Source organism: Pseudomonas sp. WS 5078 (assembly GCF_012985745.1).
Lineage (GTDB): Bacteria > Pseudomonadota > Gammaproteobacteria > Pseudomonadales > Pseudomonadaceae > Aquipseudomonas > Aquipseudomonas lundensis_A.
The window spans coordinates 1-113276 of sequence record NZ_JAAQWX010000016.1 but is presented as its reverse complement, the minus strand read 5'-3'; the positions used below and the strand labels follow the sequence as shown (position 1 = coordinate 113276).

The 113276-nt window shown below is 57.5% G+C and carries 100 protein-coding genes, 2 tRNA genes and 1 pseudogene (1 of these 103 running past the window's edge); 49 read left to right on the top strand and 54 right to left on the bottom strand.

The window, feature by feature from the left end; all coding sequences use genetic code 11:
- Positions 1 to 472, bottom strand: the 5' portion of a protein-coding gene (locus HBN68_RS19180; protein WP_094994866.1) for a crotonase/enoyl-CoA hydratase family protein. The gene continues 218 nt to the left of window position 1, outside the view; the window shows 472 of its 690 coding nt (coding positions 1-472); the start codon lies at positions 470 to 472; the stop codon falls past the left edge of the window.
- Between the two features lie 286 nt (positions 473 to 758).
- On the opposite strand from HBN68_RS19180, the gene HBN68_RS19175 reads away from it, so the two are divergent.
- The 6 genes and pseudogenes from HBN68_RS19175 (at position 759) to HBN68_RS19150 (ending at position 5174) form a co-directional block, all read left to right on the top strand.
- Positions 759 to 848, top strand: a tRNA-Ser gene (locus HBN68_RS19175).
- Between the two features lie 272 nt (positions 849 to 1120).
- Positions 1121 to 1453, top strand: a pseudogene (locus tag HBN68_RS19170) (DNA adenine methylase); the annotation flags it as partial.
- 748 nt (positions 1454 to 2201) lie between these two features.
- Positions 2202 to 3368 (top strand): acyl-CoA dehydrogenase, encoded by a 1167-nt coding sequence (locus HBN68_RS19165; protein ID WP_169965807.1) that lies wholly within the window; start codon positions 2202 to 2204, stop codon positions 3366 to 3368.
- 9 nt (positions 3369 to 3377) lie between these two features.
- Entirely contained in the window at positions 3378 to 3653 is a 276-nt protein-coding gene (locus HBN68_RS19160; protein WP_094994868.1) for a MoaD/ThiS family protein, read from the top strand.
- Between the two features lies 1 nt (position 3654).
- On the top strand, positions 3655 to 4491 hold the full coding sequence (locus tag HBN68_RS19155) for a hypothetical protein (protein WP_169965806.1): 837 nt from the start codon (positions 3655 to 3657) through the stop codon (positions 4489 to 4491).
- Between the two features lie 143 nt (positions 4492 to 4634).
- Positions 4635 to 5174, top strand: coding sequence for a DUF4142 domain-containing protein (locus HBN68_RS19150; protein WP_169965805.1), 540 nt, complete (start codon positions 4635 to 4637; stop codon positions 5172 to 5174).
- Positions 5175 to 5219: 45 nt separating this feature from the next.
- Here the strand turns inward: HBN68_RS19150 and HBN68_RS19145 are convergent, their stop codons facing one another.
- The 5 genes from HBN68_RS19145 to HBN68_RS19125 form a co-directional block, all read right to left on the bottom strand.
- A complete protein-coding gene (locus tag HBN68_RS19145) occupies positions 5220 to 5636 on the bottom strand; it encodes a low affinity iron permease family protein (RefSeq protein WP_094994871.1) in 417 nt (138 codons plus the stop codon).
- 108 nt (positions 5637 to 5744) lie between these two features.
- On the bottom strand, positions 5745 to 6074 hold the full coding sequence (locus tag HBN68_RS19140; protein ID WP_094994872.1) for a hypothetical protein: 330 nt from the start codon (positions 6072 to 6074) through the stop codon (positions 5745 to 5747).
- Between the two features lie 118 nt (positions 6075 to 6192).
- Entirely contained in the window at positions 6193 to 6489 is a 297-nt protein-coding gene (locus tag HBN68_RS19135) for a DUF6388 family protein (protein ID WP_094994873.1), read from the bottom strand.
- A 112-nt stretch (positions 6490 to 6601) separates the two neighbouring features.
- Positions 6602 to 7804, bottom strand: coding sequence for an MFS transporter (locus HBN68_RS19130; protein WP_169965802.1), 1203 nt, complete (start codon positions 7802 to 7804; stop codon positions 6602 to 6604).
- Positions 7805 to 7974: 170 nt separating this feature from the next.
- Entirely contained in the window at positions 7975 to 8295 is a 321-nt protein-coding gene (locus tag HBN68_RS19125; RefSeq protein ID WP_094994875.1) for a DUF883 family protein, read from the bottom strand.
- Between the two features lie 176 nt (positions 8296 to 8471).
- Here HBN68_RS19125 and HBN68_RS19120 point away from each other — a divergent pair, with 176 nt between their 5' ends.
- The gene (locus tag HBN68_RS19120; protein ID WP_047273914.1) at positions 8472 to 8726 is read left to right on the top strand and encodes a hypothetical protein; all 255 of its coding nucleotides are present in this window, start codon (positions 8472 to 8474) and stop codon (positions 8724 to 8726) included.
- Between the two features lie 18 nt (positions 8727 to 8744).
- Here HBN68_RS19120 and HBN68_RS19115 read toward each other — a convergent pair whose 3' ends face one another.
- Together HBN68_RS19115 and HBN68_RS19110 are read right to left on the bottom strand one after the other, a co-directional pair.
- Entirely contained in the window at positions 8745 to 9227 is a 483-nt protein-coding gene (locus tag HBN68_RS19115) for a GreA/GreB family elongation factor (RefSeq protein ID WP_169965800.1), read from the bottom strand.
- Positions 9228 to 9251: 24 nt separating this feature from the next.
- A complete protein-coding gene (locus HBN68_RS19110) occupies positions 9252 to 9653 on the bottom strand; it encodes a hypothetical protein (protein ID WP_094994877.1) in 402 nt (133 codons plus the stop codon).
- A 135-nt stretch (positions 9654 to 9788) separates the two neighbouring features.
- Between HBN68_RS19110 and earP the strand changes: the two genes are divergently transcribed.
- The 3 genes from earP (at position 9789) to HBN68_RS19095 (ending at position 12438) form a co-directional block, all read left to right on the top strand.
- Positions 9789 to 10922, top strand: coding sequence for an elongation factor P maturation arginine rhamnosyltransferase EarP (gene earP, locus HBN68_RS19105; protein WP_169965798.1), 1134 nt, complete (start codon positions 9789 to 9791; stop codon positions 10920 to 10922).
- Between the two features lie 49 nt (positions 10923 to 10971).
- Positions 10972 to 11544, top strand: coding sequence for an elongation factor P (locus HBN68_RS19100; protein ID WP_047273922.1), 573 nt, complete (start codon positions 10972 to 10974; stop codon positions 11542 to 11544).
- Positions 11545 to 11685: 141 nt separating this feature from the next.
- Positions 11686 to 12438: a sulfite exporter TauE/SafE family protein gene (locus tag HBN68_RS19095; protein WP_169965796.1), complete on the top strand. Its 753-nt coding sequence runs from the start codon at positions 11686 to 11688 to the stop codon at positions 12436 to 12438.
- Here HBN68_RS19095 and HBN68_RS19090 read toward each other — a convergent pair.
- Positions 12428 to 13285 carry a LysR substrate-binding domain-containing protein gene (locus tag HBN68_RS19090; protein WP_169965794.1) on the bottom strand — a complete coding sequence of 286 codons (858 nt, stop codon included), beginning with the start codon at positions 13283 to 13285 and terminating at the stop codon, positions 12428 to 12430. The genes HBN68_RS19095 and HBN68_RS19090 overlap by 11 nt on opposite strands.
- Before the next feature lie 95 nt (positions 13286 to 13380).
- Between HBN68_RS19090 and HBN68_RS19085 the strand changes: the two genes are divergently transcribed.
- The gene (locus HBN68_RS19085) at positions 13381 to 13560 is read left to right on the top strand and encodes a DUF1127 domain-containing protein (protein ID WP_169965792.1); all 180 of its coding nucleotides are present in this window, start codon (positions 13381 to 13383) and stop codon (positions 13558 to 13560) included.
- Positions 13561 to 13624: 64 nt separating this feature from the next.
- Here HBN68_RS19085 and HBN68_RS19080 read toward each other — a convergent pair whose 3' ends face one another.
- Positions 13625 to 14971: a 3-deoxy-7-phosphoheptulonate synthase class II gene (locus tag HBN68_RS19080; RefSeq protein WP_094994882.1), complete on the bottom strand. Its 1347-nt coding sequence runs from the start codon at positions 14969 to 14971 to the stop codon at positions 13625 to 13627.
- A gap of 161 nt (positions 14972 to 15132) precedes the next feature.
- Between HBN68_RS19080 and HBN68_RS19075 the strand changes: the two genes are divergently transcribed.
- Positions 15133 to 15888 carry a spermidine synthase gene (locus tag HBN68_RS19075; RefSeq protein ID WP_169965789.1) on the top strand — a complete coding sequence of 252 codons (756 nt, stop codon included), beginning with the start codon at positions 15133 to 15135 and terminating at the stop codon, positions 15886 to 15888.
- Positions 15889 to 16260: 372 nt separating this feature from the next.
- Positions 16261 to 17922 (top strand): DEAD/DEAH box helicase, encoded by a 1662-nt coding sequence (locus HBN68_RS19070; RefSeq protein ID WP_094994884.1) that lies wholly within the window; start codon positions 16261 to 16263, stop codon positions 17920 to 17922.
- 98 nt (positions 17923 to 18020) lie between these two features.
- On the opposite strand, the gene HBN68_RS19065 is transcribed toward HBN68_RS19070, so the two are convergent.
- Entirely contained in the window at positions 18021 to 18788 is a 768-nt protein-coding gene (locus tag HBN68_RS19065; protein ID WP_094994885.1) for a class III extradiol ring-cleavage dioxygenase, read from the bottom strand.
- A 101-nt stretch (positions 18789 to 18889) separates the two neighbouring features.
- Between HBN68_RS19065 and HBN68_RS19060 the strand changes: the two genes are divergently transcribed.
- A complete protein-coding gene (locus tag HBN68_RS19060; RefSeq protein WP_169965787.1) occupies positions 18890 to 19549 on the top strand; it encodes a thiopurine S-methyltransferase in 660 nt (219 codons plus the stop codon).
- A gap of 62 nt (positions 19550 to 19611) precedes the next feature.
- Here HBN68_RS19060 and htpX read toward each other — a convergent pair whose 3' ends face one another.
- Positions 19612 to 20499 (bottom strand): protease HtpX, encoded by an 888-nt coding sequence (gene htpX, locus HBN68_RS19055; RefSeq protein ID WP_169965785.1) that lies wholly within the window; start codon positions 20497 to 20499, stop codon positions 19612 to 19614.
- A gap of 313 nt (positions 20500 to 20812) precedes the next feature.
- Positions 20813 to 22024, bottom strand: coding sequence for a pyridoxal phosphate-dependent aminotransferase (locus HBN68_RS19050; RefSeq protein ID WP_094994887.1), 1212 nt, complete (start codon positions 22022 to 22024; stop codon positions 20813 to 20815).
- Positions 22025 to 22242: 218 nt separating this feature from the next.
- Here HBN68_RS19050 and msrB point away from each other — a divergent pair, with 218 nt between their 5' ends.
- Together msrB and HBN68_RS19040 are read left to right on the top strand one after the other, a co-directional pair.
- Positions 22243 to 22638, top strand: coding sequence for a peptide-methionine (R)-S-oxide reductase MsrB (gene msrB / locus HBN68_RS19045; RefSeq protein ID WP_094994888.1), 396 nt, complete (start codon positions 22243 to 22245; stop codon positions 22636 to 22638).
- Positions 22639 to 22661: 23 nt separating this feature from the next.
- Positions 22662 to 23147 (top strand): glutathione peroxidase, encoded by a 486-nt coding sequence (locus HBN68_RS19040; protein WP_094994889.1) that lies wholly within the window; start codon positions 22662 to 22664, stop codon positions 23145 to 23147.
- 26 nt (positions 23148 to 23173) lie between these two features.
- Here the strand turns inward: HBN68_RS19040 and HBN68_RS19035 are convergent, their stop codons facing one another.
- The gene (locus tag HBN68_RS19035; protein WP_094994890.1) at positions 23174 to 25489 is read right to left on the bottom strand and encodes a response regulator; all 2316 of its coding nucleotides are present in this window, start codon (positions 25487 to 25489) and stop codon (positions 23174 to 23176) included.
- Between the two features lie 164 nt (positions 25490 to 25653).
- On the opposite strand from HBN68_RS19035, the gene HBN68_RS19030 reads away from it, so the two are divergent.
- Entirely contained in the window at positions 25654 to 26547 is an 894-nt protein-coding gene (locus HBN68_RS19030) for an ATP-binding protein (RefSeq protein ID WP_094994891.1), read from the top strand.
- Positions 26540 to 27022: a GAF domain-containing protein gene (locus tag HBN68_RS19025; protein ID WP_094994892.1), complete on the top strand. Its 483-nt coding sequence runs from the start codon at positions 26540 to 26542 to the stop codon at positions 27020 to 27022. Before HBN68_RS19030 ends, HBN68_RS19025 begins: the two co-directional genes overlap by 8 nt.
- On the opposite strand, the gene HBN68_RS19020 is transcribed toward HBN68_RS19025, so the two are convergent.
- The 8 genes from HBN68_RS19020 to HBN68_RS18985 all read right to left on the bottom strand — a co-directional run bounded on the left by HBN68_RS19020 (position 27019) and on the right by HBN68_RS18985 (position 39054).
- Positions 27019 to 29970, bottom strand: a complete 2952-nt coding sequence (locus tag HBN68_RS19020) for an HD domain-containing phosphohydrolase (protein ID WP_169965782.1) — start codon at positions 29968 to 29970, stop codon at positions 27019 to 27021. The genes HBN68_RS19025 and HBN68_RS19020 overlap by 4 nt on opposite strands.
- A 97-nt stretch (positions 29971 to 30067) precedes the next feature.
- The gene (locus HBN68_RS19015; protein WP_169965780.1) at positions 30068 to 33682 is read right to left on the bottom strand and encodes a transporter substrate-binding domain-containing protein; all 3615 of its coding nucleotides are present in this window, start codon (positions 33680 to 33682) and stop codon (positions 30068 to 30070) included.
- 8 nt (positions 33683 to 33690) lie between these two features.
- On the bottom strand, positions 33691 to 34317 hold the full coding sequence (locus HBN68_RS19010) for a response regulator transcription factor (protein ID WP_094995009.1): 627 nt from the start codon (positions 34315 to 34317) through the stop codon (positions 33691 to 33693).
- A 367-nt stretch (positions 34318 to 34684) separates the two neighbouring features.
- Complete coding sequence (locus tag HBN68_RS19005; RefSeq protein WP_169965778.1) at positions 34685 to 36016, bottom strand: deoxyguanosinetriphosphate triphosphohydrolase; 1332 nt, start codon at positions 36014 to 36016, stop codon at positions 34685 to 34687.
- 140 nt (positions 36017 to 36156) lie between these two features.
- Positions 36157 to 36498 carry a hypothetical protein gene (locus HBN68_RS19000; RefSeq protein WP_094995011.1) on the bottom strand — a complete coding sequence of 114 codons (342 nt, stop codon included), beginning with the start codon at positions 36496 to 36498 and terminating at the stop codon, positions 36157 to 36159.
- The gene (locus HBN68_RS18995) at positions 36495 to 36869 is read right to left on the bottom strand and encodes a phage holin family protein (protein ID WP_094995012.1); all 375 of its coding nucleotides are present in this window, start codon (positions 36867 to 36869) and stop codon (positions 36495 to 36497) included. Before HBN68_RS18995 ends, HBN68_RS19000 begins: the two co-directional genes overlap by 4 nt.
- A gap of 2 nt (positions 36870 to 36871) precedes the next feature.
- Positions 36872 to 37186 (bottom strand): YqjD family protein, encoded by a 315-nt coding sequence (locus HBN68_RS18990; RefSeq protein ID WP_094995013.1) that lies wholly within the window; start codon positions 37184 to 37186, stop codon positions 36872 to 36874.
- 131 nt (positions 37187 to 37317) lie between these two features.
- Complete coding sequence (locus tag HBN68_RS18985; RefSeq protein ID WP_169965775.1) at positions 37318 to 39054, bottom strand: monovalent cation:proton antiporter-2 (CPA2) family protein; 1737 nt, start codon at positions 39052 to 39054, stop codon at positions 37318 to 37320.
- A gap of 174 nt (positions 39055 to 39228) precedes the next feature.
- Between HBN68_RS18985 and HBN68_RS18980 the strand changes: the two genes are divergently transcribed.
- On the top strand, positions 39229 to 40326 hold the full coding sequence (locus tag HBN68_RS18980) for an acyltransferase (RefSeq protein ID WP_169965772.1): 1098 nt from the start codon (positions 39229 to 39231) through the stop codon (positions 40324 to 40326).
- A gap of 78 nt (positions 40327 to 40404) precedes the next feature.
- The gene (locus tag HBN68_RS18975; protein ID WP_169965768.1) at positions 40405 to 40653 is read left to right on the top strand and encodes a glutaredoxin family protein; all 249 of its coding nucleotides are present in this window, start codon (positions 40405 to 40407) and stop codon (positions 40651 to 40653) included.
- Positions 40654 to 40704: 51 nt separating this feature from the next.
- Here the strand turns inward: HBN68_RS18975 and HBN68_RS18970 are convergent, their stop codons facing one another.
- Complete coding sequence (locus tag HBN68_RS18970; RefSeq protein ID WP_169965765.1) at positions 40705 to 44973, bottom strand: DUF6543 domain-containing protein; 4269 nt, start codon at positions 44971 to 44973, stop codon at positions 40705 to 40707.
- Positions 44974 to 45176: 203 nt separating this feature from the next.
- Between HBN68_RS18970 and HBN68_RS18965 the strand changes: the two genes are divergently transcribed.
- Positions 45177 to 46067, top strand: coding sequence for a pseudouridine synthase (locus HBN68_RS18965; RefSeq protein WP_094995018.1), 891 nt, complete (start codon positions 45177 to 45179; stop codon positions 46065 to 46067).
- Between the two features lie 69 nt (positions 46068 to 46136).
- Here HBN68_RS18965 and HBN68_RS18960 read toward each other — a convergent pair whose 3' ends face one another.
- Together HBN68_RS18960 and mobA are read right to left on the bottom strand one after the other, a co-directional pair.
- On the bottom strand, positions 46137 to 46358 hold the full coding sequence (locus HBN68_RS18960) for a YgdI/YgdR family lipoprotein (RefSeq protein WP_094995019.1): 222 nt from the start codon (positions 46356 to 46358) through the stop codon (positions 46137 to 46139).
- Positions 46359 to 46461: 103 nt separating this feature from the next.
- Entirely contained in the window at positions 46462 to 47031 is a 570-nt protein-coding gene (mobA, locus tag HBN68_RS18955) for a molybdenum cofactor guanylyltransferase MobA (RefSeq protein ID WP_169965761.1), read from the bottom strand.
- A 79-nt stretch (positions 47032 to 47110) separates the two neighbouring features.
- On the opposite strand from mobA, the gene moaB reads away from it, so the two are divergent.
- Together moaB and glp are read left to right on the top strand one after the other, a co-directional pair.
- A complete protein-coding gene (gene moaB / locus HBN68_RS18950; protein WP_094995021.1) occupies positions 47111 to 47650 on the top strand; it encodes a molybdenum cofactor biosynthesis protein B in 540 nt (179 codons plus the stop codon).
- Positions 47651 to 47672: 22 nt separating this feature from the next.
- Positions 47673 to 48860, top strand: a complete 1188-nt coding sequence (gene glp, locus HBN68_RS18945) for a gephyrin-like molybdotransferase Glp (RefSeq protein ID WP_169965820.1) — start codon at positions 47673 to 47675, stop codon at positions 48858 to 48860.
- Between the two features lie 60 nt (positions 48861 to 48920).
- Here glp and HBN68_RS18940 read toward each other — a convergent pair whose 3' ends face one another.
- The 12 genes from HBN68_RS18940 to HBN68_RS18885 all read right to left on the bottom strand — a co-directional run bounded on the left by HBN68_RS18940 (position 48921) and on the right by HBN68_RS18885 (position 64058).
- Positions 48921 to 49850 (bottom strand): glycosyltransferase family 2 protein, encoded by a 930-nt coding sequence (locus HBN68_RS18940; protein WP_094995023.1) that lies wholly within the window; start codon positions 49848 to 49850, stop codon positions 48921 to 48923.
- A complete protein-coding gene (locus tag HBN68_RS18935; protein ID WP_169965758.1) occupies positions 49847 to 51271 on the bottom strand; it encodes a lipid II flippase MurJ in 1425 nt (474 codons plus the stop codon). The genes HBN68_RS18940 and HBN68_RS18935 overlap by 4 nt, the downstream gene beginning before the upstream one ends.
- A 9-nt stretch (positions 51272 to 51280) precedes the next feature.
- The gene (locus tag HBN68_RS18930; protein ID WP_094995025.1) at positions 51281 to 52102 is read right to left on the bottom strand and encodes an acyltransferase; all 822 of its coding nucleotides are present in this window, start codon (positions 52100 to 52102) and stop codon (positions 51281 to 51283) included.
- On the bottom strand, positions 52099 to 53493 hold the full coding sequence (locus tag HBN68_RS18925) for an O-antigen ligase family protein (RefSeq protein WP_169965754.1): 1395 nt from the start codon (positions 53491 to 53493) through the stop codon (positions 52099 to 52101). Before HBN68_RS18925 ends, HBN68_RS18930 begins: the two co-directional genes overlap by 4 nt.
- A complete protein-coding gene (locus HBN68_RS18920; protein ID WP_169965750.1) occupies positions 53493 to 54593 on the bottom strand; it encodes a glycosyltransferase family 1 protein in 1101 nt (366 codons plus the stop codon). The genes HBN68_RS18925 and HBN68_RS18920 overlap by 1 nt, the downstream gene beginning before the upstream one ends.
- A complete protein-coding gene (locus HBN68_RS18915; protein WP_169965746.1) occupies positions 54584 to 55801 on the bottom strand; it encodes a glycosyltransferase family 4 protein in 1218 nt (405 codons plus the stop codon). The genes HBN68_RS18920 and HBN68_RS18915 overlap by 10 nt, the downstream gene beginning before the upstream one ends.
- Positions 55798 to 57126, bottom strand: coding sequence for a cellulase family glycosylhydrolase (locus tag HBN68_RS18910; RefSeq protein WP_094995029.1), 1329 nt, complete (start codon positions 57124 to 57126; stop codon positions 55798 to 55800). Before HBN68_RS18910 ends, HBN68_RS18915 begins: the two co-directional genes overlap by 4 nt.
- Complete coding sequence (locus HBN68_RS18905; RefSeq protein ID WP_169965744.1) at positions 57116 to 58306, bottom strand: glycosyltransferase; 1191 nt, start codon at positions 58304 to 58306, stop codon at positions 57116 to 57118. Before HBN68_RS18905 ends, HBN68_RS18910 begins: the two co-directional genes overlap by 11 nt.
- Positions 58306 to 60300, bottom strand: coding sequence for a GumC family protein (locus tag HBN68_RS18900; protein ID WP_094995031.1), 1995 nt, complete (start codon positions 60298 to 60300; stop codon positions 58306 to 58308). The genes HBN68_RS18905 and HBN68_RS18900 overlap by 1 nt, the downstream gene beginning before the upstream one ends.
- Before the next feature lie 19 nt (positions 60301 to 60319).
- Complete coding sequence (locus tag HBN68_RS18895; protein ID WP_094995032.1) at positions 60320 to 61096, bottom strand: polysaccharide biosynthesis/export family protein; 777 nt, start codon at positions 61094 to 61096, stop codon at positions 60320 to 60322.
- Positions 61097 to 61163: 67 nt separating this feature from the next.
- On the bottom strand, positions 61164 to 62621 hold the full coding sequence (locus tag HBN68_RS18890; protein WP_094995033.1) for a mannose-1-phosphate guanylyltransferase/mannose-6-phosphate isomerase: 1458 nt from the start codon (positions 62619 to 62621) through the stop codon (positions 61164 to 61166).
- A complete protein-coding gene (locus tag HBN68_RS18885; protein WP_169965742.1) occupies positions 62622 to 64058 on the bottom strand; it encodes an undecaprenyl-phosphate glucose phosphotransferase in 1437 nt (478 codons plus the stop codon).
- 416 nt (positions 64059 to 64474) lie between these two features.
- Here HBN68_RS18885 and yegS point away from each other — a divergent pair, with 416 nt between their 5' ends.
- Positions 64475 to 65374, top strand: coding sequence for a lipid kinase YegS (yegS, locus tag HBN68_RS18880; RefSeq protein ID WP_169965740.1), 900 nt, complete (start codon positions 64475 to 64477; stop codon positions 65372 to 65374).
- Here the strand turns inward: yegS and HBN68_RS18875 are convergent.
- The 3 genes from HBN68_RS18875 to HBN68_RS18865 all read right to left on the bottom strand — a co-directional run bounded on the left by HBN68_RS18875 (position 65358) and on the right by HBN68_RS18865 (position 67748).
- A complete protein-coding gene (locus HBN68_RS18875) occupies positions 65358 to 66017 on the bottom strand; it encodes a response regulator transcription factor (RefSeq protein WP_094995035.1) in 660 nt (219 codons plus the stop codon). The two genes, yegS and HBN68_RS18875, sit on opposite strands and share 17 nt — an antisense overlap.
- Complete coding sequence (locus HBN68_RS18870; protein ID WP_094995036.1) at positions 66014 to 66904, bottom strand: sensor histidine kinase; 891 nt, start codon at positions 66902 to 66904, stop codon at positions 66014 to 66016. The genes HBN68_RS18875 and HBN68_RS18870 overlap by 4 nt, the downstream gene beginning before the upstream one ends.
- 415 nt (positions 66905 to 67319) lie before the next feature.
- Positions 67320 to 67748, bottom strand: coding sequence for a hypothetical protein (locus HBN68_RS18865; RefSeq protein ID WP_094994781.1), 429 nt, complete (start codon positions 67746 to 67748; stop codon positions 67320 to 67322).
- A gap of 493 nt (positions 67749 to 68241) precedes the next feature.
- Here HBN68_RS18865 and HBN68_RS18860 point away from each other — a divergent pair, with 493 nt between their 5' ends.
- Both HBN68_RS18860 and HBN68_RS18855 read left to right on the top strand, forming a co-directional pair.
- A complete protein-coding gene (locus HBN68_RS18860) occupies positions 68242 to 69177 on the top strand; it encodes a chemotaxis protein CheV (RefSeq protein WP_094994780.1) in 936 nt (311 codons plus the stop codon).
- Between the two features lie 61 nt (positions 69178 to 69238).
- Positions 69239 to 70045: an MOSC domain-containing protein gene (locus tag HBN68_RS18855; protein WP_169965738.1), complete on the top strand. Its 807-nt coding sequence runs from the start codon at positions 69239 to 69241 to the stop codon at positions 70043 to 70045.
- A 48-nt stretch (positions 70046 to 70093) separates the two neighbouring features.
- Here HBN68_RS18855 and HBN68_RS18850 read toward each other — a convergent pair whose 3' ends face one another.
- Positions 70094 to 72022, bottom strand: coding sequence for a transglycosylase SLT domain-containing protein (locus HBN68_RS18850; RefSeq protein WP_094994778.1), 1929 nt, complete (start codon positions 72020 to 72022; stop codon positions 70094 to 70096).
- Positions 72023 to 72238: 216 nt separating this feature from the next.
- Between HBN68_RS18850 and HBN68_RS18845 the strand changes: the two genes are divergently transcribed.
- Positions 72239 to 74158, top strand: a complete 1920-nt coding sequence (locus HBN68_RS18845; RefSeq protein ID WP_094994777.1) for an ATP-binding cassette domain-containing protein — start codon at positions 72239 to 72241, stop codon at positions 74156 to 74158.
- Positions 74159 to 74234: 76 nt separating this feature from the next.
- On the opposite strand, the gene HBN68_RS18840 is transcribed toward HBN68_RS18845, so the two are convergent.
- Entirely contained in the window at positions 74235 to 74687 is a 453-nt protein-coding gene (locus HBN68_RS18840; RefSeq protein ID WP_094994776.1) for a universal stress protein, read from the bottom strand.
- Positions 74688 to 74794: 107 nt separating this feature from the next.
- Between HBN68_RS18840 and HBN68_RS18835 the strand changes: the two genes are divergently transcribed.
- The 7 genes from HBN68_RS18835 to HBN68_RS18805 all read left to right on the top strand — a co-directional run bounded on the left by HBN68_RS18835 (position 74795) and on the right by HBN68_RS18805 (position 83100).
- The gene (locus tag HBN68_RS18835; RefSeq protein WP_094994775.1) at positions 74795 to 75232 is read left to right on the top strand and encodes a hypothetical protein; all 438 of its coding nucleotides are present in this window, start codon (positions 74795 to 74797) and stop codon (positions 75230 to 75232) included.
- Between the two features lie 324 nt (positions 75233 to 75556).
- Positions 75557 to 77704: a fatty acid oxidation complex subunit alpha FadB gene (fadB, locus tag HBN68_RS18830; RefSeq protein WP_169965736.1), complete on the top strand. Its 2148-nt coding sequence runs from the start codon at positions 75557 to 75559 to the stop codon at positions 77702 to 77704.
- A gap of 27 nt (positions 77705 to 77731) precedes the next feature.
- A complete protein-coding gene (gene fadA / locus HBN68_RS18825) occupies positions 77732 to 78907 on the top strand; it encodes an acetyl-CoA C-acyltransferase FadA (RefSeq protein WP_047274026.1) in 1176 nt (391 codons plus the stop codon).
- 106 nt (positions 78908 to 79013) lie between these two features.
- Positions 79014 to 79250 (top strand): DUF1653 domain-containing protein, encoded by a 237-nt coding sequence (locus HBN68_RS18820; protein ID WP_094994773.1) that lies wholly within the window; start codon positions 79014 to 79016, stop codon positions 79248 to 79250.
- Between the two features lie 114 nt (positions 79251 to 79364).
- A complete protein-coding gene (gene topA, locus HBN68_RS18815) occupies positions 79365 to 81992 on the top strand; it encodes a type I DNA topoisomerase (protein WP_094994772.1) in 2628 nt (875 codons plus the stop codon).
- Between the two features lie 231 nt (positions 81993 to 82223).
- Complete coding sequence (locus HBN68_RS18810; protein ID WP_169965734.1) at positions 82224 to 82745, top strand: DUF6586 family protein; 522 nt, start codon at positions 82224 to 82226, stop codon at positions 82743 to 82745.
- A gap of 118 nt (positions 82746 to 82863) precedes the next feature.
- Positions 82864 to 83100, top strand: a complete 237-nt coding sequence (locus tag HBN68_RS18805) for a hypothetical protein (protein WP_047275661.1) — start codon at positions 82864 to 82866, stop codon at positions 83098 to 83100.
- A 70-nt stretch (positions 83101 to 83170) separates the two neighbouring features.
- On the opposite strand, the gene sulA is transcribed toward HBN68_RS18805, so the two are convergent.
- On the bottom strand, positions 83171 to 83644 hold the full coding sequence (sulA, locus tag HBN68_RS18800; RefSeq protein WP_169965732.1) for an SOS-induced cell division inhibitor SulA: 474 nt from the start codon (positions 83642 to 83644) through the stop codon (positions 83171 to 83173).
- Between the two features lie 12 nt (positions 83645 to 83656).
- The gene (lexA, locus tag HBN68_RS18795; RefSeq protein ID WP_047274037.1) at positions 83657 to 84265 is read right to left on the bottom strand and encodes a transcriptional repressor LexA; all 609 of its coding nucleotides are present in this window, start codon (positions 84263 to 84265) and stop codon (positions 83657 to 83659) included.
- Positions 84266 to 84524: 259 nt separating this feature from the next.
- On the opposite strand from lexA, the gene HBN68_RS18790 reads away from it, so the two are divergent.
- From HBN68_RS18790 to HBN68_RS18780, 3 genes are all read left to right on the top strand, one after another.
- Positions 84525 to 85232, top strand: coding sequence for a TetR/AcrR family transcriptional regulator (locus tag HBN68_RS18790; RefSeq protein ID WP_094994770.1), 708 nt, complete (start codon positions 84525 to 84527; stop codon positions 85230 to 85232).
- A gap of 181 nt (positions 85233 to 85413) precedes the next feature.
- The gene (nagZ, locus tag HBN68_RS18785; protein ID WP_169965818.1) at positions 85414 to 86412 is read left to right on the top strand and encodes a beta-N-acetylhexosaminidase; all 999 of its coding nucleotides are present in this window, start codon (positions 85414 to 85416) and stop codon (positions 86410 to 86412) included.
- A 12-nt stretch (positions 86413 to 86424) separates the two neighbouring features.
- Positions 86425 to 87162, top strand: coding sequence for an S-methyl-5'-thioinosine phosphorylase (locus tag HBN68_RS18780; protein ID WP_169965730.1), 738 nt, complete (start codon positions 86425 to 86427; stop codon positions 87160 to 87162).
- A gap of 72 nt (positions 87163 to 87234) precedes the next feature.
- Here HBN68_RS18780 and HBN68_RS18775 read toward each other — a convergent pair whose 3' ends face one another.
- Complete coding sequence (locus tag HBN68_RS18775) at positions 87235 to 89937, bottom strand: DEAD/DEAH box helicase (RefSeq protein ID WP_169965728.1); 2703 nt, start codon at positions 89935 to 89937, stop codon at positions 87235 to 87237.
- Between the two features lie 24 nt (positions 89938 to 89961).
- The gene (gene mfd / locus HBN68_RS18770) at positions 89962 to 93411 is read right to left on the bottom strand and encodes a transcription-repair coupling factor (RefSeq protein WP_169965726.1); all 3450 of its coding nucleotides are present in this window, start codon (positions 93409 to 93411) and stop codon (positions 89962 to 89964) included.
- Positions 93412 to 93697: 286 nt separating this feature from the next.
- Here mfd and HBN68_RS18765 point away from each other — a divergent pair, with 286 nt between their 5' ends.
- The gene (locus tag HBN68_RS18765; protein WP_094994766.1) at positions 93698 to 95161 is read left to right on the top strand and encodes a glyceraldehyde-3-phosphate dehydrogenase; all 1464 of its coding nucleotides are present in this window, start codon (positions 93698 to 93700) and stop codon (positions 95159 to 95161) included.
- Positions 95162 to 95236: 75 nt separating this feature from the next.
- Here HBN68_RS18765 and HBN68_RS18760 read toward each other — a convergent pair whose 3' ends face one another.
- Together HBN68_RS18760 and HBN68_RS18755 are read right to left on the bottom strand one after the other, a co-directional pair.
- Positions 95237 to 96535: an MFS transporter gene (locus HBN68_RS18760; RefSeq protein ID WP_169965724.1), complete on the bottom strand. Its 1299-nt coding sequence runs from the start codon at positions 96533 to 96535 to the stop codon at positions 95237 to 95239.
- Positions 96536 to 96686: 151 nt separating this feature from the next.
- Entirely contained in the window at positions 96687 to 97250 is a 564-nt protein-coding gene (locus HBN68_RS18755; protein ID WP_169965722.1) for a chalcone isomerase family protein, read from the bottom strand.
- 295 nt (positions 97251 to 97545) lie between these two features.
- Here HBN68_RS18755 and sthA point away from each other — a divergent pair, with 295 nt between their 5' ends.
- Positions 97546 to 98940, top strand: a complete 1395-nt coding sequence (gene sthA, locus HBN68_RS18750; protein ID WP_047275673.1) for a Si-specific NAD(P)(+) transhydrogenase — start codon at positions 97546 to 97548, stop codon at positions 98938 to 98940.
- A 42-nt stretch (positions 98941 to 98982) separates the two neighbouring features.
- Here sthA and HBN68_RS18745 read toward each other — a convergent pair whose 3' ends face one another.
- Together HBN68_RS18745 and HBN68_RS18740 are read right to left on the bottom strand one after the other, a co-directional pair.
- Positions 98983 to 99705 (bottom strand): glycerophosphodiester phosphodiesterase family protein, encoded by a 723-nt coding sequence (locus tag HBN68_RS18745; protein WP_094994763.1) that lies wholly within the window; start codon positions 99703 to 99705, stop codon positions 98983 to 98985.
- 40 nt (positions 99706 to 99745) lie between these two features.
- On the bottom strand, positions 99746 to 100333 hold the full coding sequence (locus HBN68_RS18740; protein WP_070413007.1) for a PilZ domain-containing protein: 588 nt from the start codon (positions 100331 to 100333) through the stop codon (positions 99746 to 99748).
- Between the two features lie 94 nt (positions 100334 to 100427).
- On the opposite strand from HBN68_RS18740, the gene HBN68_RS18735 reads away from it, so the two are divergent.
- From HBN68_RS18735 to HBN68_RS18725, 3 genes are all read left to right on the top strand, one after another.
- The gene (locus HBN68_RS18735) at positions 100428 to 101678 is read left to right on the top strand and encodes a lipoprotein-releasing ABC transporter permease subunit (RefSeq protein ID WP_094994762.1); all 1251 of its coding nucleotides are present in this window, start codon (positions 100428 to 100430) and stop codon (positions 101676 to 101678) included.
- A gap of 7 nt (positions 101679 to 101685) precedes the next feature.
- Positions 101686 to 102369: a lipoprotein-releasing ABC transporter ATP-binding protein LolD gene (gene lolD, locus HBN68_RS18730; RefSeq protein ID WP_169965720.1), complete on the top strand. Its 684-nt coding sequence runs from the start codon at positions 101686 to 101688 to the stop codon at positions 102367 to 102369.
- A 61-nt stretch (positions 102370 to 102430) separates the two neighbouring features.
- Positions 102431 to 103675 carry a lipoprotein-releasing ABC transporter permease subunit gene (locus HBN68_RS18725; RefSeq protein ID WP_094994760.1) on the top strand — a complete coding sequence of 415 codons (1245 nt, stop codon included), beginning with the start codon at positions 102431 to 102433 and terminating at the stop codon, positions 103673 to 103675.
- 62 nt (positions 103676 to 103737) lie between these two features.
- On the opposite strand, the gene HBN68_RS18720 is transcribed toward HBN68_RS18725, so the two are convergent.
- Together HBN68_RS18720 and HBN68_RS18715 are read right to left on the bottom strand one after the other, a co-directional pair.
- Complete coding sequence (locus HBN68_RS18720) at positions 103738 to 105102, bottom strand: heavy metal sensor histidine kinase (protein ID WP_169965816.1); 1365 nt, start codon at positions 105100 to 105102, stop codon at positions 103738 to 103740.
- A complete protein-coding gene (locus tag HBN68_RS18715) occupies positions 105102 to 105782 on the bottom strand; it encodes a heavy metal response regulator transcription factor (RefSeq protein WP_094994758.1) in 681 nt (226 codons plus the stop codon). The genes HBN68_RS18720 and HBN68_RS18715 overlap by 1 nt, the downstream gene beginning before the upstream one ends.
- A gap of 151 nt (positions 105783 to 105933) precedes the next feature.
- Between HBN68_RS18715 and HBN68_RS18710 the strand changes: the two genes are divergently transcribed.
- On the top strand, positions 105934 to 106500 hold the full coding sequence (locus tag HBN68_RS18710) for a cupredoxin family protein (protein ID WP_169965718.1): 567 nt from the start codon (positions 105934 to 105936) through the stop codon (positions 106498 to 106500).
- An 82-nt stretch (positions 106501 to 106582) separates the two neighbouring features.
- Positions 106583 to 107413 (top strand): NADPH-dependent 7-cyano-7-deazaguanine reductase QueF, encoded by an 831-nt coding sequence (gene queF, locus HBN68_RS18705; protein ID WP_169965716.1) that lies wholly within the window; start codon positions 106583 to 106585, stop codon positions 107411 to 107413.
- Positions 107414 to 107460: 47 nt separating this feature from the next.
- On the opposite strand, the gene HBN68_RS18700 is transcribed toward queF, so the two are convergent.
- Both HBN68_RS18700 and HBN68_RS18695 read right to left on the bottom strand, forming a co-directional pair.
- Positions 107461 to 107934, bottom strand: coding sequence for a peroxiredoxin (locus HBN68_RS18700; protein ID WP_094994755.1), 474 nt, complete (start codon positions 107932 to 107934; stop codon positions 107461 to 107463).
- Positions 107935 to 107944: 10 nt separating this feature from the next.
- Positions 107945 to 108505 carry a glycine cleavage system protein R gene (locus HBN68_RS18695; RefSeq protein ID WP_094994754.1) on the bottom strand — a complete coding sequence of 187 codons (561 nt, stop codon included), beginning with the start codon at positions 108503 to 108505 and terminating at the stop codon, positions 107945 to 107947.
- Between the two features lie 325 nt (positions 108506 to 108830).
- Between HBN68_RS18695 and dapA the strand changes: the two genes are divergently transcribed.
- From dapA to HBN68_RS18670, 5 genes are all read left to right on the top strand, one after another.
- On the top strand, positions 108831 to 109709 hold the full coding sequence (gene dapA / locus HBN68_RS18690) for a 4-hydroxy-tetrahydrodipicolinate synthase (protein WP_094994753.1): 879 nt from the start codon (positions 108831 to 108833) through the stop codon (positions 109707 to 109709).
- Between the two features lie 17 nt (positions 109710 to 109726).
- Positions 109727 to 110842, top strand: a complete 1116-nt coding sequence (gene bamC, locus HBN68_RS18685) for an outer membrane protein assembly factor BamC (protein ID WP_094994752.1) — start codon at positions 109727 to 109729, stop codon at positions 110840 to 110842.
- A gap of 4 nt (positions 110843 to 110846) precedes the next feature.
- Positions 110847 to 111605 (top strand): MBL fold metallo-hydrolase, encoded by a 759-nt coding sequence (locus HBN68_RS18680; RefSeq protein WP_094994751.1) that lies wholly within the window; start codon positions 110847 to 110849, stop codon positions 111603 to 111605.
- A gap of 28 nt (positions 111606 to 111633) precedes the next feature.
- Complete coding sequence (gene purC, locus HBN68_RS18675; RefSeq protein WP_047274084.1) at positions 111634 to 112347, top strand: phosphoribosylaminoimidazolesuccinocarboxamide synthase; 714 nt, start codon at positions 111634 to 111636, stop codon at positions 112345 to 112347.
- A gap of 91 nt (positions 112348 to 112438) precedes the next feature.
- A tRNA-Ser gene (locus HBN68_RS18670) sits at positions 112439 to 112528 on the top strand.
- Positions 112529 to 113276 lie beyond the last annotated feature (748 nt).

The window sequence follows — 113276 nt, the reverse complement described above, 5'->3', positions numbered from 1 at the left end:
TCACCGAGCGATGGAATGCCGACTTGCGCAGACGGTCACGGGCCAGCTCAATGCCCGCGTGATGCATGGTCATGCCGATTTGCACTTCATTGAGGCCAATGCTGAACGGGCCGTCGACGCCAATTCGATAATCCACCGACAATAAGAGAAAGGCGCCTTTGGCGACTGCGTGACCCGGACAGGCCACCACCACAGGGAATGGATGCGCCAACAGCCGGCGCGCCAGGGTTGAACCCTGAGTAACCAGACTGACCGCTTGTTCAGGACCGGCCGTCATCACCTTCAAGTCATACCCGCCGGAAAGAATGCCCGGCTGCCCGGTGATGATCACCACTGCACGATCTTGTTCAGCGCGATCCAGCGCTGCATTAAAGGCGGCGATAACCTCCGGGGAAATGGCATTGACCTTGCCGTTGCTCAGGGTCAGCGTGGCAATCCCGTCTTCCAGGTGATAAGCAATCAGGTCACTCATGGCGCAATTCCTTGTATTGAAGTGGAGCAGACGTTACCCAGCTGCGTGCGACAGGTAAAGCGTCGTGACTGACTGATGAGTCAGCTGTTATGAACGCTTCTTCGATATAGACGGCGTGCTGCGCTGGATCGGGCAGACAGGGATTGGCCGAAATGCTTCCTTTTAGACGCGTTAAAAAACCTGATGGGCGTAAGCGCATGAAAATTCTGAAAAAAACATTTGTCATATCGAAAGGTTTCGACTACATTAGCGCGCCTCGACAGACAGAACATGTTTGAAGAGATACGGTGAAGTGTCCGAGTGGCTTAAGGAGCACGCCTGGAAAGTGTGTATACAAGAAATTGTATCGAGAGTTCGAATCTCTCCTTCACCGCCACATTAAGTAAACACAAACCCCTGATTTTCCTAGAGAAAGTCGGGGGTTTGTGGTTTCTGGCGTCTGGAAAAGGGCGATCTGGGGACATCCATGGGAATACGGGCTGCTGAACTGCCCGTGTTCTGCCCCTGAATACCAGGGCTAAAACAGCACTTTTGGCTACATATTCAGGGCGTGTTGCAGGATGCCGATGACGTCCGGCCCATCCTCGTTAATCCTTGTCCCGTAGTGCTGGCGGATCATGTTCGTGCTGGTGTGCCCCACCTACGTAGAAAAACATGCCCTGGCTTGAGTGCGCCGTACGTTATGACCGGGCCCATACCTTCCACTATATGGGCCCGCCTTGTTAGCAGACGGCAGGGTACGGCGTGGACTTTCCGTTAGATAACTATGGGCGGATGGCCGACTTCATGCGCCGCTGTAAAGGCAAGGTGAGGGGCAGCATTAACGATCACCCGGATATACGGCGGGTGATCGAGGGCTTTCACTTTGAGACGGTGGATATTCGGTACAGCACCGCGAAACAGCGGCAGCGGAAGGCTGAGGTTATCGGTGAGTTGGTGGTTATGAATTGGACGCCGGAAGCGCTTGGGATGTTGTTTTGATGTGAGGGTGTCGCGGGTATGAGTTCGTACCCGCGACAAATTTCTAGCTGCAAAGCCTAAGAGATACATCAATTCACTGTTGATGGGGGCGCCTAGTACCGTCATAACTTCTATGGCCTGATCTTGCGTCAGATCATTTTCACCCATCGGTACATACGCTGCTGCATGACAGGTTTTTCAGTATTGTCATTTGTAACTATCAGGCTATTACACCTGCCTCAATGTGATGGGCAGTTTGTAATTATCGAGTCGTGTTGAGTGATATAAGCGATTAACGTACTTCCTCGCCTTGTCCCTTGTTATGTAGCCCGCTTGGGAGGTTCGATCTATCATTATCAGCTGTAACTGTCCGTGCATTATCATGGATTAACCTGAATCAATCTGGATGAACTCGCGTTTCGACGTGGTGGGTATTTTTACAGGAAGGTGGCGTATGTGTACGGTGATAAATTATTTTAAACTTGATGGTGTGTGTGTGTGTTTGTGGGGGTGTTTCTAAGTCAGTTTTTCAGGTTGCTTTGTTTATTGTAGTCGTTCGGGTTGCTGCCGATTGCATGTGTGGCCGCTTAAGGCGAACCATGTGTTGATTGTTGTGTGTCAGAAAATTTTTCATAAAAAGAAGGTTGCGGATTTTTTTTTGTCGCCTAAGCTTGGCCTTGGGTTGCGTGCGTCGTGAACCAAAATTGGAAGTTGGTTGTTTGTGTGCCCGCAAGGGCAAGTTGTGCTATTCGCCGTGGAAGGAGCTGCGATGAATATAGAGTGGCAAGGTGCTCAGGATATAAAAGATATTTACGGATGCCTTATAGATACTGAATTGAATGTTTCAGTTGAGGCTCGTGATCAGGCATCGGCTGTGATTGCACACGCGCAAATGCAAAAGTTTGCCGGGCTTGGGATTTATACCTATAACCTGCCAGAAGCATGGGGTGGTTTGGGGTGGAAATATGCTCCATGGGGGCACGTGTTAGAAAAGATAGGTTATTTGTCTCTGGACGTCTCTTTCCCTTTTCTAATATCTGTCAGGATGTCATTCATCACGGCATTATTAGCTGTTCAGCGTGCTGATATCAATGACGTGTATATAAAGGATTTGATAGAGGGAAAAAAAGCGGGCGCGTTTGCTTACACAGAGAACGCAGATGCATTTTCATTTTTATCATGTGCAGTGCCTGAAAAGGGTGCTGAGTACTACGTGTTAAATGGATTGAAAGCAATTGTCACGGGCGCAGAAACTGCAGATATTTTTTTAATGTTTGTCCGTGCAGAGACTGCGGATATCCAGGTGTTTTTAGTGCGCGCTGATGACCCGGGTGTTGCAATAACGCCTCGTGCCATGCACGGCTGCCGTTCCACGGGGATTGCCACAGTGGAAATGGTCAATGTCAGGGTACATAAGAGTCGATTGCTGATTGCAACGGATGGTCTAAGCTTTGCTCAGCGTTACTTCCTCAATTGTCGACGCGCTTTACAAACCACTTTATTTCTAGGGCGGGCGCGCGCAGTCATTGAGGCGACACTGGCATATCTTCACACCACTGTGCGCCATCAGCGCCCCTTGATTGATCTTCAGCATGTGCAAGCCTTGGTGGGGGAAATGTACATCTTGCTTGAGTCTGCCAGAACGTCAGTCTTTTACGCCTTGCATCGGCAAGACCGAGCGGAGTCCGATCCCTATTGGGATTCAGTCTCTTCGTCCGCAAAATACCAGGCTGTTGAGGCGGTGAATAAAATTGCTGCCTTGGCTTTGAATGTGACAGGTGGATGGGGATATACCGAGAGTAGTGGCATTGGCCGGGCGCAACGAGATTTTGCATCCTTGATTGCAGGTGCTGATCCTCAAGAGAAACTTAAAGTTGATATTGGTATTCAGAAAATTCACGAAATGGAAATGCACAATCAACGCTGTCATCAGTAGGGAGGGATCATGCATATAAAATTATCAGGAAATTTGGCGCGGTTTATTAGCTATCAGCGTGCCCTGGATATTGATGTGGGAGAGCGGAATACGGTGATCGGTGTCATTTATAAAATGGTTGAACAGTACCCCGCCCTTAAGGAAGTGGTTTTAGATCGTCAAGGGGGTATGAAGCGAAATTTTCATGTGTCGTTGAACGGTGAGAAGATAAGAGTGGATGAGTTTCATAAAGAAACTCTTAATGAGGATCGGCTCGATATTTTTACAGCGATTGCGGGAGGTTAAAGTGAATGCAGAGCGCAGTGTTTCATCTACCTATGCTGTCGATCCGACATTATTTACGCCTGTGCAGTTTCATGCGCGAGCTTTACTGGGGTACAGCGTGAATGGTATTTGTACCTGGTTTATTAAACATTTAGGTGTGTCGATCGCACAGCAAGTGAGTGAGCACTGCCAGAGTATGGTCGTCGTCGGATGTGAGATTAATTATATTCGTCACTTGGATTTTTTTGAGGTTGGTGAGTTTACGGCAACCTTGGAAAAAGTCAGGGTTAGGCAGTCGAATTCTTTACTGGAGTTTTTCCATGTATTCACCGCTAACGGTGATGAATTCGTCCGCGTGGTTACGCGCTGGAAAATAGTAAGGCTCGAAGGAGATGCCGCGTTATCAGCGGCGTCAGGGAATATGTGTGAGTCGCTATTGAAGCGGTTTAAACGTGCAGAGCTGGATCCATTACCCCTGCACCGGATATTACCGCTGAAGGTTGCCGAGATTGAGACTGCAGGTCAATTATATGTGCAGGGTTCGTATAGTCAGACTTTGCACCGGCATCAGTGCGAGGTTGCAGATCAATGGGCATTTCTTGAGTTGACCGCACTGGTGGCGCAGATGCGCGAGCGTGTTGTGATGTCGGCCTCTTCAGTTGAGTACCCGATGAGCGAAATACTTGGCATGCCGATACAACAGATAGCGATGGAGTTAAGTTGCCCTGTTTTCTTATTTGAGGAGATGCTCCTGGAAACGTACGTTTACCTGGTTGAAGCGCAATGGGTATTTCTTCATCGTATCTATAATCTCGACCGGGCAAAGGCATTGGCGGCAACGGTGATTGAAAGTTTTTAACCGTTGCAAATGCAGTCATCAAGAGTCGCGGACATCCCGGCGAGTTACCATTCGTCGTTCCCGACAGGTTTTTCTAAACCTTTACCGACATACACCTTCAGATTCAGTGCAGGGAATAAACCTGCCATTTTCTGGAGGATGTTATGAAAACCCTGAGTGCCCCTAAACGTTTCGTCGTTGGCTGTGCGTTGGCTTGTGCCGTGTTAATGGCAGGTTCTGCCGTGGCTGCAAGCCCCGCTGAGTTTGTTGACGAGGCGTCTGCGGCAGGGATTGCAGAAATCGAGAACAGCCGGATGGCGATTCAGAAAACCAAGTCAGTTGATATCAATAGCTATGCCGTAGAAGTGATCAAGGATTACACCGACGCCAACCGTGACCTTAAAGACATTGCTCAGAAGCAAGGGCTGGAGGTGGCGGCGCAAGAGGATATTTTGAGCAAGGCCAAGTCGATGATGCTGCAAGTGCAGGAAGGCGCGTCGTTTGATGTGGCTTACGTGGCCAGCCAGGTAAAAACCCACGAAGACGCTATTTCATTGTTCAAGCAGCAGGCTCGTTATTCAACGTCGCCGCAGCTCAAGGCGTTTGCGAAGAAGTATTTGCCGAAGCTGGAGATGCATCTCGATATGGCCAAGAAGTTGGCTACTACGCATCAAAAAGGTGATGTTGATAAGCCGGTCAGTTAACCGACACGTGTTGCGCTGACGCGGTTACGCGTCAGCGCAATGAATTCATGGCCGACTCTCAGGTTTATCGTCAGCGGGGGTGATAACGGTTTCAGTGCACGTCACTTCAACCGCTTGGTTTTCGCCTATCTGTTTGTACTGCTTGCGGATGTTACGCAATTCTTTGGTGTCCAGTGCATCGAGGTTGAGCACGGCATTTTGGGCTTCTTTGGTCACGCGCAGAAGTTCATCAATCTTGATATGCAGTACATCGTTGTCGCGGTTCTGGGTGTTTTGGATGAGGAACACCATCAGGAAGGTGATGATGGTAGTGGACGTGTTGATGATCAGTTGCCACGTATCGTTGTAATGGAAAAAAGGCCCCGAAACAGCCCACATCACGATGAGTAATATCGCGATCTGGAAGGTTTTGGGGCTTCCTGCGCGTTTGGCAAGTCCTTGGGAAAAGGTATCGAATTTCATCTGCGGGCCTCTAAGTGATCGTTATAGCTCAGACCGCAAGGTGCCTTTGAAATTCTTTTTTACAATTACCTTTTCGTACCGTTTGGAATGATTGCACTCAATTACGCATTACGGCTTGACCGCCCCGGGCAGTGACGAACGCGGCTGCACCGAGCGGCCACCGTCGCCTATCGGGCCATTGCCATCCGTGTTCATACCGCCTTGACGGCCCGCATCGTTGCCTTGAATGCGTGGGTCGACTGATGGGTGCGTCGGGGTGTCTGCATCGTTGTGGATTTTGGAATCCTGATTGATGTTGGGTTCAATTCCTTGGGTCGCCGGCGGGGTGACGGACTCTTTGGGAAGGGTCGGGCCGGTGGAAGACGAAGCCGCGTAGCTGCTGACGGACACAATGCCCAATGCAGTGGCGAAAGAAAGGCGTTTTATCAAGGTCATCATGAGGTCGACTCCAGAGTGGGGAGGGCTACATGATGTTGGTGTGTGAACAGCACACGTTCGTGCTACCCAAGTGACGAGCGGTTATCAGGTAATCGCTGCGTCACTGGAGGCATCACGCTCAAACGGCGATGTCGTTTAAGCTGCAGTATTCTTCCCAGCTCATGTCGAGGGCTTCAGCGACTTCCTGATGGACTTCCCGGCGCATGGTGAGCAGTTCCTCCGGCGATCGGGCGATGAGTTCCAGGGCCAGCTCCCACGCTTCGAGGCCGCGGCTTTGAGCTTCGTCTTCAAATGCCCAGAGGATTTGTTGCTGGCGATCCTCCTGGCTGAGGTCTTTCATTTCCTCGATCAATTCAGGGTGCCCTTTGATGAACGTATCCAGGGCGAGTTCATTGCGGGATTCTTTAGGGATCATTCGTATTCTCGGGCCATTAAGGGCAATAAAACGACCTGCTAAGACAGGCCGTTTTCAAGGTGTGGAGCATCCTAGCGGCTTCATCCGGTGATGAAAAGTGCTGCAATACGCCCTATACGACAGGCTGTAGCTTGCTTTCTCGTTGCAGGGCATAACCCCACACGGCGAGTGTCAGGGTCGCGATGACTGCGCCGACCATGACGATGCCTTCCCAGCCGTAAAGCGGATAGGTTTGTGCGCCTGCGAGCGAGCCCAGAGCGCCGCCAATGAAATAGCACGTGATGTAGCCGGCATTAAGGCGATTGCGCGCCGCGGGCCGGATTTGAAACACGGCGTTCTGGTTGCTCACGTGTACCAGTTGCACCGCAAAATCCAGTGCCAGCACGCCGATCAACAGGGCGACAAGCGAACTACCGGCAAATGTCATGGGCAGCCAGCAGGCCAGCAACACCAATAAGCCCACAGTGGTGGCCTGTTGCCCCTTACCGCGATCAGCCATGCGTCCTGCCCAATTGGCCGCCACAGCACCCACAGCGCCAGCCAGGCCGAACAGTCCGATCACTGCGTCTGAATAACCGTAGGGCGGCATTGCCAGCAGAAAGGCCAATGGCGTCCAGAACAAGGCGAACAGTGAGAATGTCAGCAGGCCCAAGAGGGCGCGCAGGCGCAAGACGGGTTCTTCGACAAACAGGCGAAATACCGATCCTAGCAGTTTCGGGTAGCTCAACCCTGCGCTCTGGTGGTGATTGGGCAAGGCGCAGTACAACGCGATGGCACTGATGAACATCAGTGCTGCGGCGAGCAGATAAATAGTGCGCCAGTCACCCGCCGAGGACAATGCGCCTGCAACCGTACGTGCCAGCAGGATGCCCAGCAGCAGGCCGCTCATTAACGTACCGACTACACGGCCGCGGCTTTGCGGATCAGTCAGGCTGGCGGCCATGGGCACCAAAACCTGAGCCGATACGGAAAATAAACCAGTGATGGCCGTGCCCAGCAGTAACAGGGTCAGTGACGGGGCGAAGGCGCTAAGGAGCAAGCCCAGTGCGCTGAGGACAGTCATGCTGACGATCAGGCGGCGTTGCTCAAAAAGGTCGCCCAACGGCACAAGTAATAGCAGGCCAGCGCCATAACTCAGTTGGGCAGTGATCACGACGGTGCCGGCACCGCTCATGCTCAAGCCAAGTTCTTGTGCAATGGTGTGCAACAAGGGCTGGGCGTAATAATTGCTGGCGACAGCCAGGCCGGTGGCAGTGGCCATTAGCAGGATCAGAGCGGTACTTAAAGGTTTATGACGGGCAGGGGAGGTGGACATTGACTGTCTCATCGGCGTTGAGTGTGGCGCGAAGTATCAGGACTGCTAGCCTTCTATGTCACTGAATATGTCAAAATTTTCGAGCCGCCAACAACAAAGCCCTTCGCCGTGAAGTCGAAGGGCTTTGCACAGACTGCGTTTTGTGAGGAGGCCGAAGCGCCCTGGCTGTCTTAGTTGCGACGGCCCAGCAGCAGGCCAACTACCAGGCCGAAACCGGCGGAAATCGCCACGGTCTGCCATGGATGGCCGCCAATATAGTTCTCGGTGGCATCGACCACCGGCTTGGTGCGCTCGCGCACGTTGTTGACCGAGTCCATTGCCTGTTTAAGCTTCAGGCCAACCTGCGCACGCAGGGTCTCGCCTTCTTCGCCCACCAGCGATGCGCTGTCTTTTAGCAGTTTTTCGGATTCGGCGATCAATTCTTGCAGCTCGCTGAAAGCTTGATCCTTGATCTGGTCTTCAGCGGCTTGTACGGCGTTTTTTCGAGCCATTGCGGTACTCCTTGCAGGTGAAAAGCGTATGAGTAATGGAGTCAATCCCGTCCTGAAAAGTTGCATCTGTTTTGCGGGATACGCGGTATTGAGCTGACAGCGTAGTTAAAAACCTGGCTGAGACACTTCTTTTGAAGGTGTAAGATGTACACCAATTTACGCCGCAGGAACATTTCATGAGCTTCAATCTCGCCAATAAGCCCCTTGCTGAGCGTGCTGCGCTTGAAGATGAAAAGTCACGTCTGTTTGACCTTTGGCAGAGCAATCTGGGCAAGGCCAAAGGGGATGCGGCGCGCCTGTTCGGTGAGCGCGCCAAGCGCAAGGGCAAATGGGCTGAGTGGGTCCGTTCCGAGCTGGACGGCATGTCCCCGCCCGAGTACGCCAACATGGTGCGCAGTGAAGTGAACCGTCTGATGGCTGCCGCGAAATAACGCGCCTAACAAGGCTGTCTAGAAAGCGGCGCACACGCTGAACGTTTGTACCGCAGCGCCTACCTTGATTTGCACTTCATCGTCGACCTGTTTGCCCAGCAGCGCCGCGCCCAGCGGCGAGCGAGGTGTGATGACGGTGATGTTTTGCCCGTTTGCTTTAAGTGTCAGACCTGCGGCATCGGGGGCCAGCAACAGGTATTGCGGGTTGCCATTTGCTGTTTCTAGGCACACCAGCGCGCCGACCTGAATGCCGCGCGCGGGATCCAGCGGCTCCAGCGACATGGCCTGGCAACGTTTAAGCGCCTGACGAATTTCCTCAACCCGACGTGCCTGACCCGTGGCCAGATAAGAGGCTTCAAGCCCGAGGGTGTCGTACTTGTTCTCGGCCACATTTTCTTCGTGGGTGGCAGCTTCGTAGGCGGTCTGAGCCGCACGTTGCAGCACGTCGAGATCAACCTCGAGCTTCTCAAGTAACAGGCGGTGTACATCGGTTTTGTTCATAGGGGCGGACGATCGGATCTTCAGTCAATTGCAAAATCGCAGCACATTGGCGCGGCTTTTGTCGGTAGGTGCGTTCTGATCTTGCTGTAGCCAAAACTGGCAGGTGGGATTCGACACGTTGCGGTTGCTGTCCCGCGCCTGCTCCAGACGTTGCTGTTGTGCGTGTTGATAAAGGTTTTGCTGATATTGCTCGAACATCACATTGCTTGGGGCGGGAAGTTCCGTCACCGGGGGCGTTGCTGTTGTCTGGCCAAGTATGGCTGCCACCGGCGCCAACGAGGCGGGTCCGGCTGCGCGATAGATCAACCAGCCTGTCAAGGCTATCGCTACAAACCCGAGCCAAAGCCCAAGGGCAATACAGCCGATCAGTGAAAGCGGGCTGAGGGTTACTGACAATCGACGGCGAGCAATCGGACGAGCGGGCATGGCAGCCTCCGGGCGGGCGCGAGATGTGAGTGAGCCGCGATTGTCGCACGACTGTCCCGCAGATTAATCCGTCATAACGCTTCTGTCCCTGCTGTTTTATGCGGACAATCGGTCCTTTGAATGTTGGAGCCCGGAATGAAAGTCTCCTGGGATATTTTTTGCAGTGTGGTCGATAACTACGGCGACATTGGCGTTACGTGGCGTCTGGCCCGTCAACTGGCCGCTGAACATGATATGGCGGTGCGCTTATGGGTCGACGATTTGCAGGCGTTCGTGCCGCTGTGTCCTGAGGCGGATGCCACGGCCCGGCAGCAATGGCAGCAGGGTGTGGATGTGCGCCAGTGGCCACAGGAGTGGGCTGCGGTGGCAGTGGCTGATGTGGTCGTCGAGGCGTTCGGCTGCAAATTGCCAGAGCCTTATCTGCGCGACATGAAAGAGCGAGTCAGCCCCGCGTTGTGGATTAATCTTGAATACCTGAGCGCTGAAGACTGGGTGGTGGGGTGCCACGGCTTGCCTTCACTGCGGCCCGATGGCCTCAAACGGATGTTCTTTTTCCCTGGCTTTGAAACGGGTACGGGAGGCTTGTTGCGCGAAGGCGACTTACTGGCTCGGCGTCTGGCCTTTGAGCGTGATCCGCGGGTGCGACACGCGTTCCTGCAAGCGCTCGGGGTCAACCCCGTCCCGGGTGTGCGCCTGATTTCGTTATTTGCTTACGAAAATACCGCGTTGGCCAGTTGGCTGACAGCCCTGTCAAGGGGCGATCACCCGACGCACTTGCTGGTTCCGCAAGGGCGAATCATGGCGGACGTATTGCGCTGGCTTGACGTTCAGGCATTACCGCTCACGACCGTTGAACAGCGCGGTCGTTTGACTGTTCAGGCTTTGCCGTTTGTCCGGCAGGAAGACTACGACTGCCTCTTGTGGAGTTGTGACTTCAATGCCGTTCGGGGTGAGGACTCGTTTGTGCGGGCGCAGTGGGCAGGTCGCCCGTTGCTTTGGCATATCTATGAGCAGGAAGAGGATGCCCATTGGGTCAAGCTCAAAGCCTTCCTGGCGTTATACGTCAAAGGCCTGTCACCGGCTGCCGCGCAGGGATTTACCGACTTGTGGCTGGCCTGGAATGCGGGCGCAGACATGACCAAAAGTTGGAACGATGTACAGGAACACTGGGCAGAACTCTCCGTCCACGCTGAGCGCTGGTGTCTACAACAGGCAAACCAGGCCGATCTTGCGCAAGCGCTGGTACTGTTTTATAGAAATTGGATATGATACGCGGCCTAGATTTTTGTAAATCTCAATCCAAATTCGGATACTCGCAATGAAAACTGGTAAAGAGCTTAAACCCGGCACAGTCATCAAGCTCGAAAACGACCCTTGGTTGGTTCAGAAAGCTGAATTCACCAAGTCGGGCCGTAACAGCGCGATCATGAAGACCAAGCTGAAGAACCTGCTGACTGGCTACAAGACTGAAATCGTTTACAGCGCTGACGACAAGCTGGACGACGTGATCCTGGACCGTAAAGAAGCGACCCTGTCCTTCATCTCCGGCGACACCTACACGTTCATGGACACCACTGACTACACCATGTACGAGCTGAACGCTGAAGACATCGAAGCCGTTCTGCCTTTCGTTGAAGAAGGCATGACTGACGTTTGCGAAGCTATTTTCTTCGAAGACCGTCTGGTTTCCGTTGAGCTGCCGACCACTATCGTGCGTCAGGTTGACTACACCGAAGGTTCCGCTCGCGGCGATACCTCGGGCAAAGTGATGAAGCCTGCCAAGCTGAAAAACGGTACCGAGCTGAGCGTTGCAGATTTCGTTGAAATCGGCGACTGGATCGAGATCGATACCCGTGACGGTGGTTCCTACAAGGGCCGCGCCAAGGTTTAATCCTTGCGTTCACCGCACGACAAAAAACCCGACCATAAGGTCGGGTTTTTTTGCTTCATGAAATCGTGTGCAAGGCCCGGCTTTGAGCTTTGCCAGAGGTCCTGGACTGGGTAGCATGGCCGCTCGACGTGAGGGCTGGCGATGTTGATGGATTTTGTGATGTACAGCGCTTTGGGTGTTGCGCTGGGGGCGATGGGTGGATTGTTCGGCATCGGCGGTGGCTTGATTGCCATTCCTGTGCTGGGCCTGTGGTTTGGTCTGGATCAACAGATGGCGCAGGGCACGGCCTTGGTCATGTCAGTGCCCAATGTCTTGGTGGCGCTGTATCGCTATAACCAGCGCAATCGCATCGATTGGCGTCAGGCATTGCCGCTGGTGGTCATGAGTTTCTGTTTTGCGTGGCTGGGGGCGATGCTCGCAGTGGGCCTGGATCAGCGTGTCATCCGTTGGGGGTTTGTCGGGTTTTTGCTGGCCATTACGCTTTATAACCTGATCAAGTTGTACGGCACCGTGGGCCACAACCCTAAGGGTGCGCGCTATGGTTGGCCGTGGTTTGGTGTGCTGGGGGCTGTGGCGGGTACGACCGGCGGGTTATTCGGCGTCGGCGGTGCCGTGGTGGCAGCCCCGGTGTTGACCAGCGTTTTCGGCACCTCGCAAATCATGGCGCAAGGGCTGTCACTGGCATTGGCTGCGCCAAGCACCAGTGTCACGCTGCTGACCTACGCCGCTCATCAAGAGGTGAACTGGCTGATGGGCATTCCCATGGCCATTGGGGGGATGCTGAGTATCAGTTGGGGCGTCAAGGTTGCGCACGCCTTGCCTGAACGGGTACTGCGCGGTTTGTATTGCGGTTTTTTGCTGATATGTGCGGGGCTGCTGGCCATCAAGGCTTGAAGCCATCGACGATGTATTGAGCAAAACATTCAATGATCGGTGAGGGTGGGGCGCTGGGTTTGCGTAACAGCACAATGCTTGCCGTTGGCAGCAGCGGCAGATTTTCGGCTTCTCCGACGATGCGCAAGTCGGGTGTCAACAGGCTTTCGAGCTGTGCGGTGACTGCCAGGCCAGTGCTCACCACGGCATTGATGGCGGCCAGGCTGGCGCTGGTGTAAGCGACCCGGTAGTCGCGCTGCATTGCATCCAGTGCGTTGCAGGCCCAAATCCGGCAAAAGCACTCGGTGTTGAACATGGCCAGCGGCAACGGCGTTTGTTCATGGGGTGTGAAACCCGCCGCCACCATCCACACAAAACGCTCCTGACGCAGGATTTGCCCCCTCTCGGATCCAGGCTTGCGGGTGACGATGGTCAGGTCCAAATCGTTGCGTTGCAGCAGCAAGGCGGACGGCTCGCAGTGCACTTCAACATTGATCAGCGGGTAGTCCTGAGCGAATCGCGACAGTATCCCGGGCAAAAATCGCATCACATAATCGTCCGGTGAGCCGATCTTGATCATGCCCATCATGTGTGGTTGGCGCAGGGTATTAAAGACCTCACCGTGCAGTTTCAGAATGCGCCGCGCATAGCCAAGGAGCACGTGGCCTTCAGTGGTGAGCGACACCGTACGCCCGTCGCGCTGAAACAACGCACATTGCAGCACATCCTCTTCCAGCCGCTTCATTTGCATGCTTACCGCAGACTGAGTGCGGTTGACCACGTCGGCGGCCCGCGTAAAGCCGCCATGATCGGCAATGGCCACGAAGGTGCGCAGTAAATCGGTGTCGATACTGGGGAAATCAGCCATGCATCAATCTCTGAGATGATTCGCATAAGAAACATTCGTTGGATTGATCTTATGCGCAGTCAGACACTTGAGCCATCCCAAGGAGGACTCAAGCGATGAAAGGTCAGATGGCTGCAACAGCGTGGGCACGCATCATTCGGTGGCATCAGCTAGCCCGCGAGCGGGCGTGTTTGCGCAAGATCAGTGAAGCGACGCTCAAGGATCTTGGGCTTAGCCGGGCCGATATTGAAATCGAAAGCAATCGACACTTCTGGGAAGACCCGTTTAACAAATAAACGGGTCTTCATGCACCCTTGTGCCGTTGCTGAAGGGCGAGGCCGTTGTGGCAGGCACGCTTTTTCAGCGTTTGACTTGCTTGAGTGTTTCGGCAATCAAAAACGCCAGCTCCAGTGACTGATCGGCATTCATCCGCGGGTCGCAATGGGTGTGATAGCGGTCCGACAACCCGTCTTCGGTGATCGGGCGTGCGCCACCAATGCACTCGGTGACGTTTTGACCTGTCATTTCGATGTGAATCCCGCCGGCGTAGCTGCCCTCGGCCTGGTGCACCTGGAAGAAGTGCTTCACTTCGCGAAGGATCTGTTCAAAGTCGCGGGTCTTGTAACCGCTGCTGGCCTTGATGGTATTGCCATGCATCGGGTCGCAGCTCCAGAGTACCTGCTTGCCGGCACCTTCGACCGCACGAATCAACGGCGGCAAGTGATCGCCCACCTTGTCGGCCCCCATGCGCGCGATCAAGTTGAGACGGCCAGGGTCGTTATTCGGGTTGAGGGTGTCGATCAGCCGCAACAAGTCATCGGTATTCATGCTCGGGCCGACCTTGACCCCGATCGGGTTATGGACCCCGCGCAAAAACTCGACATGAGCGCCGTCCAGCTGGCGCGTACGATCACCGATCCACAGCATGTGAGCCGAACAATCGTAGTAATCGTTGGTCAGGCTGTCGCGACGCACGAAGGCTTCTTCGTAATTGAGCAGCAGCGCCTCGTGGGCAGTGAAGAAACTGGTTTCGCGCAATTGCGGCGAGCTGTCCATGCCGCAGGCGCGCATGAAGGCCAGGGTTTCATCAATGCGGGTGGCCAGTTGGCTGTACTTTTCAGCCAGGGCCGAATTGGCGATGAAGTCCAGATTCCATTTGTGTACCTGATGCAGGTCGGCAAAACCGCCCTGTGCAAAGGCGCGCAGCAGGTTCAGGGTGGCAGTGGACTGGTTGTAAGCCTGCACCAGCCGCTCGGGGTCCGGAACGCGGCTTTTTTCATCAAAACCGATGCCATTCACGATGTCGCCGCGATAGGCCGGGAGCGTTACTCCGTTGAGGGTTTCATCATTGGCCGAGCGCGGTTTGGCGAATTGGCCGGCCATGCGACCGACTTTAACGACCGGGCAACCCGCCGCGAAGGTCATGACGATGGCCATTTGCAGTAACACTTTGAATGTGTCGCGAATCTTGGCGGCGGAAAACTCGGCAAAACTTTCAGCGCAATCGCCACCTTGAAGCAGAAAAGCCCGACCCTGTGTAACTTCTGCAAATTGACGGCGCAACTCGCGTGCCTCGCCTGCAAAGACCAGCGGCGGATAACTGGCCAGGCTCTGCTCGACCCGCAGCAAGTGCGCGGGGTCAGGGTAGATGGGTTGTTGCTGGATTGGCAGGGCTCGCCAACTGTCGGGGCTCCAGGATTGGCTCATCGCAGACTCTAATGTGGAAGTGAGGTGGGCCATGGTAGCAGCAAATTAGTGCGTGACCTGTCGCGCTGCTATGGCCGACAATCGCGCCTTTCTGCTCGGCGCCGAGTGGTGGTTTTTTAGTGCGATGCCCGGGTTGTGCCGGGTCGCAGCAAGGAGAGGAAATGTCTGAGGAGCGCGTTGAGCGTCTGCTCGCCGAAGTTCATGATGACTTCGGCATGATTCGGGTGCTTGAAGTGGAGGATTACCGCTTCCTCGAATTTGGCGATGCGATCGAGCAAAGTTGCGTCTTCACGGCTGATCCCAGTTGGCTGGAGTATGACTACACCCGCGCCATGCTGATTGGCGCGCTGTGCCATGAAGCCCCCGAGAGCGCGCTGTTTTTAGGATTGGGCGCAGGTACCCTGACTCAGGCGTGCCTCAAGTTCTTGCCCCTCGAAGATGTCGAAGCCATTGAATTGCGACCCGACGTGCCTCGTCTGGCCATCGAGTACCTGGGGCTGGACGATGACCCCCGGCTGTATATCCGTATCGGGGACGCACTGGAACTGCTCGAAAGTGCCGAGTCGGCGGACCTGATTTTTGTTGACCTCTATAACGACCTTGGGCCTGCGTCAGGGCATTTGGCCTGGGGGTTTCTCGAAAACTGTCAGAAGAAACTCAATCCGGGCGGGTGGCTGATCATTAACCAGTGGGCCACCGATGATGGCAAGCCCTTGGGGGCGGCCCTGTTGCGGGGGCTGTACCATCGCCATTACTGGGAGTTGCCGGTGAAGGAGGGCAACGTGATCCTCATGGTGCCGGCGGACCTGGAGCAGACACTGGACCCGGGCGCCGTGTCAGTGCGTGCTCAGGCGCTGGCGTCGTCGCTGGGGTATTCGCTGGAGCCCCTGATCAAGGCCATCCGGCCTGCCACGTAACAGCGTAAAGATGAAACGTTTTAGCCTTTGGCCCCGAGTGGCCAAGGGTTTTACGTTTTTTCGCGGTTCAAAATATCCTCAAAGCCCGGTCTATAGAGGCATACAGCGCTTTTTGCCTTAAAAAAACACTTCTTTTTTTTGATAAATCCGGTATAGTGCGCGCCGGCCTTTAGCCGGGCCACGTTTAGGTGTCGCATTTCCCGAAGCACGCTTCGGCTGCTCGTCCGTTTCGCGGACAACCCTGAACGCTCCATTCATTTAAACGTTTTCGCAAATCCCCGCCGACAAAGCAGCCAGGGCGACTCTTGAGTCTTACACGGCATGCGCAGCTTTGGAGCATGGGTCTTTGCGGATGCACTTAGAGGCAGACCCATGACCCAGGAAACCGGCGGCTTCGCCGCTTTTAATCTTAATCCGAACATTCTTGCAGCCGTCGCAGCGACTGGCTACGAAGAACCTTCGGCTATTCAGCAGCAATCGATCCCGATCATCATGGCCGGTCACGACATGATTGGTCAGGCGCAAACCGGTACGGGTAAAACCGCCGCGTTCGCCCTGCCGATCCTGCATCGCATCGATCCTGCTAAGCGCGAGCCGCAAGCCCTGATCCTGGCGCCAACCCGTGAGTTGGCGCTGCAAGTAGCAACCGCTTTCGAAACCTACTCCAAGCAAATGCCTGGCGTAACTGTGGTAGCCGTTTACGGCGGCGCGCCTATGGGCCCACAGCTGAAAGCAATCCGGAATGGCGCACAGATCGTTGTCGCCACACCGGGCCGTCTGTGCGACCACCTGCGTCGTGACGAAAAAGTATTGGCAACCGTGAACCACCTGGTTCTCGACGAAGCTGACGAAATGTTGAAGCTGGGCTTCATGGACGACCTTGAAGTGATCTTCAAGTCTCTGCCATCGACCCGTCAGACCGTTTTGTTCTCTGCAACCCTGCCGCAGTCGATCCGTGCCATTGCCGAGCGCCACCTGCGCGATCCGCAACACGTGAAGATCCAGACCAAGACTCAGACCGTTACCGCGATCGAACAGGCTCACCTGTTGGTTCACGCTGACCAGAAGACCTCGGCTGTATTGAGCCTGCTGGAAGTTGAAGACTTCGACGCCCTGATCATGTTCGTGCGTACCAAGCAAGCGACCCTGGATCTGGCCAGTGCCCTGGAAGCCAAAGGCTACAAAGCCGCTGCGCTGAACGGTGACATCGCCCAGAACCAGCGTGAGCGCGTTATCGACTCCCTCAAGGATGGCCGTCTGGACATCGTTGTGGCGACCGACGTGGCAGCACGTGGTCTTGACGTTCCGCGTATCACCCACGTGTTCAACGTTGATATGCCGTACGACCCTGAGTCCTACGTTCACCGTATCGGCCGTACTGGCCGTGCCGGTCGCGAAGGCCGTGCGCTGTTGCTGGTAACGCCGCGCGAGCGTCGTATGCTGCAAGTGATCGAGCGTGTAACCGGTCAAAAGGTTGCTGAAGTTCGCCTGCCGGATGCTCAGGCCGTTCTCGATGCCCGCATCAAGAAGCTGACCAACAGCCTGGCGCCGCTGGTTGCTGATGCCGAATCGACTCACGGCGATCTGCTGGATCGCCTGACTGCCGATATCGGTTGCAGCCCGCGTGCCCTGGCCGCCGCTCTGTTGCGCAAAGCCACCAACGGTCAAGCCCTGACCCTGGCTGCCATCGAGCGCGAACGTCCACTGGTGCCTAACAGCGCGCCGCGTGAACGTTCGGGTGATCGTCCTGAGCGTGGTGATCGTGAGCGTCGTGCTCCGGTTCCATTGGCCGAAGGCCGTGCCCGTTGCCGTACCGCGCTGGGTGCGCGTGATGGCATCGCTGCCAAGAACCTGCTGGGCGCTATCCTCAACGAGGGTGGTCTGGCACGTGAAGCAATCGGTCGCATCCAGGTGCGTGACAGCTTCAGCCTGGTAGAACTGCCGGAAGATGGCCTGGAAAAACTGTTGGCCAAGCTCAAAGACACGCGTGTTGCCGGCAAACAGCTCAAGCTGCGTCGCTACCGCGAAGATTAATCACTGCTGCAGTGATTGATCGATAAAAAAATCCCCGACATGTTCGGGGATTTTTTTTGGCCGGGATTTGTACCAGGCGTCAGGTCGATCGCCTGCCTTCACCCGAACCGGTAAATATCCATGCCCAGCGCACCCAACGTCCAGCCTTCGTGAGCCACATCAAATGCACCTCCGGCCCCACGAGCGAAAAACAGAGGCAGCAAGTGTTCATCACTCGGGTGGTTGCGCCCGGCAAAGGGGGCGTTGCGCCGGTAGTCGTGAAGCGCTGCCTCATCGTCGGCCCCGAGTTTTTCAATCATCCAGTCCCGAAATGCCTTGGCCCAAGGCTCGATATGATCGGGGCCTGCGTGCCAGTCCAGTTCGCGCAAGTTGTGGGTGATGCTGCCGGAGCCGATCAACAGGATGCCTTCTTCGCGTAGATCGGCCAGGGCGCGGCCAATGGCAGTTTGAGCGGTTGGGCCCAAATGGCTGGGCAGCGAAACCTGTACCACGGGTATCTCCGCTTGCGGGTACATCAATGACAGGGGGACCCACGTGCCGTGATCAAACGGCCGCAGGGGATCCAGCCGGGCGGGCAGCCCTTTGTCAGCCAGTCGTTGCGCTACCTTGGCTGCCAGTTGCGGGTCGCCTGGAGCCGGGTATTGCACGGCGAACAAGGCGGGCGGGAATCCGCCAAAGTCATGCCAGGTTTCAGGAGCCGCGCCGCTGCTGACAATCAGTTCCGGGCTTTCCCAGTGTGCAGACATGACCACGATGGCCTTCGGCCGCGGCAGCTCGGCTGCCAAGCGGGTCAAGGCGGGCCCACTGGCGCCGGGTTCAAGTGCCAGCATCGGCGAGCCATGAGAAATAAACAGGCTGGGAAGCATGAAGAGGGCCCTCAAGGTTAAGATGCGTCATCTTCATCCTGATCAATGATCTACATCCAATATAAGTTTTAGTGGTTATCTATCGAATTTTAAGGTGAATCATGCAGGCTGATTTTTGGCACGACCGTTGGGAGCGTAATCAGATTGGCTTTCACCTGGAGCACGTGAATCCGTATTTAGAGCGTTATTGGCCAGACCTCTGCCTTGAGCCCGGTGCGCGCGTGCTGGTGCCGCTCTGTGGCAAAACCCTCGATTTAACATGGTTGGCGGCTCAGGGTTATGAGGTGCTGGGCGTTGAGCTGTCTGAGGCAGCGGTGCAGGCCTTTTTCAGCGAACATAATCTCAAGCCCAGGGTTAGCCAGCGGGGCGGCCTCAGTGTCTACGAGGCAGGGTCGGTGACTTTGCTGTGTGGTGATTTTTTTGCGTTGAGTGCTGAGGAGGTAGGGGACTGTTCAGGTGTTTACGACCGAGCCGCACTCATCGCTTTGCCCCCGCCAATGAGAGAGGACTACACGCGCCATTTGACGAGCCTCTTGCCAGTGGGTTGCCGGGGCCTGTTGATCACCCTCGATTACGATCAGAGCGAGATGAAAGGCCCGCCGTTTTCAGTGCCCGACCCGGAAGTTCAGCATCTGTTGACGGCGCATTGGTCAATCGAGACCCTTGAGCAACCGGACATTCTGGGTAAAAGCTGGAAGTTTTTGAAAGGTGGTGCGACCCGGTTGGTTGAGCGTGTGTACCGGCTGGAGAAAACGGCCTGACGCGCATCAAACCGACATGAAAAAGGGCGACCGAAGTCGCCCTTTAGGGTTCGTCGCCGGTGTTAGCCGCGGCGACGCAGTGCATCGATACGCTCTTCCAGCGGCGGGTGGCTCATGAACATACGGGCCAGCCCTTGTTTGATGCCGCCGTTGATACCAAAGGCCGTCAGGCTGTCCGGCATATGCACAGGCAGGCCTTGTTCGGAACGCAGGCGTTGCAGGGCACTGATCATGGCCGCCGTACCTGCAAGGTGAGCGCCAGCTTCGTCAGCACGGAATTCACGTTTGCGCGAGAACCACATCACGATGGCGCTGGCCAGGAAGCCCAAAACCAGTTCCGCGAAGATGGTCGCCACGTAGTAGGCAATGCCACGGCCTTCTTCGTTTTTAAAGATCACCTTGTCCACAAAGTTGCCGATGATGCGGGCGAAGAACATCACAAAGGTGTTCACCACCCCTTGCACCAGCGCCAGGGTCACCATGTCGCCGTTGGCGACGTGCCCGATTTCGTGAGCCAGAACCGCTTTTACTTCATCAGGTGAAAAGCGCTCCAGCAAACCTTGGCTGACAGCAACCAATGCATCGTTCTTGTTCCAGCCTGTTGCAAAGGCGTTGGCCTCATAAGCGGGAAAAATACCCACCTCCGGCATTTTTATCCCGGCTTCACGGGACAATTGCTCAACGGTTTGCATCAGCCATTGCTCATGGCGGGTACGGGGTTGAGTGATGACTTGGGTGCTGGTGCTCATCTTCGCCATCCATTTGGAAATGAACAGCGAGAACAGAGATCCTGCGAAACCAAAGACTGCACAGAAAACCAACAGCTGACTGAGGTTCAGATCAACCCCGTTGGCCGCCATGAACCCGTTGAAGCCAAACAGGCTCAGGGTGATGCTGGCAATCAGCACGACCGCCAGGTTAGTGGCCAAAAACAGCAAAATGCGCATCATGGTTGTAAGAATCTCCTCGTCTTAAGGTAGTGCCGCATGCGGGTATATAAGGTGCTGTTACAGGCTATTCAACCAAGTGACTATTTCAAACTGTGTCCTACAGGCTGATTCTAGTTGCAAGAAAGCCGTTTCCTAATACGGATTGACTTTTTTTAGAGGCGAAAATTCGGTTTCGGGTCAATAAATACAAGGCATGGCGGTTTTAGCGAGGTACGGGGAGGAGGACAGCAGTCGAGTGGATGTGGCGGATGAAGAATATTTCATACAAAACATGCTGTACGACATTTGATGTGTCGCACAGCATGTTGGGAAATTACTGACGATAAGTTTTCAGGAAATTACCGATTTTTCCGATCGCCTGCTCCAGGTCATCGACCCGTGGCAGCGTGACGACGCGGAAATGATCGGGCCACGGCCAGTTAAAAGCCGTGCCTTGCACCACCAGCAGTTTTTCCGAAAGCAGTAAGTCCAGGACGAACTTCTCATCGTTCAGGATCGGGCAGACTTTTGGGTCAATGCGCGGGAATGCGTACAAGGCTCCCATGGGCTTGACGCAACTGACGCCTGGAATGTCGTTGAGCAGCTCCCAGGTACGGTTGCGTTGCTCGAGCAAGCGGCCATTTGGCAGGACCAGATCGTTGATGCTCTGATAACCGCCCAGTGCTGTCTGGATCGCGTGCTGACTTGGCACGTTGGCACACAGACGCATGTTGGCCAGCATGTCGATGCCTTCGATATAGCTCTGGGCATTGTGTTTGGGGCCGGAGATGGCGATCCAGCCGGAACGGAAACCCGCTACGCGATAGGATTTGGACAAACCGTTGAAGGTCAGGCACAGCACATCAGGGGCCAGCGATGCGGTGCAAATGTGCACGGCATCGTCGTACAGGATCTTGTCGTAGATCTCATCGGAGAACACGACGAGGTTGTGCTGGCGTGCGATTTCCAACATGCCTTGCAACACTTCCCTGGAATATACCGCGCCCGTCGGGTTGTTCGGGTTGATGATGACCATGGCCTTTGTGTTCGGTGTGATCTTGGCCTTGATATCGGCCAGGTCCGGGAACCAGTTAGCCTGTTCATCGCACAGGTAGTGCACAGGATGGCCGCCTGCCAGTGTTACCGCAGCGGTCCACAGCGGGTAGTCAGGGGCCGGGACCAGCACCTCATCACCGTTGTTGAGCAGCGCTTGCAGCGACATCACGATCAGCTCGGACACACCGTTGCCCAAGTAGATGTCTTCGATACCGACGCCTTCTACCTGTTTTTGCTGGTAATACTGCATCACCGCCTTGCGTGCGCTGAACAAACCTTTGGAATCGCTATAGCCCTGAGCGGTGGGCAGGTTGCGGATCACGTCCTGGAGGATTTCATCCGGGGCTTCAAAACCAAATGGCGCCGGGTTGCCGATATTCAGCTTGAGGATGCGATGGCCTTCCTCTTCCAGGCGTTTGGCGTGCTTGAGCACTGGGCCGCGAATGTCATAACAGACGTTGGCGAGCTTGTTTGATTTGCTGACCTGCATGGCGATGTGATCCCGAAAATGAACGATCCAGCCAGAGGTGATGCCTGACTGGGAAATTCTGTGTCTTCACACAGCGGCAATCCGCGTTGCTTCAACAATCCGTTTGAATGCAGATAACGCGGGTGCCAGACTGGCGTTTAACGAGGCGCAATCATACGTGCCACCCGACCCCTGGAAAAGCCACTGGTCGGGGGTTTTTCAGTGACAGGGGGATAACCATGCAGAAGTTGGAAAAAACGCTGGACGAGTGGAAGGCTATGCTCGATCCGGAGCAATACAACGTATGCCGTCTCAAAGGCACCGAGCGGCCATTCTCAGGCAAGTACAACGCCACCAAAACAGAGGGTGTTTATCACTGCATCTGCTGCCATGCGCCTTTGTTCGATGCTAAAGCCAAGTTTGATTCGGGGTGCGGCTGGCCGAGTTTCTATGAGCCGATTGGCGAGAGCGCAATGGTCGAGATCCGTGACGTGAGCCACGGGATGATTCGCACCGAAGTGGTGTGCGCCACGTGCGACGCGCATTTGGGGCATGTATTTCCCGACGGCCCACCGCCAACAGGCCTGCGCTACTGCATCAACTCGGTGTGTCTGGATCTCGTACCGCGCGACTGAACATCACTTTTCGAGGCTCCGTCATGACCGATAACGTGTTGAATATCCCTTGCACTACGCTGACGGGTGAAACAAAAACCTTGGCCGACTTCAACGGCAAAGCGCTGCTGGTGGTCAATACCGCCAGCAACTGCGGGTTTACGCCTCAATACAAGGGCCTTGAGGCCCTGTGGCAGCAGTACAAGGATCGCGGGCTGGTGGTTCTCGGGTTTCCTTGCAACCAGTTCGGGCAACAGGAGCCGGGGGACGAGGCGGCCATTTCGCAGTTTTGCGAGATCAATTTCGGGGTGAGTTTCCCGCTGTTCAAAAAAATTGAGGTCAATGGTGCCCAGGCACACCCGTTGTTCAAGGCGCTTAAAAAGCGCGCACCGGGGTTGCTGGGCTCGACAGCGATCAAGTGGAACTTCACCAAGTTCCTGATCAGCGCCGATGGTCAGACCATCAAACGTTATGCCCCGCCGACCAAACCCAACGCGTTAAAACCCGACATAGAAGCACTGCTGGGCTAAGCGCTGCTTCACGTCAGGCCAACTTCTCAGGGCTTCAAGGGCACCCAGGTGTCCAGCAGCGCCTCAAGCTCTTCGCGGCGGAAGGGTTTGGCCAAGTAGTCGTTCATGCCCGCTGCCCGGCAACGCTCGCGCTCTTCGGGCATGGCATTGGCGGTCAGGGCCACAATCGGCAGGTCCGGCCAGCGCTCACTTTGGCGGATCTGCCGGCTGGCTTCGTAACCATCCATGACCGGCATGTTGCAATCCATCAGCACCAGGTCGAAGTCGTGTTGTTCCAGCTGATTCAGGGCTTCGCCGCCGTGTGCGGCGACCACCACATCGCATCCCAACTTGCTCAACATGCCTTTGGCCACCAACTGGTTGACGGGGTTATCTTCGACCAGCAGGATTCGCGCGCGATGTTCGGTTGGCTGACTGCTGACAGGCACGCGCAAGGCTTCGTCATCGTCTTTTTGCAGCAGGTGCAGCAGGCTTTGATAGAGCGCTTTGCGCGACAGTGGACGGGCCTTTTGTTGCAAGGGCGCGAGGGCATTCACCTGATCGCCGGGCATGAAGTTGCCATAGGCCGTGACCAGCAAAATCGGCGCACTGATAGCGGGGCGCAAACCAAACAGGCATTCCGGGCAATCGGTGATCAACAAGTCAGGGTCAACGCCTGCCAGTGAATCGTCGATGGAAAAGCGCCGGTAGTTCAAGCCCCAGGTCGGTAACAGGTTGCCAAGCAGCTCAGACAAGCCGCTGCTGGCAGTGGTGACGGCAATGACCTTGCCCTGCAATGGCGTGGGCGAAATGGCCGGCGTGTGGCAGGGCAGCGGCAGGTCGGCGCAGAACTGGCTGCCAAAACCGACTTCTGAGCTGATGGTCAGACGTCCTTGCATGACCTCGCACAGGCTGTTGGTCAATGCCAAGCCCAATCCGGTGCCGCCGAATTGCCGGGTAATACCCGCGCCAGCCTGGGTAAAGGGTTTGAAAATTCTGGCCTGGGCTTCTTGGGCAATGCCAATGCCGGTGTCGCAGACCTCGATGCGCACTCGGTCGTTTTGTGCCTGCAGGCGTACATCTACACGACCAAAGCGGGTGAACTTCAACGCGTTGGACAGCAAATTGCTGACGATCTGCCGCACCCGCGTCGGGTCGCCGATCACCAGTGCCGGGAAGTGCGGGTCAATCAGGCAAGTCAGTTCGACGCTGGGAGCAGCGTTCTGGGACAGCAAGCTGGCGGTGTCTTCAACCAGCGCACCGAGGTCAAACGCAATGTGTTCGAGCTCCAATTGCCCGGCATCGAATTTCGACAGGTCGAGAATGTCATTGAGCAGTTCGACCAGCACTTTGCCTGAATCGTGGGCGATTGACAGTTGCTGGTGCTGCTCGGCATTCAACGGGCTGTCCAGGCTCAAGGCCAGCATGCCCAGCAGGCCATTGAGCGGGGTGCGTATTTCGTGGCTCATGTTGGCGAGAAACGCCGAGCGCGCCTGGGCCATCTCCAGCGCCGTGCTGCGAGCGGTTTCGAGCTCTTCATTGGACTGCGTCAGGCGCGCGTTGATCGCCTTGAGCTCCTGGGTGCGGGCCGACACGATGTGTTCCAGTTGCGCCAGGTACTCGGTCAAGCGGTTCTCGGCGCTGCGCCGGTGTTCGATTTCTCGCACCAAGGCGTCAAATTGCTGGTTGGCCACGTTGACCAGCACCCCGATCTCGTCGTCCTCATGGCCGGGCGGGCAATCAATACGCGATTGTGTGGGATCGCCGGGTTTGCTGTTACTCAGGTCGCGAATCACCCGGACCAGAGGCTTGGTCAGCATCACGTAAAACAACCCGAGCAGCAGCCCGGACAAAATCAGGCTGCGGGCAAAGCCGGTGAGCAGGGTCACTTCTGCACGGTGCAAGAAACGGCTGCCAAACGGGTAAGTGTCCACCTCTAGGTGCAGCACGCCAACACTTTGCTCGGGCAGATGATTGAAGTAGAGCCGGTCATCGAATGAGCGATTGGCGCCGAACAAAAAGTCACTCAACGTGCGGTAGCGGCCGTCTTCGGGCTGATCGTGCACCGAGGCCAGCATCGATTTGTCGTTATCAATCAACTGCGCGCCAATGATGGCGGGTGAGCGCAGGAGCCCCAGCGCGAGCTCTTGCGCCAGTTCAGAGTCGAGGTTGTAGGCAATCCGTGAGGCCGGGTTATGGCTGATCTCAAGCAAGGATTGGATTTCACGATTGATGGCAGCGTTTTCGCTGGCATAATCGATGCCAATTTGTAGCAGGCTGAGCAGCGTCCCCAGTACAAAGCCGACCAGCACTGTCAGCCGCGCCTGTTTGAAAGACAGGCGGTGGGTGAGTTTTATATCCATAGGGTGCTGCACCTGTTTCCATTCCTTTCGCCGGACCAGAGATTAACAGGTTAGCCGACACGCGGTGCCGGGATCATCCTGCTGGCTCGTATCGGTTACTTCGGGAATGGATATCCAGGCCGTTCCATCAATGCGCAATCTGTGTATCAGTCTGAGGAGATGTTGTGGATTCTAAACTGAATGCCTTTCTGGAGCGTGCCGATGCTGTGCTTGCGCGTATTGAGCCCTTGTTGCCAGCGATTCGTGAGCCTGTGGACTGGGAGCATGCCCTTGCCGCACGCTGGCAGCGAGAAGGACGTGCAGGGTATTTGCTGGCGCTGGACGTCAGCCTTGAAATGCGCCTGAGCGACTTGATCGGCATTGATAAACAGCGCGATCAGTTGGGGCGCAATACCAAACAATTCCTTGACGGTTTACCGGCGAACCACGCATTGCTGTGGGGCTCGCGTGGTACGGGCAAATCCTCGCTGATCCGCGCGCTGCTGGCCGAATACGCCTCACGAGGGTTGCGCCTGATTGAAATCGAGCGCGATCACCTGGCGGATCTTCCGCGGGTAGTTGAAGCGCTACAGGGGCTGGAACAGCGCTTTGTACTGTTTTGTGATGACTTGTCGTTTGAGGCGGGCGAGGGCGATTACCGCGTGCTGAAAAGTGTGCTGGACGGCTCGCTGGAGCAGGCGCCAGAAAACGTCCTGTTGTACGCCACTTCCAACCGTCGGCATTTAGTGCCGGAGAACGAAAGCGATAACGAACACTGGAAACGTGTGGACGGAGAACTGCATCCCAGCGAGGCAGTCGAGGACAAAATTGCGTTGTCTGACCGCTTTGGTCTGTGGCTGTCGTTTTATCCGTTCACACAAGAACATTTCTTGAGCGTGGTTGAGCACTGGATCGGCGTATTGGCGACCAAAGCCGGTCTGCAGTGGCAACGTGATGAAGCGCTGGATATTTTGGCAGTGCGTTGGGCGACCGGGCGCGGCAACCGTAATGGTCGTTGCGCCTATCAGTTCGCGCGCTACTGGGTCGGATTGAAATTGCTGGAGCAAACCAATGATTGATTTGAACGCCACAGGCGCAGGCCTGGACGGTTACACCTTGTTAAAGGCGCAGTTGGAATCTCTGCTGGCCGATGAACGTGACTTTATTGCCAACGCCTCGCAGTTTTCGGCGTTTTTGTTTCATCAACTGGACGACCTCAACTGGGCCGGCTTTTACCTTAATCGCAATGAAGAGCTGGTGCTTGGGCCATTTCAGGGCCAGATCGCCTGTGTCCGCATCCCGTTTGGACGGGGCGTCTGCGGTGCAGCCGCTGCCACCCGTCAGACTCAGCGGGTTGACGATGTGCATGCGTTCCCTGGCCACATCGCCTGCGACAGCGCGTCGAACAGTGAGCTGGTGGTGCCTTTGGTCAAGGACGGTCGCTTGATTGGCGTGCTGGACCTGGACAGTCCACGTATTGGCCGTTTCACCGAGCAGGATCAACACGGCATTGAAGCGCTGGCGGCGATCTTTTTGCGTTTAAGTGACTGCTAAGCCGCAAGCCCGGCCTTGCGCAACAGGGCATCGATATCCACGTCGTCAATTTGCCCAGGCTCAAGAAAGCGCCGGGCGTATTGCATAAAAATCTGTTCGTGCATAAACAACGCAAACAGTTGCGGGTCGATATGAGCGTCGTGGCACATGGCTGCCATGATGCTAAGCGCTTCGCTCAATGTTTTGCCCTTTTTGTAGGGGCGGTCCGAAGCGGTTAATGCCTCAAAGATATCGGCAATCGCCATCATCCTCGCTGCCAGACTCATTTCTTCGCGCTTAAGCCGTTTCGGATAACCGGTGCCGTCCATTTTTTCGTGATGGCCGCCCGCGATTTCAGCGATATTGCCCAAATAGCTCGGGAAAGGCAGGTGCTTGAGCATGAGAATGGTCTGCACGATGTGGTTGTTGATGATGTAGCGCTCTTCGCGGGTCAGCGTGCCACGGGTTGTACTCAGGTTGTACAGCTCGCCACGATTGAATTTGTAGGGAGGGACGTCCAGTTGAAAACCCCAGATATTGTCGGGTTCAATCCGTTCCGATTCGTTGCGCTCAAACAGGTGTTCCGGTTTGTCGGCCAACAAACGTTCGGTGACGGGCAAAGGGTGTTCCTCACGCGTTGCTTGACGCTTGTTTTCCTCCCATGACACCCCTAAACGATCATCCAGCGTGCGCGTCCAGGTGCGCAGGGCAATGGTTTGCAGGCGTTGCAGATCGGCCTCGGCCATGGCCTCGCCCCCCATGTTGCAATGTGCGACGAAGGCAAAATCGTCATCCAGGGCGGCCAGGGCTGCTTCAAGGATCTGCGTCAATTGCTGATCGTTTCCGCCCAACGCCCGGCCTTGCCAATAACTGACCCATGCATCGCGCTTGAGTACTTCAAAGCGGGTGCGTATCTCATGAATGCGGTCGTACAGCGTTTCAAGTTTGGTGGCTTTGTCTACAACGTACTCGGGAGTCGTGACTTTGCCGCAGTCATGCAGCCAGGACGCGATGTGCAGCGCCTCCCATTCTTCGTCGGTGGGGCTGTAGTCCTCAAATTCAGGTGCCTGGCTGGCAGACGCGGCTTCAGCCAACATCAGGGTCAGGGCCGGTACGCGTTGGCAGTGGCTGCCGGTATAGGGGCTTTTGGCGTCGATGGCGCCTGCCAGCAATTGAATGAATGCATCCAGCAGTTGCTTTTGCCGCTCCTGTAAACGCTGACTTTCGATGGACACGGCCGCCGCGCCGGACACGGCCTGGATGAAGGCGATCCGGTCGGCGCGCAGGTGCTCCCGGTCTTCATTGGAGCCACTGTTGTTAAGCAGCAATACCAGAATGCCGACGGTTTCGCCGTGACGGTTGTGCAGGCGAATGCCAAGTAAGTGTGCGCTGTGGGTGTCGAGTGCTTGCAAGACGGGTCGCAGGTCGCCTGACTGCTCAAGGTTGAGCGTGCACACCACGCTGTCGCTGCCTTGGCGCAGTGTGCGCAGCCACTGGGGATAGTCGCGCGCATCCGCATGTATAGGCGAACGCTGCACAATGCCTAAGTCTTGGGCCTGATCACCAATGATCAAGCCTTTGAGGGCAAACTCAGGGCCATCGTTGTCGGTCAGGTAAATCAGCCCGGCTTGAGCCTGAGCGATTTTCATGGTCTCCAGCACCACCGATTGCAGTAACGGCTCAAAGCGGGTGTGGGCCGACAAGCTGGCCGTGATTTCAAAAAAGCTGGCCAGGGTTTCTTTCATTCGACGCATGGATGACGCGAGTTGGTCAATCTCGAGCACGGGTGAATGAGGGCTCGCAGGGTAATCAAAGTCAAAACGGCGTATGGCTTCGGCCTCTTGCACCAGCCTGCGCAGCGGTTTGACCAGTAACCGGGAAATCAGCCAACCCAAGGGCAGGCATAGCAGCACAATACCCAGTGTGACCAAGGCGCCCTGCCATCGCATCCGGTATGCATCGGCGAGCAGTTCATCCTTCGGGACCATCAGGGCCAAGTGCAGGCCGTTGAGCGCGCCATCGCTAAGTCCGGCCCTCGACACGATCCACTGACGCTGGTCTGCCGTCAGCTCAGCGGTGTTCTCGGCAGAGCGAGTGATCAATGCGCCCAAGGCCGGACTGAGTTGCTCCACTTTCGGCAACTGAGAGGATTCTGGAGCCGCGACCAATTTTGAATAGTCAGGGTAAGCGATTGCATTGTTGTCCTGATCGAACAAGGCTATTTCTGTGTGCGGCGTGACTTTGTGTCTGGCAAGCGTGGCGGACAATTGCGACAGGGTCAGATCGGCGCCCATAACGACTTTCGCAGAACCGCGGCCGGACAGGGTGGTGCCAACCTCACGGGTGGAAAAAAACAGATAGGGGCTGGTCGTTATTTCGTTGTTAATACCCCGGGCGGGGATAAACCAGCTGCGCTGGCGTGGGTCGTAGGTTTCATTGGGGTTGTCGCGCTGGCCCGCCAATGACAAGGATTCATCATAGAAAAAGTGTCGGGACAGCGGCTTAATCTGGTCTGAGCGTTGAATGCTCCAAGCTTCGTAAGCGGCTGATTGTGGGGCAGACAAACGGTCTTTAGCCGCTTGTGTCCGCAGCGGACGAACCAGAAAAAAATTCCCCTGCGCATCCCCCACATACAGCGCCGCCAGGGCAGGATTGTCCTTGAGCGTCTGGACAAATGGCTCCAATAAGGCCATCCGGTCTTCGGCTCGCTCAATGCCTGTATTGGCATTGAGCGAAAGCAGCCTCAGCGCATGACGAATCGGTTGATAGGTGTGCTGTAAATCTTGCTGAACATCCTGTTCGATCTGGTGGAACAACTGTTGGCTGCTGTTAAGAATAATTCGCGTTGTTTGCAAGTAATTGAAAATACCCAGCGCTACACCGAGCACTATCAACAGCAACGTAAACATCACACTGATGTGCACATGCAGCGGAAACTGACGCTTGCTGGCCGGCGCAGTCATGGGCATTAAGGAGTCTCCGCTGTGAACAAGCTTCAGGTCGCCTTAAGCATAGTAGGGCCGAATAACCTGCGCTTTTTTTGTGTTCACAGCGGGAAGGGGGTAATCAGTGGTTCAGTTTCTCAAGTTCAGTCAGCAGTGTTTGCTCCATCGATGCCATGGCATCAATTACCTGCTTGCAGCAGTGATGCACGGTACTGAGATCGGCCTTCTCAAGGGCCTCGCATTGCGCTATCAAGAGGTGTGCACTGACAATTCGGGCTGCGCCTTTAATGCGATGTGCCAACTCTGAAAAAGGTGCCAGTCCGTCTTTTGTCGTCAGTTTTTGAAGCTCTTCAAGGTCGATGCGGTTACTGCGCAGGATCTCTTCAAGCAAGCGTTTGACGCGAACCGGATCAGAGCCGGAAAGGGCATAAAGACTTTCGATATTAAAGGCGACTTCGCTCGAAGCGGGCTTGAGTTCGTTCAAGCGCTTACTTAACAACGTGAGGCTTATGGGTTTGAACATGCAGTCGTCCATGCCTGCCTCCTGGCAGTTGAGGCGTTCTTCGGGCTGCGCATTTGCGGTAAATCCTAAAATCACGCAAGGCGTGCGTTGTTCGGCGTGCTCGAGATGGCGAATGGCCCGAGTCAAGTCATAACCGTTCATCACAGGCATATTGCAGTCCGCAATAACCACATCAAATACGCCCTGTTTCCAGAGCTCTAACCCTGCAGCGCCGTGCTGCGCGGTCGTAAACATATGCCCCAGAAACCCCAGTTGCTGACACATCAGCAGGCGATTGGCCGGGTGATCATCGACTACCAGTACATTTAGCGGACGGGTGCTCTGTGCGACTTCCGGCTCTTTTTCCGCCTGTTCCAGGCAGGGCGTAAGGGAGGGAAGTTTCAGGGTGATATTCACTTGCGTCCCCACAGTGGGCTGACTGCTAAGTGTCAGCGTGCCGCCCATCATTTCGCACAGGCTTCTGCAGATGACCAAACCCAACCCTGCGCCGCCCAACGCCAGTTGCCCGGAGTTTTCAACTTGTGAGAAGGGGCGGAATAGCCGGGCCTGATCGGCTTCATTTATACCAATGCCGGTGTCCTGCACGCTGAGTTGAAGCTCCACCTGGTCCGGGACCTCGGTGGGGCGCACATCCATTTGCAGCGTGACCTGCCCCCGTTCAGTGAATTTGATGGCATTGCTGATCAGGTTGGTCAGGATTTGTTTGAAACGCAGCGGGTCGATCAGTACATCCGGGGCTTCATGCTCAGGAGTGAACTTAAGGGCCAGGGTCAGTTTCTTTTGGCGTGCCAGACCGTCAAACACCCGAATGACTGCGTTGGCCAGTTCACGCAGGTTGACACGTTCTGCAGACAAATTCAGTCGGCCGGATTCGATGCGGGCGATATCAAGGATGTCGCCGATCAACTCCAGCAGGTCTTTGGCCGAGTTATATGCCACTTCGATGGAAGGCCGGTCCAATTGCCCCTTGTCGGCGCGTTTTAACGTCAGTTCCAACAGGCCGATGACAGCGTTCATCGGCGTACGGATTTCATGGCTCATGGTTGCCAGAAAGGTGCTTTTGGCACGGTTGGCCTCATCTGCACGCTCTTTGGCAGCACGCAGTTCGTCCATCAGTTGACGACGATCACTGATGTCAATCCAGCCCCCGATAATGCCTTGAACTTCGCCCAGAGAATCCCGGTAAGGGAGAATCCAGTGATAGATCGTGATGGCCTGATCGCCCAAGTGCAGTTGACGGTCCATGATCAATGGAGTGCCTTCGCGTATGACGCGCAGGTAGTCCGCCTGGAAGTCGTGTGCTTCGTGTTCATTGCTAATGGCACGCCGGGACTTGATGACTGTCTTGCCGATTACATCCTCGCGTTTGGCTGCAAAGGCTTTCAGGTAACTGTCGTTGCAGGTTTTCAGTACGCCTTCACGGTCACGTACGTAAATGGGATGGGGGGTCTCATTGACCAGTGCGCGCATGAATTCGAATTGGTCGTTTAGCGCGCGCTCCGCCCGTTTGCGATGCTGGATCTGACGGCGCATGTAGGCATTCCAGAGCAGCGACAGTAGCAGCAGCAGCGTGGTACCGATGATGACTTGGTAAATCAGGCGATGATAATTGCGCCAGTAGCTGTCAGAAGCTGGGACATAGCCCCGCCAGCGACTGTTGATAATCCCCAGTTCATCGGGAGCAATGCTGAGCAGGGCTTTATCGAGGATGGTGCTCAATTCGCTGGCATCACGGGCGGTCGCCAACGCGAAAGTGGCGGGTTGGGTTCCGATCGTGGCGCTGATTTGTAAACGGTCCTGAAAAAGCTGGGAAGCCAGCAGGTAGTTGGCAATGACCAACGTATTGACCGCCCCCTCGACTTTTCCTTCTGCCAATAGCTGTGTGGCCTGATAAATGTCGTCGGTTTCAACCAGGGTAATGTCGGGGAATTCTTTTTTCAGGTAATGGGTCAGTGGATTGCCCAACGTCAGTGCAAGACGCTTACCGGCTAATTGTTCAAGATTTGAGGGGTGGTCATGGCCTTTTTCAGTCAGTAGAACAAAAGAGTTTTCGAGGTAGGGGCGGCTGAAGTGGAGCTGGCTCTCCCGGGACAACGAAGGGCTGATCGCTGAAATGATGTCGGTTTCGTGACGCTGGATCATGTCGATCATGTTGCCCAGACTGCGGGTTCGCTGGATCTCGAAACGTAATCCGGTACGCAGTCGAATCATTTCAAGCAGGTCTGCGGTAATGCCCCGAAAATTACCTTCGGCATCGAAAAAGCTGAGTGGGGCCAGGGTTTCGTTGACCACGACCTTGACCGTGGGGTGTTTGGCCAGCCAGCGCTCTTCCCGCTCGGTCAGTTGAAGTTTTTGGTCGGAGAGCAGGATATCGCTACCTGCGCTCCAACGCTTGGCGATGCTTTCACGTTCGCTGTTGGGGATGGCCGCCAGGGTGGTATTGAGAATGTTGAGCAGCATGGGGTTGTCGCGGTGCACGGCGAAGCTGAAACCATACGCTTCATGCTTGCTGAAATTGGCCATTTTGATGTTTTTCAAATAGCCCTTGTTGATCATGTAGTGCGTTGAAATTGTATCGCCAAGAAAGACATCGGCCTGATCGAAGGCTACCGCATTTATTGCATTCTGATAGGACGGGTAGGACTGGATAATTGCCTTGGGATACAGCTTTTTGACATCCTCCAGTGGCAAATAGTGGTACACCATGCTCAGGCGCAGGCCTTGCAGACCTTGGGTCAGCGAGCGATTTTCCCCTTCGCGGCTTACCAGTACAGGCTGGTCAACCGCGTAGGGAATGGACAGGACCAGGTCGGGGTTCGCTGCTTCATAGCCATTGGAGGTACCGAGCATATCGATGGTGCCTTCCACGAGTGCCTGAATCGCCTGGTCTCGTGAAGTAAAGCGTTGAACCCGGATGGACACGTTGAGAGCCTGAGACAAAAGCCCCGTGTAATCGGCGGTAAACCCTTCGTAGTCCTGACCACTGGTGGTCATGTCAAAAGGCGGGTAGTCCGGAGACGAAATACCCACCCGTAATATGCGCTTTTCCTGCAACCAGGTACGTTGATGCTTATCGAGAGGCGCTTCCTGATAATAGATGCCCGAGCGGCTTAGCAATGAATAGTTGTCACGGCCGGTGGCATGGGCCAATACCGGGTAGCACAGGATGAAACCTGCGATCAGTGATAGGAAGTGTATTAACCGCGTGGGCATCCTGTTTCTCACACTAAAGAATTGCGTTTGGCCAATTCGATAAGATCAACCAATGAATTCGCTTTTAGTTTTTGCATGAGTCTCTTCTTGTAAGTGCTCACGGTTTTGTTGCTCAGAAACATGCCTTTGGCTATTTCCTTGTTGGTTTTGCCCTGTGCAAACAGCTGCAAAACCATCAGCTCCCGGTCGTTGACCGATTTGAATAGTTCGATCTCTGAATAATCACCACCCTCGTGGCGTTCTGGTGTCAAGGCCTGGCTGGGGAAATAATTGTAGCCAGCGAAGACAGCTTTAATTGCACTGACAAGTTCGCTCAGTTCTTCTTGTTTACACACATACCCGGCGGCCCCGGATTGCATGCAGCGCATGGCGAACAACGTAGGAGATTGCGCTGTCAGGACGAGTGTTTTAAGGGTCGAATTCATGGCGTTAAAGCGTGCAAGCACTTCCAGTCCGTCGAGTTTCGGGATGCTGATGTCAAGAATGATTAAGTCCGGGACACATTCGCGCACCATTTGCATGGCATCCACACCGTTGTCGGTTTCACCGACTATTTCATACCCTTCATGTTCTAACAACATACGAATAGCGAGCCGGATAACCGGGTGGTCGTCAACAATAAAGACGGTGGTCATAGTTAATTCCTGTTAAGCGCGGTATAGAAAGCGCGCACCATAGCTCAGTTATAGGAGTGGGCACACGAACCCTTTGGCCTACAAACGTAGTATGGGAAAAATCCTACGCAAATTAAGGCGCAAGAGCACGGCTGCTTGATATGAGGAAGTGCCGTTTGTTTAAAGCTTTGGCTGTTTCTTGACTGATATGTTTGATATGCAAAGATTAGGTTTAGTATGTTGAAGGAAATGGACTACAGATATTTAAGTTGTTTACATGTTGTGTTTGGGTGTTTGGTTTTAATTCTTTCGCGTGAGGTGTCATTTTCTGACAGTGCAATACAAGGCTAATCGCTGAGCGTGATTAGCCTTGTATTGAGGGCGGGGCTCAGGTAGGGCTTGAGCGGCCAGTCATTTCCCTGGCCATTTCTGTGGCGTAGCTGTCGGTCATGCCGGCGATAAAGTCGATGATGCGCATGAAGGAACGGTGCAGTGGCCAGTGAGGGGCTGGCGCGTTATTACCCAGCAAGTCGAGGATGCGACGGCTCTTGAATGAGGGCGTGCGACCTTTGTGCTGCTCCAGCGCTGCCCCGCAAAAGGCATTCAACAAGATCTCCAGCGTCGTATAAGCACCAATCTCATGAAGGGTTTTGCGTTTGTCCTGAAATATCTTGTGCCTGGCCATGTTTTTGGCATCCAGCACGCAACGTTTTGCCGGACCATGCATATGCTCGACCAAATCGCCCGGCAGCGTGCCTTCAAGCAATGCATCCTGCTGCTCGACAAATGTACGCGCCGCCGCATTGGTCAAGTGTTCAATGGCTTTGCCGCGCAGAATGGCGAGCTTGCGCCGTTGCGAGTCTTTGGGCCCCAGCTGGCGATAGGTCTGCGGCAAGTCATCGCCTACCAGCCCCAGCAGCAAGGCTTCAACTTCCGGATAGGCCAGTAAATCCATTTCCAAACCGTCTTCGAGGTCAATCAAGGCATAGCAGATATCGTCCGCTGCCTCCATCAGATAGACCAGAGGGTGACGTGCCCAGCGTTCGTCCTCGAGTTGCGGGAGGCCCAGCTTCTGGGCGATCCCTTCAAGCAGGGGAAGCTCGCTCTGATAGCATCCGAACTTGTGTTTTTTGTACCCGAGCGAGTCGGCATGCTTTGCCGTCCACGGGTATTTGAGGAAGGTGCCCAGCGTGGCGTGGGTCAGGCGGGTGCCTCCGTCAAACTGGTGATATTCCAGCTGCGTGAGCACCCTGAAGCCTTGGGCGTTGCCTTCAAAACTCAGGAAGTCCAGTCGCTCGGCGTCACTCATGTCATCCAGCCAGCCGCGGCCAGCGGCCTGTTGAAACCAGTTTCGGATGGCGTCTTCGCCCGAGTGCCCGAAAGGCGGGTTGCCGATGTCATGGGCCAGACAAGCCGACTGCACCACCACTCCAAGATCGCCGGGGTCACACCAGTCAGGAAGGGCGCCACGCAGGGTTTCACCCACGCGCATGCCTAAAGAGCGGCCGACACAACTGACTTCCAGTGAATGGGTGAGGCGGGTGTGAATATGATCATTGCTGGTGACCGGATGAACCTGGGTTTTACGGCCAAGACGGCGGAATGCACCCGAGAAGATGATGCGGTCGTGATCTTTATGGAAGGGGCTGCGCCCTAGTTCTTCCGGGCTGTGATGGGGTTTTCCGAGACGTTCGCGATTAAGTAGGGTTTGCCAATCCAAGGCGCAGTGCTCCGTCAGTGAGTCCGGGCTCAGCTTCTCGCTTCACGCAGGAGGGTGCAAGGGGGAGGAGGTTGCAAAAAAAGGCGCAGCGCGCAACCGTCGTTCAAACAACGGACACGCGATGCGCCGGTCAGGCATGTTCAAGGCTTGCGCGCTGTACCCTGGATGACCAGTTTGATCAGCGGCAATAAACCGGTCGTCAGGCCAATCAGGCGTGACATGCGGCCGGTGCCCTTGGAGCGTGCACCTTTGCCTGTCAGAAAGCCCAGCAGGGTAACAGCGGCCACGCCCCATAACGGGGCGTGTTTGATGCCGAGGCTATCTTGCCAGTTAGTCGTCATCCCGCGCATCTTCTGCAGAGGTTGCATCAGTTGCTGGGCTTCGTGGCGTATTTCCTGGCGGTGCATCTCCATGCGCAAGCGAATCAGCACTTTGCGCATTTCACGCCGGGACGCTTTTGGCGGCATTTCAGGCAGGTTCATGGCAACAAACGCTCGCGGTCTTTGGCCAGCTCTTCAAGCGTGGCATTGAAAGGAGAGGATTCATCGAACACCGCCGCTTTGAGGCGCAGGCCGCAGAAAATGGCGGCCAGCGCATAAAACACGCACAGTCCGATGATGCCGGCCAGACGATAACTGTCCCAGACCAGAACCAGCACCAGTGCCGAGAGCCCGATCAGCAACAACAGACCGAACACCAGTGCCAGCCCCGCAAATAGCAACAGACTGACCGTACGCGCTTTCTGTTCTTGAAACTCAATGCCGAGCAACTCGACATGGCTGTGCAACAAGCCCAGAAACGCGGCACCCAGGCGCCGGGGTGAGGAACGAGGGGATCCGGATTCTTCTGTCATATTCAGCGCCGAGTCGCCAGCAAGCCGATCAAAAAGCCCACGCCAGCAGCAATACCGACCGATTGCCAAGGGTTGGCCTGGACATAATCTTCGGTAGCGACCACAGCAGCCTGCCCGCGCTCCTGAAGGGTTTCCTTGGTTTGTTCGAGTGATTCACGGGCCTTTAGCAGGCTGTCCTTGATCTGTGAACGCAGTTCGTCAGCCTGATCGCCAGCCAAAGAGGCTGTGTGTTCCAGCAAACGTTCGGTGTCGGCAACCAGCGTCTGGAAGTCAGCCATCAAAATCTCTTGCGCATTTTTTGCTGTATTGCGGGCCATGATGATCTCCGTGAGTGGCTTCTTGATGGTTCAGAGTGTAGGCATGGATTGAAGGTTCACTGAAAATCTGTCGCCGGGCATGCCGGCGTCTGAGATGTTCACCCTCGGTTGTGACAAGACCTTACCTTAAATTACTCACCTTCGCGGGTGAACCCCGGGGTTTCGCGTGCGTCAGCGTTATCCAGGCAGCCGTCCAGCAAGTGATAGCGGTTGTGACGGACCTCATCGACCCGGTGGCGCACACTGCGCTCCGGTATGCCCAGAAGGATCAGTGCGTGGGAGGCCAGCATCAGGCTCGACTCCAGCAGCTCCGGCACCACTTCAGTTGCTCCGGCGGCTTTGAGTTCGGTGAGCAGACTGTCGTCGCGGGTGCGCACCAATACAGGCACATCGATTGTGATTAAACGCGCCTCCTTGAGCACGCACATGGCCACCTCGGTATTGTCGACGGCGATCACCAGCAAGCGCGCACGGTCCAGGCCCACCGCCCGCAGTAAATCCCCGCGGCGAGCATCGCCGTAATGCACGCAACTGTCGACTTTGGCCGCTTCCTGAATGCGATCCGGGTCGTAATCCAGCGCGACGAACTCATGCTGCTCACTGCGCAAGAAGCGTCCGATGGACTGGCCGACACGGCCGTACCCGCACATCACCACATGCCCGTGTAATTCGGCGTTCTGTGCGGCGATTTCTTCCAGTTCCGCTTCCTCGTTGGACTTGCGGTGCAAGCTGGCCGCAATTTGTGGCGCCGCGCGTAACAGCAAAGGCGTCAGCAGCATGGAGCAGAAGGTGGCAGCCAGCAGGTAACCGGCCATTTCTGGCGGGATCAGGGCACTGCTCTGCATCTGCGCCATCAGCGCGAAACAGAACTCGCCGCCTTGGGCCAGGGCCAGGCCACTGCGCCACGCGGTCTCGCCATCGCTGCCGCGTATTTTGACCAGCAGCGCAACCACGGCGCCCTTGATCAGCAACAGCGCCAGGGTCAGCCCCAGAATCAGAAAACCGTCATGCACGAACAACTGCAGATCAATCAGCATGCCGATACTGACGAAGAACAGGCCCAGCAAAATGTCACGGAACGGGCGAATGTCTGCTTCGATTTGATGACGGTAATGGCTTTCACCCAGCAGCATGCCAGCGAGGAATGCCCCCAGTGCCGGCGACAACCCTAACAAGTGGGTAAGCCACGCCGTCAGCAGCACGATGACCAGGGCCAGTAATACAAACAGCTCTGCCGAGCGCGAGGCTGCGACTTCATGAAACAGGCGCGGTAATAGAAAGCGACTGGCCAACAGCAAGCCGACAAACAGAATCACGGTCTTGCCCAGTGTGACGGGCAACGCCCAATACCAGGCCTGATCGCTGCTGCCGGCAAACACCGGCACCAGGGTCAGCAAAAGTACCGCCACGACGTCCTGAAACAGCAAGACGCCAATTGCGTTCTGGCCATGGCGACTGAAAATTTCCCCCAGGCTGGTGAGTTCCTTGCTGACGATGGCCGTGGATGACAGCGCGAGGCCGGCACCGAGCAGGAAGGCGGCATTCAGGCTCATGCCAAAGGCGTACAGCAACCCCCCCAGCACCAACGAGGTGCACACCACTTGCAGGCTGCCCAGCCCGAACACCACCTTGCGCAGTGCCAGCATTTTGGGCAACGAAAACTCCAGCCCCAGCGAAAACAGCAGAAACACGACGCCAAGTTCGGCCAGATCGGGCAAGTCCGGGCTGTCGTTGATCCAGTCCAGAGCGGTTGGCCCCACGAACAGGCCCACGCACAGATAGCCCAGCACCGGGGGCAGCTTCAATCGCCTGAAAAAGGCAATCACCACCAGTGATGAGGCGAGGATGATCAATAAATTGGCAAACACAAACGTCTTCCCTGTGAGTTCAAATAAAAAAGTCGCGAGCTTCCAGCAAATGAGGGGGGCTGGCGCTGATATGCATCATTCTTTGAGAGCAAAATTCCAAAATCACGGTCCTTCGCTATGCTCAGAACCAGCAGTTTAATGGGATGTTGAACAAGCGTAGTCGTCAGGAGCGTTATGGAACGTCTGTATTCCCTCCAAGGCTTGAGAGGCGCTGCCGTTCTGGGAGTGGTTGTATTTCACATGGCCTCGGTTGAAGCGAAGTATTCCGGGGGCGATCTTCTATTGCCAGCATTGGTGAATTTTTTCCAACTGGGCGTCGATCTTTTTTTTGTCATCAGTGGCTTCGTTATGGTGATCGTCACCCGTGGCCGTTTTCAAAACAAAGTGCAGACCCAGCGCTTTGTGTTTAATCGACTCTCACGTATTTACCCCAATTACTGGCTGTATTTCTTTATTACTTTGGGGGTGACCCTGGCCCTGCCGGGTGTCGTGAACACCTCCCACGGCAGCTCTAACTGGCTAATGTCGTTCCTGCTGCTGCCCAATGACCGGGTGTTGTTGGTGATGGTGGCGTGGTCACTGATCTTTGAACTGTGGTTTTACCTGGTGTTTACCGGCTTGCTGTTGTTCAAGGAGAAACACCTGCCACTGCTGCTGGGGGTGTGGGCGATCGGGTTGATTGGCTTCAACGTGTCTGCCAATTGGCAGGACTTCAACCCGGCATTGAAAATCATGCTTCACCCGTATGCGCTTGAGTTCATCGCGGGCAGTGCGCTGGCCTTGTTTTTTTACAGCAAATTCAGCGCCAGGTTGCCGACGCCCTGGGTGTGGGCAACGCTGATAGCCGCTCTGTGTATCGGGTTTCCCTTGATCTATGGCTATCAGTTATTTGCTGCCGAGGGGCTGATGCGCATGCTATCGGTCGGTGGTGTTTTTGGCGCACTGGTGGGCGCACTGGTGCTGCTGGAGCGCCGTAAACGGATCCGCGTGCCTGCGTTCCTGATCTTTACCGGTGATATGTCCTACACGATCTACCTGTCGCACCTGTTAGTGCTGGGTGTGATCGGTCATCTGTGGCAACGGGTCGGGGTGTGGCCTGCCAGCCCTTGGGACAATGCTGTTTTCCTGCTGCTGATGATGGCGGCCGTGTTGTGTTACGGGGCACTGGCGTATCGTTTTTTCGAGAAACCGGTGCTGGATTGGGCAACGGCCTATTGCGCCCGAACATTTGCAGTCAGTCCACGGCATTCGCAAACAGGCCCGGCCAAATGACTGTGCAGTTTGATTGCAGGTCGACGACGGCATGGGAGGCTCTTAAAATGGCGGCTTATTTCCTTCAGGTCGAAAATCATGCTTCCCGAATGTCAACTGTTCGGCACATTGGGCTGTCATCTGTGTGAGATCGCGGAAGCGCAATTGATGCCGCTTATCGAACATGGGCTGTTGGTAGAACTGATCGATATTGCCGAAGAACTCGCGTTTTTTGACACCTATAGTTTGCGTATTCCGGTATTACGCCGTGTGGACACGGGGGCTGAGCTGGACTGGCCTTTTGATATAGAACAAGCGATTGGTTTTTTGCGCGTTATGGATTGTTAACCCTCCAGCTGCAGGCCGCACGGCCTGCAGCTGAGAGCCTGCCTGTGTGTGTCACGCCCTATAAATAAACCCGGTGGGCACGTCAGCGAGTGGCGTCTGCATGACCCCTCCTAAAAACGCCAGTAATTTACCTTCATGGCGGGCTGTTTTCATGGCCAGCGACAGCGGTGACAACGGGTTGCGCTGGATCATGGCCTCGATCGACTCCGACAGGGTTTTGGCCAGCGAGATCTGCGGCGAGTTGATGCTGTGCAGCTGTAGATAGTTCATGGTTCCGGCCCCCTTGCGGCGGAACACCAATTCAGTGGCACTTGGGATGTCCGGATAAATTTGATAGCCGAGGCGCTCCAGCACACGTCTCATCATGTTGTTCAGGCCCAACGGTTCATTGAGTAGCAAGCGTTCGCTGGCGAGCAGAATCAGATCCAGCTGATTGAAGAATGATGTGCGTGCCAGTTGCCCGAGCGTGAAGGTCTTATTGCCGGCGGCTGTGCCTTTTTGCGCCAGCAGGGCGAGCGGGTCCCCAAGATGGAGATGGTCTGGGACGGCGTTGCCTGTGCGCCAACCATGCAAAGTGTTGTTGATAGTGCGCATGCGTTTCGGGGTCAGGTCGGGGCTGGAGGTATCGGCGAATTGATACAGCCTTTTTGCCACTGCACTCCTTGAAACAGGTGTCAGGGCCGGCAAAAGAGAACCGACAAACTGGGCCAGCGACTTATGGAAAAACGGCGGGTGGACAACCCATTGGCCATTAATGAACTCGGCCAGCCGGGGTTGCAGGTAACGGCTCTGGTGAATCAGCAAACCTAACTGTTCATACGTGTTGCAGGGTTTGTCGGGGTAGCGGATGAACACCCGGTTGCCTTGGGGGAGATTGCCCTGTGGCAATATCTCGTAATACAGCTCGTCAATGTTAATGACCCGGTAAGTTCCTTTTGCATCGGTGACTTTGGAGATGGGCGGGTTCAGGCTCACCGGGGTCAACTGTGTTGCTTCCAGGGCTTGCCCCCAGTGTTTCCAGCTCGTGTTGTTCAGGGGTTCAATCACCACCGTCGTGGTCGAAACCACAGGCTGTTTTGGCGCGTTGCGCGGGAAATCCCCGGCGGGTTCCGCAAGCTTGCGTTTATTGCTCAGGCCCACAGTGCTGCTGGAAGTGCTCGGCTGTACCCGGGCGGCTGCTTCCCCCAGTCCGGGTTTCAGGTACTGCCTGGACCAGATCGGAAACACGTGATGTTTGACCAGGTATTCCGCCAGGTCCAATTCCAGCCGCATTTGACTGGCAGGGGGGAAGTCAAATTGATCAAGCAGTTTTCGCGCTTCTCTAAAGCTGAAATTGGGGAATGCAACACGTACCCGAAACGGCGCGAGTGTGGAGCGAATCCCGCCCAGCAAGCCTGCCTGCGCTGTTTCGATGCGCCACACGCCCTGGCTGTCACGGGCTATGGGGGAGCGATACCAGGCTTGTGGATTGCGCATGTCGATCACCCGCCACAGGTTCAGATGCGAGTCGTGGACGATTTGAAACCAATGCTCATCTTGATGAATGAAATGCTGTAACGAGCCGCTGCCCGAGGGGGCTCTTTCATAAATGCCCTGATAAATGCCATCGCTGCGCAAGGTCAGGTCAGACACGCTGTGGCTGTAACTCAGTTTTGGATCAAGGGCGGGAGCGGGGGTAGCAATCGTTTTAGGCCCGCGAATGAAGCCAACGCCGATATCGATGCTGGCGTCTGCCCAGTGCGCAATCATGCCCACCCAATGCCCGATGGCTTCCCTCTGGCTGTCGCGTTTAAGGGCGTCGATGAAACGCCACAGCGACATCAGGCTGCGTCCCAAGGCGATGGGCGCGGTCACTTTTAAAGGCAGTAGCATGGTCACCACGTCCACCACCGTTTCAATGCTGTTCCAGACCGTGAGCTGATTGATTTCGGAGGTGGAGGTACTCAGTGCTTCGGCATTGGCGATGCCCTGCCGCGCTTCGGCCAAGCAGGCTTGCTCGATGAAATTGCCTGCAATAGGTATGAGCTTGATATCGGGTGCTCTCAATCCTTGCTCAAGCAAGAGACGGACCCGCGCCTTATTGCCTTGACTGACGCGCGAAACAAAGTAGTCGAGCAACTGCGGGTTGCCCAGAAAATGCCTAGCAAAATGCTGGCGGCTTTCGAACTCTCTGAATCGTTTTCCGTCCGGCGCATACGGGGTGTACACCACCAGCGACTTGACGGGGAAATGGGGGGGCGGCGCAATAATATCGAGCATCACCAGCGTGCTGTCGATTGGATGGGTTGCAGGTGTACCAAAGATCAATACACCGCGCACGGTGGCTTCGCTGATCAGCAGTTGGAAGGTGGCAAGGGCATGCTCTTCAAAGGTCGCCGTGAGCTCCGGATTTTCGGCCGCTTTAAGCGCCGCTTCCACCCATCGATACCCCCGGTCAACGCGATCGGGCGAAAAATCACCGTTGATCTTGGCCTCCAGTGCATCCACCTGCATTTGCGCATGCATCAGCCGCATGGCGGTTTCACGTCGCGCCACGGCCTTGGGCGAATCGATCAGTGCATCGTGCAGATAGGCGGGGTAGTTATCACCGATATTGACGGTTCGGATAATGGCTTTGATTTGCGCTGCATTGAGCGGAGCTGCGGCGGTATCGCTGCTATGAACGGTGGTCACGCGGGCCGTCAGTGCGTAGTCAATGTCAAATTTGCTGACGTTTTCGAGGGCCAGTTCCGTCATTGTTCGCGTGGTACTGCTCAGCCTGATCGTAGGTCCGGTACGCGAAAGGCTGTTGACTGCCGTGTAGGAGGTGGGGGCCCAAGCTGTCGGCGGAATAACCGGCCCGGCCCCTCGCTCGGCCGTGGTGACGGTGATCAGGACCGTGTCGGGATCAACGTTGAGCCCATAGTGGGCCTGGATATGTTGCTGCAATTGTTCACGCGCATAGCGCAGCAAGAAGGGCTTGTCCCCAAATTGTTCGGCTGAAGGCTCACCGTTTTCATTGGCCAGCAGGCTCATCAGGCGATAGTGCTCAGACGCATCCAGCCAGGCCTGACGATCGGCGCTGTTGGCTTTAAGCAGCCATTCACGGGCTTTTAGTGCGATGCGTTTAACGGATCGCGCATTCAGCGCATTGGCCTGTTTAAAACGATGCGCGTAGTCGACAACGTGCGCCAAGCCTTCGCTGATTTGCGTGACTGAGCGGTTAGCCGAATGGAGCAGGACGTGGAAAATATTCTGTTCGCGCTGCTGGTCATGGGCGCTGAATAGGTGCTCGAACAGGGAGCCCTCTATCTCGGTGAACACCAGCCCCAGCGGCGCCTGCGGCCCTCTATCCCACGTCAGGACCCGCTTCAGGTCCTGGGTCGAAAGCAGTTCCAGCAGCGACTCAAATTCTGACGTGCTGCGCCAGCGGCGTTCGATTTCATCGTGCAAGGCTTTCAACGAGGTAAAACCCGTCAGGCCACCGGAAGGCGTGTACAGCACCACGGTGCCAGCATCGGCGCTGGCGCTGATCTGAACAGCCGCTGTTTTGACAGGAATCGCATACGCCCCGGCTGCATCGTCCGCACCGGTACCATCCCGGGCGGTAATGACAAATGCGCCCGCCAAATCAGCCAAGGCTGGGTCGTCCTCGGTTTTCAGTGCGAGGGCGTAGACGGCGGGTCGTGAAAACGCGGGCAATGCTCCGCGTGCCGTGACAGTCGGGTAGCGCACGATGTGATCGATCAGCACGCGATGGTCCGGAATCAGGGTGCCGTCGAATGACAGCAGTTGAGATTCGACGGTCAGCAACTCACTGAGCTTTTCCTGTAACCAGGCTTTGCGGGTACGGGTGCCGGTCAGAGGTGTTTGTGCGTGCCAGAACGCTGTCGTTTGTTGCTTGAGGTAGCGTTGTAAGTGTTGGCGGACGTCGCCACAAAAGCCCTCAAAAAGGGCGATGTCCAGAAGTGAGTTTGTCGCCTCGACCTGCGTGGAAATAAAGGTTCGTTCTTTTGGGTAGCGCGGGTAAAGACCGGTACGGAAGGTATCCAGAACCGTGTCCAACACGCTTAACGGTTGCGGTCTTACAGAGGAGGACGTCTCGCCGCTGGGTTTGACGATCACCAGCAGACGCTCCGGGTCAAGCGGGTCGGTTGCGTCAGGGAAGGTTGTGTTCAACGCTTCTTGCAGCACGGATTCAACGGTGGGCTGTTGCGCCAGTAGTGTTTGGATCTCGACGTCCAGCGCTGTCCACTTCTGGACATGCTGCCGTTCTGCAGGGGGGCTCAACGAAACCAGTTCGGCGCTCAAGGCATCCGACAAATGAAAGACATCACTCATGGGCATCACTCACGAAAATTCTAATACCCCGGCCTTGTATCTCGGTCCAGCCGATAGCCGGGAGGGGGAGGGAAACGTGAGCAGTGTGTACCGGCATAAACGCCGGAAATGGCTACATATATAGGGTGGGATGCGATTGGCGGTTTCTTGAACGGGGACGCTGGGCGATAATCCCGACTGCTTTTTTATTGCCCGAGCCCACTATGTCGCCCCCTGTTTTCAACGCCGCCGCGCATCAAGCCAGCACCCTGTATCTACCGCCCGGCCAGTGGTCGACGGTACTCGACTGCCTGTGTGATCACTTTCGCGCAATCAGCCGCGAGCAATGGCTCGATCGTATGGCCCGCGGTCGGGTGCTGGATGCCCACGGGGAGCCTGTCAGCCCGCAGTTGGCGTACAAGGAAGGCCTGCGCATTCACTATTTTCGTGAAGTGCCCAACGAAACGCCGATCCCTGTGCAAGAGACCATCCTCTATGCCGATGAGCATTTGGTGGTGGCCGACAAGCCTCACTTTTTGCCGGTGACGCCTGCCGGGGAATACGTGGAACAGACCCTGTTGCGTCGGTTGATTCGCACCCTGGGCAATCCGAATTTGGTGCCGCTGCACCGTATTGATCGTCACACCGCCGGGCTGGTGCTGTTCTCGGCCAACCCGGCGAGTCGCTCGGCGTATCAGTCGTTGTTTCCGACGCGCAAAATCGACAAGCATTACGAAGCCATTGCGCCAGCGTTGCCGGATCTGCCACTGCCCCTGGTGCATAAAAGCCGATTGATTGATGGCGAACCGTTCTTCCGCATGCAAGAAGGCCCAGGTGTCAGCAACACCGAGACGCACGTAAGCGTGATCGAAAAAAATGGCGACTTGTGGCGTTACGGGTTATCGCCGGTGACCGGCAAGAAGCATCAATTGCGGGTGCATATGGCGGCGTTGGGGGCGGGGATTTGCAACGACCCGTTTTACCCACAGGTGATCAAGGATGCTGAGGATGACTATGCCAACCCGTTGAAACTACTGGCAAAGACGTTGCGTTTTACCGACCCGGTGACAGGTCAGGCGCGTTTTTTCGAGAGTCAGATCAGCCTCGACTGGTAAGAAACAACACGCGGGGAGCCATAAACAACAAAACCCGCACCAGGCGGGTTTTGTCTTAATGCATGAAACTTACAACTCTTTAACGGTGCGAACCTGATCTTTGTTGATGCGGGTTTCTTTACCGTCCAATTGTTTGAACTGGTAGAAGCCCGAATCTTCATCGTACTTAGGCGTGTCGATTGCCTGGATTTCACGACCGTCGTTGAGTGTGATCACGGTTGGCGAAGCACAGCCAGCAAGGGCGGCCAGGCCAGCAGTGAGCATGAGAGCGGCGAGAGTCCGATGAGTCATGGTGTTTCTCCAACAAATGAATGTGCGTGATAGGTAACTGACCCTGAGACGTATACAGCGCCTGCAAGTTCCCTGAAGAGTGGCGCAAGAATAGCTATTGCGGTTAGTCCAGTAAATCCGGGGTATTGAAATTGACCAGCCGCGGGTCATTGTCTACGCACTCGCAAGCGTGTGCATTGAGCTTAAGCATGATATTGCGCGGGCTGCGTTCGCCGTTTGCCCAGGCATTATCAAACACGCCGCGCTGGTTCACGGGGATGACGCAGAGCAAGGGTTCCCACTGTTGGCCTTGGCGCACCATGACCGGTCGGCCGGGGTGCTGACCTGCCGTATCGAGCAACCGGGCAATCAGTGCGGCGTCGATCTTCGGTACGTCACAGGGCAGCACCAGCAGATGGGCATGCCGTGCTGCTGCCAGACCCGCGCGGATCCCGGCCAATGGCCCGTCGAAGTCGTCGTTGCCATCGCTGACCAGTTGATCGGCCAGGGCTGCGTAGCGCTCGCGATTACGGTTGCAGGAAATAATCAGGTCATCGGTGAAGGGACGTGCCACGTGCAGGGCATGGGCGATCAGCGGCTGACCCTGCCATTGCACCAGCCCTTTATCTTGCCCGCCCATGCGCTGGCCGCGTCCGCCCGCCAGAAGCAGGATGGAACAAGGTAACCGGTTCATGAATTGACTCCGCGCAGTCAGGCAAAAGAAGGGCTGTGATATAACACCGGGCTGTTCTTCCTACAACTGGACCTCGTCTATGAAAGCCAAGGTTGATGCGCCTTTCGTACCTTTGAACATCGCTGTTCTGACCGTCAGCGATACCCGCACCCTCGACACCGACACCTCGGGTCAGGTGTTTGTCGACCGCCTGACTGAAGCGGGCCATCGATTGGCGGCACGTGTGTTGCTCAAGGATGACCTGTACAAAATTCGCGCCCAAGTCGCGCAGTGGATTGCCGAGGATGAGGTTCAGGTGGTGCTGATCACCGGCGGCACCGGTTTTACGGCCCGCGACAGTACGCCTGAGGCCGTCAGTTGCCTGCTGGACAAACAGGTGGATGGCTTTGGTGAGTTGTTCCGGCAGATTTCCGTGGCCGACATCGGCACCTCGACCGTGCAATCGCGCGCGCTGGCCGGTCTGGCCAACGGCACGTTGGTGTGCTGCCTGCCGGGTTCGACCAATGCTGTGCGCACGGGGTGGGACGGGATTCTGGCCGAACAACTGGACGCCCGTCATCGCCCATGCAATTTCGTGGCGCATCTGAAGCAGGCAACGGCCTGTGAAACCCGTGGGTAAGCCGGGCCGTACCGGCGAGTTGATGCCGGTTGAAGTGGCACTGGCGCGCCTGCTGGCACTGGCTGAAGCCGCGCCGATTCGCGACACCGAGACGTTGCCACTGGCGGCCTGCGAGGGGCGAGTGCTGGCTCAGGATCTGATCGCCACCCTGGACTTGCCGCCCTGGCCGAACAGCGCCATGGACGGTTATGCGCTGAACCTGGCCGACTGGACCGGGGAGCCGTTGCCTGTCAGCCAGCGTATTTTTGCCGGTCAGGCGCCCGAGGCGCTGACTCCCGGCACCTGCGCGCGGATCTTCACCGGCGCGCCGGTGCCTGCCGGGGCGGATTGCGTCGAAATGCAGGAAAACGCGCAGGTACAGGCCGATGGCCGGGTAGTGTTCAGCCAACCGTTGCGCGTCAATCAGAACATTCGCCCGCAAGGGCAAGAAACCACCGTCGGTGAGGTGGTACTGCCCGCAGGCACCCGCCTTGGGCCGATCGAACAAGGACTGGCCGCGTCGTTGGGCTGCGCCACGCTTGACGTGATTCGCCGGGTCAACGTGGCTGTATTGTCGACAGGCGATGAACTGATAGAGCCAGGGCAGCCATTGGGGCCGGGGCAGATCTACAACAGTAACCGTGTGTTGCTGTGCAGTTGGCTCAGCCGTCTGGGGTGTGACGTGCTTGATGCAGGCATCTTGCCGGATGACCTGCCTGCCACCCGCCAGCGCCTGATTGAGTTGGGCGAGGTGGATCTGATTCTCTCCACCGGCGGCGTTTCGGTCGGTGAAGCTGACTTTCTGGGGGTTGCCCTGCGTGAAGAAGGTGAGCTGGCGCTGTGGAAGCTGGCGATCAAACCCGGTAAACCTTTGACCTGTGGCCACTACCGTGGCGTGCCGGTCATCGGGTTGCCGGGTAACCCGGCTTCGACGTTGGTGACGTTTGCCTTGTTGGCGCGCCCGTACCTGCTGCGCCGTCAAGGGGTGCAGGCGGTCGAGCCGCTGACCTTCCAGGTGCCAGCCGGTTTCGTCTGGGCCAAGCCGGGCAATCGTCGCGAGTACTTGCGCGGGCGTCTGGAGCAAGGCCATGCAGTCCTCTACAACAACCAGAGTTCCGGCGTGCTGCGTAGCGCCGCGTGGGCCGAAGGGCTGGTGGAAGTGCGTGAAGGCAGCACGCTGGCGCCAGGCGATGAGGTCGGGTTTATTCCGTTGAGCGAGGTGCTGGGCTAACCCCTGCGCCGTTACTGACGATCCGCGCGATGGCTGCACGTGATGCGGCCATCGCACGACTCAGGCAAACGGCCCGTCCCAATAGCGTTGGTACATGCCGAGTTTTTTCTTCCAGCGAGTGGGCAAGCGTCGCTCCTGCTGACCCAGTTTGTAAGCCCCCAGTTTGACCGCGTTACGCAGCAGCGAGCCGGGCCAGTCGAGCACACGCCGGGGGCCCAAAAACGTCAGTTCGGATTTCACGTAGCGCAACCCTTCACCCCCGGCCCCGCCAAACGTCTGCCGGATCCACGGCTCGCGGGCCTGAAAAACGCCAATGTCAAAGTAGCGGCGAAACTCTTCCTTGAGCGAATAGTTGTGCGAGTGCCGACAGCACGCCAGGCCTTCGTACGCGACTTTCCAGCCAGCCAGCAACATTTTGGCGGCGACGTACATGTCCTCAGACAGGATCACATGGTTTGGAAAGCCACCCACGGCGATCAGCGCATCACGCCGATACGCGGAAAACGAGTTGGACATGAACGCGGTCTTGATCCCCAACTGCGCCGCATCGTCGAGGCTTTTGAGCTGCGAGGTGGGCGGATAGTTGAAGTGCCGCGCATGTTGCGCCAACGGCACGGCATCCAAATGCGCTAACTGCCGCCCGCACACCGCGCCCACAGACGGGTCGCTAAACGGGCGAACAAGCGCGGCCAGCGCGTCGGGGTCGTCCAGATAGGCATCCTGGGTCATGAACACGCACACATCGTAGTCCGGGTTGCGCTCGACCATCATCTGCCGCGTGCCGCCGTGGTTAAAGTCCTTGCTGTCGATGCGCAGCACGTTCGGGCAGCGCGCCTGCGCCAGCTCGAAGGTGCCGTCACGGGAGCTGGAGTCGACGATGAACGTGTCGAACTCGGCGTTCTGGCGCGCCAGTGAGTCCAGCAGGCGCTCCAGTTCCTGACGACCGTTGTAGGTCGGGATAATGCAGGCAACCCTGAGCGGCAAATTCATTGAACCTCCGGTTTGTCCGTGCCCCAAGGGCGTAACCACAGGGCCAATGCCAGCATCAGCAATGCGCCGAACGCGGTGCTCAGGCCCAGTTGTAGCCAGATGGACTGCAGTGGGTGCAGCAACAGGGCCGACACCAGCATCATGCCCAACCCGAGCAACCAATGGCTGCGCCACGGCACGTGGGCGAGCAGGTGTTGGCGGCGCATGAGCAGCAGTCCGGTGAGCACCACGCCTCCCACCGCTGCCAGTGCAATCCCGACCAAGCCAAAGAAAAACGGCAATACGGCCAACAGGACCGCGTTGAGCAGGCTGCCGATCAGTTCGCACGTCAGCGGCATGCGCGTGTCTCCAGCGGCGTAGGCATAGCGGGCGAGCAATGCGTTCCACGCGCCAAACATCAAGGGCACCGAAAACCACGCCAGCAACTCAGGCAAGGGGCTGTCTGCCGCCTGGTTGGGCAGCAGCAGGTGCACCAGCGCTCCAGCGGCGCCAATCAGACCGGCCACGGCGGGCACGGTCAGCAAGGTGGCGCTGGCCAGCCCCTTGCGCAGCAGGCCCAGACGTTGCTCGCCCGAACTGCCACTCATCAGGCCCAGCAGCACTTGATTGAGGCTCATGAGGGCAATCAACGGCAGGTTGATCAGCTTGCGCGCCAGGTTGATCCACGTGACCGAACCTTCGCCCAGCAGCGAGGCGACCATCCGTTCCAGCAAAGCCAGCCCCTGACTGGCCAGGTTACTGCTCAACAACGGGCCGATGCGTTGCAGCAGCTCGCGGCTGGCACCGGGCGCGGACTCAATCTGCCAGGGTTTCCAGCCGTCGCGGTACAGCGTCAGCAGCATCACCGACGGCATCAGCACACTGCCCAATACGCAGGCGCTGGCCAGCCCTTCGGCGGTGGATTGGTGCTTCAAGAGCGCCAGGTACACCACCGGCGGCAGGTTAAACAGCAGCGATCCGAGGCCGGCCAGCACGAACCGTGAGCGGGCTTGCAAAGGGACGCAAAACAAACCGTGGAGCACAAAGCCCGGGGCGCACCACGCCAGAATGCGCAAGCTGTGGCTGGCCAGTTCGTAGCCCTGAGTGTCGAGGCCGGGGCCGATCAGGCGTACCCACAGCAGCGAACCCAAGCCGAGAATCCCGCTCAGCAGCAGTCCGCACAGCAGCAGGCGAGGGGCCAGCGCGCTGAGCCAGGCGCGTTGCGCCAGCGGTGAGCGTTGCTGATACAACGGCAAGGCGGCCGCGCTCAACAAACCTGCGGCCAGCGCCATGCGCAATGCTTCAGGCAGGAACATGGCCACTAAAAAGCCGTCACTGCGCCCGCCCGCGCCCCAGGCAGCCACCAGCAGCCACTCGCGGGCGAACCCCGCCGCGAGCCCGGTAAGGGTTGCCAGGGTCAGCCACAGGGTTGATCCGAACATGGCCTGGGCCTAGTGAAACAACGTGAACAGGCCTTTGCCGCCCACTTTGTAGTTCAGGTTGCGGCAGCGTTCGCCTTTGATCGTGGCGTCAGGGCCGCCGACGATGGCATACGGCGGAATCGGTTTGGACACCACGCAGTTGCCGCCTACCACCGCACCCTCTCCAATATCGGCACCAAAGGAGAGCAAGGCGCGGCTGGCAATCCAGGCGTAATCGCGGATGTACACGGGGCCGCCCACGGCCCAAAACTCGGGCGCTTGCACGTCGTGGCCGCCCGCAATAATCAGGACGTGGGAGGCGATGGTCACATGGTTGCCAATGATCAGGCCGCCCCGTGCGTCCAGCTGGCAATGCCAACCCACGGTGCTGTCGTCACCGATGCGCAAGCTGTCCACGCCGAGGATTTCGGTGTTGCGCCACACCGTTGACCCTTTGCCGATTTTCGCCCCGCCCGCGCGCAGCCACAGCAGGCGCAGGGTGTGGCTGGGGATTTTGCAGATCAGAATGTTGTAGGCCAGCTCCCACCAACGCAGCAGGCGGTCGCGCAAGGTCGGCCAGTTTTTGCCGTACAGCGGGATCAGCGCGCCTTTGAGTTCACGCCCCAGCAACGCATAAAACCGTCGGGCCAGCGGGTGTTCAATACGCGGCTCGATATTCAGGTAGCTGATGAAACACAAGGTATCGCCCTTGAGCGGTTGTTCGAAGCACACGTCATTGGCCAGCATCCAGTCGTAGGCGTCGGTCAGTTCTTCGAGGCTGACGCCCATTTTTTCGGCGTACTCGGGCAGGGCCTGACGCAGGTTTCGCGAGTGGAAAAGGCGGTGTTTCATGGGCGAACTCCTGAATAAGGCGGCGAGGCAGGGTGTTTAAGGCGCCGGGCTTCCTGCAGGCTCAAACCGAGCATCAGCCAGAACAACGCGATCAACACTTGAGTGAAGCTGAAATAGTGGTCGAACAGGCCACTGACCAGCGCGGCCAGCAGGCCGACGGTGGTGCCGAGCCAGATCGCATTGTCGGCAGTCAGCACAATGGGCTTGTGGACCGGGCGCACACTGCGCCACCAACTGGCGATGACGGCGATGAACAGCAGCATGCCGGGCAGGCCGAGTTTGTACATGAAGTTCAGGAACAGGTTGGAGATGCCCAGCAAACCGGTGCCCGCTACCCCGGCTTCGACCTTGAAACCGATGCCCAGCGGGAAGCTCGCGATGGCGTTGGGGAATGCCCGGTATTCATCCAGCCGCACACTGGTACTGCCGGAGTCGGACGTAGAAAAGATGGCGGCCAGACGTTCTTGCAACGGCGGGTACACCAGCAACAGCACCACCACAGCGGCAGCCGCAGCCAGCAGCATGCGCCCGGTGTAGGGCACGCGTTGGCTGGCGCACCAGATCAGTACCACCATCATGCTAATCAAGGCCCCGCGCGAACCGGTCATGGCCAGTGCCAGCACCCCCAGCAGGCCGACACTGAGCCCAAGCGCTCTGAGCCAGCCGCGTCGGGTATAACCGAAGCACAGGGCCAGCGGCACGAGCAAGGCCATGGCGCCGCCCGTCACGTTGGGGTGCATCCACGGCGAGCTCATGCGGGTGGTAAAGGACTGCAAACGGTCGTCGAGCATGCTCACGCCGCCATAGCCCAAGTGCCCGAGGATTGAGGTAATGCCGCTGGCAGAACGGTCCCGCAGGTACACCGGGATCGACAGCAGCAACAGCAATAACGTGCCGAGCAGCAGCGCGATAACCATCTGCTCACGTGCTTTGGGCGTATCGAGCAGGCGCGGCACTAAAAACAGTACGGACAAGTTCAACAGCCAGCGCACCCAGTTCACCGGGCCGTTGCCTTCGGCAGTGACCATCCACTGGCCGACCACAAACGGCACGGCACTGAACACCATCAACCCCAGCACCCAGCGTTCGGTGCGCAAGAGTGGGGGGGCGGGTCGCAGGTTGTTGAGGATTTTTTGCACCAGCACGCTGCCCCATACCAGCAGGATCAAAAGCTCCGACACGGTGGTGCGAAAGCCGATATTGATCGTCGTGTAGGGCAGGAAAGTCGCGAGCACGCCGAACAGCAAAAGCCCCCACAGGGGATGGCGCAGCACCGTTACCACTCCGGCGACGCCCACCATCAGGACGATCACAGTGAGCGGCGCAAGCACCCAGGCCATAAGCCCGAATAACAGACTGAACAGCAACGCGAGCGGAAGTGCCAAGGGCATTATCGAAGCTCCTCCAACAGCGTATTGAAGCGCTGGCGATACGCTTCGTCAGCGTAACGGGTTGCCCAGCTCTTCATTTGCCCGGCGTCTTCCGGGCCCTGATTGGCCAAGGTCACCATCAACGCGGTGAGGGCTTGTGTGTCGGTTGGGGAGAAGCGTGGGCTCTGGGCTGGGGTGATCTCATCCAGCGCTGAACCGCTGGCCACGGCCACCGAGGTGCCCACACTCAGCGCCTCGATGACTGGCAGGCCAAAACCCTCGGCATAAGAGGGCTGCCACAGGCGTTCGGCGTGCTGATAAACCGCGTGCAATTGAGCGTCTGTCAGGTCGCTTACAACATGCAGGCCAGCCAATTGCTGCAAGGGCTCAGGCAGGTGTTCCCGGGCACCAACCAGCACCAGCTCCGGCACCTGTTCCGAGCGTTGGCGCGCCGCCTGCCAGGCACTGACCAGCCAGGGGATATTTTTGCGCGGCTCGCGTGTGCCCACCGCCAACCAGTAGCGCGCGGGCAGGTTAAGGTCGCTGATGTCCGCCGGTTCACCGACAAAGCCGCTAACCAGGTTCGGCAGCACCCGTACTTTGTCTTTGGCCGCGGGGAAGAGCTTCACCACCTCATCTGCCGTGTATTGCGAAGGTGTCCAGATGCGGTCTGCGACCTTGATCGAATGCCCGATCGAAAGTTTGTCGCTGGTGCGGTACACCTTTTCTTTGAGGCGCGACCCGTGGTGGTTGATGTGGGTCAGTTGGAACAGGTCGTGCAGTTGCAGCACATAGCGCATGCCGGAGGGTTTGGCGCCCAGGGGCAAGCCCATGTTGAAGTTGCAGATGTGAATTTCAATACCGGCCTCACGCAGGGCGCCGGGCAGGAAGCCGCCTTCGAAGCGAATGCGGCCGGGCAGGCGGTGCACGCTTTGCAGCGGCGCACCCCAGCGCGGGCAATGCACGCGGCGGCGCAACGGATGATCGTGCGGGGCGACGCCGAACAATTGCAATTGCACATCGGGGTGCGCCCGCAACGCTGCTTCCAGGGCCAGCGTCTGACGTCCAATGCCACTGTTGCCATAGCCCGCAGCGGGGCGGTAGTCCAGACCTATGCGCATACGCTGACTTCTTCTTTTAAGGAGGGAAGGCGGGTGTAAACCTGTTCCAGCTGGGCCGCCACCACCGACCAGTCATGCTCGGTTTTGACGTAGGCGCGTCCGGCCTCGCCGATGCGTTGCAACAGGGCGGGGTCGCTCAATGCCGTGTTCAGCAGCTGTGCCAGTTCTAGCGGGTGTTCGCTGCCCAGGTAGTGCTCGCCGTTACTGACGTTCAGCCCTGAGCGTCCTTGGGCAGTGGTGACCACCGGCAAGCCTGCGGCCATGGCTTCGAGCACTTTGAGCTTGGAGCCGCCGCCCTGACGCAACGGGGCAAAAAACACGGCGGCCTGACGCTGTAAATCGCGCAAATCCGGCACGAAGCCTTGCCATTCAATGCGCGGGTCGGTCCAGCGCTGGCGCCAGTGATCCGGCAGGCCAAAGCCGCAGATGGCAAAACGCACGTGGGGATTGAGCGCCCATAACTCGGGCAGGATGCTGTCCAGCGCCCATTCCACGGCATCGACGTTGGGGTGGTATTCGTAATTGCCGACAAACAGTAAACGCTGGCTGTGCAGGTCGGGCTGTACCTGAGCGTAATGCCCGCTGTCGACGCCGTTGACCACCACTGACACCGGCGTGTCCGTCAGTTGGCGCATGGCACGCGCGTCCTGCTCGGTGACAGCAATCAGCTCCTTGGCCAGCCCGAACACGCGTTTTTCCCAGCGCCGATAGCGCCACTGGTCATAGGACGTAAAGGGCTTGAGCCAGCCCGGCAAGCGATCATAGCTGGCGGCGCCAAGGGCTGATTCGAGGTTGTGCTCGGTGAGGATGAAGTCGCGCCCGGCGGCGCTCAGTGCACGCTCGAACGGCTGAAAACTGTAACTGTGTTCGATCTGGATCACGTCCCACGGCTCTTGCAGGAGTTGCCCTATTTGCTGTTCCAGCGGGGCCGTCACGCCGTTGATGCCGGCCAGCATCGGGTAGGGCGCCAAGGCCACGGCCAGAAGGGTCTTAAGGCTGCGCAAAGGGCGGCGGCGGAGCACGATCAAACGGTCGAGAAACGGCTCAAGCGCTGCCCGGGTGGCGGCGTCGAGGGCTGTTTTTGACTGCACCAGCAGGGTGATTCGATGCCCGCGCGCGGCCAGGCTGCGCAGCAAATGGTATTGGCGGGTCTTGCCGCCACTGGTGGTTGGCCAGGGCAGATAGGGCAACGTCCAGAGTATTTTCATGGCGTCCATACCAACAGTTGCAAACTGGATTTAAGCGGCACGGTGATCGCCGCCGCATCGTTTAGCGGGGTTTCAGTGCCGGAGAGCGGGTTGTAGAGGGTGGCCTGAGTCACGCCTGGCAACTGCACCTGATTGCCGCTGGCGCTCCAGAACATCCACAAGCGTTTACCGTCGCTGCGGGTCCAGCCAATGCTGTACAGGTCGTTTGGCGCACCGTCGACAACGGGGGCGTCGGCCGGGTCGAGGCGCGGGCCGGTGACCTTGAACACATGCTGCAACGCTACGTATACGGGCTTGGGATTGCCCTGCAGGTCCAGCAAGCCGTAGTACTGGTCGCGCGGCGTGGCGCGGCTGTCGAGGTCGCTGAGGTTGAACAGGAAGATGCGCTGAAAATCCATCGCACTCATCAGCGCTAGCCGACGCAGGGTGAAATCCGCCTGCCCGTCGACGCCGATCAGCAGTTGCATTTCCTGTGGGCCGTTGTAGCTCGACCAGCCCCATTCCGTGGCCCACACCTGGTCAATGCCCTTGGCGTGCAAGGCGTTGTTGAGGAAATTGGAACGGGTCAGAAAGTCGTTGTCGGCGGGGTTGTCGCCCTCCGGGTACTGCGAATACGGGTGGTATGCGGTGATCAGGTGTTGCTCGGCCAAACCCTGTTCCAGCATTTTTTCCAGCATCAGGCCCGGTTGCTTGGGCATTTGGCTGTAATACGCCATCCCGGCCGTGGCGATGGGGTGCTCTGGCAACGCGGCGCGAATCGCCCTGACGGTGGTGGTCAGCAGGCGGTAGTACTCGGCAGGATCGGCCTGGGGCAGCCACATGATGTTGGGCTCGTTCCACACCTGCCATACGTTCACTTGCGGGTAACGCTGGGCCAGCATCAGCATGCGTTGGGCAAAGACTGAAAAATCCTTGGGTGGATAAAGGTCAGTGGTCGGTTCGCCGGGGGGCACGCTGCTGGCGAACGGCGCAGAACCCACCAGATAGGCCAGGGTCTTGAAATGATGCGCGCTGATGGCCTGCATCACGCCATCGAGCGGCGCCAGTTGCAGGTTGTTTTCTTCGGGCTCGATCATCGCCCAGTGAATGGTCAGGCGCACCCAGTCCAGCCCCAGCGCATCGAGGCGCTGCATTTGTTTTTCATACACCGGCTGCGGGAAGTACTGGAACTGCGCGTTAACCCCCAAAAAGTCCTTCCATACCACCGGGCGCGGGGCGCGTAACGTTGTGCCTTCGGCTTCGGCGGGCGGGCTCCATGGCAGCAGGCTGACCCCGATAACCACGATCAGCAGTGCGGGGAGCCAGAACACAGGTTTACGCCACATGGGTGCGCCCCCAACAGGCGGATTTGAACATCTGGTGAAAGCGCTCGGCGGTTTTGCTCCAGACGCGTTCATTGCCGATCTGTTGGGCGTGCTCGGCCCAGCGAACAGCCATCATCGGGTCGGCACACAAATGGCCCAACTCGGCGGCCAGCGCGGCCACATTGCCTTGGGGGTAAATCACCCCGTTACCATGATCGACCTCCTCGGCAAATGAACGCGCATCCGACGTAATCACCCCGCGCCCACAGGCCGCGGCCCATGACAGCGCCCCGCTGGTGCCGCGCAACTGGCCCAACAACTTGAGTTTGCTCGACTCGCGGTAGGGCAGGACCATCACGTGGTGCGCCTGAATGACCGTGGCGATGTCGCTGGCTGGCAGGTCAAGGCGCCACGCGATGCTCTTCTCCAGCCCCAATTGCTCAATGCGTTGACGCAGCAGGTGCAGGTAGCTGCCGCCGGATTCGAAGGCCATTTCCGGTTCGCTGCCCCCGGCCAGTGTCAGGGTCAGTTGCTGCTTGAGTTCGGGCTTGTGCATGAAAACCATGGCCAGGGCTTCGAGCAAATCCTCGATGCCTTTGCCGCGATAAATAAAGCCGAAATACAACAGCTTCACCGGGTTGAGATCAGGCAGCGGCGCAGGCGGAATCAGTAAGTTGCCATGGGGGATGACCACCATTTGCTCGTTATGCAGGCCCATGCGCTGTTTCAGGCAGTCGCTGCCTGACTGCGTGAGGGTGACCAGGCGCGTCAGGCTGCGGGCCAGTTGCCGTTCTTCATACAGGCACAAAGGGTCGGCCAGCACGGTCGCCAGTTGCGGCAACGGCGAAGGCAGGCGGCTGGCCAGTGACAACGGCCAGGGCAGCCGGGCGCGGCGCCAGACCAGCCGCTCCGGGTCGTGCACCGTGGCGGTCAGGGGCAGTTTCGGGAACCGTTCGCGCAAGGCATGCAGGGCGTGGAACTCTGCCAGACGCCCGCCACCCAGTTCGGCGTGCACCAGATCAATGCCGCGCCAGTCCGTACTGGCCACCCGTTGCAGCGCGCGTTCGGAATCGTTGCCGATGCCAGCCAGCGGCGTACTGACTTCAATGCCTTGACTCTGCAGGGCGGCCTTGAGGTGCCCTGCGTAGTCGGCGATACCGTTTTGTTCAGGCGCCAGGGGCGCTAGCAGGGCGATGTGCATCAGGCTTTACCCCGAATCCGCGCCAGGAAGTTCAACACCTTCTCGGGGATGTCGAAACGACGGCGGTTAATGATGATGCCATCCACCCGCTTGAACGCTGTGTTCAAGGTGTTGAGCGCGGTTTGCAGGATCGGCACAGTGGTTTTTTCAGCCTCGACGATCAGGCAGATCAAATCGGCCTGACGCAAGATCACGAAGGCTTCCTGATTGGAGAAGAACCCGGAAGCGTTCAACAGCAAGATTTCTCCCGGCGCCGCAGGGCCGGTACCCTCGACCCGCACCTGATGGCCGCGCTCTTCCAGCAGCTGGCGCAGGTGCTCGATGACGAAACTCACGCCTTCGCCCCTGCGCGCAGAGGTCAGGCCAATGCTCAACCCGCGTTCGGCCACTTGTTCCAGCGGCAGCACCCCATACAGCCGGTACATGCTGGCGATAAAGGCGCTGCGCCGCTGGGGCTGGTTATCGCTAAGGTCTTGCAGGCTGGTCCAGACCTTGACCCCAAAGCGTTCTTCGATGTGGTCGCCGTCGTGGATGCGTTGGTCCAGCAGGTAGAAGAAATACAGCGCCAACAGCCCGACTGCGAGGCTGATCGGAAGGGCTAGAAACAGCATCAGCAAGCTTTTCGGGAACACGCGATTGGGGTTGAGCGTGGCTTGCTCGATCACCGCGATGTTACTGATGCGGCTCTTGTCCAGTTCACGGTCAATACGCGCTTTTTCAGTACTGTCGCTGTACAGGGCAAAGCTTTTTTCGGCGGCGGCCAACTCACGTTGCAAACGTGACAGTTCAGGCTCAAGGGCCAGCGCCTCGCGGCGATCTTGCTCAAGTTTTTCCAGTTGTACTTTTTGCTGGGCAGCCTGGGTTTTGAGACGACTGAGGCTGGCCTGCTGATCAGCGAAGCTGTTTTGCAAGCGCGTGTACACCGGGTTTGGTGCAAGGTTTTCACTGCGTTGCACCACGGCCTTCTCGCTGTTGAGCAGCGCTTGCAGGTTGGCGATGGCCGCGTCCAGCGCTTTGACCGGCGGCGCGGTTTCTTTGAAGGTGCGGGTCATTTCCTGACGTTCGATCAGTTTGGCGTTGATACGTTGTGCCAAATCCTGGCGGTCCGGGTTAATGCTGATTTGCCGCCCGATGCTGATCTCTTTTTTCATGCTGTTGAGCTGCGCCTGAATCGTGTCCAGGCCGCTCTGGGTCGAGGCCACGGCGCGGGTAGTGTTGAGGTGCTCGCCCTTCAGGTTGTTGAGGTTGCGGGCAATGTCGCTCAGGCGTTCGTCGATGCTGACGGCGCCCAACTGGTTGAGGATTTTTTCGATCTGGCGCTGGTAGTCGAGGATCCGCGCCTGAGTGGCGGCCGCTTCGGTTTCATAAAAGCCGTAGAGGCTCTTGCGGCCCATGGTCGAGGTGCGTTCCTGCTCGTATTGGTCGATCCACGATTTGACCACCTGCTGGGCCACTTCAGGGTCATTCCAGGTAAAGCTCACTTCCATCACCGATGAGCCGGGGGCATGGGTGACGCTGAAATTTTTGCTCAACTGATCGGCCAGGCGCTCAACCGGGGTTTGTTTCTCCACCAACCCGAGCATTTGCAGGAACCCGCGACCGATGTCCACCAGCCCTTGCACGGTGGCTTTGAGCGTATTTTTGAGGGTCGCAACGACCCCGGTGGGTTGTGGTTGACGCGACAGGTCGTCGAGGTATTTCTCGGCCACCATGCGCACGATCGGGCGCCCGGTGAGGATGCGTTCTTCGTCAATGATCGGGTCGCGCATGGCACTGGGGATCACAACGGCCTGGCGATCGGCAATTTCGATCGGCAGGGTGCTGGTGTCGCGGCCGGGTTTGACCAGCAGCAAAGCGGTGGACTCAAAGCGGTTGGGCAGCAAAAAAGCGCCCAGCACAATGATGATGAAGGTCACCAGCACGGTGATTTTGACTTCGCGCTTGAAGATGAAGAACAGGCGCAATAAATCGCGGAAGGAACGGATATTGATCATGTCTGCAGTCCTTTGGCGATTAGTTATTGTCGTTTTTACGCAGTTCGTAGGACGCCCCAATGCCAATTGATTTGGTAAACGGAATCAATTGGTTGAGGTAAAGATCGACCCACTCGATGCCATTGCCCACGGAGGACTTGGGCACAAACACAACGTCGCCGCGCTGCAGCAAAACAGGTGCCTGCTGACTGTTGCCCCGCGCGATGGAGTTTTTGTAATCGAAGAAATACGTGTTGTAGCGCCCGTCGTCTTCCTGACGCAGCAGCGCCACGTTGTTGCTGTCGCCCACCGGCAACACGCCCCCGGCACCGACGATGGCCTGTTCCAGCGTGGTGGCGATGTTGACTTGCAGGGTGGCCGGGTTTTGCACCGCGCCGCCCACATAAACGGTGTTGCTCGGGGTTTGCGAGAAGTTGATGGTCAGTGACGGGTCTTGATAGACGTGGGTCAGTTTCTTCTCCAGCACGGCCGTCAGTTGGTCGGGGGTCATGCCCGCCGCCTTGACGCTGCCAATATAGGGATAAGAAAACGTGCCGTCGGTGCGCACATTGAACAAGGTCAATTCGTAGATCGAGTTGGCGGTAAACGCCGAAATCGACGGCGCTTCACCGGTGTTGCGCACAATGCGCAGGGTGTCGCCGGCGCGTATGCGTTCAAGGGGGAGGGGTTTTCCGGCCAGGGCCTGTCCGGCGCGGTGGCCTTCACGCAAAACAGCATCGTCCGGTAGCGTCACTTTGGACGGCAAACCGCACGCACTCAGCAAAACAACACTCAACAGCAACAGGATTTTTTTCATTATTCGCGCTTCCTGGCATGCAGGGTCACAGCCCTCTTGCGGGGCTGGGACAAATGGAAAACGGTGTTTAATGCGTGCTGGCATCGACCGGGACGCGCCCGTATATGTCAGTAAAGCGTACGATGTCGTCCTCTCCCAAGTACTCGCCGCTTTGCACTTCGATCATCACCAGATCAACCACCCCGGGGTTGAGCAGGCGATGGGTTTTACCGGGTTTGATAAATGTGGATTCGTTGGTGTCGAGCAGAAACTCGTCGTCGCCATTGGTGACCCTGGCCATGCCGCTGACTACGATCCAGTGTTCACTGCGGTGGTGGTGCATTTGCAGGGACAAGGTGCCCTGCGGCTTGACCACGATGCGTTTGATTTTGAAGCGGCGTCCCTCTTCGAGCACGGTGTAGGTGCCCCACGGGCGGGTCACCGTGCGGTGCAGGCGATACGCGTCATGGCCCTGAAGCTTGAGGGTCTGGGCGATGTATTTGACGTCCTGACTGCGGCTGGCGTCAGCGATCAGCAGGGCGTCCGGGGTGTCGATGATGATCAGGTTATTGAGCCCGACCCCGCCCACCAGACGCTTGGGCGAATCGATGTAGCAGTTGTGTACGTCATGCAGCACGTTTTCGCCGTTGCACTGATTGCCATTGGCGTCTGCCGGGCTGAGTTCGCGCACCGCCTCCCATGAGCCGATGTCACTCCAGCCCAGATTGCAGGGGACCACGGCGACTTTCTTCGAGCGTTCCATCAACGCATAGTCGATGGAGATGTCCGGGACCTGGGCGAAGGTGCTGCTGTCCAGTTCGAGATGGATTTCCTGTTTGCCCTGAAACACCTGGCTGTGTTCCAGGCAGTGGCTGACCGCCGTCAGCACGTGCGGGGCGTAGGCTTTGAACTCGCGCAGCACGCTGTCCACGCGCATGCAGAACATGCCGCCATTCCACAGGTGCAGGCCGCCGTCCAGATACTGTTGCGCGGTGGTGGCATCGGGTTTTTCCACAAAGCGCGCGACTTCATAGGCGTCACTGTTCAGCGCGGGGCCTTTCTCGATGTAACCGAACCCGGTTTCCGCCTTGGTCGGCAGAATGCCAAAGGTCACCAGCCAGCCCTCATCGGCCAATTGGCGCGCACTGTCCACCGCGTTGGCGAAGGCGTCGATGTCGCGGATCAGGTGATCGGCGGGGAGCACCAACAACTGAGCGTCTTGGCCATAACGTTGCGCCACGTGCAGGGCCGCCGCGGCAATCGCGGGCGCGGTGTTACGGCCAAAGGGTTCGAGGATGAAATCCAGCTCGACCCCGCCTTTGTTCATGTGCCGGTAGTCGTCGAGGGTGCGGAAAAACACCTCGCGGTTGGTCACGGTCAGCACTTGCCCCACATCGCGCAAGCCGCAGGCACGGCGGAAGGTCTTTTGCAGCAGGCTTTCACCGTCGGGCAAGCGCATGAACGGTTTGGGCATGGCCTCGCGCGAAACAGGCCACAGTCGCGTACCGGCGCCGCCGGCGATTATGCAAGGAATGAGTAGGCTCATTCAGAACGCCTCTTTAGTCAGGAGCACCGCCGGAACTGTGCGGAACAGGATGTACAGGTCGAACCAGACCGACCAGTTTTCGATGTATTCGAGGTCGAACTCGACACGTTTTTCGATCTTTTCCAGGGTGTCTGTTTCGCCCCGGTAACCATTGATTTGCGCCCAGCCCGTAATGCCGGGCTTGACCCGATGACGCGAGGTGTATTCCTGCACCGCTTCTTCGAACAGAATGCCGGCGGCCTTGGTTGCCGTAGCATGCGGGCGCGGGCCGACCATGGACATGCTGCCGGCGAAAACGTTGAACAATTGCGGGAGTTCATCAAGGCTGGTCTTGCGGATAAAACGCCCGACGCGGGTGACACGCGGATCGCCCCGGGTCGTTTGCTTGTCGGCGGTGAAGTCTGACTGGTTCTGGTACATCGAGCGAAACTTGAATACTTCGATCAACCGGTTGTTGTAGCCATAACGCTTTTGCCGGAACAGCACCGGCCCCGGCGAGTCGAGCTTGATCGCCAGTGCCACCAGCAGCATCACCGGGGACAGTACGATCAGTGCGAGGCTCGACAGCACCATGTCTTCAATGCGTTTGAACACGGGCGACCATCCGCGTAAAGGCACTTCGGAGGCGTTGAACATCGGCAGGTTGGCCACCTCGCTGATGCGATTGTGGGCATGGCGAAAGGCAATCATGTCGGGCACCAGCAGTACGTTCACCGGGAATTTGCGCAGGTTGCGAATGATGTAGTCCAGGCGGTTTTCCGCCGACCACGGCAGCGCCACCAGAATCTGCGTGACGCGCTCTTCGCGGATCATTTTTTCCAGGTCCTGGGTATTGCCGAGCACAGGCAGGTGAGCCACGGTGTCGGGCAGGCGTGCCATCCGGTCATCAATGAAACCGATCACGCCGGAGCGGATGTCTTGATGCTGGGCCAGGTATTCGGCCAGGCGTACACCGTTTTCGGTGGCGCCCAAAATGACTGCTTGTTGCAGAAAGATCCCGCGGCTCATCAGGCGCTTGAACAGGGTCAGCAAAATCATCCGCTCGACACCAAACAACAGCAGGCTGCCGAGGTACCAGACCAGTAATTCGGCGTTGCTGATGTAGTTGAACAAGTCCAGCGCGCGGTGCATGAACAGCAACAGGCAAAACGCCGCCGACCAGGCGAACAGGGTGAGTTGCAGGCGCCAGCGGTTGCTGAAGATGTTTTCGGCATAGACCCCCAGCGCCTGGAAAAACAGCACGCTGACCACCCCGAAAAATATCAGTACGGCGAAGTAACTGTTGGTGGTTTCCGGGTGTTGTTCGCGCAAATAAAACAGCAGCAACAAACCGGGCAGGATGGCGGTAATGCCGTGTACCACGCGGATGGCGAACAAGAAGTACTCGACCATGCTCGGGCGGGTAAGGGACAAGCTGTCAACGGGCTGCAAGCGCATAAGGATCCCTTCTTAATCGCTACCCCTAGAAAAGGCGCGGACTGCAAAGCAATGTCGTTCATCCATGCTGCTTAACGCCAAATGACGGCTAGATACGGAAGTCGCCATAGAGGGTTTTATGACTATTTATTTGGCGTTCTGCGTCTGACACTGCAGTGTAGACGCGATATTTTTTTGTGTGCTTGATTGGGTGCAGGCCCGTGTTTTCGGGCTGTTAGCAGCCTCTGTGCGGGTTTGCTTTGCTAATGGTCTGTAGTAAAGGACATGAAACAGGTTGTTGCGAATCGAATTTTTGGATCCGCTTTCCGGCTGCGTTTTGGGCCCGATGGATCGAGCTTGAAGCAGCAAAAAAAACAACAGGCCATTTTCATTTGGCTGTTGTCCAACACCCAGACTCACTGTTTGAGGGACGATGAATGAGCGCAGCAAAGGCCTTTTTAATCTTGCATGGCAAGCAGGCACTCAATGAAGACGTGCGTGCTGCGGTTGAACACCAGCGGATGCAGGGCTGGGACCTTGCGGTGCGGCTCACGTGGGAAGCCGGGGATGCGCAGCGTTTGGTGCATGAAGCGCTGGCCGCCGGTTACACCCACCTGATCGCAGGGGGCGGAGACGGCACCCTGCGTGATATTGCCGAGGCCATGGCTCAGGCGGATGCCCGGGCCAGTCTGGTGTTGCTGCCTTTGGGCACCGCCAACGACTTCGCGCGGGCCGCTGGCGTACCTCTGGACCCGGCCCAAGCGCTGGCGCTGCTCGATGCCCCGGCCCGCAGCATTGACTTGGGCGATGCTGACGGCGAGCTGTTTTTGAACATGGCCACGGGCGGCTTTGGCAGTCAGGTGACGGCCAACACGTCCGAGGACTTGAAAAAGGTTTTGGGCGGAGCAGCGTACCTGTTTACCGGTCTGACGCGTTTCAGTGAGTTGCACGCCGCCTATGCTGAGTTGCAGGGCCCCGATTTTCACTGGAAAGGCGATCTGCTGGCGTTGGGCATTGGCAACGGCCGTCAGGCCGGGGGCGGGCATGAACTGTGTCCGTCGGCGGTGGCCGATGACGGGCTGCTGGACATCAGCATCCTGCCTGCGCCGCAAGAAGTGGTTGGCACCCTCAAGGGCCTGATGGAAGGTGGCTGGGGCATGGACAACCTGTTTGTGCGCGCGCGCCTGCCCTGGGTGGAAATCAAGTCCGCGCAAGGGCTGTCCATCAACCTCGACGGTGAGCCGATGGCGCAGGAAGCGAGCCGGTTCTCTGTGCGCAAGGGCGTTTTGCAGGTGCATTTGCCCGAAGGCTCACCGCTGGTCAGTCGTCAAGGCTGATGATTTGCTCGCGTACGGCAAACAGCACAAGCCCGGCAACGTCATGGATGTGCAGGCGCTTCATGACCTGAGCGCGATGGGTTTCGACGGTTTTGATGCTCAGGCCGAGCCCGCACGCAATTTCGCGGGTGGACTTGCCGCGCACGATCAGGCGCAGGATCTCCAGTTGGCGTTCGGTCAAGTTGTGCTGCCTGGCCTGCGTCGTGCAGGGGGCTGGGCCGCGGTTGAGCGCCTGATTGATCACGGTATGGGCGATGGCCGGGCTCAGGTAACGCTCGTTGTTGCGCAGTGCGCCCAAGGCCTGTTCCAGCTCCACGGCGCTGGTGTCCTTGAGCAAGTAGCCGTGGGCGCCGCTTTCGAGGGTTTGCATGATCAGGGACGGGTCGGTGTGCATCGACAGGATCAGCACTTTGCAGCGCGGCATAACCGCTTTGAGCTGACGCAAGGCTTCCAGGCCGCCGGTATGGCGCATCGACAAGTCCAGCAGAATGATGTCCGGTTGAAGTCGTTCGGCCGCCTCAACCAACTGCCCGCCATCTTCAACTTCGCCAATCACCGCGTAGCCCGGCAAGTCATTGACCAGTGCCTTGACCCCGGCCCGAATCAACAGGTGGTCATCCACCAGCAGCAGATTGCACGTCATGAGGTTTGGCCCAACTGTGCACGTGGATGAGTGCGCCGGGGCCAGGGCAACAGGACTTCGGTATGCGTCCCGGCGCCGGGTTCACTGATGACGCTGATGCTGCCATTCAACTGCTCGACCCGCTCAAGCATACCGGCCATGCCCCGTTGCCCGGCCTGTCTGGGGTCGCTGGCGGGGACGAAGCCGACGCCATCATCGCGCACGCTCAAATGCAGGCCGTCCGCCTGGCGCCGCAGTTGCACCAGCAGGTTGCTGGCCCTGGCATGACGCAGCACATTGGTGACGGACTCCTGGGTGACGCGAAAGATAACCACGGCCATGTCTTCCTGAATATCGCCCAAACGCGGGTGGCACTCGAAGGTCCAGCGAAGCGATGCGTTTTCGAGGGTTTTCATCAAGTGTGCCCGCAGGCTGACGTCGAGGCCGAGGCTGGCAATTTGCGTTGGGTTAAACGCGGCTGAAACATCGCGCACCTTGGCCAGGGTTTCTTCAAGCAACGTGCACAGGCTCAGGCAGTGCGCCTGCAAGTCTTCGGGTGCGCGGCGTTGCAACCAACGGGTTTGCAGGGTGGCAGCTGTCAGCAGTTGGCCAATGTCATCATGCAGTTCGCGGCTCAAGTGTTGGCGTTCGCTTTCCTGTACCTCAATCATGCGGGCCGCCAGTTCCTTGGGTTGCAGTGTGATGGCGTTGCGCGAGTCCCGGTGCAGCCACCAGATGCTGGCCAGGGTGGTCAGGTCGAGCAGCATTAAAACGGTGGGCAAGGAGTCGCACGCCCAGTAGGCGACGATGCTTGAGAGTGCAGAGCAAAGACAAAGCGCTGCCGTCAGCCGGCGAGCGGTTTTACCCGTAGGGTACAAAGGCTTGAATGACTTGAGGCTGGCGTGCATAGCGTGTGGAGCCAAAGGTGTTCGCTGAAGGACCTGGCAGGTGGCTGGCAGGTAAAGAGTTAACGGGATCAACGTTCATGGCTGATGCCAAGCCTGAACGGATTTACACACAGGCGTTCGGCTTAACGATCGGCGCGCATGGTATCACTTCATTTAAAGCGGGTCGCCTTTGACATGGGTTAAATGGCATTTTGCACAGCATGGTTAGTTGCGCATTACAGGTTTTGCCTGTGCGCTTAAATAGGAAATAAGTCGATAGCTTAGTTGGCCCTTAGATGCAAACGCCTGAACCGCGCTGACAGTCTGATATCAGAATTAACTTACAGGATAGTCGACATGTAATGTATTCACGGCGCAGGACGTTTTAATGCGTCATTGAAGACGTGGACCGGGATAAGGCATCGGGGATGCGAGGCTAACCGAGTGGCGGCGGGGCCGTTCGCATGGCTTCGACCTGTTCGGTGAACGACGTGATCAGCATCTCTTGCTCACTGTCATCGAGGCTCAGTTGGCCTGTAGTGGGGTCTATCAGTTCAACCTGCCATGCCAGCAGGCTAAAGCAGTCTTTGAGGATTTCAACCGCTTGGTCGTGCAGGGTACCCAGGTTTCTTGCCTGCCTGAGCAGGGTGCGCAGGGTTCGGCAAAAGCCCGCAATGGGGGCAATGGTCAATGCTTTGGCACGCTTCTCCAGCCTGGAGAGGGTATTGACCATGCAGTCGATCGCGTCCTCGTCATTGTGAATCAATCGCAAGTGGGTCAGGCATTCTTCTGCGGTGGTCAATAACACCTGGGCTTCGATTAAAAAGTCGGCTAGCGCTAATGGCCGGTCATTGCCATTGAACATGCTTATTCTCACTCTTCTGGAACGCCTTTTAAGTAATGTCCGGGCTCATCGTGCAAAAGCCCTCAATGAGCATGGCAACTGGATCAGCGTTTTGGGTGACTTTAAGTGCAACTTTTTGGGTGTGAGTAATGGGTGCGTTCACATAGAAAGTTTTAAAGCGTTGTGTGCAGATATGTAAAACCCGGCACAAGACAGCGCTGTTTCAGTAATAAAAAGTTCCTGCGGTGATTCATATAATGCGAAGGGGGTCACAATAATGGCAATCGAATAGCACGAATATCAGGTCGCTCCTGAGCACTGCTCAGGGAATCCCTTAGGGGGAAGCAAGGGGGAGAGTTGCGAGGGGAGGTCGGACGAAAGACGAAACCGATAATGGCACTGGATGATGTTAAAGTGCCACCACTTTTATGAGGCAGATTTTCGCAGGGGGTCAAGCTCGCGTTTTTTCTGCCGATAACGCTAGACATTCAGTACCCACGCCCAGGAGTTATTCATGGCCGGCATTCTCGACGCGGTAGACCAGCGCACCCAGTTGGTCGGTGAAAACCGACTGGAAATTCTCATGTTCCGTCTGGCGGGTCGGCAGCTGTTCGCGATCAACGTGTTCAAGGTGCAAGAGGTTCTGCAATTACCCAAATTGACCTTGATGCCGCAGCGACACCCGTTTGTGTGTGGTGTGGTGAATCTGCGTGGCCAAACCCTGCCAGTGATTGACTTGTCGCAGGCCATCGGCATGCGCCCTCTGGTGCCTGGCCCTGACAGTACGATCATCGTGACCGAGTACAACCGTTCGGTTCAGGCATTTCTGGTGGGCGGAGTGGACCGCATCGTCAACATGAACTGGGAAGCCATATTGCCCCCGCCCACCAGCGCCGGTCGCCAGCATTACTTGACGGCCATCAGTAAGGTCGATGAGCAACTGGTCGAGATCATTGACGTTGAGAAAGTGCTGGCGGAGATCGTGCCGTACAGCGCCAAGGTCTCGCGCGAGAAGCTCGAAGACCCGATCCTGGAGCATGCGCGTGGCCGGGAAGTGCTGTTGGTCGATGACTCGAAAGTCGCCCTGTCTCAACTGCGCGAAACCCTTTCGCAGTTGGGGGTCAAGATGCACGTGGCCAGCGATGGTCTCAAGGCACTGAACATGCTCAAGGGGTGGGCAGACGCCGGGCAGGTCATGACCGACAAACTGTTGATGATCTTTACCGATGCCGAAATGCCCGAGATGGATGGTTATCGCCTGACCACCGAAATTCGTAACGATCCGCGCCTGCGGGGGCTGTACGTGGTGCTCCACACCTCGCTGTCGGGCAGCTTCAACGAATCCATGGTCAAGAAGGTTGGCTGTGACAATTTCCTGTCCAAATTCCAGCCGGACAAACTGGTGGATGTGGTGCGCCAGCGCCTGATGCTGGATCAAGTACCTGCCTGATTCTTTGCACGCGGGATCGGCTCGTATACTGTGGCGTTTTTAATCCGCAGGGAGCTGATCCATGCTGCATCTAAGTTCGATTTACCGATTCCCGCTCAAGTCCGGCAAAGGCGAAAGCTTGTCTCAGGTGCGCCTGGACAAACTGGGTGTGGAGGGTGATCGACGCTGGATGCTGGTGGATGAAGCCTCCGGGCGCTTTTTGACCCAGCGCTCCCACCCGCAGATGAGCCAACTCTCTGCCTTGTGGAATGCCAATGGCGGCCTGACGTTGACGACCGAAGGTTTTGAGGCGCTGGACGTGCCGTTGCCGCAGGCCGGCAGTGACCTGCGCGGTGTGACCATCTGGCGCGATACGTTGCGTGTGCCCGATGCAGGCGACGAGGCGGCGCAGTGGTTGAGCCGCTTTATCAACCAGAGCGTGCGACTGGTGCATGTGCCGCTGGAGCGAGCGCGGACCACCGAAGCCGGTTATGGCCGCGATGATGACAAAGTGGCGTTCGCCGATGGTTACCCGTTGTTGCTCATAGGTCAGGCATCGCTCGACGACCTTTCACACAAGGTCAATCGAACGTTAGAGATGCTGCGTTTTCGCCCCAACCTCGTGGTGTCCGGCAGTGAAGCGTTTGCCGAAGATGGTTGGAAACGGGTGCGCATTGGCGAGGTGGAGTTTCGCGTGGTCAAGTCATGCTCGCGTTGCATCCTGACCACTATCGATCCCCAGACCGGCGTGCGTGACGAGCAGCGTGAGCCGTTGCAAACCCTGATGAGCTACCGCAAGCAGGAAGGCGGCACGATGTTTGGGCAGAACCTGGTGAACGACAGCCATGGCCTGCTGGAAGTCGGCATGCCGGTCACCGTGCTGGAATAAAGCGCGGCACTTGCAGGTGCGCGCGCACCTGCAAGGTGTTACCCACGATCACTGATCGTCAAAATACCGCTCATGCCAGTCCACCAGAGGTTGAGGCACGTTGAGTTTCTGGCCGTAGATCACCGAGTACGACAAAACGTTCTGCACGTATTGGCGGGTTTCGTCGAAGGGAATACTTTCAATCCACACGTCGAAGCCCAGGTGGTTGGCGCCCCGTAGCCATTGGCGAACACGCCCCGGCCCTGCGTTATATGCCGCTGAAGCCAATACCCGGTTGCCGTTGAACTGGCCATGCACCTGACTCAGGTAGGCTGCACCCAGTTGGATGTTCTTGTCCGGGTTCAGCACTTGTTGGGGCGATGCCAGCGGAATGCTGAATTTTCTGGCAGTTTCTTTGGCTGTGGCCGGCATCAATTGCATCAAACCGCTCGCGCCTACGCCGGAACGTGCGTCATCCATAAAAGCACTTTCCTGACGGGTAATGGCGAACACCCAACTTGAATGCAAACCGCGCACTTTGGCCTCGCGCACCAGTGTGTCGCGGTGCGCCATCGGAAAGCGGATGTCCAGATCGTCCCAGTACTGAGCCTGACTGATGGTGCGGATGGCCGGGAAATACCATTTGCGGTCGTAGGCTAATTTAGCTTGCGCCACCATTTCGTCGCGGTTGAAGTGACGACTTACGTAATACCACTCTCGACGGCCATCCACGATTTGCCCGCGGTCATGGAACTCGAGTGCACGCTGCACGCCGGGTGTGTTGCGCACTTTGTTGATCAGTTGCGGGCTGAGCACGAGCGGTTTGTTGTTGAGCTGATAAGGGGTCTGCGCCCGATCGGCTGCCAGGAAGCCGTAGAAATCACGTTCGCGGGCGACATTTTTGAACAGCACCTGCGCTTGCGGATTTTTCGGTTCGGCCAGCTCCAGGCTGCGCGCCTGCCAGTAACGCCAGCGGTTGCTGGTCGCCAAGTCCTGCGGCAATTGGCGGGTCAGTTGATAGGCATCTTCCCAGCGAGCCAGGCGCAACAGCAGGCGCAGGCGCCATTCGGTGACGGTGTTGTCGCGCAGCTCGGGGTCATATTTAGTCATGATGTCCAGGCCACGGCTGTCATACCGGCGGGCGAACGTCAGACCAATCTCACGGGCGATGGCGACCTTTTCATCCCGCGAGAAGTGCATGTTGGTGGCGTATGTATCGAGCAGTGCTGCCGCTTTTTCAGGGTCCTGTCGCGCTAAACGACGCAGGCCCAGTCCCACGGCATCAGACATGGCTTCACTGGCGGGCAGAAAACGCGAGGGTTGACTGAGAAGATCAGGCTTTTGCGCCACGTCAATCATCACTTTGGCTTGTGGGCCCAGCGTGTTGAGGCCATTGGCCAGTGTCGTGGCCAAGCCGTAATTGCGTGCTTCAGCCGCCAACTTCACGCGCTGCCACCGCTTTTGTTCGGTCAGTTGACCTTCAGCGGCCCACTGGCTGAACAGGGCGTCGCATGCCGCCGGTTGTGCTTTGCCCACCAGCCAGAGTTTTTCCGCGCTGGCGTAGCCTTCGGCCTTCTGGTTGTGCGCCAGTTGGTACTGGCCATTAAGGCAGTCAAGCTCGGTGAAGTTGAGCTTGGGGTCGTAATATTTGGCAAAGGTCGCCCAGTCGCCGCGATCAGCCAGCCAGCGCAACCAACGCAGTTTCATCCAGTTGGCTTGCGGCAGATCGCCATGCGCCGCCAAGAACTGCTCAATTTCAGCGTTACTGGCGCTTTTCAAGCGGGCGGTGAGTTCGTCGTACGCCAGGTACGGTGTCAGCGGATAGCTGCGCAGGGCGTCGGCATTTCGGAAATAGGGGCCGGAGTCGCCTTTGGCCAAAGCGCGCTTGGCCTCGTCGTACAGCTGGCGTTGTTGGGTCAAGTCGGCGGCCTGTGCGGCTTGCACGGCGCAACTGGTGAGAAGCAGGCAGGATAAAAAGTTGAAGAGACGACTGCGCATGGGGCTTCCGTACAGATGAAAAACGCGGCGTGTGCAGGGCGGGCCCGGCACTGATTGAGTCGTAGCTTAGCCTTTTGCCAGCAGCGCGTGAACGCCTTGCAGGCCCAGCGGTGAAACTTGCGACTAAATGGAGCTGCGAGCAGGGGCAACAATAAATAGCCGGCCGCCTGAGGGCGCAAATCAGGTAGAATGCGCGCCCAGTTTTTGGAGAAGCTCATGACCCTGCTCAAATTCAGCGATGTGTCCCTTGCTTTCGGCTCTACGCCGTTGTTGGACAAGGTGTCCTGGCAGATCGCCCGTGGAGAGCGGGTGTGCATCATCGGCCGCAACGGCACCGGCAAGTCCAGCATGATGAAGCTGGTAAAAGGTGATCAAAAGCCTGACGACGGCTCTGTCTGGCGCGCACCCGGCCTCAAGATTGGCGAATTGCCGCAAGAGTTGCCGGTTGCCGACGGACGGACCGTGTTCGATGTTGTGGCCGAGGGCCTCGACGGTGTGGGCGAGCTGCTGGCTCAGTACCATCACCTCAGCCAGAACATCGTCACCGATGCCGACCTGGACAAGCTGATGCACGTCCAGCAAGACCTTGAAGCCCGTGATGGTTGGCGCTTGCAGCAATTGGTCGACAGCACCCTGAGCCGCCTGCAATTGCCGGCGGACAAAACCCTGGCCGAATTATCCGGCGGCTGGCGTCGTCGCGTTCTGCTGGCGCAAGCACTGGTGTCCGAACCGGACCTGCTGCTGCTCGACGAACCGACCAACCACCTGGATATCGGCGCCATCGCCTGGCTGGAAGAAGCCCTCAAGGACTTCCAAGGCGCTGTGCTGTTTATTACCCACGACCGTTCCTTCCTGCAAAATCTGGCCACCCGGATTCTGGAACTGGACCGTGGCGGTCTGATTGACTGGAACGGCGACTACGCGAGCTTCCTGGTCCACAAGGAAGCCTCCCTGGCGGCGGAAGAAACCGCAAACGCGCTGTTCGACAAGCGCCTGGCCCAGGAAGAAGTGTGGATTCGTCAGGGCATCAAGGCGCGTCGCACCCGTAACGAAGGCCGTGTGCGTGCCCTCAAGGCCCTGCGTGTTGAACGCAGCGAGCGCCGTGAGCGCACCGGTAAGGCCAACATCCAGCTGGACACCGCCGACAAGTCCGGCAAGCAAGTGATGGTGCTGGAAAACGTCAGTTTCGCGCACCCGGAAGGTCCGTTCCTGATCAAGGACTTCTCCATGGTGTTGCAACGCGGCGACCGCATCGGTCTGCTGGGCGCCAACGGTACGGGCAAAACGACACTGCTCAAGTTGATGCTGGGCGGCTTGCAGCCTACCAACGGCAAGGTGGAAGAGGGGACGCGCATCGACGTGGCGTACTTCGACCAGTTGCGTCACCAGTTGGACCTGGAAAAAACCGTGATCGATAACGTGGCCGAAGGTCGCGACTTTATCGATATCGATGGTCAAAGCCGCCACGTCCTGAGCTACCTGGGTGATTTCCTGTTCAGCCCGCAGCGTGCCCGCACGCCGGTCAAGGCGCTGTCAGGCGGCGAGCGTGCGCGCTTGCTGCTGGCCAAGTTGTTCAGCAAGCCTGCCAATCTGCTGGTGCTCGATGAGCCGACCAACGACCTCGACGTCGAAACCCTCGAGCTGCTGGAAGAGGTGTTGCTGACCTTCAAGGGCACGGTATTGATGGTCAGTCACGACCGGGCATTCCTCGACAACGTGGTTACCAGCACGCTGGTCTTTGAAGGCGAAGGCAAGGTGCGTGAATACGTGGGCGGTTATCAGGACTGGCTGCGTCAAGGCGGCTCGCCGCGCTTGCTTGGTGTGACTGAAAGCAAATCCGGCAAGGCTGACCTGAACTCTGCCGTTGTCACGGCCGCCGCAGCGCCAGCTCAGGCTGCTCCGGCCCCTGCTCCGGCGAAAAAGAAGCTGAGCTACAAGCTGCAGCGCGAACTGGAAGCGCTCCCTGGCGAGATCGATGCCAAAGAGCAGGCGATTGCTGCCGTGGAAGCTGAAATGGCTGACGCAGGCTTCTATCAGCGTCCTGCTGCACAAACGGCTGAAGTGATTGCCAAGCTCGAAACGTTGCAAGCTGAACTCGAGCAACTGGTTGAACGTTGGGCTGAGCTGGATGCCTGATTGAGCAGTCGCTGAACTGAAAAAGCCCGGCCTTTTTAATCAAAAGGTCGGGCTTTTTTGCTGTGGAGGGTGGTGCTCAATCGGTTTTTTTGAGGCTGACAGCCAATACGTCGCACGGCGCGCCATGCAGCACGTCATTGGCGGTGGAGCCGAGCAGCAGCGCCAGGCCGTGGCGGCCGTGGCTGCCGACCACGATCAGGTCGCAGCCATGATCTTTGGCGAAACCATGGATTTCTTGGCGGGGTTGGCCGTACGCCAGCTTGCAGTTGTCTTTTGTGAGTTGCGGATAGATATCGATCAGCCGGTCGAGGCGTTCTTTGGCCTGATCAAACTGTTGCTGCTGCAACTGCGACAGGTCCATGGGCACGTCGCCCCCAAAGGCCATGGCCATGGGTTCGACGATGTGGATCAGGGACAGCTTCGCGCCGTTGGCTTCAGCGCTGGCGCTGGCACGGTAAATCACCGGGTCGCACTCTTCAGTCAGGTCTACGGCAACCAAAATGTGCGTGTAGGGTTTGGGTGTGGACATGTGAGGCGCTCCTGTAAACAGTAATTGGCGATGAGTATGGCCCTTTTGCAGAGCCTTGGTTCAAGTCAGGGTCAATGCATTAATTTGAAGGCAGTGAGAGTACACATATGACGGTATGGATAGTGGTGTCAATCCTGGCGCTGATTTTGAGTCCGCTTGCCTGGCTGCGTCCTTCGCGTCGCCAAAGCGGGCGTATGGCGCTGCGTATGGAGGCGCGTCGTATGGGGTTGGCCATGCAATTGACGCCTCAGCAATGGCCGCATTGGCTGGAGCCCGAGCCGCCCGGCTCGTGCGCGCAGTTTCATCGTCCGCGGCGCGGCAGTGACCCTGATGTGTGGTGTTATTGGCAATCTGCGCCGGGAATCTGGGTCAATCAATGGCGTGAAGTCTGTACAGACGAGCGCTTGCTGGCGCAGTTTCGCAAGTTGCCAGCGAACGTTTACAAGGTTGAAGCAGGCAAGCAAATGATTGCGCTGTATTGGGGCGAGAAGGGCGAATCGCAGGTGTTGGTGGCGATCGACGAAACGCTTAAAGCCCTTGCCTGAGCAGGCGGCAACTGCCCCGAGCCTGCGTGCGTGACAGCAGCGCCTGCCGTTCGCAGGCGACCAGGAACTGACTGACAGGTCGTTTTGTCATCGTTGTTTCGGACAATTGACAAGCGCACGCTTTTCCGTGAAGGTGTCGACACCCAAATCAAACGGGCGTATGAATCGAGTGTTTGCCACACAGGCAGCATTCGCATAACCCCGAATATCGCGTTGGCGGGTGTGCCTGGTGGATTGGCGTTAGCATTGACGGTGTCGTCATTGCCAGCCAGACGCTAGCGTCCGACGTGTACTGTTCAGCTTCCATATCCTGGAGATCAGTTGATGATTTACGAAGGTAAAGCCATCACGGTTACGGCTCTTGAAAGTGGCATCGTCGAACTGAAGTTCGACCTCAAGGGTGAGTCCGTCAACAAGTTCAACCGTCTAACCCTGAACGAATTGCGTCAGGCAGTCGATGCGATCAAGGCAGATGCTTCGGTCAAGGGCGTTATTGTTTCCAGTGGCAAAGACGTCTTTATCGTCGGCGCGGACATCACCGAATTCGTCGAAAACTTCAAGTTGCCGGATGCCGAGCTGATTGCTGGCAACCTCGAAGCCAACAAGATCTTCAGTGACTTCGAAGACCTCAATGTTCCAACCGTAGCAGCCATCAACGGTATTGCACTGGGCGGTGGTCTGGAAATGTGCCTGGCGGCGGATTTCCGTGTGATGGCCGACAGCGCAAAAATCGGTCTGCCGGAAATCAAACTCGGCATCTACCCGGGCTTCGGCGGCACTGTTCGCTTGCCGCGCCTGATTGGTGTGGACAACGCTGTTGAGTGGATCGCGTCCGGCAAAGAAAACCGTGCTGAAGATGCCTTGAAAGTCGGTGCCGTTGACGCTGTAGTGACAGCCGACAAGCTGGGCGCCGCAGCATTGGACCTGATCAAGCGTGCCATTAGCGGCGAGCTGGACTACAAGGCCAAGCGTCAGCCAAAACTTGAGAAGCTCAAGCTGAACGCCATCGAGCAAATGATGGCATTCGAAACCGCTAAAGGTTTCGTGGCCGGTCAGGCCGGTCCAAACTACCCGGCACCGGTTGAAGCGATTAAAACTATCCAGAAGGCTGCGAACTTCGGTCGCGATAAAGCGCTGGAAGTTGAAGCGGCAGGTTTTGCAAAACTGGCTAAAACCTCAGCATCGCAATGCCTGATCGGGTTGTTCCTGAATGATCAGGAGCTGAAGAAAAAAGCCAAGATCCACGACAAGATCGCCAAAGACGTGAAGCAGGCTGCCGTTCTGGGCGCAGGCATCATGGGCGGCGGTATTGCCTATCAGTCGGCCTCCAAGGGCACGCCGATCCTGATGAAGGACATCAACGAGCACGGCATCGAGCAAGGGTTGGCGGAAGCCGCCAAGTTGCTGGTGGGCCGCGTTGATAAAGGCCGTATGACGCCAGCCAAAATGGCTGAAGTGCTCAATGGCATTCGTCCTACTCTGTCCTACGGTGATTTCGGTCACGTGGACCTGGTGGTTGAAGCAGTCGTTGAAAACCCGAAGGTCAAACAAGCGGTGCTGGCTGAAGTTGAAGATCACGTCAAGGAAGATGCCATTCTGGCGTCGAACACCTCGACCATTTCCATCAGCCTGTTGGCAAAAGCCCTCAAGCGTCCGGAAAACTTCGTCGGCATGCACTTCTTTAACCCGGTGCACATGATGCCGTTGGTTGAAGTGATTCGTGGCGAGAAATCCAGCGATCTGGCCGTAGCCACTACGGTTGCCTACGCCAAGAAAATGGGTAAAAACCCGATCGTCGTTAACGACTGCCCGGGCTTTTTGGTCAACCGTGTGCTGTTCCCGTACTTCGGCGGCTTCGCCAAGCTGGTCAGCGCTGGCGTCGACTTCGTGCGCATCGACAAGGTCATGGAAAAATTCGGCTGGCCAATGGGCCCGGCGTACCTGATGGACGTGGTCGGCATCGACACTGGCCACCATGGTCGCGACGTGATGGCGGAAGGTTTTCCGGACCGTATGAAAGACGACCGTCGTTCAGCGATTGATGCACTGTACGAAGCCAAGCGCCTGGGTCAGAAAAACGGTAAGGGTTTCTACGCTTACGAGGCTGACAAGCGCGGCAAGCAGAAGAAAATCGTGGACTCAAGTGTGCTTGAGGTGCTCAAGCCGATCGTTTATGAACAGCGCGATGTCACCGACGAAGACATCATCAACTGGATGATGATCCCGCTGTGCCTTGAAACCGTGCGTTGCCTGGAAGACGGCATCGTTGAAACCGCAGCCGAGGCCGACATGGGCCTGGTGTACGGTATCGGTTTCCCTCCATTCCGTGGCGGCGCCCTGCGTTACATCGACTCGGTCGGTGTTGCAGAGTTCGTGGCCCTGGCTGATCAGTACGCTGAACTGGGCGCGCTGTACCACCCGACTGCGAAGCTGCGTGAAATGGCCAAAAACGGCCAGAGCTTCTTCGGTTAAGCGCCCCATTAGAGTGAGAGTGAAATTATGAGCTTGAATCCTAGAGACGTGGTGATTGTAGACTTCGGTCGCACCCCGATGGGCCGCTCCAAGGGTGGCATGCACCGCAACACCCGTGCTGAAGACATGTCTGCGCACCTGATCAGCAAAGTGCTGGAGCGCAACAGCAAGGTTGATCCGAACGAAGTAGAAGATGTGATTTGGGGCTGTGTTAACCAGACCCTGGAGCAAGGCTGGAACATCGCGCGCATGGCGTCGTTGATGACCCAGATCCCGCACACCTCGGCTGCCCAGACCGTGAGCCGCCTGTGCGGTTCATCCATGAGCGCTTTGCACACCGCTGCGCAAGCCATCATGACCGGTAACGGTGACGTATTTGTGGTGGGCGGCGTCGAGCACATGGGTCACGTGAGCATGATGCATGGTGTCGATCCCAACCCGCATATGTCGCTGTATGCGGCAAAGGCGTCGGGCATGATGGGCCTGACCGCTGAAATGCTGGGCAAGATGCACGGTATCACTCGCGAACAACAGGATGCTTTCGGCGTTCGTTCGCACCAGTTGGCCCACAAGGCGACGATTGAAGGCAAGTTCAAAGACGAAATCATCCCGATGCAGGGATATGACGAAAATGGCTTCCTGAAAACCTTCGACTACGATGAGACCATTCGTCCGGAAACAACCATGGAAAGCCTGGCGGCGTTGAAACCTGCGTTCAACCCTAAGGGCGGCACTGTTACCGCCGGTACCTCGTCGCAAATCACCGATGGTGCTTCGTGCATGATCGTGATGTCGGCTCAGCGTGCAAAAGACCTTGGTCTGGAGCCGCTGGCGGTGATTCGTTCGATGGCCGTTGCAGGTGTTGATCCGGCAATTATGGGTTATGGTCCGGTTCCAGCGACGCAAAAAGCCTTGAAGCGCGCGGGCTTGAGCATGGCTGATATTGACTTCATCGAGCTCAATGAAGCATTCGCTGCACAGGCTCTGCCAGTGCTGAAAGATTTGAAAGTGCTCGACAAGATGAATGAGAAGGTTAACCTGCATGGCGGCGCCATCGCTCTGGGTCATCCATTTGGATGCTCAGGTGCGCGTATCTCCGGCACCTTGCTCAATGTAATGAAACAAAATGGCGGCACCTTCGGGTTGTCCACCATGTGCATTGGTCTTGGCCAGGGCATAGCAACTGTCTTCGAACGCGTCTAAGCGTTGCGTTGACAGAAGCCGGGGCCAAGTGCCCCGGTTTTTGTTTTTATGACTTTTTAATCGTTATGAGCTTTAATTTTTTTATCCGTAAAAAAGGTGTTGCAACATGCCGCTACAACCTGGCCTCTATCAACATTACAAAGGGCCACACTATCGGGTATTCAATGTGGCTCGCCATTCTGAAACCGAAGAAGAAGTGGTGTTTTACCAAGCCCTGTATGGGGATTTCGGTTTTTGGGTACGCCCATTGAGCATGTTTTTGGAAACGGTCGAAGTGGATGGCGAGCAGGTACCGCGCTTTGCACTGATTGAGGCCGAACCCAGTCTTTTTCCCCGGCCATAAGTGGGCGTCGCGCAGCACCCTGCGCTTGACCTCACCTTGTTGCCACTATATATAGCGGTGCCGCGTCAGGCGCGAACCGCCTTTCACTTCTAGAATTCAGGAATTTTCTGATCCATGGGCAAATCGCTGGTCATTGTGGAATCCCCGGCTAAGGCCAAGACCATCAACAAGTACTTGGGTAACGAGTACGTGGTGAAGTCGAGTATCGGCCATATCCGAGACCTGCCCACCAGCGGTTCGGCTAGCGCCAGCAAAGAACCGGCTGCCAAGCGTGGCAAGGCCGCGGCGGGCGAAGCGCCGGCTTTGTCGCCGAAAGAGAAAGCTCAAAAGCAGCTGATCTCACGCATGGGCGTCGATCCGGAGCACGGCTGGAAAGCCAAGTACGAGATCCTTCCCGGAAAGGAAAAGGTCATCGAGGAGCTGCGCCGGCTCGCCAAGGATGCTGACACCATCTATCTCGCAACCGACTTGGATCGCGAGGGGGAGGCCATTGCATGGCACCTGCGCGAAGCCATCGGTGGTGATGACAGTCGCTACAAGCGCGTGGTGTTCAACGAGATCACCAAAAAGGCTATTCAGGAAGCGTTCTCCAAACCGGGCGAACTCGACATCAACCGTGTCAACGCCCAGCAAGCGCGCCGTTTTCTCGATCGCGTGGTGGGCTATATGGTTTCGCCGTTGCTGTGGGCAAAAATTGCCCGTGGCTTGTCGGCAGGTCGTGTGCAATCGGTGGCCGTGAAGCTGGTAGTCGAGCGTGAGCGCGAAATTCGGGCATTCAACCCTGAAGAATACTGGGAAGTTCATGCGGACCTTGGCACGGCCAAAGGCGCAAAAGTGCGCTTCGATGTGGCCCGCGAAAAAGGCGAGGCCTTCAAACCGCTGAACGAAGCCCAGGCCATGGCCGCGCTGGAGAAGCTCAAGGCGTCCAGCTACACCATCGCCAAGCGTGAAGACAAACCGACCAGCAGCAAGCCGTCGGCACCGTTCATTACCTCCACCCTGCAACAGGCCGCGAGCAATCGCCTGGGCTTCGGGGTGAAGAAAACCATGATGATGGCCCAGCGCTTGTACGAAGCGGGCTACATCACGTATATGCGTACCGACTCCACCAACCTGTCGGCGGATGCGGTTGAAATGGCCCGCACCTACATTGAAGGTGAGTTCGGCGCGTCCTATCTGCCGCCAGCCCCTAACGTGTACAGCAGCAAGGAAGGCGCACAAGAGGCTCACGAAGCGATTCGTCCTTCTGACGTGAACATGCACCCGAGCAAGCTGTCAGGCATGGAGCGGGACGCTGAGCGCCTTTACGAGCTGATCTGGCGCCAGTTTGTGGCGTGCCAAATGCTGCCGGCCAAATACCTGTCTACTACCGTGAGCGTGGCGGCCGGTGATTTTGAGTTGCGTGCCAAAGGTCGCATCCTGAAGTTTGACGGTTACACCCGTGTCATGCCGCAAATTGCCAAGCCGGGCGACGACGATGTGTTGCCTGACATGGCTCAGGGTGACGTGCTGAAGCTGATCAATCTCGATCCTACCCAGCATTTCACCAAGCCCCCGGCCCGCTACTCCGAAGCCAGCCTGGTCAAAGAGATGGAAAAACGTGGCATTGGTCGTCCATCGACCTATGCGGCAATCATTTCGACCATTCAGGATCGCGGCTATGTGGCCTTGCACAATCGCCGTTTTTACTCCGAAAAAATGGGCGATATCGTTACCGAGCGTTTGTCCGAGAGTTTCTCTGACCTGATGGACTACGGCTTCACCGCCGGCATGGAAGAAAACCTCGATGACGTGGCTCAGGGTGAGCGCGACTGGAAGAACGTGCTGGACGAGTTCTACGGCAGCTTCAAGAAGAAACTTGAGGTGGCGGCTGACCCGGACAGTGGCATGCGTGCCAACCAGCCGGTGATGACCGACATTCCGTGCAAGGAATGTGGGCGTCCGATGCAGATCCGTACGGCATCGACCGGTGTATTCCTCGGTTGCTCGGGTTATAGCCTGCCGCCGAAAGAGCGTTGCAAGGCCACCGTGAACTTGGTCCCTGGCGATGAGATCGCAGCCGACGATGAGGGCGAGTCGGAGTCGCGTGTTTTGCTGGGCAAGCACCGTTGCCCGATTTGCAGTACCGCAATGGATGCTTACCTGCTGGATGAGAAGCACAAGCTGCACATCTGTGGTAACAACCCGGATTGCGCTGGCTACGAAATCGAAGAGGGCAGCTACCGCATCAAGGGCTATGAAGGCCCGAGCCTGGAATGTGACAAGTGTGGCAGCGAGATGCAGCTCAAGACCGGTCGTTTCGGCAAGTTCTTCGGCTGCACCAATGCGCAGTGCAAAAACACCCGCAAGCTGCTGAAAAGCGGTGAAGCGGCGCCGCCGAAAATGGACCCGGTGAAAATGCCGGAGCTAAAGTGCGAGAAGGTCAACGACACCTACATTCTGCGTGATGGTGCTTCGGGGTTGTTCCTGGCAGCCAGCCAGTTCCCGAAAAACCGTGAGACCCGTGCGCCGCTGGTGATTGAAATCATCCCGCACAAGGATGAGATCGATCCGAAGTATCACTTCTTGTGCGAAGCGCCGAAGAAAGACCCCGATGGTCGACCTGCTGTGATCCGCTACAGCCGTAAAACCAAAGAGCAGTACGTGCAAACTGAGGTGGACGGCAAGCCGACAGGCTGGCGTGCGTTTTACGACGGCTCCAGCTGGAAGGTTGAAGACAAGCGCAAAGAAAAAGACGCGTGATAAGTTGCTGAACGACTGAAAAACCGCGCGATGGCATCATGCCTCGCGCGGTTTTTTTTTGGCTCAGGGGTTGAGGTCTACGGTAGGTAAGGTGGCTGATGCGTTCTCACGACGACTTCGTGGTCGGCGCGCCTGGCGCGGCGCATTCATAGCGCCACCCTCTTGCGCCTGTCACCTCATTTCCCGGAGACTGCTCAGCCTGCCCTCATCCTTTTGCTGTGGAGTGCCTTTATGGCTCACGAACTCTATACCCGCACCAATCAGAAAATCTATTTTGCGGGCCTGGCGCTGGAAACCATGAACAAAGCACTGCAAGGTGGGGCCATGAACGCGCAGGCATTGCTGCAGGCAGAGCGCGAATCAGCGGTATTTCACTTGTATGGCGCGTTGCTAGGTTTATGTCATGAAATTGCAGGTTTCTATCGATTGCCGCAGGCCCATGCCAATCGTGTGGAGTTGTTGCTAACTCAAGAGGTGCTGGACGCTAAAGCTATTCCAGAGCTTGCGGAGATGGTTGAGCTGGCAAGATCGCCGGGCACTTGGCTGGCGCAATTGGTGGCAGCGCATGCAGCCCTGTATCAACCGTTGCAGGCGCCTAAAAAGATCAAGGCCGATGTGTTTCAACCCTTGATTGAAGTTGTCAGTGTGGAAGGCGACGGGCCGGAAACGCTCAGTCGCGACACCCTGGAAGAATGGCGTCAAAACCTTAAGAAAATGGCCATACGCTTTCGCGATGGACTCAATGAGTGCTAAAAGTCGGGTTCGAAACTGTACGGTCATTCATCAGGACGTCATTAAAGCGTCATAGAACGTGGCAAATTTCTGAAGGATGACTGATATAATCCCGCGCTTTCGTGGAGAACCAACTTTTATGCCAACGTCCTTTCTAGAAATTGTCGAATTGCCTGACGGCCGTATCGAGTTGCGCCGGGCTGAGGACGAGGGGTCTTTGGTGACGCTGAACTTCTCCGAAGATGCCAAGGCCTTTCTTCAGGGGCAGCATGTTGAAGTGGCAAAAGCCATGTTGAGTGTTGGTGTGCAAATGGCGGGGCGGCTGGCCGAGGGCGAGCTGGAAAAAGAGGATGAAGGACCGCGCATCCTTCACTAAGTGTTTCTGGTTGAACCTCTAAACGGCTGGCTTCTGTGTCCTGTAGAAGCCCCGTGCTGCTCGCGTCTGGTTAGCCCAATCGAATATTCAGGCTTTGCCCTTGACCCATCAGCGCTGAGCCGATCAATTGTTGGCGAGCCGTGCTATTGAGCGGGTTTATCCAGCTCACCACCGTGTGGCTACGGCCCAGGCGCAGCGCTTCGCAAGTCAATTGCAAGGCGCTCTTGTTGCCGTTGGGTTGGAGCAGCAAGATGCGTTCGCGGTTCAGTCCGGCATCACGCAGCCAGGTTTGTGTCAGGCTGGCCGGTGGTGCGATCAGTGTCAGCCAGCGCTCATCTTGTTGCTCGCTGAGTTCGCGAAGCATGGGGGCCAGCAGGCTCAAGCAGTTCTCGGCAGCGCCGCGTAGCGACAGTTCACTGAAAACTTCAGGTTCTGCGCGCCAGGGTGAATCAAGCACGGTCTTGATCGTGGCTGGTATGGGTTGAGCCATGAATGCCTCGAATAAAGGGAGTTGTGCGGGTAGCGATGTGTGCGGGAACTGCATGACGCCTCCTTATTAACGGCGAATAACGCCGACACTCAGGCCTTCGATAACCAGCTCCTGCTCTTTGAGGTTGACCTCAATGGGCGCGAAATCGGGGTTTTCGGCGATCAGCCAGACCTTGCTGCCTTCTCGCTTGAATCGCTTGACCGTTACTTCGTCATCAATACGTGCAACCACAATTTGCCCGTTTCTGGCCTCGCGGCACGTGTGAACAGCAAGCAGGTCGCCATCAAAGATGCCAACGTCCTTCATACTCATGCCCTGGACGCGCAATAAGTAGTCGGCCCGCGGATGGAAGAAGGTCGGGTTGATGTTGCAGGATTCTTCAACGTGTTCCTGCGCCAGTATGGGAGCGCCAGCCGCCACTCGACCGATGATGGGCAGGGTGGACTCGTCGGCGCTGGCCTCGAAACCGGGAATCCGTATGCCCCGTGAGGCCCCCGGCGTCATTTCGATGGCGCCCTTGCGGGCCAGGGCCTTGAGGTGTTCCTCGGCGGCATTGGGCGACTTGAAGCCCAGCTCCTGTGCAATTTCGGCACGGGTGGGCGGGTATCCGTTGTCATCCAGGCAGCGTTTGATAAAGGCCAGGATCTCAGCTTGGCGTGGCGTCAGTTTTAGCATATTGATCGCTCTGTCTTTTTATACAGTGACTGGGATTATATACAGTGAAGGCTCATTGGCAATGCTCCATTTTTAACCGTCCGCTGGACGGTCGTCGATGAGCAATGAGGCGGCTACTTTATCAGCACAGGCCACGTCGTCCGAGGCTGTGGTTAAATGCGGGACTGGCCGGTCGCAAAAAGAATGCCCACCTTGACTTTTAACAAACTGAAACGTATGTTTCAAACAACTGTTTAAGTGTTTGTCAGCCGGAGTAGACATGGCCCAGTCGGAAACCGTTGAACGTATCCTTGATGCTGCCGAGCAGCTGTTCGCGGAAAAAGGTTTTGCCGAGACTTCATTGCGGCTGATTACCAGCAAGGCCGGGGTTAACCTGGCAGCTGTGAATTACCATTTCGGGTCCAAGAAAGCGCTGATTCAGGCAGTTTTTTCGCGTTTCCTCGGGCCTTTCTGCGCCAACCTCGATCGTGAACTGGAGCGGCGTCAGGCCAAGCCGGACAATCGTCCCGAGCTCGAAGAGTTGCTGGAAATGTTGGTGGAGCAAGCGCTGGTGATTCAGCCGCGCAGCGGCAACGACCTGTCCATTTTCATGCGTTTGCTGGGTTTGGCGTTCAGTCAGAGTCAGGGGCATTTGCGTCGTTATCTTGAAGACATGTATGGCAAGGTCTTTCGCCGCTACATGCTGCTGGTCAATGAGGCTGCGCCGCAAATCCCGCCGATTGAACTGTTTTGGCGTGTGCACTTCATGCTGGGTGCGGCTGCGTTCAGCATGTCCGGGATCAAGGCGCTGCGGGCAATTGCCGAAACCGACTTCGGTGTTAACACCTCGATTGAGCAAGTCATGCGCTTGATGGTGCCTTTTCTGGCCGCTGGCATGCGTGCGGAAAGCGGCGTGCTCGATCCGGCGATGGCGGCGGCGCAAATGCGTCCGCGCAACAAATCTTCTCAGGCCAGCCCCAAGGTTTGACCTGACGCGGGTGGGCGAGGCTGCGCAGTTCCGCTAAGCTTGCCGCCATGCTCATTCCCGCCTTGTTTCCCTGTGTCCTCTTTACGGCTGCTGCCAACACTGCTGGCGCGCGCGCCGCTGTCTGCGTGCGGGACCAGGAAGCAAGCGCACTTTCTTTGAAGGAATACCCATGAGTTCTGCCTTGCAAGGCTCCTTGATGGTGGACGTCGCCGGCACTTGGCTGACGGCCGACGACCGACACCTGTTACGCCAGCCTGAAGTGGGCGGCCTGATTATTTTTGCGCGTAACATTGAGCACCCGCGTCAGGTGCGTGAGCTGTGTGCTTCGATTCGGGCCATTCGCCCCGACCTGCTGCTGGCGGTGGATCAGGAAGGCGGGCGGGTTCAACGCTTACGCCAGGGGTTCGTCCGATTGCCCGCTATGCGCGCTATCGCGGATAACCCCAATGCAGAGTACCTGGCCGAGCAGTGTGGCTGGATCATGGCTACCGAAGTCCTGGCCGTTGGCCTGGATTTGAGCTTCGCGCCGGTGCTGGACCTGGATTACCAACGCAGCGCCGTGGTCGGCAGCCGCTCATTTGAGGGCGATCCAGAGCGCGCTGCAGCCTTGGCCGGCGCTTTCATCCGTGGGATGAACGACGCTGGCATGGCCGCCACGGGTAAGCATTTCCCGGGGCACGGGTGGGCAGAAGCCGATTCCCACGTGGCCATTCCTGTCGATGAGCGCAGCCTTGAACAGATCCGCAGCCACGACCTGGTGCCGTTCGCACGTTTGAGCCGGCAGTTGGCGGCGGTCATGCCCGCTCATGTGATCTATCCCAATGTTGACAGCCAGCCTGCGGGCTTTTCCCGTCGCTGGTTGCAAGACATCCTGCGCGGCGAGTTGGGCTTTGATGGCGTCATTTTCAGTGATGACTTGTCAATGGCCGGTGCCCATGTGGTGGGGGATGCGGCCAGCCGGATCGAAGCCGCCTTGTCGGCTGGCTGTGACATGGGGTTGGTATGCAATGACCGGGCTGCGGCTGAATTGGCCCTCACGGCGGCTCAGCGCCTGAAGGTCACGCCTTCGGCCCGCATTGCACGCATGCGCAGTCAGGCCTTCGCCAGCACGGACTACCGCCAGGACCCGCGTTGGCAGGTGGCGATTGGTGCGCTCAAAGATGCTCAGTTGATTGATTAAAGGATCGCGTTGATGACGGTTTACGCAATTATTGGTGGCACAGGCCTGACCCAGCTTGAAGGGTTGACCATTACGCGCTCATTGGCGCTGGATACCCCGTATGGCCCGACGTCAGCCGACATTCAGATCGGCGAATTAGCGGGACGTGAAGTGATGTTTCTGGCGCGCCACGGCCACCCGCATCGGGTCCCGCCCCATCAGGTGAACTACCGTGCAAACATCTGGGCGTTGAAACAGGCCGGTGCGCAGGCCATTTTGGCTGTTAATGCCGTAGGCGGGATCCATATGGCCATGGGCACCGGGCATTTTTGCGTACCCCACCAAGTGATTGATTACACCAGCGGTCGTGAACACACGTTTTTTGCGGGTGATCTGGAGCATGTGACGCACATTGACTTCAGCTATCCCTACACGCAATCCCTGCGTGAGCACTTGATTGACGCACTGGCTGCCGAGGGTTGTTCCTACAGTTCTCATGGTGTGTATGCAGCAACCCAAGGGCCGCGTCTTGAGACAGTGGCCGAAATTGCCCGGCTTGAGCGTGACGGCTGTGACATTGTCGGCATGACCGGCATGCCAGAGGCGGCACTGGCCCGTGAGCTGGAACTCGAATACGCCTGCCTGGCGTTGGTCGTAAACCCGGCAGCGGGCAAGTCCACGGCGATTATTACCATGGCCGAAATCGAACAGGCCCTGCACGACGGCATGGGTAAGGTCAAAGCGACGCTGGCACGTGTGCTGGCAGGGTAATCTCTTTCACCGTTGTAGCCGCCAGACGGAGCTTCGCGCTGTTTGTCAGCGGCTACAGGGTTGGGGTTGGGCTTAACGCTTTTCGTTTTTGGGTGGCAGGGGCGCGAACAGGGCTTCGATATCGTCGTCCTGCAACTTCCAGTCTCCCGCAATACGGCCGTCCAAAACGCCTGCGGCCAAATCCGATTTTTCCTGCTGCAAGTGCTGGATTTTCTCTTCTACGGTACCGCGGGCAATCATCTTGTACACAAACACCGGTTTTTCTTGCCCGATGCGATAGGCGCGGTCGGTGGCCTGGTTCTCGGCCGCCGGGTTCCACCACGGGTCGTAATGAATCACGGTGTCCGCTTCGGTCAGGTTCAAGCCCACGCCTCCGGCCTTGAGGCTGATCAGGAAAATCTGCAGTTTGCCGCTCTGAAAGTCTTTGACGGGGGTACGTCGGTCCCGCGTTTGACCGGTGAGCAGGGCATAGGCAATGTTGCGCTTCTTCAATTCCGCTTCGATCAGCCCGAGCATCGAGGTGAATTGCGAAAACAGAAGAATGCGCCGGCCCTCTGCGAACAACGCGTCAAGCATCACCATCAAGCTGTCGAGCTTGCCCGACGTACTGCCTTTTTTCGGCGGGTTATCACTCACAAGCCGCAAGTCGCAGCACACCTGACGCAGCTTGAGCAGCGCTTCAAGAATGATGATCTGGCTGCGCCCGACCCCTTTGCGGGTGATTTCATCGCGCACTTTCTTGTCCATCGCCAGGCGCATGGTTTCGTATACATCCCGCTGCGCCTCGTTCAGATCAACCCACTGGATGATCTCGGTCTTGGGCGGCAGCTCGGTGGCGACCTGCTCTTTGGTGCGGCGCAGCAGAAACGGTTTGATGCGTGCGTTCAAGTGTTGCAAGCGCTCATCGTTGCCCTGGCGCTCGATCGGCACCCGATAGTCGCGATTGAAGGCTTTGACATCCCCCAACCAGCCGGGCAGCAAAAAGTGAAACAGCGCCCACAGCTCCCCAAGATGGTTTTCCAGTGGCGTGCCACTCAGGCACAGACGTTGCCGGGCCACCAGTTCGCGCGCGGCCTGGGAAGCCTTGCTGTTCGGGTTTTTGATGTACTGCGCTTCGTCGAGGATCAGGATGTGCAGCGGCACCTTGGCCAACAGGTCAATGTCTTTGGGCAACAACGCATAGGTGGTCAGGATCAGGTCGTATTCGTTGAGGTGTTCGTAGTGTTTTTTGCGGCTGGCCCCATACAGCGCCAGCACCTTGAGCTGAGGTGTGAAGTGCGTGGCTTCGTCCATCCAGTTCGGGATCAGGCTGGTGGGCATCACCACCATGGCCGGACGGTCCAGTCTTCCTGCGTGTTTTTCACACAGAATATGCGCTAGGGTTTGCAAGGTTTTACCCAGTCCCATGTCATCCGCAAGAATCCCGCCCACCTCAAGCTGGCGTAGCGACTGCATCCAGCTCAGGCCTTCCAGTTGGTAGGGGCGCAAGGTGGCATTGAGCCCCTGTGGTGGCTCCACGCTGAAATCCTTGATGTCGCGCAAACGCTGAGCGAACCCGCGAATCTGTTCGCCGCCCTCCCAGCGCAGCGGTAGAGCGTCCAGTGCATTGAGCCGTGGCGCGTCTGCGCTTTTGATGCGCAACGTTGTGGTGCCCGGTTCGCCCAGGTAAAACTCACCCAACGTGGCCAGCACGGGCTTCAGACGTCCGTAGGGCAGGGCGACTTGCAGCGGTACTTGTGTGCTGTTGGGAATGGCCGGGATGTTCACCAGAATCAGTTCGTCATCTCGGCGTTTGGCCAGTTTTTCCGGACTGAGAATCTCGGTGTGCGAGCGCATCAGGTTCAGCAGGATCGGTAGCAGGCTCAGGCGCTGGCCATTGACGATAATCCCCAGTTCCAGGTCGAACCAGTCACGTTCCGGCGCTTCGTCGACGTTGGCATACCAGTCTTCGACAGGGCTCAAGTCAAAGCCGAAATGCTCGTCAATCTGTAACTCCCAGCCCTTGTCACGCAAGCTGTTCATCTGATTGAGGGTGAAGTTCAGCCAGGCACTGTCGTTGACCAGTTCAAACAGTTCACCGGCGCTTTCAGGCAGGGCTTTGCTCTGGCGGGTAGCGATTTTGAAGCCGAGGGTGCGCAGTTGCTCGCGGCAGGCGTGTTCTGTTTCCGGGTGACGCTTGATGCGCAGGACGTGGTCATCCTGGCGAATCAGCACGTCGGCGTTTTTCTGTCCCGAAACGTACTGTTCCAGGTATTTGAAAGACAGTGCGGCACGGTGCTGGATGTAACGCTGCATTTTGCCGTTGCGCGGCTCGAACGCACTGAACTCAGCACTGGCCAGCCATAAGCGCGGCACCGGTTGCACGTCGTCTATCAGTTGTTCGGGCAGGTTGGCAGGGCGACGCGAGTCGAGCACGGCTTGCAGTTTTTCCAGAAGCTCGGCGTCCTGGGCAGCAGCAGGGTAGTTCAAAGTGTCTTCAATCTTCAGTAGTACGGCCGCTGTGTGCTTGCAGTTGGTGCGCACAGGGCAGGTGCAATTCGCGCTCACCAGCAGCAACGAGCCTTTGGCAGACTCGCGCAATTCGATGGTCTGGCGGTAAGGGTTTTCGCCTGAGCCCTGACAGCTGGACGTGATCAGGCTGTCACCGATCTGGGCGATTCTGACGCGATTTTCCCGGGCGTAGCGACGGCCACGCTCAAGGGTTTGCTCTTTAAACCGACTGACCCAGGTTGGCGCCAGCGGTTTGGTCAGTCGGGGTGTCGAGTTCAGGGGCATGTGGACTTCATTGTGCGGGCCCCATCAAGAAGGCTTCGGTGTCAGGCGCTCAAATAGCGCCTCGATGGTGTTGAAGCGTTCATCCGGGCGTTCCATGGGCACCATGAACTTGAACAGCGTCGCGCCTTCAAACTTGTAGCGATTGGGTTGGCCCTGAATCAGTTTGATCAGTACCAGCGGATCGACCGGCGTGTCGGCGGCAAACTCAATGCGCCCGCCTTGCGGCCCGGCATCCACTTTTTTGATACCCAGTTGCTCGGCGTGCAGCTTGAGCAAGGTAATGCGCACCAGATTTTTGGTCGGTTCCGGGAGCAGTCCGAAGCGGTCGATCATCTCGACCTGCAAGTCCTTCAAGCCCTCTTCGTCGGTCGCTGAAGCGATGCGCTTGTACAGGATCAGCCGCGCATGCACATCTGGCAGGTACGACTCGGGAATCAGCGCTGGCACGCGCAGGTTGATCTCCGGGCCACCGCCCAACGGCTGGTCGAGGTTCGGTTGTTCGCCCTTGCGGATCGATTTGACGGCGCGTTCGAGCATTTCCATGTACAGGGTGAAACCCACGGCCTGGATCTGCCCGCTTTGACCGTCGCCCAACAGCTCACCGGCGCCCCGGATTTCCAGGTCGTTGGTGGCCAGTACAAAGCCGGCACCCAGGTCCTGGGTATTGGCGATGGCCTCCAGGCGCTTTTGCGCGTCCCCGGTAATTTGCTGGCGTGGCGGGGTCAACAGGTATGCGTAAGCCTGGTGGTGACTGCGACCCACACGGCCGCGCAACTGGTGCAATTGCGCCAGGCCGAACTTGTCGGCGCGTTCGATGATGATTGTGTTCGCACTGGGCACGTCGATGCCAGTCTCGATGATGGTCGAAGCGATCAGTACGTTGAAACGTTTGTGATAGAAGTCGCTCATCACTTGTTCGAGTTCACGCTCGCGCATCTGGCCGTGACCGATGCCGATACGGGCTTCGGGAACGAGTTCAGCCAGATCGGTCGCACATTTCTCGATGGTCTTTACATCGTTGTGCAGGTAGTAAACCTGCCCGCCGCGCAGCAGTTCACGCAGCAGGGCTTCTTTGACCGTGCTGTTGTTTTGCTCCATGACGAACGTGCGCACCGACAGCCGGCGGGCGGGCGGTGTGGCAATGATCGACAAGTCGCGCATGCCCGAAACCGCCATGTTCAGCGTGCGCGGGATCGGCGTGGCGGTGAGGGTCAGGATGTCGACTTCGCTGCGCAGGGCCTTGAGCTGTTCTTTCTGACGAACGCCGAACCGGTGTTCTTCGTCAATGATGACCAGCCCGAGGTTTTTGATTTTGACGTCGTCTTGCAGCAATTTGTGGGTGCCGATCACGATGTCGATCTTGCCCTCGGCCAGATCGGCCACGGCCGCATTGATCTCTTTTGCCGATTTGAAGCGGCTCATGACTTCTACCCGCACCGGCCAGTCGGCGAATCGGTCGCGGAAGCTGTTGTAGTGTTGCTGCGCCAGCAGGGTGGTCGGGACCAGAATGGCAACCTGACGTCCGCCATGTACGGCGATAAACGCCGCGCGCATGGCCACTTCGGTCTTGCCGAAGCCCACGTCGCCACACACCAGCCGGTCCATGGGCTTGGGCGCGAGCATGTCAGCGCGTACCGCTTCAATGGCCGTCTGCTGATCGGGCGTCTCTTCAAACGGGAAACCCGCGCTGAAGGTTGCGTAGTCGGCTTTCGGATCGTCGAACGCATAGCCTTCGCGGGCGGCGCGACGGGCATAAATGTCGAGCAGCTCGGCGGCCACGTCACGAACTTGTTCGGCCGCTTTGCGTTTGGCTTTTTGCCAGGTTTCGGAGCCCAGTCGGTGCAGTGGCGCCAGCTCGTCATCACTGCCGGTGTAGCGTGCGATCAGGTGCAGGTTGGCCACGGGCACATAAAGTTTGGCGCCTTCGGCGTACTCGAGGGTCAGGAATTCGGCCACCTGATTGTCGACTTCAAGCGTCGCCAAGCCTTGATAGCGGCCTACGCCATGGTCGATGTGAACCACTGGCGCGCCTTCGCGCAGCTCGGTCAGGTTTTTGATGACGGCGTCGTTGTTGGCATCGGCGCGTTTTTCACGGCGGCGACGCTGCATCACCCGCTGGCCGAACAGCGGGCTCTCGGCAATCAGGGCCAGTGCCGGATCGTCCAGCAACAAGCCTTCATCGAGCGGGGCAATAGTGATTGCCAGACGGTGTTTGCTGGACACGAAGTCCGGCCAACTGTCGACGGTTTTGGGGCGCAGCTTCAATCGCTCGAGCAGCTCCAGCAACACTTCGCGGCGACCGGCGGACTCGGCCGTGAACAGCACGCGGCCTTCAAATTGTTCAAGAAACCCGGAGAGGGCTGCCAGCGGCTGATTGGCCTTGGCCTCGATGGCAAGATTGGGCAATGGCTGCGCCGGGAAGCGTTCGCGGCTGCTGCCGGTGTCCAGATCATCCTGACTGGCGACCACCCGCGGCCAGCTCTTCAGGCGGGCAAAGCAGTCTTCGACCGGCAGGAACAGTTCGGCCGGCGGCAATAAAGGACGGGAAGGATCAACCCGACGCTCTTCGTAGCGGTTGCGCACGTCGGACCAGAAGTTCTCGGCGGCTTGTTCGATACCGGGCAGCGAAAACACCTGAGTGTCGCCGGGCAGGTAATCGAACAGGGTGGAGGTTTCATCGAAGAACAGCGGCAGGTAGTACTCGATACCAGCTGGTGTAATCCCGCTGCTTAAATCCTGAAAGATAGGGCAGCGTCGGAAGTCGACGTCGAAACGTTCGCGGAACCGTGCTTTGAAACGCGTCACGGCATCCTTCTGCAGGGGGAACTCCCGTGCGGGAAGCAAGCGAACCGAATCGACCTTGTCGATGGAGCGCTGATTCTCTGGATCGAAGGTGCGCAAGGTTTCGATTTCGTCGTCGAACAGGTCGATCCTGTAAGGCAGCTTGCTGCCCATGGGAAACAAGTCGATCAGTGCGCCGCGTACGGCGAACTCCCCGTGCTCGTAAACCGTATCGACACAGCGATAGCCGCTGGCCTCCAGGCGGGTACGCATCTGCTCGACATCCAGCTTTTGGCCAATGTCCAGCACCAGGCTGCTGCCGAGTAGAAACTTGGTCGGCGCCAGGCGGTGTAGGGCAGTGGTGATCGGCACTACCAAAACGCCATGATCCAGCTCCGGCAAGCGGTAAAGGCTGGCGATGCGCTGGGAAATGATGTCCTGATGCGGCGAGAACAGGTCGTAGGGCAGGGTTTCCCAGTCCGGGAAGTGCAAGACCGGCAGTTCGGGCGCAAAGAACCTCAATTCTTGCTCAAGGCGCTCGGCGCTTTGGCTGTCTGCGGTCAGAAGCAGGGTGAAGCGCTTGGCGGCGCTGGCCGCCTCGGCAATTGCGAGGCTCAGGGCGGCACCGGGCAGGTTGCCCCAGTGCTGTTTGCCTGCCGTAGCAGGAAGTTTGGGTAGTCGCAGGACGGGCACGGAAGGTTGAGCTCCAAGCGTTGCGGCAAAGAGGTCGATTGTAACGGGCCTGGGGGCTGGCTGTCAGTTGTCGTCTTAAGTGGCGCGGCAAATCCTTCGGGTAAACAGCAAAATGCAGCCCGTGACCCCTTGCCACGCCCCTAAAACGCACGGGAAAAACGCGGATAGCGATTTTTTTCACCTGTAAATATTGAGGCTTAATCGTTTCAGTCAAGCCTCATGACAGGCGCACATTGCCCATGGCCAGAGCCGGCGGCATAATGTAGCCCCTTTTTTCAGCCCCTACATGTGGAAGGTTCCCGTGACTCAGAAGCCCGACCAGTGTCTTGGTGAATGGATCGACCGTGAAGCACTCGCAGAAGCGATGATTCCGCTGATTGGTCAGCTCTACCGCAATAACAACGTGGTGAGCTCGATCTATGGCCGCAGCCTGATCAACCGTTCAGTCATTGCGATTCTCAAAGCTCACCGCTTTGCGCGTCATCGCCAGTCCGATGACATCGAATTGTCCGTGCACGAAACTTTCCCGCTGCTCAAAGCGATGAGCGAACTCAAGCTGGGTGCTGCTTCGGTAGACCTGGGCAAGCTGGCCGTCAAGTTCAAGGCCGAAGGCAATGGCCGTACCGCCGAGCAGTTCGTGCGTGAAGAGCTGGCCGATGTGGTAGGTCAGCAAAACGCCGAAGCCCGTAAAGGCACCGACGTCGTGCTGTACGGTTTTGGCCGTATCGGCCGCCTGCTGGCGCGCATCCTGATCGAAAAAACCGGCGGCGGCGACGGTCTGCGCTTGCGTGCGATCGTTGTGCGCAAAGGTGCCGATAATGATCTGGTCAAGCGTGCCAGTCTGTTGCGTCGTGACTCGGTGCATGGCCCGTTCGACGGCACCATCGTGGTGGACGAAGAAAACAACACCATCACCGCTAACGGTAACCTGATTCAGGTGATCTACGCGAAGAACCCGACTGAGGTGGACTACACCCAGTACGGCATTCAAAACGCATTGCTGGTGGACAACACCGGTGTATGGCGTGACGCCGACGGTCTCGGCCAGCACCTGGCGTGCCCTGGCGTAGATCGCGTGGTCCTGACGGCGCCTGGCAAAGGCAAACTCAAGAACATCGTTCACGGCATCAACCACGGTGAAATCACCGCTGACGACAAAATCATTTCGGCTGCTTCTTGCACCACCAACGCCATTGTGCCGGTGCTTAAAGCTGTGAATGACAAGTTCGGCATTGTGAACGGTCACGTTGAAACGGTTCACTCGTACACCAACGACCAGAACCTGATCGACAACTTCCACAAGGGCGACCGCCGTGGCCGTTCGGCTGCGCTGAACATGGTCATCACCGAGACCGGCGCTGCCACGGCTGCCGCCAAGGCGCTGCCTGAGCTGGCTGGCAAGCTGACCGGTAACGCGATCCGTGTGCCGACGCCAAACGTGTCAATGGCCATCCTCAACCTGAACCTTGAGAAGCCGGCCACTCGTGAAGAAATGAACGAGTACCTGCGTCACATGGCGCTGCACTCCGAGCTGCACAAGCAGATCGACTTTGTCAGCTCGCAGGAAGTGGTTTCCACTGACTTCGTTGGCTCGCGTCATGCGGGTGTAGTTGATGCCGAAGCCACTATCTGCAACGACAACCGCGTTGTGCTGTACGTGTGGTACGACAACGAGTTCGGTTACAGCTGCCAGGTAGTGCGCGTGATGGAAGACATGGCCGGGGTTAACCCGCCAGCGTTCCCGCGCTAAGCGTCTGCTGCAAGTGAAAACGCCCCGACTGGTTCGGGGCGTTTTTGTCTCTGCTCTGTAACGTTTACAGAGGTGTCACGCGTTGCCCGCCACAGCCGATTTAGCGGTGCGCAGTTCATGCGTGTTGCCGCGGAACAGCACAACGGTCGCAATCAGCCCAAGCACCGCCGCCCCGGTCAGCCACAGGCCCGGGGCTGCCTTGTTGTCCAATACGTGGATCAAATAGGTGCACGCTGCCGGGGTGAACCCACCGAAGGTTGCGGTCGCCAGGCTATAAGCCAGCGAGAAGCCAGTGGTTCGTACTTCCACCGGCATGATTTCGGTGAGTGCCACCACCATCGCGCCGTTGTACGAGCTGTACAGGAACGACAGCCACAGTTCGACGATCAGCAAATGGCTGAAGCTCGGGTTGGCCACCAGCCATGACAGCGATGGGTAGGCGGTCAGAATCGCGAGAAGGGTCGCACCCAGCAGTAAGGGTCTGCGCCCGATCTTGTCAGACAGTGAGCCCATCACCGGTAGCCAGAAGAAGTTGGAGGCACCGATACAGACCGTCACCAACAGCGCATCAAAATCTGACAGATTCAGCTCTGCTTTCCCGAAGGTCGGGGTGTAGGCCGTGATCAGGTAAAACGACACAGTGGTCATCACCACCAGCGCCATACCGCCCAGTACCAGTCCAAAGTTCTGACTGATTGAACGAATGATTTCCCGCAGGGTTGGGCGATGTTCGCGGGCTTCAAATTCTGGCGTTTCTTCCATTGAGCGGCGAATGACAAAGATCACCGGCACAATCAGGCAGCCCAGCAAAAATGGAATACGCCAGCCCCATTCGCCCATGTCTTGTGGGCTAAGCCAGTGATTCAAGCCGACACCAAGCAACCCGGCAAAGACCACGGCGGCTTGCTGGCTGGCGGACTGCCAGCTGACAAAAAAGCCTTTGCGGCCCGGTGTGGCAATTTCTGACAAGTACACCGAGACGCCACCCAGCTCTACACCTGCGGAGAACCCTTGTAACAGGCGGCCCAACAGCACCAGCAGCGGTGCAGCTACGCCCAGCGTGGCGTAACCCGGTACACAGGCAATCAGCACTGTACCCATGGCCATCAGGGCGAGGGTGATGATCAGGCCTTTGCGTCGGCCATGGCGGTCAATGTAGGCGCCGAGGAAGATCGCACCCAGCGGGCGCATCAAGAAGCCAGCGCCGAACGTGGCCAGCGCGAGCATCAAGGAGGCGAAGGCGCTATTGCTTGGAAAGAATGTGTTGGCAATGGCCGTGGCATAAAAGCCAAAGACCATGAAATCGAACATTTCGAGGAAGTTACCGCTGACAACGCGAAAAATCGCCTTGCCTTTACCTGCACTGGAGGCCATCAGAAATCACCCGCTGTTATCTGTTTTATGCGTATCCATGTTTTTAGTCGTCCACACTGCCTGTTCCGGGGCTGCGCCGGTCAGCAAAACAGTTTTGTAACCATATGTGTATCAAAATGTGTAGGCAACTAATGATGTGACTACCGATTGTTCACGGGGTTTGTGCCAGGAGTGTTTGGCGCAGTGTTTCGGGCAACCCTTCAGGGGCGAGCCAAATGCCCAGGTACGCTTTGGCAAGCGCCCTGTCTTTGGTGTTGAAGATGACCTGGCCATTGCGTTCAAGGTTCAGGCCCCGAACGGGGTCGTAATCCAGTGCATAGCGGTCACCGCGTTGGATATTGGCGAAGCTGCCTTGCAGTTTCTTTAATCCCGGGTCGAGGGCGCTGAGTGTGGCAGGGGAGTGTTGGCGCTTGAGAATGGCAGCAGAGGCCGTGGTGATGTCGCTGTGATCAAGGTCGCGCAAATAAAACAGTTCAAGGCGCACGTCACGCAGCTGTTCATAGGCGCGTTGGGGGCTGAGGTTGGCAGGCGTAAACAGTGTTGCAGCGTAGATGTCGGCCCACAGGTAGGTCAGCACGATTTGACCTTTGCGTTGCAGGGTTTGAGAACCATCTTGAAGCTGGGTGGGAAAATTCGCCTCCTTGATCGGTTTTGTCTCGTCTGCCAAGCAGTTAATGCTGTTCATCAACAACAGAGCGATCAATAGCGGGCGCATGAGGGGGCTCTCTGAATGAATAAATGGGACCAGTGGCGCGGGACTGCGATCAAGGCAAAGGGGCCTGCGGCGTTTACATTTCACGCAGCCCGTTTCTGTACCTTGAAGAGAGTTAAGGCCACTTCTCGATGTAGTGAACACAAAATTAGCCTACGACGAGACCAAGGGTTAATGTTCGCCGCGTTCAGGCTTCTATAGACTGTGCCCCACGTTTTGATCCTTCATGGCGCCGGCCGCGTCATGATTTAGCCGCAGGCGCCTGAAAATGCGCCGCGGCCCGTTCTGAGGAGTACGCATGGCTGTCTACAACTACGACGTAGTGGTACTGGGTTCCGGCCCGGCAGGAGAAGGTGCGGCAATGAACGCCGCTAAAGCAGGGCGCAAGGTGGCGATGGTCGACAGCCGGCGTCAGGTCGGCGGCAACTGCACACACTTGGGCACCATCCCGTCCAAGGCGTTGCGTCACTCGGTCCGGCAGATCATGCAGTTCAACACCAACCCGATGTTTCGGGCGATCGGTGAACCTCGCTGGTTTTCCTTCCCGGATGTGCTGAAAAGCGCCGAGAAGGTGATTTCCAAGCAAGTGACCTCTCGCACCGGTTACTACGCCCGTAACCGTGTGGACCTGTTCTTCGGCACTGGCAGTTTTACCGACGAGCAAACCATTGAAGTGGTCTGCGCCAATGGTGTAGTTGAAACGCTGATGGCCAAGCAGATCATCATTGCTACCGGTTCGCGCCCATATCGCCCGGCCGATATCGATTTCACCCACTCGCGCATCTACGACAGCGACACCATCCTCAGCCTGGGTCACACCCCGCGCAAGCTGATCGTCTACGGTGCTGGCGTGATCGGTTGTGAATACGCGTCGATCTTCAGTGGTCTGGGCGTACTGGTTGAGCTGGTGGATAACCGCGAGCAACTGCTGAGCTTCCTTGATTCCGAGATCTCGCAGGCGCTGAGCTACCACTTCAGCAACAACAACATCACCGTGCGTCACAACGAAGAGTACGAGCGTGTTGAAGGCGTCGAGAATGGCGTGATCCTGCACCTCAAGTCGGGCAAGAAGATCAAGGCCGATGCCTTGCTCTGGTGCAACGGCCGTACTGGCAACACTGATCAGCTGGGGCTGGAGAACATTGGCATCAAACCCAATGGTCGCGGCCAGATCAGCGTGGATGAGAACTACCGCACTGTGGTGCCCAACATCTACGCGGCAGGCGATGTGATTGGCTGGCCGAGCCTGGCCAGTGCGGCGCACGACCAGGGCCGCTCGGCTGCGGGCAGCATCGTGGACAATGGCAGCTGGCGTTTCGTGAATGACGTGCCGACCGGCATTTACACCATTCCGGAGATCAGCTCGATCGGCAAGAACGAGCAAGAGCTGACCCAGGCTAAAGTGCCTTACGAAGTGGGCAAGGCGTTCTTCAAGGGCATGGCGCGTGCGCAGATTGCAGGCGAGCCGCAAGGCATGCTGAAAATCCTGTTCCACCGCGAAACCTTGCAAGTACTGGGCGTACATTGCTTCGGCTATCAGGCATCGGAGATCGTGCACATCGGTCAGGCGATCATGAATCAGCCGGGCGAGCTCAATACCCTGAAGTACTTCGTCAATACCACGTTTAACTACCCGACCATGGCTGAAGCCTATCGGGTAGCGGCTTACGACGGCCTTAACCGGCTTTTTTAAGCGGCTCCGGCCGGTGGCCTGAGCCGGCCGGGGAGACCGATTTTAGCCATTCCCGAGGGTGGCAGTGGCCAAACCGGGAAAGTCTGTAATCAGGCTATCTACGCCGAAATCAGCGAGTCTGCGCATCAATGCAGGCTCGTTGACTGTCCATACCGACACATGCAAACCCTGACGCTGGGCTTTTTCCAGGCGCTCCGGGGTGCAGAGTGTCCAGTTCAATGCCAGCATCTCGCAGCCATAGTTTTGCGCGACCTTCAACGGGTCGAGCCAGGCGTACTCTGCAACCAGTCCGCGGGACAAGTCCGGTGTCAGCTCGATAGCAGCCCTGAGCACTTCACGGGAACTTGAGGTCACGGTGACTTTATCCATCAGGCCGTGGCGCTGGGCCATGTCGCGAATCGCCAGTACGGTGGTCGCCGCTCGCGTGCGTGACGCGCTTTTGACTTCCAGCTGCCAGTGTTCGAAGTCGCATTTTTCAAACAGTTCTTCGAGTCGTGGAATCGGACACGGATGCACCCAGCCAGGGCCGCCTTTGCGTGCGTCATAGGTCGCCAGGTCCGCTGCGGTGTGTTCGATCACCTTGCCGCGTCGGTCGGTAGTGCGCTTGAGCGTCGGGTCGTGGATCACCATCAGCTCACCGTCCTTGGACAGGTGCAGGTCGAGTTCGCAGCGGCGCACGCCGTGCTTGAGGCATTGCTCAAAGCTGGCGAGGGTGTTTTCGGGTGCTTCGCCTTTGGCGCCGCGATGGCCATAAATCAGGGTCACAATTGCTCCTTAATACACAATTCACAGCGTTGGGACGCGCTTACTCTTCTTCGGCTGCTTCGTTTTGTTCTCGGGCCAGACGGCGTGCCTGAGCCTGTTTCTGCAATATGTAACGGGCCAGCAACTGGCGCTGTGCGTCGGTGATGGCTTCGAACTCGGTGCCTATCTCGAATTGGCCGCTGCGCGGGGTGCAATGCGTGACCTTGGCGCGCAACAGCAGCCCCAACGCTTGCGGCATCAACACCAGTTTGATTGAGAGGTGGGTACCCGGTGAATAGGCGTTTGCATGCTGGAACTCGATACCACCTTCGGAAAGCTTGACCGGTTGCAGTTCGCCGATCTTGCCCAGTACGGTCTGCGCGACCACCTGGCTAAGCAGGTCAACCCGTTTGTTCAGGGTTTTGAGGTAACTGGAGAGGGTGCGGTCGCGTTCGCTGATCTGGCGCAGCAGGTGCTGCGACTCGAATTCACTCAGGTGTAACTCACTGAGTAAATTGAATAAAGGCGAAGCATCCTGCAACACTTCAGTGCTCGCGGCTTGAGGTGCCGACAGCGGGGTTATTTCCAGTGCGATCACATCATCGATACGGTAGTATTCGCGGCGATCTGCTTCATCTAATGTCGACATGGCGAACCCATGGTGGCGGCTGTGGTCTGAGTGTAAAGCTGCTTATCAGGCCCCGCCACAAGGACGTCTTCTTTTCCCTCGAACAAGCCCCGACATGTTCAGACCTCTCTTCGTATTTATCGGCACGCGTTATACCCGTGCAAAGCGTCGCAATCATTTTGTGTCGTTCATTTCTCTGACTTCAATGATCGGACTCGCCCTTGGCGTGATCGTGATGATTGTGGTGTTGTCGGTGATGAACGGCTTCGATCATGAGATGCGCACCCGTGTGCTGGGCATGGTGCCCCACGCGACCATTGTCGGCGACCAGCCGATCAGTGACTGGCAGTCGTTGGCCGCTCAGGTCAGGCAGAACCCGAAGGTGGAGGCGGTTGCGCCGTACACCCAGATGCAGGGCCTGCTGACCCATGACGGTAACGTGCAAAAGGTCCTGCTCAATGCGATCGATCCCGCGCAAGAACGCAAGGTGTCGATCATTGACCGGTTCATGTTGCAAGGTCAGCTCGACTCACTGGCGCCCGGCGGCTTCGGCATCATCATTGGCGACAAGGCGGCGAAAAAGCTCGGCGTGGCGGTTGGCGACAAACTGACGTTTGTGGCCCCGGAAGTCACGGTGACCCCGGCCGGCATGTTTCCGCGCATGAAGCGGTTCACGGTGCAGGGCATTTTCCATGTGGGCGCCGGTGAAATCGACGGCTATCTGGGCATTACTAACCTGCAGGATCTGGCGCGTTTGCAGCGCTGGAAGCCAGACCAGGTGCAAGGTTTGCGCCTGAAGTTCGACGACCTGTTCCAGGCACCTCGCACGGCGTGGGAAATCGCACAAAAGCTGGGCGATGACCGTTATTACGCACGTGACTGGACCCGCACCCACGGCAACCTGTATCAGGCCATCCGCATGGAAAAAGCCATGATCGGTCTGCTCCTGTTGCTGATTGTGGCCGTGGCGGCCTTCAACATCATTTCCACGCTGGTCATGGTGGTGAACGACAAGAAGGGCGACATCGCGATCCTGCGTACGCTGGGCGCTACGCCGGGCACGATCATGGCCATTTTTATGGTGCAGGGCACCGTGATCGGCGTGGTCGGCACTGCCATTGGCGCGGTGTTGGGCATGCTGGCAGCCTTGAATGTGAGCGCGGCGATCGCGGCCCTTGAAGGGCTGATCGGCCACAAGTTTCTGAACGCCGACGTGTATTTCATCGACTACCTGCCGTCGCAATTGCAGATGCAGGACGTGTTGATGGTCTGTGGCGCGGCATTGGTTCTGAGTTTTCTCGCGACCTTGTACCCGGCCTGGCGTGCTGCGCGCACCCAGCCTGCGCAGGCGCTTCGTTATGAGTGAGTTGGGCATGAAAGAACAAGCAGTGTTGAGTTGCCGCGACCTGGGCAAGTCCTACGAGGAAGGCCCGGAGTCAGTGGTGGTGTTGTCGGGCCTGCAACTTGAGTTGCACCCGGGTGAGCGCGTAGCCATCGTCGGCACGTCGGGTTCGGGCAAAAGTACCTTGCTTAATTTGCTCGGTGGCCTCGACACGCCGTCCTCCGGCAGTGTGTGGCTGGCGGGTGAAGAACTGTCGGCGCTGGGCGAGAAGGCCCGTGGCCAATTGCGTAACCGTTCATTGGGTTTCGTCTACCAGTTTCACCATTTGCTGCCCGAGTTCACGGCGCTGGAAAACGTATGCATGCCGTTGTTGATCGGCAAGACATCGATTCCTGAAGCGCGGGAGCGGGCCACGGCACTGTTGACCCGTGTCGGCCTGAGCCACCGTCTGGAGCACAAGCCGGCCGAGTTGTCCGGTGGTGAGCGCCAACGCGTGGCCATTGCTCGTGCGCTGGTCAACAAGCCCGGGCTGGTGATGCTCGATGAGCCGACCGGCAACCTCGACGCCCACACCGCGCAAGGCATTCAGGACTTGATGCTCGAACTCAGTACCTCGATGCGCACTGCGTTCCTGGTGGTGACTCACGACATGAACCTGGCCCGTCAGATGGATCGTGTGCTGCACCTTCAAGAAGGTCGCCTGACCACGATTTAATCGGCCAAAACCCGGCGCCCTGACCGGTGCCGGGTCTTTTATTTTTTTACGGTGCCCGCGAATGTTCAGACCGTTATCGATTTTTATCGGCACGCGCTATACCCGCGCCAAGCGCCGCAATCGTTTTGTTTCGTTCATCTCCATGACTTCAATGATTGGCCTCGCCCTGGGCGTGCTGGCGATGATCGTGGTGCTGTCGGTGATGAACGGTTTTCAGCGTGAAATGAGTAACCGCATCCTCGGCATGGTGCCCCATGCCACCATCATTGGCGTAAAGCCCATTGATGACTGGCGCCCGGTGGCCGAAGCCGCCATGAAAAATCCAGAGGTCACGGCGGCGGTGCCGTTCACCGAGATGGAAGGGATGCTGTCCTACAAGGGGGCTATGCAGCCTATCCAGATCAGCGGCGTGGACCCGGCACGGGAAGGCGAGGTATCCATCGTGACCCGGCACATCGTGCAGGGGCGCATGGAAGACTTGAAACCCGGCGAATTTGGCGTGGTATTGGGTGATATTACCGCGCGCCGTTTCCGCTTGGGCGTGGGCGACAAGATTACCTTGATCGTGCCGGAAGCCAGCACCGCGCCGGGTGGCATCACCCCGCGCCTGCAACGCTTGAATGTGGTGGGGATCTTCAAAGTGGGCGCCGAACTGGATGGCTCGATGGGGCTGATCCACGTCGCCGACGCAGCCACCATGCAACGCTGGGAGCCGAATCAGGTACAGAGCGTGCGCCTGGCGGTCAAGGACCTGTATGCCGCGCCGAGCGTCTCGGCTGAAGTAGCCGCCGGGTTAGGTGACGGCTACCGCGCGGACGACTGGACGCACACCCAGGGCAGTCTGTTCAGCGCCATGAAAATGGAAAAAACCATGATTGGTCTGCTGTTGTTGATGATTGTGGCCGTGGCCGCGTTCAACATCATCGCAACCTTGATCATGGTGGTGAATGACAAGGGCGCTGACATCGCGATCTTGCGCACCATCGGCGCCACGCCGCGTCAGATCATGGCCATTTTTATGGTGCAAGGCACGGTGATCGGCATTGTAGGCACCCTGATCGGTGGCGTGCTGGGCGTGATTGCCGCACTGAATGTCAGTGCGCTTGTGGGCTGGATGGAGCGGGTTTCGGGGCAGCACATCTTTAGTTCTGACGTTTACTTCGTCAGCAACCTGCCGTCCGAGTTGCAGGGCGCAGACGTGCTGCTGATTTGCACGGCGGGCTTTGTGCTGAGCTTCCTCGCGACGTTGTACCCGGCGTACCGCGCGGCGAAAATCCAGCCGGCCCACGCCCTGCGTTACTCCTGATCCTCGTACGTGTGCGCAGGCTGCTTGCTTGATGATCGAAGCATCGCAGCCTGCGACACCGCCTACACCGACTGCGGCCTGACCGGCAGTTCAATCACAAACCGCGTCATCCCTTCCTGTGACTCACACCCAATCTGCCCGCCATGGGCGCGAATGATCGATTGGGTGATTGCCAGCCCCAAACCTGCATGCTCACTGCTGCCTTCCCGGCGTGCCGGGTCCGCCCGGTAAAACCGGTCGAACAGGCGTGGCAGTAACGCTGCCGGGATGCCGGGTCCAGTGTTTTCAAGGGTGATACGCACGCTTTGTGCTGACGGCGTCATGCGCACCCGGATCTCGCCGCCTGCGGGCGTGTAGCGCAAGGCGTTATCCAGCAGGTTGGACAGGGCCCGGCGCAGCATGCTGCGATCGCCTGCCAAGTGGCCGCTGCCTTCGTGGGTCAACTGAATGTGCGACTCTTCTGCCAGCAACGCATAAAACTCCAGCAAGGCTTCCACCTCTTGTGCAAGGTCCAGCGGTTCGCGCCTGGGTGTCAGCAGGCCGTGGTCGGCTTTGGCCAGGTACAGCATGTCGTTGACCAGCTGTGCCATCCATTGCAGCTCTTCGAGGTTGCTGTGCAGGGCTTCGCGGTAGGCATCAATGTCGCGCGGCCGTGTCAGCGTGACTTGGGTGTGGGTCAGCAGGTTGGAGAGCGGTGTGCGCAGCTCGTGTGCAATATCGGCGGAGAAGGCCGACAGGCGCTGAAATGACGCGTCAAGCCGCTCCAGCATGGCATTGAAAGCACGCGCCAAATCTGCAAGCTCCGTAGGCATTTGCGCTTCGGGCAAGCGTGAATTTAGCGAATCAACCGAGACGCTGGCCGCAATCGCGCTCATGCGGCGCAATGGACGCAAGCCACTGCGCGCGGCCCATGCGCCCAAGATTGCCGTGGCCAGCGCTGAGAGGCCGACGGTCATCCAGATCAAGCGTTGCATGCGCTGCAAGAAATGTTGGTGATGGGTGATATCTAGCAGCAACGTCAAGCGTGGCGCGTCCGGGGATTCCGGCTGGGGATTGAGTACGCGATAATCGGTGCCGTTTATTTGCAGGCTGCCCAGTCCGGGTGAGGTGGGCAAATCGTTGGGCAGCCGGGATGAGCTGTCGAACCATACGTGACCGTCCGGGCCACGTACGCGAATGCTCAGATCGGGCTGATGACTCAAGTCTTGCAGCAACACCGGTAAACGCAGGGAGAACTGGTCCAGAGTGCTGACCCCGTGCAGCGTGCTGCGCAGTCCGGCAAGCCGGGCTTCCATCAGTTGCTGATCCAGTTCAACGAAATGCACCTCGCTGGCGCGTCCGAACAGCACCCCGGCGAACAGCGACACCACCGCCGTGCAACCCGCGAACAGCAGCGCCAGACGACTGCTCAGCGACAGACGACGCATCACGGTGTGCGCTCTTCGAGCACGTAACCCATGCCGCGCACGGTGTGGATCAGCTTTTGTTCGTGGCTGTCATCGATTTTCAGGCGCAGACGGCGGATGGCGACTTCGATGACATTGGTGTCGCTGTCGAAATTCATGTCCCACACCTGAGAGGCAATCAGCGATTTGGGCAGCACTTCACCCTGACGCCTGAGCAGCAACTCCAACAGTGAGAACTCCTTGGCAGTGAGGTCGATGCGCTGGCCGTTGCGTTCGACACGGCGGCGGATCAAGTCCAGACGCAGGTCGGCCAGTTGCAGGCTGGTTTCTTGGGGGGTACTGCTGCCTCGCCGCATGAGGCTGCGCACGCGTGCCAACAGCTCGGAAAAGGCAAAGGGCTTGACCAGGTAATCGTCGGCCCCCAGTTCCAAGCCATGAACGCGGTCTTCGACAGCATCACGGGCGGTGAGAAACAGCACAGGCATGTCCAGCCCGGCGCTGCGCACCGCTTGCAGGATTTGCCAGCCATCGCGTCCGGGGAGCATCACATCGAGGATCAACAGCGCATAGTCGCCGGTCAGGGCGAGGTGCTGACCGGTAATACCGTCAGCAGCCAGCTCGGTGATGAAACCCGCCTCGCTCAAGCCCTGACGCAGGTATTGCCCGGTTTTGGGCTGGTCTTCAACAATCAGCAGTTTCATGGGCGACCTATTAAAAAAATACCTCAGCCTTATACAGCGGTGCTTGCGGCGAAGGGTAATCCTGACAAAGTTGTAATCTTGCGGTCAGTTGACTGCCAGTGCCGAGGCTTAAAGTGGGGGGGTGTTCGAATAGTAGCCTTCTGGAGTTCCCATGACCCGACGTAATCGTGTAGCCCTTGCGGCATGTGTGCTGGCATTCAGTGTCTCGGCCGGTGCTTCACCGAGCAGTCATTCTGAGATCGGCCAGCCTGCTCCGGCTGCCAGCGCGACACGCACGGTCAATATTGAAATGACTGATCTGGCATTTTCGCCCAAGACCCTGAATGTAAAGCCGGGTGAAACTGTGCGTTTTGTGCTGGTGAATAAGGGGCAGCTGCTGCATGAATTCAACCTGGGCGATGCGGCGATGCATGCCGAGCATCAGAAAGAAATGCTCAAGATGCAGCAAAGCGGGGCGATGACCACCACGGGCATGAACCACTCGGGTATGGATCACTCGGGAATGGATCACTCGGGAATGGACCATGGCGCGATGGGGCAGGGTTCTATGCCCATGACCGGGATGGTCCACGATGACCCCAACAGCGTGCTGGTAGAGCCGGGCAAAACCGCTGAGCTGACCTGGACGTTCAGCGGTACTCGCGACCTTGAATTTGCCTGCAATGTGCCCGGTCACTATCAGGCAGGCATGGTCGGGACGCTCAAAGTAGCGCCTTAAATCGTGAAGTTCGTCTGCGGGCGCTGAAAACCGGGCGTAAACCCGATAGAATTGCCGGGTTTTTCTAGCCAGGTTTTTTGTCATGCATCCCGCAGCCGAACATTCGCCGCTGGGCAAGTCCAGTGAATACATCAGCACCTACACCCCGTCCCTGCTATTCCCCATCCCGCGAGCTGCGAAATGGGCAGAGCTGGGGCTGAGCGCCGAAACGCTGCCTTATGTCGGGGTGGATTACTGGACGTGCTTCGAACTGTCCTGGCTATTGCCGTCGGGTAAACCGGTCGTTGCCATAGGCGAGTTTTGTTTCGCCGCCGATTCGCCCAACATTGTGGAATCCAAGTCCTTCAAGTTGTACCTCAACTCCCTCAACCAGACCGTGTTTACGGATACATCAAGCCTGCTTGAGACCCTGACATCCGACTTGTCAGAAGCTTCGGGCAAGCCTGTCATGGTTCGCGTACGGACGTTGGATGAAGTGCAAGCTGATGGCGTAGGTGTTTTGCCGGGTGTGTGCATCGACGGGCTGGACATCACAGTCAGTGACTATGCGCAGCCGCGTCCTGAGCTTTTGGAGTGCGATGATTCGCAGGTGATTGAGGAAAGCGTTTACAGCCATTTGCTCAAATCTAACTGCCCGGTGACCAGTCAGCCCGATTGGGGCACCGTGGTGGTGCAATACCGTGGCGCTGCGCTGGATCACGCCAGTCTGCTGGCGTATCTGGTGAGCTTCCGCCAGCACTCCGACTTCCATGAGCAGTGCGTTGAGCGGATTTTTCTCGACCTGCAACGCCTGCTCAAGCCCGAGAAGCTAACCGTGTATGCACGTTACGTGCGTCGCGGCGGGTTGGACATCAACCCGTACCGTTCTACTGAAACGGTCGAGTTCAACAACGTGCGCCTGGTGCGTCAGTAAGGACCATTACCCGCAGGAGCAGGCTAGCGCCTGCGGGTTATCTGGCGTCAGGCGTTATTCAGCGCCTTGGCTCGTTCCAGCACGGCTTCAACGTGACCGGGAACCTTCACGCCACGCCATTCGTGACGCAACACGCCTTCTTTGTCGATCAGGAAGGTACTGCGGTCGACGCCCAGGTATTCCTTGCCATAGAGCTTTTTCAGCTTGATCACGTCAAACAACTGGCACAGGGCTTCGTCCTTGTCGCTCAGCAGCTCGAACGGGAAGCCTTGCTTGGCCTTGAAGTTTTCGTGTGATTTCAGGCTGTCTCGTGAAACGCCAAAAATGTCGGTATTGGCCGCCTGAAAATCGGCGTAATGGTCGCGAAACCCCTGACCTTCGGTGGTGCAGCCCGGCGTGCTGTCTTTGGGGTAAAAGTAAATCACCACCTGCTTGCCTTTGAGGTCCGACAGTTTGACGGTTTTCTCACTGGTGGCCGCGATCTGGAAGTCGCTGACGGGTTGATCAATTGCAACAGCCATGGGTCGCTCCTTACATCGGGTTCTGTGGGCGCCAAGGTTCAATTAGCGCATCCAGGTTCAGCGCGTCGGCAAAATCAAGGAACTGATCGCGCAGCCAGCTGATTTGCACGCCTGCCGGCAAGGTCACGGTAAACGTGGCGTTGAGCATGGTGCCGCCGGTTTGCGGGGCTTGGTAGGTGTCGCAGGTCAGGTTTTCGAGTTCGACGTTGTGGTCGATGAAGAACTGGCACAGCTCATTGATGATGTCCGGGCGATACGCCGAACTGACATACGCCACGTAAGGCAAGGCTTGCGGGCGGGTTTCGAGCGCTGCACTGCGGATCACGTTGACGGTGAATGCGTGTTTTTTGGCCAGTGTTGGCAAACCGGCCTCAAGGCGCGCCAGGGCATCCCAGCTGCCGGTGACTTCCAGTACCAGTGCGCTGCACTCGCCGTGGCGCGTCAGGCGCGAAGTCACGACAGCGCAGCGGTTCTCATGGCTGGCACGGCACAGGACGTTGGTCAGCTCCATTGGGTTGGCGCCAAGGGCACTGATGACAAGGAATTGTTCGCGAACTGTGGGGGTGGACATTCAGCCTTCCTAAAACGATGAGTGGTCGGTACGGTCGGTGCACGCGCTGTCAGGGACCGCTGAATAGAGCGCGTCTTGCTCGCACACAGTGGCCGTCACACAAGGTTTGGAAAATTGCAAACCTGGCACGGCGGCGTTTGGGTGGGGCTTTGAGCGCGATATAAAGAGCCGTAAAACAGGCCCGCGTGCACATCAGTACCAATCAAAGGCTGAAGGGTAGCGAAAAGCAGCGCGAAGGGGAATGCTCATCGGGCGCGCTGTTGCTTGTGCAAGGGTCAAGGCGCCAGTACCATTACGGCTCTCTTTTTCCGGCAGGAGCGGTTGCATGATTGCGGGCAGTATGGTGGCACTGGTCACACCTATGGATGCACAAGGTCGCCTGGATTGGGACGCTCTGAGCAAACTGGTGGACTTTCACCTGCAAGAGGGCACCAACGCCATTGTTGCCGTTGGCACTACAGGTGAATCGGCAACGCTGGATGTGAACGAACACATCGAAGTGATTCGTCACGTTGTCAAACAAGTCGCAGGGCGTATTCCGGTCATCGCCGGTACGGGCGCCAACTCGACCCGTGAGGCGATCGAGCTGACCACCAATGCGAAAGCGGCAGGTGCAGATGCTTGCCTGCTGGTCACGCCTTACTACAACAAGCCAACGCAAGAAGGCTTGTATCAGCACTTCAAAGCCATCGCTGAAGCGGTCGACATCCCGCAGATCCTCTACAACGTTCCGGGTCGTACCGCGTGCGACATGCTGCCTGCCACGGTAGTGCGCCTGTCGACGGTGCCGAACATCATCGGCATCAAGGAAGCCACAGGCGACCTGCAGCGCGCGAAGGACATCCTGGCCGGCGTCAACAAAGATTTCCTGGTGTACTCCGGTGACGACGCTACGGCTGTTGAGCTGATGCTGCTAGGCGGCAAAGGCAATATTTCCGTGACCGCCAACGTCGCCCCGCGCGCCATGAGCGACCTGTGTGCTGCCGCGATTGCGGGTGATGCCGTCAAGGCACGTGGCATTCACGAAAAGCTGATGCCGCTCAATAAAACCCTGTTTATCGAATCCAACCCTATCCCCGTGAAGTGGGCGCTGCATGAGATGGGCATGATGCCGGACGGTATCCGTCTGCCGCTCACCTGGCTCAGCGAAGCCTGCCACGAACCGCTGCGTCAGGCCCTGCGCCAGTCCGGCGTATTGGTTTAATTGAGGAAGCACTACGCATGAAGCGATTGGCCGGACTTTCCGCACTAGCCGTGATTATTTCCAGCACCAGCGGTTGCGGTTGGCTGTGGGGTCCAGAGGGTTATTTCCGGGACCGTGGCAGCGACTATCTGGAGGCGCAACAAACGGCGCCAATGCAATTGCCGCCGGGTGTGCAGACTGACAAGCGCCTTGTGCCGCTGTTGCCGATCCCGAGCAACGTGCCGGATGACAACGTTAAGGGCGAATTTGAAGTACCGCGTCCGCAGCCTTTGTTGGCTACCACCAGCGCCAGCGATTTCAGCCTGCAAAAAAGCGGCGACAGCCGCTGGTTAATGGCGCAGCGTTCTCCATCTGAAGTCTGGCCGCTGGCCGTTCAGTTCTTCCAGGACAACGGCTTCCGTATTGATGAACAGCGCCCGCAAACCGGCGAGTTCACCACCACGTGGCAGGGCGCCAGCGAATTGTCCTCCCCGATGGCCCGTCACCTGGGCAGCAGTGGTCTGGCCGCAGACAGCGAAACCCGTCTGCGGGTCCGCATCGAGCCTGGCGTGCAGCGCAATACCAGCGAAATCTATGTGGTCAGTGCCAACCGCCCTGCGGGCAGCACGGCCAATGTTGATTTCACTAACCGTTCAGTCAACACCGGTCTGGATGCAGCGCTGGTTAACGAAATGCTGGTCAGCATGAGCCGCAGCGCCGACAAGGGCGGTACGGTGTCACTACTGGCGGCCCGCGATTTCGACACGCCGACCCGTGTGACCCTGAACGAAGATGGCAGCGGCAACCCGGTGCTGACCCTCAACGAAGACCTCGACCGTGCGTGGTCCAGCGTGGGCCGTGCGCTGGAGCAGGGCGAATGGCGTGTGGAAGATATCAACCGCACGTTGGGTCTGTACTACATCAACCTCGCTGAAAAAGCCCAGAAAAAAGACGATAAGCCTGGTTTCTTCGCCGGTATGTTTGGCAGTAAGCCCGACAAGGAAGAAGTCGAAGCCCGCGCCGAGCGCTATCAGGTTCGCCTGAGCAAGGTGGGCGACGCGGTGCAAGTGACGGTCGAAGAAAACATCAATACCGTCGCGTCGCCAGAAGTGGCACGCAAAGTGTTGAGCGTGATCCAGGACAACTTGGGCTGATCCTATGCGTTTTGCCGTTCTCGGCAGTGGTAGCCAAGGGAATGGCACGCTGATAGCCAGCGACAGCACCTATGTATTGGTTGATTGCGGTTTCTCCCTGCGGGAAACCGAACGCCGCCTGGTTCGGTTGGGCGTTAGCCCACACCAACTGAGCGCGATTCTGGTAACCCACGAACATGCCGATCACGTGCATGGCGTGGGTTTACTGTCTCGGCGTTACAATTTGCCGGTTTATATGAGCCGTGGCACCCAGCGCGGGATGCGCAAACCCCTTGAGCCTGCCGGTTATGTGGCGGGTGGCGAAACGTTGCAGATTGGTGCGTTGAACATCAGCGTTACCCGGGTCGCCCACGATGCACAGGAGCCAACGCAATACGTATTCAGTGATGGTCAACGGCGTTTCGGTTTGTTGACTGACCTGGGGTCCTATTGCGACGGCATACTGCACAGCTATCGTGATCTGGATGCGTTGATAATTGAGTCCAACCACTGTCGCGACATGCTTGCCCGTGGCCACTACCCGTACTTTCTCAAGCAGCGGGTGGGCGGTCAGGAAGGACATTTGAACAACCATCAGGCTGCAAACCTGGTGGCCGAGTTGGGCTGGAAAGACCTGCAACATCTGGTGCTGGCCCACCTGAGCAGCAAGAACAACCTGCCGCAGCTGGCCCGGCAATGTTTCGTCGACACCCTTGGGTGCGACCCGGACTGGCTGCAACTGGCCGATCAAGATTCAGGGCTAGATTGGCGCACAATCGCCTAGCCCACCTACTTAGCATGCGGAGCCCATCATGGAAAAACGTGAAGAACTCTATCGCGGTAAAGCGAAATCGGTTTACAAGACTGACGACGCCAACCGCTTGATCCTGCTGTTCCGCAACGACACCTCGGCGTTCGACGGCAAGCGCATCGAGCAGCTCGATCGCAAAGGCATGGTGAACAACAAGTTCAACGCCTTCATCATGCAGAAACTCGAAGAAGCCGGCGTGCCGACCCAATTCGACAAACTGCTGGGCGACAACGAATGCCTGGTGAAAAAGCTCGACATGATCCCGGTTGAGTGCGTCGTGCGTAACTATGCGGCGGGCAGCCTGGTCAAGCGCCTGGGCGTTGAAGAGGGCATGAAACTCAACCCTTATACTTTCGAACTGTTCCTCAAAGACGACGCCAAAGGCGACCCGTTCATCAACGAATCCCACGTAGTGGCGTTTGGTTGGGGTACGGCCGAGCAACTGGTGCGCATGAAAGAGCTGTCGCTCAAAGTCAACGAGGTGCTGAGCAAGCTGTTTGACGACGCCGGCCTGATGCTGGTCGACTTCAAACTCGAATTCGGCGTGTTCCATGACGGCTCGATTGTACTGGGCGACGAGTTCAGTCCGGACGGCTGCCGTCTGTGGGACAAAGCCACCGGCAAGAAGATGGACAAAGACCGTTTCCGTCAGGGGTTGGGCGACGTCATCGAAGCCTACGAAGAAGTGGCAAACCGCCTGGGTGTTCCGCTTTAAGCAGTAAAAACGCGCAAGCATCTGATAGCACGCAGTTTTTTTGAAAATAAGGTTTGCCTGAATCAAAAGTGCTGTTATGATGCGCGCCGTTGGAGAGATGCCAGAGTGGCCGAATGGGACGGATTCGAAATCCGTTGTACTGGCGACAGTACCTAGGGTTCGAATCCCTATCTCTCCGCCATTATTGAACAAGACTAAGCCCCTGAAATGGTTGAACATTTCAGGGGCTTTTTCGTTTCCGGGATTTGATGAAAGGACATTCTCGAACCACTGGCGGCCAGCGTACCTGCGCCGTACGGCTTCTAGATCACGTCAGATAAAGACAGTCCCGCCCAGCCGTTGAGCATCAGTACCCCCCATGACTGATGCTGCCCAGAGGGGTGGATTTGAGAGTCCCGTCTCAAAAAAATGTTGACCTCGATGTGCCTGACAATCATAGAAATGTCATTCACGGCCGTTTGGGCGAGTCCTTGTTTAAGTAACAGCGGCTGGAACAGTTCGATGTCACGCGTGCTGATGCCTACGGTCCTTGATTCACCGATTTTTTTCTCGACGTAAAGCGCTTGGCTTGTGCCGTTGGTCGCTGTGTTTGAGCCTCGCAGGGCTTCCATCCAATCTTTAAAGTCTGTTCTGCTCAGTACCAACAGAGCCTTTGCCGAGGGGGGGAGGGGCTGTCGTTATGCCTACCCAAATGCCCCTGATTTTTAGCTCTGCTCAAAGACTATTTTGAGGGCTAAAAACAGCCTGTTTTTAAACTGAACAGACTTTTAAAAATCGCGTTTCTGAAGTTTCCCATTTTTCGCAACTGCGCAAGAAGTTGCGCACTCAAATGTGGATAACCGTGTGGATACATTGCCACATGACATATAAACCGTGATCTGTAGACGAGTGCGCAAGAAGTTGCACAGTACTGCGCAACTTCTTGCGCA

Excerpts from the sequence above, each read along its gene's own strand:
- HBN68_RS19165 (WP_169965807.1), top strand. The coding sequence starts at position 2,202 with ATGAATATAGAGTGGCAAGGTGCTCAGGATATAAAAGATATTTACGGA.
- HBN68_RS19160 (WP_094994868.1), top strand. The coding sequence starts at position 3,378 with ATGCATATAAAATTATCAGGAAATTTGGCGCGGTTTATTAGCTATCAG.
- HBN68_RS19150 (WP_169965805.1), top strand. The coding sequence starts at position 4,635 with ATGAAAACCCTGAGTGCCCCTAAACGTTTCGTCGTTGGCTGTGCGTTG.
- HBN68_RS19145 (WP_094994871.1), bottom strand. The coding sequence starts at position 5,636 with ATGAAATTCGATACCTTTTCCCAAGGACTTGCCAAACGCGCAGGAAGC.
- HBN68_RS19140 (WP_094994872.1), bottom strand. The coding sequence starts at position 6,074 with ATGATGACCTTGATAAAACGCCTTTCTTTCGCCACTGCATTGGGCATT.
- HBN68_RS19135 (WP_094994873.1), bottom strand. The coding sequence starts at position 6,489 with ATGATCCCTAAAGAATCCCGCAATGAACTCGCCCTGGATACGTTCATC.
- HBN68_RS19130 (WP_169965802.1), bottom strand. The coding sequence starts at position 7,804 with ATGTCCACCTCCCCTGCCCGTCATAAACCTTTAAGTACCGCTCTGATC.
- HBN68_RS19125 (WP_094994875.1), bottom strand. The coding sequence starts at position 8,295 with ATGGCTCGAAAAAACGCCGTACAAGCCGCTGAAGACCAGATCAAGGAT.
- HBN68_RS19120 (WP_047273914.1), top strand. The coding sequence starts at position 8,472 with ATGAGCTTCAATCTCGCCAATAAGCCCCTTGCTGAGCGTGCTGCGCTT.
- HBN68_RS19115 (WP_169965800.1), bottom strand. The coding sequence starts at position 9,227 with ATGAACAAAACCGATGTACACCGCCTGTTACTTGAGAAGCTCGAGGTT.
- HBN68_RS19110 (WP_094994877.1), bottom strand. The coding sequence starts at position 9,653 with ATGCCCGCTCGTCCGATTGCTCGCCGTCGATTGTCAGTAACCCTCAGC.
- earP (WP_169965798.1), top strand. The coding sequence starts at position 9,789 with ATGAAAGTCTCCTGGGATATTTTTTGCAGTGTGGTCGATAACTACGGC.
- HBN68_RS19100 (WP_047273922.1), top strand. The coding sequence starts at position 10,972 with ATGAAAACTGGTAAAGAGCTTAAACCCGGCACAGTCATCAAGCTCGAA.
- HBN68_RS19095 (WP_169965796.1), top strand. The coding sequence starts at position 11,686 with ATGTTGATGGATTTTGTGATGTACAGCGCTTTGGGTGTTGCGCTGGGG.
- HBN68_RS19090 (WP_169965794.1), bottom strand. The coding sequence starts at position 13,285 with ATGGCTGATTTCCCCAGTATCGACACCGATTTACTGCGCACCTTCGTG.
- HBN68_RS19085 (WP_169965792.1), top strand. The coding sequence starts at position 13,381 with ATGAAAGGTCAGATGGCTGCAACAGCGTGGGCACGCATCATTCGGTGG.
- HBN68_RS19080 (WP_094994882.1), bottom strand. The coding sequence starts at position 14,971 with ATGAGCCAATCCTGGAGCCCCGACAGTTGGCGAGCCCTGCCAATCCAG.
- HBN68_RS19075 (WP_169965789.1), top strand. The coding sequence starts at position 15,133 with ATGTCTGAGGAGCGCGTTGAGCGTCTGCTCGCCGAAGTTCATGATGAC.
- HBN68_RS19070 (WP_094994884.1), top strand. The coding sequence starts at position 16,261 with ATGACCCAGGAAACCGGCGGCTTCGCCGCTTTTAATCTTAATCCGAAC.
- HBN68_RS19065 (WP_094994885.1), bottom strand. The coding sequence starts at position 18,788 with ATGCTTCCCAGCCTGTTTATTTCTCATGGCTCGCCGATGCTGGCACTT.
- HBN68_RS19060 (WP_169965787.1), top strand. The coding sequence starts at position 18,890 with ATGCAGGCTGATTTTTGGCACGACCGTTGGGAGCGTAATCAGATTGGC.
- htpX (WP_169965785.1), bottom strand. The coding sequence starts at position 20,499 with ATGATGCGCATTTTGCTGTTTTTGGCCACTAACCTGGCGGTCGTGCTG.
- HBN68_RS19050 (WP_094994887.1), bottom strand. The coding sequence starts at position 22,024 with ATGCAGGTCAGCAAATCAAACAAGCTCGCCAACGTCTGTTATGACATT.
- msrB (WP_094994888.1), top strand. The coding sequence starts at position 22,243 with ATGCAGAAGTTGGAAAAAACGCTGGACGAGTGGAAGGCTATGCTCGAT.
- HBN68_RS19040 (WP_094994889.1), top strand. The coding sequence starts at position 22,662 with ATGACCGATAACGTGTTGAATATCCCTTGCACTACGCTGACGGGTGAA.
- HBN68_RS19035 (WP_094994890.1), bottom strand. The coding sequence starts at position 25,489 with ATGGATATAAAACTCACCCACCGCCTGTCTTTCAAACAGGCGCGGCTG.
- HBN68_RS19025 (WP_094994892.1), top strand. The coding sequence starts at position 26,540 with ATGATTGATTTGAACGCCACAGGCGCAGGCCTGGACGGTTACACCTTG.
- HBN68_RS19020 (WP_169965782.1), bottom strand. The coding sequence starts at position 29,970 with ATGCCCATGACTGCGCCGGCCAGCAAGCGTCAGTTTCCGCTGCATGTG.
- HBN68_RS19015 (WP_169965780.1), bottom strand. The coding sequence starts at position 33,682 with ATGCCCACGCGGTTAATACACTTCCTATCACTGATCGCAGGTTTCATC.
- HBN68_RS19010 (WP_094995009.1), bottom strand. The coding sequence starts at position 34,317 with ATGACCACCGTCTTTATTGTTGACGACCACCCGGTTATCCGGCTCGCT.
- HBN68_RS19000 (WP_094995011.1), bottom strand. The coding sequence starts at position 36,498 with ATGAACCTGCCTGAAATGCCGCCAAAAGCGTCCCGGCGTGAAATGCGC.
- HBN68_RS18995 (WP_094995012.1), bottom strand. The coding sequence starts at position 36,869 with ATGACAGAAGAATCCGGATCCCCTCGTTCCTCACCCCGGCGCCTGGGT.
- HBN68_RS18990 (WP_094995013.1), bottom strand. The coding sequence starts at position 37,186 with ATGGCCCGCAATACAGCAAAAAATGCGCAAGAGATTTTGATGGCTGAC.
- HBN68_RS18980 (WP_169965772.1), top strand. The coding sequence starts at position 39,229 with ATGGAACGTCTGTATTCCCTCCAAGGCTTGAGAGGCGCTGCCGTTCTG.
- HBN68_RS18975 (WP_169965768.1), top strand. The coding sequence starts at position 40,405 with ATGCTTCCCGAATGTCAACTGTTCGGCACATTGGGCTGTCATCTGTGT.
- HBN68_RS18970 (WP_169965765.1), bottom strand. The coding sequence starts at position 44,973 with ATGAGTGATGTCTTTCATTTGTCGGATGCCTTGAGCGCCGAACTGGTT.
- HBN68_RS18965 (WP_094995018.1), top strand. The coding sequence starts at position 45,177 with ATGTCGCCCCCTGTTTTCAACGCCGCCGCGCATCAAGCCAGCACCCTG.
- HBN68_RS18960 (WP_094995019.1), bottom strand. The coding sequence starts at position 46,358 with ATGACTCATCGGACTCTCGCCGCTCTCATGCTCACTGCTGGCCTGGCC.
- mobA (WP_169965761.1), bottom strand. The coding sequence starts at position 47,031 with ATGAACCGGTTACCTTGTTCCATCCTGCTTCTGGCGGGCGGACGCGGC.
- moaB (WP_094995021.1), top strand. The coding sequence starts at position 47,111 with ATGAAAGCCAAGGTTGATGCGCCTTTCGTACCTTTGAACATCGCTGTT.
- glp (WP_169965820.1), top strand. The coding sequence starts at position 47,673 with ATGCCGGTTGAAGTGGCACTGGCGCGCCTGCTGGCACTGGCTGAAGCC.
- HBN68_RS18940 (WP_094995023.1), bottom strand. The coding sequence starts at position 49,850 with ATGAATTTGCCGCTCAGGGTTGCCTGCATTATCCCGACCTACAACGGT.
- HBN68_RS18935 (WP_169965758.1), bottom strand. The coding sequence starts at position 51,271 with ATGTTCGGATCAACCCTGTGGCTGACCCTGGCAACCCTTACCGGGCTC.
- HBN68_RS18930 (WP_094995025.1), bottom strand. The coding sequence starts at position 52,102 with ATGAAACACCGCCTTTTCCACTCGCGAAACCTGCGTCAGGCCCTGCCC.
- HBN68_RS18925 (WP_169965754.1), bottom strand. The coding sequence starts at position 53,493 with ATGCCCTTGGCACTTCCGCTCGCGTTGCTGTTCAGTCTGTTATTCGGG.
- HBN68_RS18920 (WP_169965750.1), bottom strand. The coding sequence starts at position 54,593 with ATGCGCATAGGTCTGGACTACCGCCCCGCTGCGGGCTATGGCAACAGT.
- HBN68_RS18915 (WP_169965746.1), bottom strand. The coding sequence starts at position 55,801 with ATGAAAATACTCTGGACGTTGCCCTATCTGCCCTGGCCAACCACCAGT.
- HBN68_RS18910 (WP_094995029.1), bottom strand. The coding sequence starts at position 57,126 with ATGTGGCGTAAACCTGTGTTCTGGCTCCCCGCACTGCTGATCGTGGTT.
- HBN68_RS18905 (WP_169965744.1), bottom strand. The coding sequence starts at position 58,306 with ATGCACATCGCCCTGCTAGCGCCCCTGGCGCCTGAACAAAACGGTATC.
- HBN68_RS18900 (WP_094995031.1), bottom strand. The coding sequence starts at position 60,300 with ATGATCAATATCCGTTCCTTCCGCGATTTATTGCGCCTGTTCTTCATC.
- HBN68_RS18895 (WP_094995032.1), bottom strand. The coding sequence starts at position 61,096 with ATGAAAAAAATCCTGTTGCTGTTGAGTGTTGTTTTGCTGAGTGCGTGC.
- HBN68_RS18890 (WP_094995033.1), bottom strand. The coding sequence starts at position 62,621 with ATGAGCCTACTCATTCCTTGCATAATCGCCGGCGGCGCCGGTACGCGA.
- HBN68_RS18885 (WP_169965742.1), bottom strand. The coding sequence starts at position 64,058 with ATGCGCTTGCAGCCCGTTGACAGCTTGTCCCTTACCCGCCCGAGCATG.
- yegS (WP_169965740.1), top strand. The coding sequence starts at position 64,475 with ATGAGCGCAGCAAAGGCCTTTTTAATCTTGCATGGCAAGCAGGCACTC.
- HBN68_RS18875 (WP_094995035.1), bottom strand. The coding sequence starts at position 66,017 with ATGACGTGCAATCTGCTGCTGGTGGATGACCACCTGTTGATTCGGGCC.
- HBN68_RS18870 (WP_094995036.1), bottom strand. The coding sequence starts at position 66,904 with ATGCACGCCAGCCTCAAGTCATTCAAGCCTTTGTACCCTACGGGTAAA.
- HBN68_RS18865 (WP_094994781.1), bottom strand. The coding sequence starts at position 67,748 with ATGTTCAATGGCAATGACCGGCCATTAGCGCTAGCCGACTTTTTAATC.
- HBN68_RS18860 (WP_094994780.1), top strand. The coding sequence starts at position 68,242 with ATGGCCGGCATTCTCGACGCGGTAGACCAGCGCACCCAGTTGGTCGGT.
- HBN68_RS18855 (WP_169965738.1), top strand. The coding sequence starts at position 69,239 with ATGCTGCATCTAAGTTCGATTTACCGATTCCCGCTCAAGTCCGGCAAA.
- HBN68_RS18850 (WP_094994778.1), bottom strand. The coding sequence starts at position 72,022 with ATGCGCAGTCGTCTCTTCAACTTTTTATCCTGCCTGCTTCTCACCAGT.
- HBN68_RS18845 (WP_094994777.1), top strand. The coding sequence starts at position 72,239 with ATGACCCTGCTCAAATTCAGCGATGTGTCCCTTGCTTTCGGCTCTACG.
- HBN68_RS18840 (WP_094994776.1), bottom strand. The coding sequence starts at position 74,687 with ATGTCCACACCCAAACCCTACACGCACATTTTGGTTGCCGTAGACCTG.
- HBN68_RS18835 (WP_094994775.1), top strand. The coding sequence starts at position 74,795 with ATGACGGTATGGATAGTGGTGTCAATCCTGGCGCTGATTTTGAGTCCG.
- fadB (WP_169965736.1), top strand. The coding sequence starts at position 75,557 with ATGATTTACGAAGGTAAAGCCATCACGGTTACGGCTCTTGAAAGTGGC.
- fadA (WP_047274026.1), top strand. The coding sequence starts at position 77,732 with ATGAGCTTGAATCCTAGAGACGTGGTGATTGTAGACTTCGGTCGCACC.
- HBN68_RS18820 (WP_094994773.1), top strand. The coding sequence starts at position 79,014 with ATGCCGCTACAACCTGGCCTCTATCAACATTACAAAGGGCCACACTAT.
- topA (WP_094994772.1), top strand. The coding sequence starts at position 79,365 with ATGGGCAAATCGCTGGTCATTGTGGAATCCCCGGCTAAGGCCAAGACC.
- HBN68_RS18810 (WP_169965734.1), top strand. The coding sequence starts at position 82,224 with ATGGCTCACGAACTCTATACCCGCACCAATCAGAAAATCTATTTTGCG.
- HBN68_RS18805 (WP_047275661.1), top strand. The coding sequence starts at position 82,864 with ATGCCAACGTCCTTTCTAGAAATTGTCGAATTGCCTGACGGCCGTATC.
- sulA (WP_169965732.1), bottom strand. The coding sequence starts at position 83,644 with ATGCAGTTCCCGCACACATCGCTACCCGCACAACTCCCTTTATTCGAG.
- lexA (WP_047274037.1), bottom strand. The coding sequence starts at position 84,265 with ATGCTAAAACTGACGCCACGCCAAGCTGAGATCCTGGCCTTTATCAAA.
- HBN68_RS18790 (WP_094994770.1), top strand. The coding sequence starts at position 84,525 with ATGGCCCAGTCGGAAACCGTTGAACGTATCCTTGATGCTGCCGAGCAG.
- HBN68_RS18780 (WP_169965730.1), top strand. The coding sequence starts at position 86,425 with ATGACGGTTTACGCAATTATTGGTGGCACAGGCCTGACCCAGCTTGAA.
- HBN68_RS18775 (WP_169965728.1), bottom strand. The coding sequence starts at position 89,937 with ATGCCCCTGAACTCGACACCCCGACTGACCAAACCGCTGGCGCCAACC.
- HBN68_RS18765 (WP_094994766.1), top strand. The coding sequence starts at position 93,698 with ATGTGGAAGGTTCCCGTGACTCAGAAGCCCGACCAGTGTCTTGGTGAA.
- HBN68_RS18760 (WP_169965724.1), bottom strand. The coding sequence starts at position 96,535 with ATGGCCTCCAGTGCAGGTAAAGGCAAGGCGATTTTTCGCGTTGTCAGC.
- HBN68_RS18755 (WP_169965722.1), bottom strand. The coding sequence starts at position 97,250 with ATGCGCCCGCTATTGATCGCTCTGTTGTTGATGAACAGCATTAACTGC.
- sthA (WP_047275673.1), top strand. The coding sequence starts at position 97,546 with ATGGCTGTCTACAACTACGACGTAGTGGTACTGGGTTCCGGCCCGGCA.
- HBN68_RS18740 (WP_070413007.1), bottom strand. The coding sequence starts at position 100,333 with ATGTCGACATTAGATGAAGCAGATCGCCGCGAATACTACCGTATCGAT.
- HBN68_RS18735 (WP_094994762.1), top strand. The coding sequence starts at position 100,428 with ATGTTCAGACCTCTCTTCGTATTTATCGGCACGCGTTATACCCGTGCA.
- lolD (WP_169965720.1), top strand. The coding sequence starts at position 101,686 with ATGAAAGAACAAGCAGTGTTGAGTTGCCGCGACCTGGGCAAGTCCTAC.
- HBN68_RS18725 (WP_094994760.1), top strand. The coding sequence starts at position 102,431 with ATGTTCAGACCGTTATCGATTTTTATCGGCACGCGCTATACCCGCGCC.
- HBN68_RS18720 (WP_169965816.1), bottom strand. The coding sequence starts at position 105,102 with ATGCGTCGTCTGTCGCTGAGCAGTCGTCTGGCGCTGCTGTTCGCGGGT.
- HBN68_RS18715 (WP_094994758.1), bottom strand. The coding sequence starts at position 105,782 with ATGAAACTGCTGATTGTTGAAGACCAGCCCAAAACCGGGCAATACCTG.
- HBN68_RS18710 (WP_169965718.1), top strand. The coding sequence starts at position 105,934 with ATGACCCGACGTAATCGTGTAGCCCTTGCGGCATGTGTGCTGGCATTC.
- queF (WP_169965716.1), top strand. The coding sequence starts at position 106,583 with ATGCATCCCGCAGCCGAACATTCGCCGCTGGGCAAGTCCAGTGAATAC.
- HBN68_RS18700 (WP_094994755.1), bottom strand. The coding sequence starts at position 107,934 with ATGGCTGTTGCAATTGATCAACCCGTCAGCGACTTCCAGATCGCGGCC.
- HBN68_RS18695 (WP_094994754.1), bottom strand. The coding sequence starts at position 108,505 with ATGTCCACCCCCACAGTTCGCGAACAATTCCTTGTCATCAGTGCCCTT.
- dapA (WP_094994753.1), top strand. The coding sequence starts at position 108,831 with ATGATTGCGGGCAGTATGGTGGCACTGGTCACACCTATGGATGCACAA.
- bamC (WP_094994752.1), top strand. The coding sequence starts at position 109,727 with ATGAAGCGATTGGCCGGACTTTCCGCACTAGCCGTGATTATTTCCAGC.
- HBN68_RS18680 (WP_094994751.1), top strand. The coding sequence starts at position 110,847 with ATGCGTTTTGCCGTTCTCGGCAGTGGTAGCCAAGGGAATGGCACGCTG.
- purC (WP_047274084.1), top strand. The coding sequence starts at position 111,634 with ATGGAAAAACGTGAAGAACTCTATCGCGGTAAAGCGAAATCGGTTTAC.